Genomic DNA, 105,012 nt, shown 5'->3' with positions numbered 1-105,012 from the left:
GCACGGTCACGATGGAAGGCGACGCCAAGCAGATGCTCGACGATCCGAAGGTGCGGGCTGCGTATCTGGGTGAGTAAATGAGCGGGCCCGGCGCGGCGGCGGATGCCGGCGTGCCGCGCAAGGGCTTTCGAAAGGCTGTCACGGGATACCGTGACAGCCTTTTTTTCGTGCGGCGCGCCCGGCGGCGAACTGCGCACGCGGATGCGACTCCATGCATTCGACCGTGACGCCGACCATGCGGTGCGGGACACGGTAGCACGAACGCCGTCCGCTACCTGCCGTCCACCAACCGTCACGCAGGCTGCGTAGCATGGTCGGTTCATCGGGACACGGAGAGCACCCATGAGTCTGGATTACGGTTTCGTGAAGGCGAAGGTGACGTCGGTGGCGCAGCTGAAAGGCTCGCCACACGGCAGCGAGATCCAGTATCACATCCACCTGACGCTCGCATTGCCGTCCGGCGACTGGGACGTCGCGATCAACGTCGGCACCAACGACGCGGACGACCTGCTGAACTACAAGCTCGTCTACGATTTCCATCATCCGGTCACGGCGACGCTCGCGGCCGCGGCCGAAGGCTATACCGATCTCACCGGGCAAACCGCGCTGCCGGCGCTCGACTATCTGCGCAGCGACATCCTGAACGAGACGGGCGCATGGCGTGCCAGCGCGGTGATGGACGGCACCGAGAACGCGGAGCCGATCCCGTCGCTGCTGCGACTCGTCAATGCCGCGCAGTCGCAGGGGCTCGACGTCGTCGTGTTCGGCCGCACGTATAGGGAGGGCAACGGCATCCACGACACGCACATGAACCAGGGTTCGACAGGCGCGAACTACCTGCATCGCGCGGGCAACGACCACAACGATCACAACGACGTTTGGCAGGACGGCGCGTTGATCGTGCGCGTGAGCGAGTCGCAGTGGGCCGCGTATTTCGCGGCGTTCGAGCAGCAGGCCGTGCCGACCGACGCGCTCGGCAATCCGCTGCCGGACGCGGGGCCGATCACGCGCTGAACGCGGCGGCTGCCGGCGGCGTCACGCGGCCGGCAGCGTCTTGCCGAACGAGATGCGTTCCTCGACGCGATAGCCGAGCGCCGCATAGAAGCGGCATGCATCGTCGTTGCCGGGCAGCACCTGCAGGTTGATCTTCAGGCAGCCGCGCGCGGCGAGCGCGCGTTCCGCATGCGCGATCAGCGCGCGGCCGATGCCGAGCCGCCGCGCGTCGTTCGACACGCCGAACGAGTAGAGCCAGCCGCGATGTCCGTCGAAACCCGCCATCAGCGTGCCGACGACCCGCGCGCCGCACGTCGCGACGAAGAACAGCTCCGGCTGCGTCGCGAGCTTCAGCTCGATCGAGCGCAGCGGATCGCGGTGCGGCGGCGCGCCGGCTTCGTCGTACTGCGGGAACGCATCGCGCCACACGGCCAGCACGGCATCGGTGTCGGTGCGTTCGAACGGGCGGATCGCGACAGCATCGGCGGCGGCATCCATCGCGGTGGTTTCCTTAGAGCGTGTCGAGGATCGACCGCAGCATCGCCATCATCTGGTCGATTTCCTCGGTCGTGACGTTCAGCGCGGGCATGAAGCGCAGCAGGTTCGGGCGCGCAGCGTTCAGCAGCAGGCCGTCGGGCTGCATGTCGCGGGCCTTCTCGACGATCTGCGGGCCGATGTCCTTGCCGAGCAGCAGCGCGCGCAGCAGGCCTTCGCCGCGTTCGCCCTCGAAGCCGCGTTCCTCCGACAGTTCGAGCAGCCTGCGCTTCAGGTATTCGGCGCGCTCGCGCACGCCTTCGAGGAAGCCGGGCGCGACGAGCTGCGAGATCACCGAATAGCCGACGGCCGTCATCAGCGGGTTGCCGTTGTACGTGCCGCCCTGGTCGCCGGCCTCGAACACCGCGACGTCGGCCTTCGACAGCAGCGCGCCGAGCGGTGCACCGCCGCCGATGCCCTTCGCGAGCGTCATGATGTCCGGCTCGATACCGGACAGCTCGTACGCGAACAGCGTGCCCGCGCGGCCGCACCCGCTTTGCACTTCGTCGACGATCAGCAGCAGGTCGTGCTGCTTCGTCAGCGCGCGCAGCGCCTGCATGAATTCGCGCGTCGCCGGGATCACGCCGCCTTCGCCCTGGATCGGCTCGAGCATCACCGCGACGGTCTTGTCGGTGATCAGCTTCTCGACGGAGTTGATGTCGTTCAGCTCGGCCTTCGGGAAGCCCGGCACCTGCGGTGCGTAGATCGTGTCCCAGCCCGGCTTGCCGCTGGCCGACATCGTCGCGAGCGTGCGGCCGTGGAAGCTGTGGTCGAACGTGATGATCTCGTACGCGCCGTTCTTGAACTTGCGGCCCCACTTGCGCGCGAGCTTGATCGCGCCTTCGTTCGCTTCCGCGCCGCTGTTCGTGAAGAACACCTTGTCGAATACGCTGTGCTGCGTGAGCAGGCCGGCGAGCTTCGCCATCGGTTCGTTGTAGAACGCGGGCGACGGGTTCAGCAGCTTCTCCGCCTGCGTCTTCAGCGCTTCGACGATGCCGTCGTTGCAGTGGCCGAGGCTGTTGACGGCCCAGCCCTGAATGAAGTCCAGATAGCGCTTGCCCGTGTGATCGTAGAGCCACGAACCCTTGCCGTGCGTAAACACGATGTCGGGGCGGTTCGTGATGTACATCAGCGAGTCGATCGGGTAATCGTTCAGGGGCATGGCAGCAGACTCCAGCGGACGTTGAAAGGTAAGCGGGCAATAAAAAAGCCACGGAAGGCCGTGGCTGGTGGGTCGAACAGCTTGTGCGTAACCGGTGAAGCGGAGGAGTAGGTTACGCGCGAGTCCGTGACGAGCCGGCGGCATCCGGGCGGAGCGGCGAGCGGCGACGTCGAAGTGCGGACAGGAAGCGGTTCATGTGCGCAAGCATAAGGCATCCCGCGCCCCACTGTAAACCGCCGCGATGCCACGGATGTGACACGGCGGCGCGCAGCGGGGCGCGCGGGCGCGCCCGGGGCTCAGACCGGATGCGCGAGATCGGCGGCGCTCGTGAACGAGTCCGCGTAGAACTCGTCGGCCGGCAGCGCGTGGTGCTGCGTGAAGTCGCGCTGTGCGGATTCGACCATCACCGGCGCGCCGCATGCGTACACCTGGTGGCCCGACAGATCGGGCAGGTCCTCGATCACCGCGCGATGGACGAAGCCGGTGCGGCCGGTCCACTGGTCGGCGTCGTCCGGCTCGGACAGCACCGGCACGTACTTGAAGTTCGGGATCTCGCGCGCCCATTGCTCGGCGAGCTCGCCGAGGTAGATGTCCTTCTTGCGGCGTGCGCCCCAGTAGAGCGTCATCGGACGCGTGATGCCCCGGTGCTTCACGTGCTCGACGATCGCCTTGATCGGCGCGAAGCCGGTGCCCGATGCGAGCAGCACGATCGGCTTGTCGGAGTCCTCGCGCAGGAAGAACGTGCCGAGCGGGCCTTCGAAGCGCAGGATGTCGCGTTCCTTCATCGCGCCGAACACGTGGTCGGTGAACTTGCCGCCCGGCATGTGGCGGATGTGCAGCTCGATCGGGCCTTCCTCGTGCGGCGCGTTCGCCATCGAGTAGCTGCGGCGCGAGCCGTCCTTCAGGATGAACTCGACGTACTGGCCCGCGAGGTATTGCAGGCGCTCGTTGGCCGGCAGCTGCAGCTTCACGACCATCACGTCGTCGGCGCGGCGCTCGAGCGCGGCGATCCGGCACGGCAGCTTCTTCACCTGCACGCCGTCGACACCGGCGATTTCACGCACGTCGATCTCGAGGTCGCATTGCGCCTTCGAGCAGCACAGCAGCGCGAGGCCGCGCGTGCGCTCGTCGTTGGACAGTGCCGACGCGGCGTGCGGGCCCTGTTCGATCTGGCCCGACACGATCTGGCCCTTGCAGGAGCCGCACGCGCCGTTCTTGCACCCGTACGGCAGATGGACGTTCTGGCGCAGCGCCGCCGCCAGCACGGTTTCGTCCGACTCGACCTGGAACTGCCGGCCGCTTTGCTTGAGAGTAACGTTGAATGCCATAGAACCAAATAGAACAAAATGTGGGGACCGTGCATATCGCGCACGGCAGCTACAATGCAAACCCGTTGCGCGCCGCGCAACGGTGGCTACTGATTTCGCAACCAACATGATCGCGACTCGAATCCTGCGCCGGCCGCGCGTCCTGATCGTCGGCTGCGGCGACGTCGGCCTGCGCTGCGTCGCGCAATGGCGCGATGCGCGCCGCAACCTGCGCATCGTCGCGCTGACGAGCCATCCGGGCCGCCGCGACGAACTGCGCGCGGCAGGCGCGACGCCGCTCGTCGGCGACCTCGATCGCCGGGCGACGCTCGGACGTATCGCGGGCCTCGCCCGCACGATCCTGCATCTCGCGCCGCCGCAATCCGACGGCCGCGACGATCGCCGCACCCGTGCGCTGATCGCCGCATTGTCCGTGCCTGCGCGGCGGCCGTCCGCACCGGCGGTGTCGTCGGTCGGCCGGCTCCGCACGCTGCGCGCCGCGACCCGACAGGCCGGCGTGCCGGTGCGGGAAGCGCGTATTGTACCCGACGCCCTTCGCGCGCCGACGCTCGTCTACGCCAGCACGACGGGCGTCTACGGCGACTGCGGCGGCGCGCGAATCGACGAAACGCAGCCGCTGCGCCCCGCGAATCCGCGCGCGTTCCGGCGCGTCTCGGCCGAGCGTCAGCTGCGGGCGGCGACGGTGCGCGGCGTGCTGTCCGCGCGCATCGTGCGCATTCCCGGCATCTACGCGGCGAACCGGCTGCCGCTCGCGCGGCTCGAGCGCGGCACGCCGGCACTCGACGCGGCCGACGACGTCTACACGAACCACATCCACGCCGACGATCTCGCGGCGATCCTGCGTCGTGCGGCCGTGCGGGGCAAGCCGGCGCGCGCCGTGCACGCGTCGGACGACAGCGAACTGCGGATGGGAGAGTATTTCGACCGGGTCGCGCAGGTGTTCGGCCTGCCGCCGCCGCCGCGGATCAGCCGCGCGGACGCCGAGCAGCAACTCGAGCCGGCGCTCCTGTCGTTCATGCGCGAGTCGCGGCGCCTGTCCAATGCGCGGCTCAAGGCCGAATTGTGCGTGACGTTGCGCTATCCGACCGTAGACGAATTCCTTCAAACGCTCGCGCCGCGCGGCGCGTCAGGTCAGCGCCGGTAACGCCTCGATCAGCAGGAAGCACAACAGCGCGCCGATCAGCGCGCCGATCAGGTTCGGATGGTATTTGTGCTTCATGTGCATCGCGGCCAGCAGCGCGCCGATCACGATGGCGCCCACGACCGCGAACGCGATCGTCACGTACGACAGTTCGAAAGAATGGTTGAAGTTCATGATGTCTCCCCTGCATTGCTGCTCGTACAGCTTGTGATTTCAGTATAGCGGGGGATCGGGCGGCCGCGACGCGGCCCGACATCGAACGATCGTGCGGATTTTCCCTTACAGGGTTTTGACGGGATTGCGCAGGGCTGAAAGGTCGTCTTCCCCGAGCCAGCGCCACGCGCCCGGCGCCAGGTCGTCCGGCAGCGTGAACCCGCCGATGCTTTCGCGGTGCAGCGCCTCGACGCGATTGCTCGCGGCCGCGACCATGCGTTTCACCTGATGATATTTGCCTTCGAGGACGGTCAGCGCGAGCGCGTGCGTGTCGCGCGCGTCGGCGGCGACCGCCGCGATCGGCTTCGGCTCGCCGTGGAGCTGCACGCCGGCGCGCAGCGCGTCCAGCTGCGTGTCGTCGAGCGGGTGGCGCACGGTGGCGACGTAGGTTTTCGGCACCTTGCGCTTCGGCGACGTGTACGCGTGCACGAACTGACCGTCGTCGGACAGCAGCAGCAGGCCCGTCGTGTCCTGGTCGAGGCGGCCGACGCATTGCACGCCGCGTGCGACGAGCGGCGCGGGCAGCAGGCTGAACACGCTCGCGTGGTGTTGCGGCTCGCGCGAACACTCGTAGCCGGCCGGCTTGTTGAGCGCGAGATACGCGCGGGCGTGGAACGGCCACGCGGTGTCGTCGACCGTGAACACGAGGCCGTCGGTGTCGAACGACGCGTCGGGGTCGGTCGCGCTCGCGCCCGCGACGGTGACGCGGCCCGTTTCGATCAGGCCGCGGCACTGGCGGCGCGAGCCGAAGCCCTGCGTGTAGAGAATGCTTTCGAGATCCATAGCGCGCGCATTCTATCAAGCCACGCGCCGGCACCGGCACGAACCCGCCCGCGCTGGTAAGCTGCCGGAGCGCCGCGCCGCACGTTTGTTCTTCACGGAAAGTGGACGTCGCATGCAAGGGGCGTACGGCTTCAGCGTGAAGTCGCGCCACGACGGCGGCACGCCCGTACCCGGGCTATCGCCGTCTCCATCCGACACGGAGTTCGCCGCATGAATCCGACGACGCTCGATGCACTCGCCGATTTCCCCCGTCAGCTCGAAGCCCATTTCGCCGCCGTGCCGGACGGCTACGCGCGCTGGACCCCCGACGACTGGAGCGGGATCCCGAGCGAGCATTTCTCGCCGCTCGGGCAGCTCTGCCACGTGCGCGACATCGAAATCGACGGCTACCACGTGCGGCTGCGGCGGATGCTCGACGAAGATCACCCGCTGCTCGTGTCGGTCGACGGCGATGCGCTCGCGCTCGAGCGCCGCTACGACGCCGCGTACGCGTCCGACGTGCTCGCGGCGATTCGCGACGCGCGGCGCGAGACGCTCGACCTCGTGTCGCGCCTCACGCCCGGGCAGTTTGCGCGCACCGGCGAGTTCGAAGGCTACGGCGCGCTGACCGTGCGCGGTCTCGTCCATTACCTGTGCAGCCACGACCAGCAGCATCTGGCCGGCATGCAGTGGCTGCTTGGCAAGATCGACGCGGCGCTGTACGCGCGCTGAACCGTACGGCCCGGCGGCCGTGCATCGTGTCGCGTCGAGCGGATTTCGTCGCGTTCGTCGGTGGGGCAGCCCACCGTTCCGGATGCCTGATTGGATCGTTTTTCTGGATAATTCATCCAGCCGTGCCCGGCTGACCGGCACGTCGCGCGTGCCTACACTCCTAGCTTCATTCAACGCAAACAGGAGTCAACCGTGGCTACTCATACGCTCGCAGACAAGGTCGTCCTGATCGCAGGCGGCGCCAAGAATCTCGGCGGGCTGATCGCCCGGGACCTGGCCGGCCACGGCGCGAAGGCGGTGGCGATTCACTACAACAGCGCGGCATCGCAGGCGCAGGCCGAAGAGACGGCCGCTGCCGTGCGCGCGGCCGGCGCGGAAGCCGCGACGTTCCAGGCCGACCTGACGACGGCCGCCGCGGTCGAGAAGCTGTTCGGCGATGCGAAGCAGCGCTTCGGCAAGATCGACATCGCGATCAATACCGTCGGCAAGGTGCTGAAGAAGCCGTTCACCGAAATCACCGAGGCCGAGTACGACGAGATGTTCGCGGTGAACAGCAAGTCGGCGTTCTTCTTCATCAAGGAAGCGGGGCGGCACCTCGAGGATCACGGCAAGCTCGTCACGCTCGTGACGTCGCTGCTCGGCGCGTTCACGCCGTTCTATGCAGCCTACGAAGGATCGAAGGCGCCGGTCGAGCACTTCACGCGCGCGGCGTCGAAGGAGTACGGCGCGCGCGGCATCTCGGTGACGGCGGTCGGGCCCGGCCCGATGGATACGCCGTTCTTCTACCCGGCCGAAGGTGCCGACGCGGTCGCGTATCACAAGACGGCCGCCGCGCTGTCGCCGTTCAGCAAGACGGGCCTCACCGACATCGAGGACGTCGTGCCGTTCATCCGTCATCTCGTGACCGACGGCTGGTGGATCACCGGGCAGACGATTCTGATCAACGGCGGCTATACGACCAAGTAACCGACGCGGTAACGGGCCGTGCCGGCGGTCGTCGTGTGCGCGGCGACCCGCAATGGACCGTTTGCATGGACAATGGACGGGCGCGCGGACACAACGCCGCGCGCCCGTTTCATCTGTGCCGCCGGAATCGGCCGCGACGCGCGGCGCCTGCCGGCCGCGGTCGTCCGAACCCACGTTCTCTGCCTGCCGATGGACAAGCTGGATCAGGTCAGAATCTTCCTTCAGGTTGCCGAGATGGGCAGCTTCATCAAGGCCGCCCACGCGCTCGACGTGCCGCGCGCGACCGTGTCGGCCGCCGTCCAGCAGCTCGAGACCGCGCTCGGCACGCGCCTGTTGCACCGTACGACGCGGCAGGTCCAGCTGACTGCCGACGGCGCGCTGCTGCTGGAGCGTGGCCGGCGCCTGCTCGCGGAAGCCGACGAGCTCGACCGGCTGTTCCGGCGTCGCGATCGCGACGTGATCGGGCGGCTGAACGTCGATGCGCCGAGCCGGATCGCGCGCCGCGTGATCGCCCCCGCGCTGCCGTCGCTGTTTCGCCGCTACCCGAAGCTGCAACTGTCGCTCGGCTCGACCGACCGCTCGATCGATCTCGTGCAGGAGGGTGTCGACTGCGCGATCCGGGTCGGGCGGCTCGCGGACAGCAGCCTCGTCGTGCGGCCGCTCGGGCAGTTCGCGCTGATCAACTGCGCGAGCCCCGACTACCTGCGCGAATGCGGCGTGCCCGAGCATCCCGATGCGCTTGCGCACGGGCACTGGGCGATCGGCTATGCGTCGCCGACGACCGGCCGCGAGCTCGGCTGGGAATACTGCGCGGACGGCGGGCGGCATACGCTGACGCTGCCGAGCCGCGTGATCGTCAACAACGCTGAAACCTATATCGCGAGCTGCATCGCAGGCATGGGGCTGATCCAGATTCCGCGCTTCGACGTCGTGCATCTGCTCGACAGCGGAGCGCTGGTCGAGGTGATGCCCGGCCATCGGGCCGCGCCGATGGACGTGTCGGCCGTATATCCGCATCGGCGGCACCGGTCGAGACGGCTCAACGCGTTCATCGAATGGTTCGGGGAGTTGATGGCGGATGCATTGAACGACACGGGCGCGGCCGGCAGCGGCGACTGAAAGCGGCGTCGTGGCCGCAACTGCGGGCCGCCCGCCATTCGCCGGCCGGTGACGCCGATCGATCGGCGTCGGTGCGACGCGGCATGCGCGGTACGTCCGGCACGTGCGGCCATCGCGTCGCGCACTCAGGCGGCGAACTGCCGCGTGCGCCCGGTCGCCCGCACCGCGTCGATCAGCGCGGCGCAGGCGCCGTCGGGCTTCGACGCGAACGCGTAAAAGCACGCGGCCGGCAACGCCGGCAGGCCGTCATTCGCCCCACATGCGCGCAGGCCGTCGCGCAGCTGGCTGCGCGCGAGCGCCGTGACCGCGAAGCCGGCCAGCGCGGCCGATATGCAGCCGGCCATGCTGGCGCTTTCGAACAGCACGCGAAACGGCCGCAGCGCGGCGGCGAGCGAGGACACCGCGGCTTCCCGGTACACGCACGGCTCCGGGAACAGCGCGAGCGGCACATCGCCTTCGGTGTCGATTGCCATATCCGACGCGAACGCCCATACCAGTGGTTCTTCCCACAGCAGTTCGCCCGGCGCGTCGACCTGCCTGCATTGCTTGCCGAACACGACGTCGAGCCGGCCCAGCGTCTGCTCGCGCAGCAGCGCCGCGGTGATCCCGACCTTCAGTTCGATCGATGTGCGCGGATGACTGTCGCGAAACGTGCGCAGCACCTGCGGCAACCATGCGCCCGCGAAATCCTCCGACGCGCCGACCCGCAGCCGGCCATGCGCCGGCGCGCCGCGCAGCCTCGCGCGCACTTCGCGCTCCATGTCGACGATGTTGCGCGCGTACGCGTACAGCGTGTCGCCGGCCGGCGTGAGCGCGATGCGGCGCGTCGTGCGCGCGAGCAGCACCGTGCCGGCCGCCTGCTCGAGCCGCTTGATGTGGCCGCTGACCGCGGACGGCGTCAGCGCGAGGCGCTCCGCGGCCGGCGCGAAGCCGCGGCTGTCGACGACTTCGAGGAAGGTACGCAACAGCGCGATGTCGAGCGCGGTCGACGCGGGATCGGTCAGCGGTTCCATCGGTTGATTCACCACGATACTTGAAGAATGAGTCATGATACGCCGCGAATCGTGATGAGAGACGGGCCTACCATCGGGCATTCAGGCTGACCAACCGGAGTGCACATGACCGCTTACCGCTATGCGACAACCGCGTCGCTCGAACTCGCCTATCTCGAATGGAACCCGCGCGGCGAACGCGTGGCCGTGCTGCTGCACGGCTGGCCGGACAGCCCGGTCGGCTGGGAGGCCGTGGCTCGAACGCTGGCCGCACGCGGCTACCGCGTGCTCGCGCCCGCGCTGCGCGGTTTCGCGCCGACCCGCTTTCGCGATCCCGCGACGCCGCGCAGCGGCCGGCTCGCAGCGCTTGGCCGCGACTTGCTCGAATTCATCGACGCGCTCGGCATCGAGCGGCCCGTGCTGGTCGGGCACGACTGGGGTGCGCGCGCGGTTGCGAACGCGTGCGGGTTGCGCGACGGCGCGGCCTCGCATCTGGTGATGCTGTCGGTGGGATACGGCACGAACGACCCGGCCCAGCCGTTGTCGCTGCCGCAGGCGCGCAACTACTGGTACCACTGGTTCCTGGCGACGCCGCGCGGCGAGCAGGCGCTGCGCGACGATCGCCGGGCGTTCGCGCGCCTGATGTGGGATACGTGGTCGCCGGCCGGTTGGTACGACGAACGCGACTTCGACGCGGCCGCGACTGCCTTCGACGGCCCGGACTGGATCGACGTGGTGCTGCACTCGTACCGTTATCGCTGGGGATTCGTCGACGGCGGGGCCGCATACGCGGAAGACGACGCGCAACTGATACCCGCACCGGTGCTGTCGGTGCCGACGCTCGTGCTGCACGGCGGCGCGGACGCCTGCACTGCACCGGAGACCTCTGCAGGGCGCGAGCGGTTCTTCACCGGCCGCTACGAGCGCGTCGTGCTGGACGGCGTCGGGCATTTTCCGCAGCGCGAGGCGCCGGCGGTCGTTGCCGACGCGATTCTGCGGTTCTGCGAGCGCGGTTGACGGGCCGGCCGGCGCGGCGCGCAAACGGCGCTCAACCGCCGACCCGGGGCGCGAGCAGATCGGCGAGCCCGATATTCCTGAACATTTCGCGGCGGATTCGATCGCCGATGCGGAACACTTCCTCCGCGCCGTCCTGCGACGGATCGACGAATACGCGGTAGGGGCGCTTGCCGGGCTGCGCCGCGACGAGCTCGACAATCGCCGTCGCGACGGCGCCGGCGTCGGCGTCCGCCGGTTCAAGCGCGGCGAGGCCGCTCAACGCCTGATCGGCGACGCCCGCGTACGGCCCGCTGTCGTAGGCAGCCTGCACGGCGGTATCGGCCGGCTTGCCCGCATGGAGGAAGTGATTCGTGCCGCGGGTGAACGCGCCCGGCACGACGATCGATGTTTCGATACCCCAGCGGGCGAGTTCGGCGGCGTAGGACACCGCGAGCGAGTCCATCGCGGCTTTCGCGGCGAAGTAAGGGGCAAGGAACGGCGGGGTGCCGCCGCGCGCCGACGACGACGAAACCCACACGAGCAGACCGCGGCCCTGACGGCGCAGGTGCGGCAGCGCCGCGCGGTTGACGCGCTGGGTCGACACGACGTTGACGTCGTAGAGCTGCGTGAGCTGCTCGGGCGTGAATGCTTCGGCCGGCCCGAACGCCATGTGGCCGGCGTTGTGAATGACGACGTCCAGACGATCGTTGTCGGCGATCACGCGGTCGATTGCTGCGCCGACCGATGCGTCGTCGCCGACGTCGAGTTCGAGGCTGCGCAGGTCGACGCCGTGTTCCTGCGCATAGGCAGCGATGGCGGCGACGCGCGGCGCATTGCGCCCGGCGCTCTCGCGCATCGATGCATAGACCGTGTGACCGGCGCGGGCGAGCGCCTGGGCCGTCAGCAAGCCGAAGCCGCTGGACGCGCCGGTGACGAGGACAACTTGCTTCATGAGCGATCTCCTGGAGGAAAGCGAGGCGGCTGCGAGCGGTCCGTCAGCACATCCCGCCGTTGGCGCGGAGGATCTGGCCGTTGATCCACGCGCCGTCCGGGCTGGCGAGGAAGGCGACGACGCGCGCGATGTCGTCGGGCTGGCCCAGCCGCTCGAGCGGGTTCAGCTTCGCGAGCCGATCGACCAGCTCGGGGCTCTTGCCCTGCAGGAACAGTTCGGTGGCGACCGGCCCCGGCGCGACGGCGTTCACGCGGACACCGCGCCCGCGCATTTCCTGCGCGAGTACCTGCGTGAGGCTTTCGACCGCCGCCTTGCTTGCCACGTACACGCCGTAAGTCGGCATGCGCATGCCGATCACGCTGGTCGACAGGTTGATGATGCGTCCGCCGTCGCGCACGCGCCTTGCCGCTTCGCGGCATACGTTGAACGCGCCTTTCACGTTGATGGCGATTGTTTCGTCGAAGAGCGCATCGTCGCAGTCGGCGATCGCCGCCAGCTTCATCACGCCCGCGGAATTGACCACCACATCCAGGCCGCCGAATGCCTCGTGGGCGGCGTCGAACAGCGCGGCCACGGCCGCCGGGTCGGCGACGTTCGCCTGCACGGCGACGGCATGGCCGCCGTCGGCGAGGATCGCATCGACGACTTCGCGGGCCGGCCCGGCGCCGCCGGCATAGTTGACGACGACCCGGAAGCCGTCCCGGGCGAGCTGGCGGGCGATTTCCGCACCGATGCCGCGCGACGAACCTGTGACGAGGGCGACCTGTTCCGATGTGCTCATTTCCTGCTCCTGATGAGGGTTGAATGCCGTTCCATCCGGCGACAGGACTAATGTAGGCTTCTTCGATCAATAAAAATAATGAATAATGGTCAGTCAATGAATGACTGGAAGTATGTCTTATGGGGTTCGACAGCAGGCTGCTCAGCGGTATCGGCGTGCTCTCCGCGGTGATCGAGGCCGGCACCTTCGCGCGGGCAGGCGAGGCGATGGGACTGACCCAACCGGCAGTGAGCCGCGCCGTCGCCCGACTGGAACAACGCGTCGGCATCCGCATCTTCAACCGGACGGCGCGTGCGATCACGTTGACCGACGAAGGGCGACGCTTTTACGAGGCGGTCGCGCCGCTGCTGGCCGGCATCGAGGAGGCGGCGCTCGACGCCGGCCAGTCGAAGGCGCGCGTGAGGGGGCGGCTGCGCGTGAACGTGGACGGCACGTTCGGCCACTACGTGCTCGCGCCGCGGATGGCGGAATTCCTCGACCGCTTTCCCGACCTGTCGGTCGAGATCAGCGCGCGGGATCGGATGGGCGACCTCGTCGCCGACGGATTCGATGTGGCAGTGCGCTTCGGCATCCCGGAGCCGTCGTCATATCGTGCGCGACTGCTGCTCGAGACGCGCGTGCTGACCTGCGCGTCGGCCGCGTACGTCGCGCGTCATGGCGAACCGCGACACCCGCGGGATCTCGCGGCCGGTCACCGGTGCGTGCTGATTCGCGATCCGGTGACGGGGCGACCGTACGAATGGGAATTTCATCGCGGCAAGGAAGTCGTGCCGGTCGACGTCGCCGGCAGACTGATGGTGAATGACACCGGCGGGTTGCTCGGCGCGTGCGTTGGCGGCGTCGGCATTGCGCAACTGCTGGAACTCTATGCCCGCGACGTCGTGGCCGAAGGGCGGTTGGTCCAGCTGCTGCCGGAATGGGCGGACGAGACGTTCCCGCTTTATGCGTATCACCATGCGTCGAACCTCGTTGCCGCGAAAGTGCGGGTGTTTCTGGAGTTCGTCCGCGAGTTGATGGCCTGAGTGCGTCGGGCGGCGGGGCGCCATCGGTTCACTCGGTGCGGTGCGGGATGCTGTCCGGGAACGGGTAGGGCGCGTGCGGCCCTGGCCAGTCGGGCACGGGCGGCTCGCGCAGCAGGTCGCATCCGCCCAGCATGATCGACAACAGCGCGGCAAGCACGCAGCGGCGGATCGGGCTCGAAAAGAAGACGCGCGTGGACATGAGCGGCCTCCGTGCTTGCGTGTCCTGATGCTTGGACCGCCGGGCAAGGGCGTGCGTTGCGGCGTGCGTGGCGCGCGCAACAAACAAAAAACCCGCGAAGCGGCGAGCTTGCGCGGGTTTCGACAGTGCAGCGCATTGACGCTGCGAAAGACTGGTGCCCAGGGCCGGAATCGAACCGGCACGCCTTGCGGCGGGGGATTTTGAGTCCCCTGCGTCTACCAATTTCACCACCTGGGCTTTGATCCTGGCCGCGCGTGCGATTCGTACGGATTGTGCGCGGCGAAACGCGAATTATGGCGGAAAACGGGGCACCGGGCAAGCTGTCCGGCGACCGCCCGTGCGTTACTGGCTCAGATAGACGAATCGGCCCTGCTTCACGATCCCCATCACGCTCGCGCGCTGATCGAGCCCCACGTGATCCTTGTCGCTGGTGTTGACGACGCCGTTCGGCACGACGAGTTCGTGCGCGCGTTCGAGTTCGCGCCGCAGCGCCGCGCGGAAGCCCGGCGTGCCGGGCTGCGCGGCCTTGAGCGCGCGGCCGACCGCGTCGGCGAGGCGCGGGTACACGCCCGCCGCGTCGCCCGCGAACTGGGTGACCGTGCCGGCGCCGTATTTCGCTTCATACGCATCGACGAACGCGAGCGCGGCCTTGCGTGCCGGATGGTCGGCAGGCAGCGTGCGCGCGACGACCACCGGCTGGGTCGGGAACAGCGTCCCGTCGACGTCCTTGCCGCCGAGCTTGATGAATTCCGGCGTGGCGATCCCGTGCGTCTGGTAGATCGCGCCCTTGTAGCCGCGCTCGATCAGCGTGCGTTGCGGCAGCACGGCCGGCGTGCCCGAGCCGGCGATCAGGATCGCGTCGGGCTTCGCGGCGATCAGCTTCAGTGCCTGGCCGGTGACGCTCGCGTCGGTGCGGTTGAAGCGTTCCGTCGCGATCACGCGGATCTTGCGGACTTCCGCGAAGCGCGTGAATTCGTTCAGCCAGCTGTCGCCATAGCTGTCCGCGAAGCCGATGAAGCCGACCGTCTTCACACCGTGGTTGGCCATGTAGCGCGTCATCACGTCGGCCATCGCGCTGTCGCTCTGCGCCATCTTGAATGCCCAGGTCCGCGCGCCTTCCTGCGGCTCGACGATCGCGCCGGAGCCGACCAGCGTGATCATCGGCGTCTGGGCGGCGGCTACCGCGTCGAGCGCCGCGAGCGCGGCCGGCGTGATGTTCGGCCCGACCACGACGTCGACGCGATCCTCGTCGACCAGCTTGCGGATGTTGCGCACGGCCGCGCCCGGGTCGGACGCGTCGTCGAGCACCGTCACCTGCACCGGCTGCCCGGCGATCGTCTTCGGCCACATCAGGATTGCGTTCTTGCTGGTGATGCCGATCGCGGCGGCCGGGCCGGTCGACGACAGGTCGACGCCGACCTTCAGGTCGGCATGCGCGGCCGCGCAGGCGAGCATGAGGGCGGCGCCGGCGGCGCGGCGCAACAGGGCGGGAAGCGTCATGCGGAAATCTCCGTCGGGCAATAAAAAGGGGCGCGATTTGCGCCCCTGTCGTTATACCTGTCTGTCAAAGCTCGTACGATTCGGATTCGCCCTTGAGCGCCTGCTCGATCAGCTTGCGGTTCAGCGTCGGCGACAGCAGCTCGACGAGCGTATACACATAGCTGCGCAAATAGGCGCCCTGCTTGAGCGCGACACGCGTCACGTTGCTGCCGAACAGGTGGCCGACCGGAATCAGCCGCAGGTTGCGGTCGCGCTCCGGGTTGAATGCGATGTCGGCCATGATCCCGACGCCCAGGCCGAGTTCGACGTAGGTCTTGATCACGTCGGCGTCGATCGCCTCCAGCACGATGTCCGGCGACAGCCCGCGCAGCGCGAACGCATGATTGATCTTCTTGCGGCCGGCGAACGCGTCGTCGTACGTGATCAGCGGGTACTGCGCGAGATCGTCCAGCGTGACCGGCTTGCGTTCGAGTAGCGGATGGTCGGCCGGCACCACGGCCGCGTGATGCCACTGGAAGCAGGGCAGCGACACGAGTTCCTTGTAGTCGGCGATCGCCTCGGTCGCGATCGCGAGATCGGCCTGGTCGTGGATCACCATCTCGGCGACCTGCGTCGGGCTGCCCTGCAGGATCGACAGGTGCACCTTCGGGAAGCGCTTCTTGAACTCGGCGATCGCGGCCGGCAGCGAGTAGCGGGCCTGCGTGTGGGTGGCGGCGATCGTCAGGTTGCCCTGATCCTGCGCCGCGTAATCTTTTCCGACCCTTTTAAGGCTTTCAACTTCCTGCAGGATCCGCTCGACCGATGCGAGGATGATCCTGCCCGGCTCGGTGAGCGAGCGCACGCGCTTGCCGTGCCGCGTGAAGATCTCCACGCCGAGCTCGTCCTCGAGCTCGATGATCGCCTTCGACACCCCCGGTTGCGACGTGTAGAGCGCCTTGGCGGCCTCGGTGAGGTTGAAATTCTGCCGGACGGCCTCGCGCACGAAGCGAAATTGGTGCAGGTTCATTTATAACCCTTCCGCATATCAACAGAATTTTTTAGTCGTTTGAAATATAAGGCGAGTTTATTACGATTCACCGGAGTTTTTCAAATATGGATATCTGTTTTCGTCATTAGCAATCCAGCCGGGCCGCGCAAGGCCGGCGATGGCGGCGGAACGGAGATTCGGGCGCGACGTGGCTAGGACGTCGCGCGGTCACCACGAAAACCCCTGGGGTCCCCGAATGTATCAGTACGACCAATACGACCAGACGATCGTCGACGAGCGTGTCGCGCAGTACCGCGATCAGGTGCGCCGCCGGCTGTCGGGCGAGTTGAGCGAAGAAGAATTCCGTCCGCTGCGCCTGCAGAACGGCCTGTACATGCAGCGCCACGCATACATGCACCGCATCGCGATTCCGTACGGCAACCTGCGCAGCGACCAACTGCGGATGCTGGCGCGCATCGCCCGCGAACACGACCGCGGCTACGGCCACTTCTCGACCCGCTCGAACATCCAGTTCAACTGGATCCAGCTCGAGGAAACGCCGGAGATCCTCGCGAAGCTCGCGTCGGTGCAGATGCACGGCATCCAGACCTCGGGCAACTGCATCCGCAACATCACGGCGGACCAGTTCGCGGGCGTCGCCCAGGACGAGGAAATCGATCCGCGTCCGTGGTCGGAAATCCTGCGCCAGTGGTCGACGTTCCATCCCGAATTCGCGTGGCTGCCGCGCAAGTTCAAGATCGCGGTGTCGGGCTCGACGCACGACCGCGCGGCCGTGCAGATCCACGATCTCGGCGTGTACCTGAAGAAGAACGCGCAGGGCGAGGTGGTCGCGAGCATCCTCGCGGGCGGCGGCCTCGGCCGTACGCCGATCATCGGCGCGGTGATCAAGGAAGACCTGCCGTGGCAGCACCTGCTCACCTATTGCGAAGCCGTGCTGCGCGTATACAACCGCTACGGCCGCCGCGACAACCTGTACAAGGCGCGTATCAAGATCCTCGTGAAGGCGCTGTCGCCCGCGAAGTTCGCGCAGCAGGTCGAGGAAGAGTGGCAGCACCTGAAGGACGGCCCGTCGACGCTCACGCAGGCGGAAGTCGACCGCGTGTCGCAGTACTTCCAGCCGCCCGTCTACGAGAAGCTGGCCGACACCGACGCGTCGTTCGAACAGCACCTGCTCGAGAACAAGGCGTTCGCGCGCTGGGTCGAGCGCAACGTCGCGCCGCACAAGGTGCCGGGCTATGCCGCGGTCACGCTGTCGCTGAAGGACCACCGCGTCGCCCCGGGCGACGCGACCGACGCGCAGATGGACCTGGTGGCCGACTGGGCAGACGCGTACTCGCTTGGCGAACTGCGCGTGTCGCACGAGCAGAACCTGATCCTCGCGAACGTGAAGAAGCGCGACCTGTTCACGGTGTGGGAAAAGGCGAAGGCGGCCAGCTTCGCGACGCCGAACGTCGGCCTGCTGACCGACATCATCGCGTGCCCGGGCGGCGATTTCTGCTCGCTCGCGAACGCGAAGTCGATCCCGATCGCGCTGGCGATCCAGCAGCGTTTCGAAGATCTGGACTACGTGTACGATCTCGGCGACCTGTCGCTGAACATTTCCGGTTGCATGAACTCGTGCGGTCATCATCACGTGGGCAACATCGGCATCCTCGGCGTCGACAAGGACGGTGCCGAGTGGTACCAGGTGTCGCTCGGCGGCGAGCAGGGCACGGGCCGCAACGGCGCGCGCCTCGGCCGCGTGATCGGGCCGTCGTTCTCCGCGGAGGAAGTGCCGGGCGTGATCGCGAAGCTGATCGACACGTTCGTCGAGGCACGCATCGACGGCGAGCGCTTCATCGACACGTACGACCGCATCGGCATCGCTCCGTTCAAGGAGCGCGTGTATGCGGCGCGCCAGGCAGTCAACGCGTAACCAACCGGGTAGAAGGAATTTGCAGATGGCTTCGATTATCAAGAACCGCGCAGTGATCGACGACGCATGGCAGGTCGTGCGCGCGGCGGAAGACGGTGCGCTGCCCGCGGTCGACGCATTGCCGGCCGGCAAGGTGCTGGTGCCGTTCACCCTGTGGCAGGCCGAGCGCGCGGCGCTCGTCGCCGCGAAGACGAAGGACGAACTCGGCGTGTGGCTCGCGCCGGACAGCGAGCCGGCCGATCTCGTGGCCGACTTCGGTGCGATCTCGCTGATCGCCGTCGATTTCCCGCGCTTCGCGGATGGCCGCGGCTACAGCATCGCGCGCCTGCTGCGCGAGCGCCACGGCTGGACCGGCGAGCTGCGCGCGATCGGCGACGTGCTGCGCGACCAGCTGCTGTACATGTCGCGTTGCGGCTTCGACGCGTTCGCGGTGCGTGCCGACAAGGACATCCACGATGCGCTGAACGCGTTCGGCGAATTCACGCAGCGTTACCAGGGCGCATTCGACGAGCCGGCGCCGCTGTTCCGCCGCCGCGCGGCCGCGGCCGACGCGAAGGTGAGCGCATGAGCGCCGCGACCGCACTGACGCCCGAACTGGCCGCGAAGGTCGAGCGCCTCGACGCGCTGCTCGCGCAGATCGGCGCGCGCCACGAGAAGGTGAAGTTCGCGAGCAGCCTCGCCGCGGAAGACATGCTGCTCACGCACGCGATCCTGTCGAAGGGCGTGTCGATCGGCATCTTCTCGCTGAACACCGGCCGCCTGCATGCGGAAACGCTGGGCATGATCGACCGCGTGCGCGAGCGCTACGGCTACGAGATCGAGCAGTTTCATCCGCAGCAGGACGCGGTCGACCAGTACGTCGCCGAGCACGGCCTGAACGCGTTCTACGAAAGCGTCGAGCTGCGCAAGTCGTGCTGCCACATCCGCAAGGTCGAGCCGCTGAACCGCGCGCTGGCCGACGTCGGCGCGTGGGTCACGGGCCAGCGTCGCGAGCAGTCGGTCACGCGTGCGGAGCTGCACGAGGAAGAACAGGACGAAGCGCGCGGGATCGCGAAGTACAACCCGCTCGCAGACTGGACGGAAGCCGACGTGTGGGCGTACCTGAAGGCGTTCGACGTGCCGGTCAACCCGCTGCACGCGCGCGGCTATCCGAGCATCGGCTGCGAGCCGTGTACGCGCGCGATCCGCCCGGGCGAGGACAGCCGGGCGGGCCGCTGGTGGTGGGAGTCGCGCGACACGAAGGAATGCGGGCTGCACATCACGATCACGCCGATTCCCGCGAACGCCGAAGCCGGCGCCGCGCACTGAAAGCCGACAAGAAACCGAATATTGCGCCGCCCGCGACAGCGGGCGGCACGAACCCAGAAGAGAAGGACTGAAATCATGAGCACGACGCTCGAGCAATCCGCCTTTGCCCCGCCCACCGGTGCCGACGACCGCATGGGCCACCTCGACTGGCTCGAAGCCGAGTCGATCCACATCCTGCGCGAACTCGTTGCCGAATGCAGCAAGCCGGCGCTGTTGTTCTCGGGCGGCAAGGACTCGGTCGTCGTGCTGCACCTTGCGCTGAAGGCGTTCGGCCTCGGCGCGAACCGCAAGACGACGCTGCCGTTCCCGCTCGTGCACATCGACACGGGCCACAACTACGAGGAAGTGATCGACTTCCGCGACCGCCGCGCGCAGGAGCTCGGCGCCGAGCTGGTGGTCGGCCACGTCGAGGATTCGATCAAGCGCGGCACCGTCGTGCTGCGCCGCGAAACCGATTCGCGCAACGCCGCACAGGCCGTCACGCTGCTCGAGACGATCGAACAGCACGGCTACACGGCGCTGATCGGCGGCGCGCGCCGCGACGAAGAGAAGGCGCGCGCGAAGGAGCGGATCTTCTCGTTCCGCGACGAATTCGGCCAGTGGGATCCGAAGGCGCAGCGCCCGGAACTGTGGAGCCTGTACAACGCGCGCCTGCACAACGGCGAGCACCTGCGCGTGTTCCCGATCTCGAACTGGACGGAACTCGACGTGTGGCAGTACATCGCGCGCGAAAACCTCGAACTGCCGTCGATCTACTACGCGCACCAGCGCGAGATCGTGCGTCGCAACGGGCTGCTCGTGCCGGTCACGCCGCTCACGCCGATGCGTGACGGCGAGACGAGCGAACTCGCGCAGGTGCGCTTCCGCACGGTCGGCGACATCAGCTGCACGTGCCCGGTCGAGAGCGACGCGGACGACGTCGAGAAGATCATCGCCGAGACGGCGGTGACCGAGATCACCGAACGCGGCGCGACCCGGATGGACGACCAGGCATCCGAAGCCGCGATGGAACAGCGCAAGAAGCAAGGTTATTTCTGAAGCACACGAGGACATTCACATCATGAGCATCATCGAGAACACCGAAGACCTCGGCGTGTTGCGTTTCATCACGGCGGGCAGCGTCGACGACGGCAAGAGCACGCTGATCGGCCGCCTGCTGTACGACAGCAAGGCCGTGTTGTCGGACCAGCTGTCCGCGCTGTCGCGCGCGAAGAACAAGCGCACGGTCGGCGACGAGATCGACCTCGCGCTGCTGACGGACGGGCTCGAAGCCGAGCGCGAGCAGGGCATCACGATCGACGTCGCCTACCGCTATTTCGCGACCGCGAAGCGCAAGTTCATCATCGCCGACACGCCGGGCCACGAGCAGTACACGCGCAACATGGTGACGGGCGCATCGACCGCGCATGCGGCGATCATCCTGGTCGACGCGACGCGCGTGACGATCGAGAACGGCGTGGCGGAACTGCTGCCGCAAACGAAGCGTCACAGCGCGATCGTGAAGCTGCTCGCGCTGCAGCACGTGATCGTCGCGATCAACAAGATGGACCTGATCGACTACAGCGAAGCACGCTTCAACGAGATCCGCGACGCGTACGTCGCGCTCGCGAAGCAGCTCGGCCTGAAGGACGTGCGTTTCGTGCCGGTGTCGGCGCTGAAGGGCGACAACATCGTCGGCGCGAGCGAGCGCATGCCGTGGTACGCGGGCGAGCCGCTGCTCGACGTGCTCGAATCGCTGCCGGTCGAGACGCAGGCGCATGACGCGCTGCGCTTCCCGGTGCAGTGGGTCGCACGCCAGGACGGCAGCTCGGCCGACGATTTCCGCGGCTACATGGGCCGGATCGAATCGGGCGAGGTGAAGGTCGGTGACGAAATCGTCGTGCTGCCGTCGAACCGCACTGCGACGGTCGCCGAGATCATCGCGCCGGTGCCGGGCGGCACGGCGGCGGTCGCGCACGCGTTCGCGGGCCAGACGGTGACGATTCGCCTCGAACAGGACGTCGACGTGTCGCGCGGCGACATGTTCGTCACGACCGCCGAGACGGTCGCGCCGGCGAAGAAGCTCGAGGCGGACCTGTGCTGGTTCGACGAGACGCCGCTGTCGCCGCAGCGCAAGTACCTGCTGAAGCAGACCACGAGCACGGTGTTCGCGAAGATCGGCGCGGTCAAGGAAGTGCTCGACGTGCATACGCTGTCGCACGCGACCGACCGCCAGGAACTGAAGATGAACGACATCGGCCGCGTCGCGCTGACGCTGCAGAAGCCGATCGTCTGCGACACCTACGATGCGCACCCGGGCACGGGCGCGTTCGTGCTGATCGACGAGGCGACGCACCACACGGTCGCCGCCGGCATGATTCGGGCGTTCTCGGCGTAACGGGCTTAACCGGCGGTCAGCGCCGCCCTCGCGGCGGCGCGGGCCGGCCGCCGTCCGCACGAGCAGGACCCCAAGCGAAGCGACAAACATGGGCAAGGTATATCTGATCGGAGCAGGGCCGGGCGCCGCGGACCTCATCACGGTGCGCGGCATGCGGCTGCTCGAACAAGCCGACGTCGTGCTGCACGACGCGCTCGTCGAGCCGGCGATGCTCGACTACGCACCGAACGCGCGCAAGATCGCGGTCGGCAAGCGTTGCGGGCAGCGTTCGACCGCGCAGCATTTCATCAACAAGCAGATCGTCGACGCGGCGCGCGAGCACGCGTGCGTGGTGCGCCTGAAGGGCGGCGACCCGATGCTGTTCGGTCGCGCCGAAGAGGAAATGCGCGCGCTCGAAGCGGCGGGCATCGACTACGAGGTCGTGCCGGGCATCACCGCGGCGCTGGCCGGCGCGGCGACGCTGAAGCGCTCGCTGACGTTGCGCGGCGTGTCGCGCAGCGTCGCGTTCGCGACGCACAGCCGCGCACCGGGCAGCGACGAGATTCGCGAGGCCGCGCGCGCCGATTCGATCGTCTACTACATGGGCCGCGACAGTGCGCCGGGCATCGCGCAGGAACTGATCGACGCGGGCCGTGCGAGCGCGACGCCGGTGGCGATCGTCGAGGCTTGCAGCACCGCGCGCGAGCGCACGCTGACGCTGACGCTCGGGCAGATGGCGGCGGGCGGCGCGCAGGCGTGGCTCGACCCGGCGGAACCGAGCCTGCTGATGATCGGCGATGCGTTCGCCGAACGCGTGCGGCACGTGAAAGAGGGCGGTGCGTTGCAGGATGCGGCCTGAGTCAAACGTGCGATCCGCAGGCAAAAAAAGCGCCGGCTTCCGAAGCCGGCGCTTTTTCGTTTGGGCTCGCCGCTTCGGCCAGCGATGCGCTTACGCGTCGCGGCCGACCTGGTCGATGCAGTAGCGCGCGATCGCATCGAGCACGCCGTCGTCTTCCCCGACAGCCGTCGCGCAACGGATCTCGACGCCCGGATGCGTGGCGCGGCACGCGTCGACGAGCTGCGGCAGGTCGCGGCGGACGTGCCCGCCCTGACCGAAGAACACGGGCACCACGGTGATGCGCGTGCAGCCGGCCGCGACTTGCGCGGCGACGGCCGTATCGAGCGACGGCGTCATCAGTTCGAGAAACGCGAGCGACACGTGCGGAGCAGGGGAGCCGGCCCCGCGCAGCCGCGCGGCGAGCCGCTCGAACGGCTCGGCCCAGCGCGGATCGCGTGCGCCGTGGCCGAACAGGACGATGCCGTGCGAACTCATGTCGAAGCCTCCGTCGTGACCGCGCTCAGTGCCGGTCGACCCACTTGAGCGCGAACAGGCCGAGCGCGAGATAGATGAGGCCCGGCGTCGCCGCGGTCAGCGGCGCGGGCCACGTGTTCAGCGTGCCGATGTGCGAGAACAGCGTGTTGAGCAGCTGGAAGCTCATGCCGAGCATGATGCCGCCGAACACCTTCACGCCGACCACGCCGGCACGCGTGTGCAGGTACGCGAACGGCAGCGACAGCACGAGCATCACGAACACCGCGAACGGGTAGAGCAGCTTGCGCCACAGCGCGATGTCGTAGCGCTGCGTGTCCTGCTGGTTTTCGCGCAAGTGCTGGATGTAGCGGAACAGGTTGATGAGCGACATCCGTTCCGGCGACACGAGCAGCACCGACAGGATCTGCGGCGTCAGGTCCGAGCGCAGCCGGTATTCGGGCAGCGTCACCTGCTGCGACCGGTACACGGGGTTCAGCGCGTCGGCCGGTTCGCCGCCGATCGGCTTGATCGGCGTCAGTTCGGTTTCCGTGACGCCCTTGAGCAACCAGTGGCCGGGCGGCTCGTAGCGGCCCGTCTGCGCGATCCGCACGTTCTGCAGCTGGAATTTCGAGTCGAACTCGTAGATGCGCACGTTGCTGATCGTCGAGTCGGGCGACAGGCTGCCGACGTTCACGAAGCGCGTGACCTGCTCGCCGTTCTCGCGGGCCGCGAGCGTGTCCTTCACCCACACGCCCGACTGGAAGTTCGACGACACCGACGCGCCGAGCGCCTGCAGCCGCACGCGTTCGGACAGCTGGTCGGCGTACGGGCCGACGAACTCGCCGATCAGGTAGGTGATGATCACGAGCGGGACGCCGATCTTCAGCAGCGAGCGCAGCGCCTGGTTGGTCGCGAGGCCCGACACGCGGAAGATCGTGAATTCCGAGTTCGCGGCCATCTGCGCGAACACGTAGATCGCGCTGATCAGCGCGGCGACCGGGATGATCTCGTAGAAGCGCGACGGGGTTTGCAGCGCGACGCGCAGCACCGCGTAGCCGAATTTGTAGTTGCCGTGCCCGACCGAGTTCAGTTCGCTGATCAGGTCGAAGAAGAAGAACAGGCCCGAGAACGCGAACAGGATGAAGATGAACGTGACGTAGATCTGCCGCGCGAAGTATTTTTCATAGAGCCGCATCGATCATGCTCCCGAGCGGCCGAACAGCGCGCGTGTAAACAGCGGACGATTGCGCACGCGCAACCAGAAGATGAACGCGACGATCGCCGCGACGACCAGGTGCAGGCCGACGAGGCCGACGCCGAACGACATCTTGCCCTGCTCGATCTGTGCCTGCACGACGTTCAGCAGGTTCGAGTACGTCAGGTAGATCAGCACGGCCATCACGAGGTTGATCGTGCGGCTGCGGCGTGGGTTCTGGTACGACAGCGGAATGCCGAGCACCATCAGGTTGATCGCGATCAGCGGCAGCCCCGCGCGCCACGCGAATTCCGCGAGGTTGTCGCGCGTCGGGTTGCGCAGCAGGTCCGGTGTCGGCGTGCTGTTGGTGGTCGGCACGTTGGTGACCGGGGTGCTCGTGATCTTCACGCCGTAGCGCTGGAACTCCATGATCTTGAAGTTCGGCTGGCCGGGCGTGCCGTCGTAGCGGCGGCCGTCTTCCAGTACGACGAAGCGATCGCCGTCCTTCGTTTCGGTATGGCCGGTGTGCGACACGACGACGTTGACCTTGCCGTTCTCGGTCGACGTGACGAACACGTTCTGCACCTTGCTCTGGTCCGGCGACATCTTCTCGATGAAGAACACGCGATGGTTCGAGGCCGATTCGCGGAACTGGCCCGGCGCGAGCAGCGAGATCTCGTCGCGCTGCTGGAAGCGCGCCTTGATCATCTTGCTCTGCTGGTTCGACCACGGCCAGCCGACGAACGCGAAGAACGCGATCAGCAGGACGATCGGCGTGGCGAACACGCCGATCGGCTTGATCAGGCGCGTGAGGCTCACGCCGGATGCAAGCCAGACCACCATTTCGGAGTCCCGGTACCACCGGGTCAGCACGAACAGGATCGACACGAACAGCGTGACGACGAGCATCACGGCGAGGTAGCCGATCACGGTCAGGCCGATCAGCACGAGCACGTCGCGCGGATCGATTTCGCCGGACGCGGCATAGCCGACGATGCGGATCATCATCGTCGTGAGCATGATCGTGAGCAGCACCATGAACACGGCGCCAGCCGTATACGCAAGCTCGCGCTGGAGGGAGCGTTCGAAGATCATTCTTGATGAGAAGAGGGCGGGAGGCTGCGCACGCGTGGTGGAGCGCTCGCGCCGCCACGGGAAAAATAGCGGATAATTGCGGCTTTCATCCTTAGCCCAGATTTTATCCGAGGACAAGCGCGATGGACTTTAGCATAAAAGGCTGTGATTGGAGCAAAGGCGAGGCCAAGGGGTTCCTGACCGGGAAGTCCGACTGCATCGTGCTCGGCATCTTCGAGGCGCAGACTCTCTCGGGCGCGGCGCTCGACATCGACACGGCCACCAAGGGGCTGATCTCGCGCGTGGTGAAGGCCGGCGACATGGACGGCAAGCGCGGCAAGACGCTGTTCCTGCACGAAGTGTCGGGCATCGGCGCATCGCGCGTGCTGCTCGTCGGCCTCGGCAAGCAGGATGCTTTCAATCAGAAAGCCTACAACGACGCAGTGACGGCCGCATGGCGCGCGCTGCTCGCGACCAAGGTCGGCCAGGTCACGTTCTCGCTCGCGCAACTGCCGGTCGACGAGCGCGGCTCCGACTGGGGTGTGCGGGCGGCGATTCTCGCGCTGCGCAACGAGACCTACCGCTTCACGCAGATGAAGAGCAAGCCGGAACCGGCGTCGCACACGCTCAAGCGCGTCGTGTTCAGCGTCGATCCGGCCGATGAGAAGGCCGCCAAGCTGGCGGTCAAGCAGGCCGTCGCGCTGGCGAACGGGATGGATCTCACGCGCGACCTCGGCAACCTGCCGGGCAACGTGTGCACGCCGACCTATCTCGGCAACACCGCGAAGAAGATCGCGAAGGATTGGGGTCTGAAGGTCGAGGTGCTCGGCCTGAAGCAGATCCAGGCGCTCAAGATGGGCTCGTTCCTGTCGGTCGCGCGCGCGTCGGTCGAGCCGCCGCAGTTCATCGTGCTGCACTACCAGGGCGCCGCCGCGAAGGCCGCGCCGGTCGTGCTGGTCGGCAAGGGCATCACGTTCGACACGGGCGGCATCTCGCTGAAGCCGGGCGAGGGCATGGACGAGATGAAGTACGACATGTGCGGCGCGGGTTCGGTGCTCGGCACGATGCGTGCGGTCGCCGAAATGGGCCTGAAGATCAACGTCGTCGCGATCGTGCCGACCTGCGAGAACATGCCGGGCGGCAACGCGACCAAGCCGGGCGACATCGTCACCAGCATGAAGGGGCTGACGATCGAGGTGCTCAACACCGACGCCGAGGGCCGCCTGATCCTGTGCGACGCGCTCACTTATGCGGAGCGCTTCAAGCCAGCCGCGGTGATCGACGTGGCGACGCTCACGGGCGCCTGCGTGATCGCGCTCGGCGCCCACAACAGCGGCCTGTTCTCGAAGGACGACGCACTCGCTGGCGAACTGCTCGACGCATCGCGCGAAGCGAACGATCCGGCATGGCGCATGCCGCTCGACGATGAGTACCAGGATCAGCTGAAGTCGAATTTCGCGGACATCGCGAACATCGGCGGGCGTCCGGCCGGTGCCGTGACGGCGGCGTGCTTCCTGTCGCGCTTCACCGACAGCTATCCGTGGGCGCACCTGGACATCGCCGGCACCGCATGGAAGGGTGGCGCGGCGAAGGGCGCGACCGGCCGTCCGGTGCCGCTGCTCGCGCAGTTCCTGATCGACCGCGCCGGCCAGTGATGGCAGGTCTCACGACGATGCGGGTACGCGGGCAATGACGCGAATCGATTTCCATTCGAACGTCGGCGATTCGCTCGCATACGCATGCCGGCTGCTGCGCAAGGCCTACCAGGCCGGGCAGCCGGTCGTCGTGCTCGCGGAGCCCGCGCGCCTGCGTGCGCTCGACGAGCGGCTCTGGACGTTCTCGCCGCTCGATTTCATTCCGCACTGCGGCGTCGACAGCGCGCACGCGGCCGGCACGCCGATCGTGCTGGCCGCCGATCTCGACCAGGCGCCGCATCATCATGTGCTGCTGAACCTCGGCGCGGCCGTACCCGCGCAGTTCGCCCGCTTCGAGCGCCTGCTCGAAGTGGTCGGCAATGCGCCGGACGAGCTGGCCGCGGGCCGCGACCGCTACCGCTTCTATCGCGATCGCGGCTACGCGCTGAACAACTACAAGCAGGGCAGTTAGCCGAAACCGTCGACGGAGCGTTCCCGTGACACAAGCCGAATCCTCTTCGATCCCGACGCTGACCGACGTGCTGGTGCCGGGCAAGCCGGTGCCGGCGCGTTCGTCCGCGGCCGACGCGCCGCCGCACGACGTTGCCGCGGTGCCGGTGCTGACCGACGTGCTGGTATCAGGCCATCCGGCTCGGGCGTCCGCCGCGCCGGAGCAGCCGGGCACCGACCCCGAGTTCGTGGTGGTCGAGCCGGTGCCGACGCCGGACATCCCGACCGTCGAATTGCCGGGCGACAGCGATGCGCCGGCGCAACCCGGTGCCGCCGGGCACGTCGTCGCCGAGGAGTCGGCCGCGGCGCAGGCGCCGCTGCGCTCCGCGCTGGCCGCCGACGACGCGCAGCAGGCCGGCGTTGCCGCGATGCCGCGCGATGCTGGCGAAGCGATGCTGTCCCACGTGATTGCACCGGCTGCCGGCGGGCTGGCTACCGCTCAACTCACCGGCGCGTCGCATCCGGACGCGCATGTAGCCGCCGCGCTGACGGTGGAGGACACGCAGCATATCGCCGAGCGTCTGCGCAATCGGCTGACGAATTATCTGACCGGCGAAGGGCGCGAGGCCATCGAGGCCCGCTGTCGCGACGCGTTGCACGACCATACGGCCTGGCTCGTCGGCCAGATCACGCGCGAAGTGGCGCTGGCGCTCGAAACCGAAGTGATGGAGTGGGTTCGCGACGCGGTCGATGCGGAGATCGCCCGCCGCCGGACCGGTCATTCAGGCTGAGCCCGCCGCACGTTTCGTGCGCAGGGGCCGCGGGCGCGGCTCCAGTCATCGTCGCTGACGATTGCCGGCCGGTTGCAACGACAAGCGCGGAACGCTGCCGGGCGCAAGGCGCGGTGTACGCATCCGGTCATCCGGTTCAGCGCAGCGACAGCACCCATTGCGAGAGCGTGTGCGCTTCTGCGCTCGTCAACTGCGTATTGGCGGGCATCGGCACGCCACCCCACACCCCGACGCTGCCTTTCACGATCGATTGCGCGAGGTAATCGACGGCGTCGGTGCGCGCCACGTACTTGCCGGCGATGTCGTGGAACGACGGGCCCATCAGCGGCTTGCCGACCGCATGGCAGGCCATGCAGTTCTTGCGCTGCGCGAGCGCGAACCCGTCGCCGGCCGAGTCGGCGTGTGCCGCCGCCGCGCTGCCGGTCAGCAGCGCCACGAGCAGCGCGCGCAATATCGTCTGTTTCATGCGGTTCTCCGCCGGCGGAGACGGCCGGCTTCACGGTCCGCGCATTATAAAAGCAAAGGGAAAGCGCGTTTTGCGCGTTTCCCCGGCGGCCGTTCGCAATGGGGTCGCATGCCCCGCGCGCCGCATCAGCCGGTGACGGCGCCCTGGTTCGCCGGACGCGCGAGCGCCGCGAACTTGGCGAGCACGCCGCGCGTGTAGCGCGGCGCCGGCTGCTTCCACGCGGCGCGCCGGCGCGCGAGTTCCGCATCGTCGACGTTCAGCTGCAGCACCAGCCGGTGCGCGTCGATCGTGATCGAGTCGCCTTCCTGCACGAGCGCGATCGTGCCGCCGACGAACGCTTCGGGCGCGACGTGCCCGACCACCATCCCCCAGGTGCCGCCCGAGAAGCGGCCGTCGGTGATGAAGCCGACCGATTCGCCGAGCCCCTTGCCGATGATTGCCGACGTCGGCGCGAGCATTTCCGGCATGCCGGGGCCGCCTTGTGGGCCGAGATAGCGCAGCACCAGCACGTCGCCCGCGCGGATCCGGTCGCCGAGGATCGCGTCCATCGCGCTTTGCTCGTCGTCGAACACGCGCGCCGGGCCCGTGATCACCGGGTTCTTCAGACCGGTGATCTTCGCCACCGCGCCGTCTTCCGCGAGATTGCCCTTCAGGATCGCGAGATGGCCTTCCCTGTACAGCGCGCGATCGATCGGGAAGATCACTTTCTGGTCCGCGCGCGGCACGCCCGGCACGTCCTTCAGCTCCTCGGCGATCGTGCGGCCGGTGATCGTCATGCAGTCGCCGTGCAGCAGCCCCGCATCGAGCAGGATCCGCAGCACCTGCGGGATGCCGCCGGCCTGGTGCAGGTCGGTCGCGACGTACTGGCCCGACGGTTTCAGGTCGCAGATCACCGGCACGCGCTTGCGGATGCGCTCGAAGTCGTCGATCGTCCAGTCGACCTCGGCCGCGTGCGCGATCGCGAGATAGTGCAGCACCGCATTGGTCGAGCCGCCGGTCGCCATGATCAGCGATACCGCGTTCTCGATCGACGCCTTGGTGATGATGTCGCGCGGCTTCAGGTCGCGCTTCACGGCCTCGACCAGCACGCGTGCCGATTCGGCGGCCGAATCGACCTTCTCCTGATCGGGGTTCGCCATCGTCGACGAGTACATCAGCGACATGCCGAGCGCCTCGAACGACGAGCTCATCGTGTTCGCGGTGTACATCCCGCCGCACGAGCCCGACGTCGGGCACGCGTTCTTCTCGACCCCTTCGAAGTCTTCCTGCGACATCCGGCCCGCGGTGAACTCGCCGACCGCCTCGAACGACGACACGATCGTCAGGTCGCGGCCCTTCCAGTGGCCGGGGCGGATCGTGCCGCCGTACACGTAGATGCCCGGCACGTTCAGGCGCGCGAGCGCGATCATCCCGCCCGGCATGTTCTTGTCGCAGCCGCCGACCACCACCACGCCGTCCATCCACTGGCCCTGTACGCAGGTCTCGATGCAGTCGGCGATCACCTCGCGCGACACCAGCGAGTACTTCATCCCCTCGGTGCCCATCGACATGCCGTCCGAGATCGTCGGCGTGCCGAAGATCTGCGGGTTGGCATCGGCCGCCTTCACCGCCGCGACGGCGGCATCGGACAGCCGCTGCAGGCCCGAGTTGCACGGCGTGATCGTCGAGTGGCCGTTCGCGATGCCGATCATCGGCTTGTCGAAATCGTCCTTCTGGTAGCCGAGGGCGTAATACATCGAGCGGTTCGGCGAACGGGCCACGCCTTGCGTGATGTGCTTCGAGCGACGGTTGTACGGCATGGGGGACTCCATCGTTGTATTGGCGACGCCCGCGATCGGCGCACCGGTTCGGATCAGTCAAGCATGGAGTTTCCGGTTTGGGATGTCCAATATATTATTTGTCGCTTATTAAGTCGTTTTACGAATGAGTGAGAGATGGCCGAACCGACGCCGGACCTGCGCCAGTGGCGCTATTTCGTGACCGTGGCCGACGAGCGCCATTTCGGCCGCGCGGCCGAGCGCCTGTCGATGACGCAGCCGCCGCTGTCGCAGGCGATCCGGGCACTGGAGGACACGCTCGGCGTCGCGCTGTTCGCGCGCACCAAGCGCTCGGTCGCGCTGACGGCGGTCGGTGCGGCGCTGTTGCCCGACGTGCGCCGGCTGCTCGCGTCGGCCGACGCGCTGCCGCCGCTCGCACGGCGCCTCGCGCGCGGCGAAGCCGGTTCGCTGTCGCTCGCGTTCGTGTCGACCGCCGATTACGGGCTGCTGCCGTCGCTGCTGCGCGCGTTCGGCGCGCGTTATCCGCAAGTGCGGCTGCAGCTCGCGGAGGCGACGAGCGACGTGCAGATCGACGAACTCGTCGCGGGCCGCATCGACGCGGGGCTCGTGATTCCGCCGGTGCCGCCGCGCCACGCGGCTGGGCTGTCGTACCTGCCGGTCGTGCGCGAGCCGCTGGTGGTCGCGATGCCGGCGGCCGCGGCGCACGGCGTGTCCGAAGACGAACCCGTGCATCTGGCCGACCTGGCCGCGCTGCCGCTCGTGATCTTCCCGCGTCGTTTGGCGCCCGGCTTTTATGACATCATTACGGGCTGCTACGGCGCGGCGGGGGAAACCCCGCGCATCGGCCAGGAGGCGATCCAGATGCAGACGATCGTCAGCCTCGTGTCGGCCGGCATGGGTGTCGCACTGGTGCCGCAGTCGCTGCGTAACCTGCGGCGCACCGGCGTGGTCTACCGGCCGCTCGCCGGCGACGCGCCGGTCGTCGAAACCGGCCTCGTGTGGCGCACGGGCGACGTCAGCCCCGTGCTCGCCGGCTTCATCGACGTCGTGCGCGCGCAGGGGCTGGCCACGTGACGCGAACGATGGCGCGCCGGCGCCGTCCAATGCGCGGTGCGGCGCCGGTGCGAGCGCCGTACCGCATTCGAAAACTTCATCGCTAACCCATGATCATTCACCCGAATTTCGACCCCGTAGCGATCCACCTCGGGCCGCTGGCCGTGCGCTGGTACGGCCTCATGTATCTCGTCGGCTTCATCGCGGCGATCGTCGTCGGCCGGATCCGCCTGAAGCTGCCGCACGTCGCGGCGCAGGGCTGGACCGCGAAGGACATCGACGACATGATGTTCTACGGCGTGCTCGGCACCGTGCTCGGCGGCCGGCTCGGCTACGTGCTGTTCTACAAGGCCGACTTCTACTTCTCGCATCCGCTCGACGTGTTCAAGGTGTGGGAAGGCGGGATGTCGTTCCACGGCGGCTTCCTCGGCGTGACGCTCGCGATGGCGCTGTTCGCATGGCAGCGCAAGCGCCACTGGCTGCAGGTCACCGACTTCGTCGCGCCGATGGTGCCGACCGGGCTCGCGGCCGGGCGGCTCGGCAACTTCATCAACGGCGAGCTGTGGGGCCGCGTGACCGATCCGAACGCGCCGTGGGCGATGCTGTTCCCGGGCGCGATGCGCGATGACGCGGCATGGCTGCCGAAGCATCCGGCGCTCGTCGAGAAGTGGCATCTGGCCGACGTGTTCATGCAGTACCAGATGCTGCCGCGCCATCCTTCGCAGCTCTACGAAATCGCGCTCGAAGGCATTGCGCTGTTCTTCGTGCTGTTCTTCTTCTCGCGCAAGCCGCGGCCGATGGGTGCGATCTCCGCGCTGTTCCTGATCGGCTACGGGCTCGCGCGTTTCACGGTCGAATTCGCGCGCGAACCGGACGACTTCCTCGGCCTGCTCGCGCTCGGCCTGTCGATGGGGCAGTGGCTGTCGTTGCCGATGATCCTCGCGGGCGTCGCGTTGCTGGTGTGGGCGTATCGCCGTCGCGCGGCGAATGCGGTCGCGTGATGTCGCGGCGTGATGCGGTTGCGTCACGTGCGAGTCGTGTGATGCATGGCACGTGATGCGTGATGCCTGATGCGATGCGGACGCGCACGATCGGCGTGCGCGTCGATCGCAGGATCGCAAACGAAAAACGCCGGCCCGAGGGCCGGCGTTTTCACATCTGCCGCGTGTTGCGCAATGCGCGTTACTTCATCTGCACCGAGCCGTTGACCGTGACCGACACGGTCGCCTTGCCGCCTTCGACCGAAATCGGCGCGCTCATCTTCGCGCTGTCCATCGGTGCGGCGGCCATCGCCATCATGCGCGGGTACGGCTGCACGTTGCGGCTGCCGCCGACGTTCACGTCGCGAATCGAGTAGCTGTTGTAGCCGAACGCCTTCGCGGCTTCGTCCGCGCGTGCGCGGAACGACTTGATCGCTTCGGTCGTGAGCTTCTGCTCGGCCGCGCGCTGCGCTTCGGGTGACAACGAGAACTCGACGTTCGCGATCTGCATCTGGTTCGACAACTGGCCCGCGAGCTTCGACGCCGCCGCGAAATCGCGCGATTCGAGCACGACTTCGGTACGACCGCGCCATGCGGAGATCTTCCCGTCGCGATCGGTGCTCGGATAGACGGAGAACGCGCCGGTGTGCGCGGTGACGCCCGACACGCCCTTCGCCTGCGCGAGCGCGGCGTCGGCGCGCTGGTTCAGCGCCGACGTCAGGCTGCCCGGGTCTTTCGCCTGCTGTTCGTAGAACAGCGTGATGTGGATGATGTCCTGCGGCACGTCGGCGCTGGCCTGCGACGACAGCGACAGCACGCCCGCCGGCTCCGGGAAGTGCGGGTTCGCGGTCTGCGCATGCGCGGCGGGCGACGCGAGCGTCAGCGCGACGGGCACGGCGGCGGCGAGGGCGAGCGACAGCGCGAGTGCGGATTTCTTGGTCATTGTTGGACTCCTTGTGCGAGGGCGCGCACGCGGATCACGCGTGCGCGACGCGGGCGTACCGCGCGACGAAAAACGGCCGCCGCCCGATCGCGGCGACAGCGGTTGCTTAGGCTGCGCGAACGCGCCGCGAGTTCCGTGGCGGTGGCGCGTGTTGACCGGATTTGACCTTTGGCGTGTGCTTGCTGCGTACGCCTACTTCATCAGCTTTTCGGTGATGAAGCGCCACTCGGCACGCGTGACGGGCGTGATCGACAGCCGGTTGCCGCGTGCGAGCACGCGCATGTCGGCGAGTTCGTCGTGTTCGCGCAGCGCGGCGAGCGGCACGAGCGGCGACTTCTTCACGAAGCGCACGTCGACGAGCAGCCAGCGCGGTGCCTCCTGCGTCGACTTCGGATCGTAATACGGGCTTGCCGGATCGAACTGGGTGGGGTCGGGGTAGGGCGTCGACGAGACTTCGGCGAGGCCCGCGATGCCCGGTTCCGGGCAGCTCGAATGATAGAAGAGCACGCCGTCGCCGATCTTCATCGTGTCGCGCATGAAATTGCGCGCCTGATAGTTGCGCACGCCGGTCCACGGCAGCGAGTGCTGCGGCGCGTGCGCGAGATCGTCGATGCTTGCTTCGTCCGGTTCGGACTTCATCAGCCAGTATTGCATGGATCGTGATCGACGCAGAAAGGGCTGCTGCAAAAGGAAACGGCATCGGGACTTCCCGATGCCGTTGAATAGGCCCCCGCCTTGGCCGCTAGGCCGGCATCCTGAACCTGGGGTTCAGAATTGGTCGCAGTTAGCAGCACTTCGGGTACATCAGACAGAGTGACGCGCGCGCCCGTGCTACAAATTTCCGCAACCGTGCACATGGCATTGGTTCAAGGAATATATGACCTTGGCGAACCAGGCAGGGAAGCTGACTGAACTGTGTTTCGTTGCGCCAATTTGACCACCGTTGATCGCCGAGATCAAGGGGAATCGACGCATCGATCAAACGTTACTGCGTCTCGTGCTGTGCGAGCACCGCGCCGAGTTGTTCGTTCATCTGGTGCATTGTACGACGGATTTCTTCCGCCGGAAATGCTTCACCGTGACGCACGCTCGTTTGCAGCCGCAGCAATTCGGACGCGAGCGACAGCGCGGCCATGACCGCGATGCGGTCGGTGCCGCGCACCGAGCTGTTCGCGCGGATCTTCGACATTTCTGCGTCGACGCGTGCGACGGCCTCGAGCAGCGCCGCTTCGGTCTCGGCCGAACAGGCGAGCCGATAGGGCTGACCGAGAATCGAGACTTCGATCTGCTTGGTGCTCATGCATGTTCTCCGTGGCTGGCCGCGTCGTCGCTGTCCGTGCGCGCCTGCGCATCCAGCAGGTCGAGCTGGTTGTCGGCTTGCTCCGCGCTCTTCGTGCGCGGCAGCTTTTCGAGAATCGCATTCAGTTTGACCTGGGCGTCGTCGATCTTTGCCGACAGCGTGTCGCGCTCGGCCGCGAGCGCATTGCGTTCGTCGCGCAGTTGCGCGAGTTCCGCGCGGACCGTGTCCGCTTCCGCGCGCAATTGCGCGACCTGCTCCTCGAGCGCGAGCCGTTCCGAGTGATAGCGCTTGTTCAGCGAGATCAGACGGCCAATATTTTGAGATAAAGTTTCGAGTTCGTTGAGCATTTGCTGCGTCCTCTAAAGACCCAGCATTTTAGCGCGGAATAACGCGCATTCCGACATCTGTAACGTTTCCAGTCGTAACACCCCCGCTTCTTGCCGCGAATACACGGGTCCGGCACGTGTTCCGCATGCGTCCGGACGCTTCCTTGACGCTCGCGCGGCCCGCTCCTAAACTGGCGCCGCCTCGGTGCTCGCGCGTGCGTCGCGCGGTTAAACGGGAAGCAGGGCGCGTGCTCCGCCCGGAGTTCGCCAACCTGCGCTGCCCCCGCAACGGTAAGCGGCCGCGTCGCATGACGCAGGCCGGCTCGGGTGCGTTTCGCGTGCAGGTCGCACGCTGGCGCGGGCCACTGCGCGTGATACGCGCGGGAAGGCGAGCCGGTACGCCGCCAGCCCGGATACCGGCCGAGGCGAGGAGCCTGCACGGCTTCATGACGCACGGCCCGCGGGGAAGCGGGGCGCGCAGTGCTTCACGGGACTTGTCTTCGATGCTGACCCCAATCGTTCGCACGGCGTGCGGCGCACGCTGCGCAATGTCGCCTGCCGCCATCGCGCGGAGCGCAGCGCACGCCGATTCGTCCGGATCGGCGACGACGCCGGTCGTCGCGGCACCGCGCCCGGTCGCGTGGCGCGACGCTGTCCCCTTGCTGCCGGCCGCCGTGGTTGCCGCACCGAGCGTGCCTGACGGTGACGCAAGCGCGATGCCGATCGACCCGCTGCGGCGGCTTCCACTATATTGCGCAGAACGTGGGCCGTGCGAGGATGCGGCGCGACGGATCGCGCGCGTGTCACGTCGGTGCGACCGGCACGCGGCCGGCCGCCGCATCGCGGGTCCCGGGCGACGAAATGCGGAATCCGGGTGCCGATCGTCGCGCGCGGTATGGGGCGTCGCCGGCCGTGAATCATGCGTCATGCCGCGCATGGCATCCTGACCGTGCGTGCGATGACATCACCGGGCACGGTTCGTCCGTGCACGCATCAACAACCTGTTCGACGAGGATGACGAGCTTGCGTATGCCTACGACACGCCGGAGCGCGACGCCGGTGCCGCGCCCGGCCGGCCATGACGGTCAGCGAAAGCGTCACGCGTCATGCGCGATGCCGTGCGGCGCATGAGCGCCGCACGTGCCGCCGCGATCTGGGTCGCGCTCGCGGCCGTGGTCGCGTTGCTGTTCGTCGCGTCGCTGTCGATCGGCAGCGTGCCGATGTCGCCGTGGCAGGCGCTCGCGTCGCTCGTGCCGCACGGCGGCGACGCACTGCTCGCCGACATCGTGCGCACGTTGCGGCTGCCGCGTGCGCTCGCGGGCTTCGCGTGCGGCGCGCTGCTCGCGCTGGCCGGTGCGCTGCTGCAGGTGCTGTTGCGCAATCCGCTCGCGGAACCGTACGTGCTCGGCGTGTCGGGCGGCGCGGCCGGCTTCGCGCTCGTCGCGATGATCGCGGGCGCCGCGTGGTGGCTCGTCGATGCGGCCGCGTTCGCCGGCGCGCTCGTGTCGGTCGCGCTCGTGCTCGGGCTTGCGCGCCGCGAACTGTGGCGCGGCGATGCGCGCGACGCGTCGCCGCGGCTGCTGCTCACGGGGGTCGTGATCGCGGCCGGGTGGGGCGCGCTCGTCACGCTGCTGCTGTCGCTCGCGCCCGACGCGCGGCTGCGCGGCATCATCTTCTGGCTGACGGGCGATCTGAACGGCGTGACGGCGCCCTGGTTCGCATGGGGCGCGCTGCTGCTGGCCGCCTGCGTCGCGCTGCCGGCCGCGCCGCAGCTCAACGTGCTGCTGCGTGGCGACGCGACCGCGCTCGCGCTCGGCGTGCCGGTCGCGCGGCTGCGCATGCGGATCTACCTCGTCGCGTCGCTGGCCGCCGCGGCCGCGGTGACGACGGCCGGCACGATCGGTTTTGTCGGCCTCGTCGTGCCGCACGCGCTGCGGCTCGCATTCGGCAACGACCAGCGCATGCTGCTGCCCGCCGCGATGCTCGCGGGCGGCGGCGGCGTGATGGCGGCCGACCTGCTCGCGCGCACCGCCATCGCGCCCGCGCAATTGCCGGTCGGCGTGATGACCGCGTTGATCGGTGTGCCGGTGTTCCTGTGGATGTTGCTGAGGAGACCGATGCGATGACGCATGTCTCGCCGCACACCGCCGGCGACATGACCTATGCGGCGCTCGACCTCACGCTGAGGGCCGGCGCACGGACCCTGCTCGACGGCTTCACGCAGGTGTTCCGGCCCGGCGAGATCTGGTGTGTCGCGGGGCCGAACGGCGCCGGCAAGACGACGCTGCTCGCGACGCTGGCGGGCCTGCAGCGGCCCGCCGGCGGGCAGGTCGAGATCGACGGCCGGCCGCTCGCCGCCTGGCCGCCCGAACAGCTCGCCCGGCGCCGCGCGCTGATGCCGCAGCAACTGCACGACGCTTTTAGCGCGACGGTATTCGACACGGTGCTGCTCAACCGCTTTCCGTATCTCGGCGGCTGGGGCTGGGAGCGCGAGGCAGACCGCGCGGCAGCGCGCGACGCGCTCGCGACGTTCGGGCTGAGCGCGCTCGCGTCGCGCGACGTGCTGTCGCTGTCGGGCGGCGAGCGGCAGCGTGTCGCGCTGGCCGCGACGCTGTGCCAGGACGCGCCGCTGATGCTGCTCGACGAGCCGCTCGCGCATCTCGACCTGCATCACCAGATCGACGGCCTGACCGCGTTGGCCGCGTGGCTCGACGCGGGCCCGCGCACGGTGCTGTTCTCGTGTCACGACCTGAATCTCGCGCGGCGTTTCGCGACGCACGCGCTGTTGCTCGACGGCCGCGGCCATGCGTGGGCGGGCCCCGTGCTCGACGTGCTGACGCCGGCGCGCGCGAGCGACGCGTTCGGCTATCCGCTCGTGCTGATCCGCGAGAACGGTCGCGATGCGCTGCTGCCCGCGTGGCCCGAGCGACGATGAACTTCCTTCTTTCGATGCGCGGCAGCGGCCGCACCAACGAGGCAACCTTCCGATGACGAACCCGACCGACTTCCCGCCCGCGATCGCGCCGCTCGACGACACGCTGCGCAAGCGTCTGCAGCATGTGATCGATCACAAGACCAAGCCGCCCGGCAGCCTCGGCCAGCTCGAGGCGCTCGCGCTGCAGATCGGCCTGATCCAGCGCACCGAGCGGCCGCACGTGCAGCGTCCCGTGACGATCGTGTTCGCCGGCGACCACGGGATCGCGGCCGAGGGCGTGAGCCCGTATCCGCAGTCGGTCACCGCGCAGATGGTCGCGAACTTCCTGGCCGGCGGCGCGGCGATCAATGCGTTCTCGGGCGTCGCGCAGAGCGTGCTCGAGATCGTCGATGCGGGCGTCGCGTCGCCGCTGCCGGTGTCCGACCGGCTTGTGTCGCTGCCGGTCGCGCGCGGCACGCGCAATTTCGCGGTCGAACCCGCGATGACGCACGACGAGGCGAAAACGGCGCTCGCCGCGGGTGCCGCGCGCGTGCGCGTGCACGCGTCGCTCGGCACGAATGTGATCGGCTTCGGCGAAATGGGGATCGCGAACACGTCGTCGGCCGCGTGCCTGATGAGCCGTCTGCTCGACGTGCCGATCGACGCGTGCGTCGGGCGCGGCACGGGTCTCGACGACCAGGGGCTCGCGCACAAGCGCGCGGTGCTCGGCCGCGCGCTCGTCCGGCATTCGCATGCGATCGCGCCGCTCGACGTGCTCGCGACGTTCGGCGGCTTCGAGATCGCGATGATGACGGGCGCGTATCTCGCGGCTGCGAGCGAGCGGATGACGATCCTAGTCGACGGCTTCATCGCGACGGCCGCGTTGCTCGTCGCCGAGCGCATCGCGCCCGGCGTGCGCGACTACTGCGTGTTCTCGCATGCGTCGCACGAGGCCGGGCACCGGCGCATGCTCGAGCATTTCGGCGCGAAGCCGCTGCTCGCGCTCGACCTGCGGCTCGGCGAGGGCACGGGCGCCGCGCTCGCGCTGCCGCTGGTGCGCGCGGCGGCTGCGTTCCTCACCGAGATGGCGAGCTTCGAATCCGCGGGCGTCGACAATCGTGACGCCTGAACGCGCGCAGGGCGTACGCGCCGAACTGCGCTACTTCTTCGTCGCGCTCGGCTATTTCACGCGCGTGCCGGTGCCGCGCGCGATCGGCTACGCGGCCGGCGATCTCGATCAGGCCGCACGCTACTTCCCGCTGGTCGGTGCGTGCGTCGGCGCATGGGGCGCGCTCGTCTATCTCGCGGCGCTGCGCGTGCTGCCGGCGTCGATCGCGGTCGGGCTGTCGATGGCCGCGACGCTGCTCGCGACCGGCGCATTCCACGAGGATGGCCTGGCCGACAGCTGCGATGCGTTCGGCGGTGGCTACGCGCGCGACGACGTGCTGCGGATCATGCACGATTCGCGCATCGGCACGTTCGGCGCGGCCGCGCTCGTGATCGCGCTCGGCCTGAAATGGCAGGCGCTCGCGGCCATGCCGCCGCTGCGCGCCGCGTGGACGATGATCGCCGCGCATGCGGCGAGCCGCGCGGCGGCCGTGAGCCTGCTGATGTCGCTCGACTACGTCCGGCCGGAAGGCAAGGCAAAACCGGTTGCACAGCGCATGGGCGCGCGCGCGGCCTGCGTCGTGGCCGCATTCGGGTTGCCGTGGCTGTTCTGGCCGGACTGGCGCGCGGGCGTCGCGGCCGTCGTCGCGCTCGTGCTCGTGCGCGCATGGGCGGCCCGCTATTTCGTGAAGCGGATCGGCGGTTATACGGGCGACTGCCTCGGCTTCGCGCAGCAGTTGAGCGAGCTGGCGATCTATCTCGTGGTGCTCGGATGGATCTCGTCCTGATTCGCCATCCGGCCGTCGCTGTCGAGCAGGGCGTGTGCTACGGACGCAGCGACGTGCCGCTCGCCGCACCGGCCGAGGCGGGGGCGCGGACCATGCGCGAGCGTCTGGCGGCGCTCGGGGCGCCGTTGCCCGCGCAGGTCTGGACGAGTCCGCTCACGCGTTGCGCGTCGGTCGCCGAGCGGCTTGCGCACGCGTTCGACGTGCCGCTGCGGCGCGACGCGGGCTGGCAGGAAATGGACTTCGGCGCGTGGGAACTGCAGCGCTGGGACGACATCGACCGCGCCGCGCTCGATGCGTGGGCGGCCGACCTGATGCATGCGTGCGCGCATGGCGGCGAAAGCGTCGCGCGGTTCGTCGAGCGCGTGGCGCGCGTGGCCGGCGAGGTCGCACAGGCCGACGCGCCGCAATGGGCGATCACGCACGCGGGCGTTATTCGCGCCTTCGCATCGCATGCGCTGCGCGTGCCGCTCGATACGCTGCTGTCACGACCGGTGCCGACGGGCGGCGTCGTCTGGTTGCGCATGGAGGATGCCGCCCGCACGTGGGAAGTCGTCCACTGGGACGCGTAGGCAGTCGCGTGCTCGTCTGACGCGGGCGAGCGCATCAAGGCCCGAAATCAGCGCGCCGGCCGCCGCGTCCGCGCCGCGTCGAGATCCTCGCACAGCGCGGCCGCGCCTTGCGCGATCCGCGGCGACGGCCGCGTCAGCAGATCGCCGTCGATCGCGAACAGGTTGTTGCGCGCCACGGCCGTCAGCGCGGGCCATGCACGCCAGCGCGCGAGGCTCGGCAGCGGCGCGTCCGAGCGTGTCGCGCCGGCGCTCGTCGTCACGATCGCTTCCGGATTCGCCGCAAGCACGGCCTCGTCGGTGACGGTCGGCGCGAGCGGCTTCAGCGCCGCGAACACGTTACGGCCGCCGCACAGCGTGACGACGTCGTTGAACAGATGCGCGCCGTTGAGCGTCGTCAGCGGCCGGTCCCATACCTGGAAGAACATCGTGACGGGCGGGCGCGCCGCGTAACGCGCGCGCAGCGCCGCGATGTTGCGCGAAAACGATGCCGCGGCCGCGTCGGCGACCGGTTCCGTGCCGAGCAGCGTGCCGAGACGGCGCAGCGACGTCGCGACGTCGTCGAGATGCTTCGGTTCGCTGAAGAACAGCGGAATGTGCAGCGCACGCAGCGCATCGGTCTGCCGCTCGGCATTGCCGTGCCGCCAGACGACGATCAGGTCGGGCTTCAGTGCGGCGATCCGCTCGAGGTCGAGCGCCTTGTTGTCGCCGACGCGCGGCACGGCCTGCGCGGCGGGCGGGTAGTCGCTGTACGTGACCGTGCCGACCAGCTTCGTGCCGCCGCCGGCCGCATAGACCAGTTCGGTCGCATGCGGCGCGAGGCTGATCACGCGTTGCGCCGGTGCGGGCAGCGTGACGGCATTGCCTGCATCGTCGCGGGTCGTGATGTCGGCGTGAGCGAAGGGCGCGAGCGCGACCAGCATCGCGAGCGCCGGCAACCGGCGCAACGGGCGGGCGTTCATGCGGATGCCCGTTGCAGCGTCGGCACGCACTGCGCGAGCGCGTCGGCGACGCGCAGCCATTCGGCTTCGTTGCCCGGCAGGCCGACGCGCACGCTCGACGGTTGCGCGAAGTGCCGCGTCCAGATTCCGTGCGTGGCGAGTGCCGTATGCAGCGCGGCGGCGCGCGGGTCGTCTGTCCAGCTGAACAGCGGCGTCGCGTGCACCGCGAAGCCGTGTGTGCGCAGCAGCGCGGCGAGGCGTGCGCCGTCGGCCGCGAGCCGCTCGCGCGCGGCGGCCTGCCATGCGCGGTCGGCGAACGCGGCGGCGACCGCGTGACGCGCGGGGCCGCTGACGGTCCACGCGCCGAGCATGTCGCGCAGCGCGGCGATCAGCTCGGGACGCGCGAGCACGAAGCCCGCGCGAATGCCGGCGAGCCCGAAGAACTTGCCGACCGAGCGCAGCACGACGAGGCCCGGACGATCGGCGTACTGCGCGAGCGATGGCGTGGCGCCCGTATCCGCGAAGGCCTCGTCGACGATCAGCGTGCCGCCGCGTGCCGACAGTTGCGCATGCCAGCCGAGCAGCCGTTCGGTCGGAACGAACTCGGCAGTCGGATTGTTCGGATTCCCGACGATGACGTGACGCAGCGTCGCAGGCAACGCGTCCGAGGCGATGTCGAGCGGGACGACACGATGGCCGTGGCGCGCGAAGGCAGGCGCGTATTCGCCGTACGCGAGCGGCGCGACGCCGGCGTCGCCGGCCGGCAGCAGCGCGGGCAACGCGCGGATCGCGGCCTGGCTGCCGGCGACCGGCAGCACGTGCGCGGCATCGGGTGCGCCGTAGTAGCGGGCCGCGCATGCGGCGAGCGTGTCGCCGTCGTCGGGCAGCCGGCGCCATGCGTCGGCCGGGACCGGCGGCACCGGATAGCCGACCGGATTGATGCCGGTCGACAGGTCGAGCCAGGCGTCATACGGAATGCCGTGGCGGCGCGCGGCTTCGTGCAGGTTGCCGCCGTGCGGGATGCGTGCGTCAGACATGATGGGTTGCGAGGATGAGTGCGCCGCTCGCGACGAGCAGTGCGAGCCACAGCGCGAGCGTGCGCGTGACGAGCGACAGCGCGGCGACGACGTGCGCGGCCGTCGCCGGTGCGCCGGTGCCGAGCGCGGGACGGTCTTCGATTTCGCCGTGATAGACGGCCGGGCCGCCGAGCTGCACGTTCAGGCTGCCGGCGCCCGCGGCCATCACGGGGCCCGCGTTCGGGCTGTCCCAGTGGCGCGCCTGCGTGCGCCAGCAGCGCCACGCGGCGGCCGTGTCGCCGAGCAGCGCGTAGCTCGCGGCGGTGACGCGTGCGGGAATCCAGTTGAGCGCGTCGTCGAGTCGCGCGGCGGCCCAGCCGAAGGTCAGGAAGCGCGGCGTGCGATAGCCCCACATCGCGTCGAGCGTGTTCGCGAGCCGGAACAGCAGCGCGCCGGGGCCGCCGGCGACGACGAACCAGAAGAGCGCGCCGAAGATCGCGTCGTTGCCGTTCTCGAGGGCCGATTCGACGGCCGCGCGCGACAGCGCGCCTTCGTCGGCTGCGCTCGTGTCGCGCGACACGATCCGTGCGGTCAGCGCGCGTGCGGCATCGAGATCGTGCCGCAGCAGCGCGGCGGCGATCGGCGCGACGTGGTCGGCGAGGCTCTTCGCGCCGAGCGCGAACCACAGCAGCGCGACGTGCAGCGCGGCCGCGAGCGGCCAGGGCAGCACGGCCGCGAGCCACGCGGCGACGGCCACCGGCGGCACCACGGCCGCGACCCATGCGGCGACGCCGACCACGCGGCCGCGCCGGCCCGTGTTCAGCGCGCCTTCGATGCGCGCGGCAAGCCGGCCGAACGCGACGAGCGGATGCCAGCCGGCCGGTTCGCCGATCACACGATCGACGATCGCGGCCGCGACCGCGAGCATCGCGACGAGCGGCAGCGACAGCATCAGCATGACGGCGCTCCGGCCTTGAGTTCGAGCGGCAGCCCGGCGACCAGCAGCGTCACGCGCGTCGCGAGCGCGGCGACGCGCTGGTTCAGGCGCCCGAGTTCGTCGACGTAGCGGCGCGTGACCGACCCGAGCGGCACGACGCCGAGCCCGATTTCGTTGCTGACGACGATCACCTTCGCACGCGCGCCGCGCAATGCGTGCTCGAGCCGCCCGACCTGCGCCGCGTACTGCGCATCGTCGAGCGGTTCGCCGTCGAGCGGGCACAGCAGGTTCGTGAGCCACAGCGTCAGGCAGTCGACGAGCAGGCACGCGTGCGGATCGTCGAGCCGCGCGAGCGTGCCGGCGAGGTCGACGGGCGCGTCGGCGAAACCCCAGTCGGCCGGCCGGCGCGCGCGGTGATGCGCGATGCGCCGTTCGAATTCGGCGTCGGCGGCCGTCGCGGCCGCGGTCGCGATGTAGGTGACGGGGCGGCCGCTGTCGGCGGCGAGCCGCTCGGCGTGCGCGCTCTTGCCCGAGCGCGCGCCGCCGAGGACGAAGGTGAGGTCGTGCGGAATCATCGCGTGATTGTAACGGCGCGGGCGGCCGCACGCGGGCGATAATGCGCGTTTGCTTCGCCACGACTTTGCACACGATGAACGCACCCGAACCGCAGCCGCACGGCACGTTGATGATCCAGGGCACGACGTCCGACGCGGGCAAGAGCACGCTCGTCGCGGGCCTGTGCCGCCTCGCGCGCCGTGCGGGCGCGCGGGTCGCGCCGTTCAAGCCGCAGAACATGGCACTGAACAGCGCGGTGACGGCCGACGGCGGCGAGATCGGCCGCGCGCAGGCGCTGCAGGCGCTGGCCGCCGGCGTCGCGCCGCATACGGATTTCAATCCGGTGCTGCTGAAGCCGACCAGCGACCGCGGCGCGCAGGTGATCATTCACGGCAAGGCGCGCATGAACCTCGACGCGCGTGCTTACCACGACTACAAGCCGGTCGCGTTCGACGCGGTGCTCGAGTCCTACGCGCGGCTGCGCGCCGGCTACGACACGGTGCTCGTCGAAGGCGCGGGCAGCCCGGCCGAAATCAACCTGCGCGAAGGCGACATCGCGAACATGGGCTTCGCCGAGCGCGTCGACTGCCCGGTCGTGCTGGTGGCCGACATCGACCGCGGCGGCGTGTTCGCGCACCTGGTCGGCACGCTCGCGTGCCTGTCGGACAGCGAGCGCGCGCGCGTGCGCGGCTTCGTCATCAACCGCTTTCGCGGCGACATCAGGCTGCTCGAACCGGGCCTCGACTGGCTGCGCGCGCAGACGGGCAAGCCGGTATTCGGCGTGCTGCCGTACCTGCACGGGCTGATGCTCGATGCCGAGGACATGCTGCCGTCGCAGGCGCGCAGCGCCGCCGCGCGCGGCGATGCCGGCGTGCTGCGCGTGGTGGTGCCCGCCTTGCCGCGGATCAGCAACCATACCGATTTCGACCCGCTGCGTGCGCATCCGCAGGTCGAGTTCACGTACTGGAAGAGCGGCCCGGTGCCGGACGCCGACCTGCTGATCCTGCCCGGCTCGAAGAGCGTGCAGCGCGATCTCGCGTGGCTGCGCGACGCGGGCTGGGACGCGGTGATCCGCCGGCACCTGCGCTATGGCGGCAAGGTGATCGGCATCTGCGGCGGGATGCAGATGCTCGGCCGCACGCTGGACGATCCGCTCGGCCTCGAAGGGGCGCCCGGCAGCGTGGCGGGGCTCGGGTTGCTCGATTTCGACACGACGCTGCAGCCGGACAAGACGCTGAAGAACGTGACCGGGCAGCTCGCGCTGCCGGGCGCGGCCGCGGTGCACGGCTACGAAATCCACATGGGCGACACGCGCGGGCCCGCGCTCGCGGCGCCCGCGCTGGAACTGGCGACGGGCGACGCACCGGGCGGCGTGCGCCCGGACGGCGCACGGTCGGCCGACGGGCAGATCCTCGCGACCTACGTGCACGGGCTGTTCGACGCGCCCGACGCGTGCGCGGCACTGCTCGCATGGGCGGGGCTCGACGGCGCGGAACGCATCGACTATCCGGCGCTGCGCGAGGCGTCGCTGGAGCGGCTGGCCGATTCGTTCGCCGAGCATCTCGACCTGCGCGCGCTGTACGCCGAGTTCCGCTGACGCATGGCGTGCCGGCCTGGCATTTTGCGGCGGATCGCGTACAACTCAGATGGGCGGAGGTCCGCCCGAAGGAGCGCGACGATGAAGGGTCGATGGTGGTTGAGTGTGCTGCTCGCGGTGCTGCTGGGCGCGTCGGCGTTTGCGCACGCGTGTGATTCGTATGCACCGGGCGGCGGGCCGGCCGGCTCGGGCGACGCCGCCCAGGGCAAGAGCGGCGGCTGAGGTTCGCAGGGGTGCAGGCATCGGGGCATGATCGGTCATGCCCTTTTTCATGATCCGATTCGTTCCATTCGGGAATCAGTTAAAGCCGAAATGCATATTTATTGGTCGAATCGATTCGAATAGAGTGCGATCCATTCCCATCCACTCACGAAGGAATTCGCCATGAACCCCAATCGCCTGAACGATCTCGGCGCGACGCTGCTGCGTGTCGCACTCGGCGTGCTGTACCTCGCGCACGTCGCGCAGAAGGTGTTCGTCTTCACGCTGCCCGGCACCGCGCAGTTTTTCGCGTCGATCGGCCTGCCGGGCTGGCTCGCGTATGTCACCACCGTCGTCGAACTGGCGGGCGGCCTCGCGCTGCTCGCGGGCTTCCGCGTGCGGATCGCCGCACTCGTGCTGCTGCCGTTCATGCTCGGCGCGGTGTCCGCGCATCTGCCGAACGGCTGGAGCTTCGCGTCGCCGAACGGCGGCTGGGAATACCCGGCGTTCTGGGCCGTCACGCTGGCCGTGCAGGCGCTGCTGGGCGGCGGTGCGTTCGCGCTCGGCGCACCGCGCGCCGCGACGCGGACCGCATAAACGGGGGGGCTTCGGCGCAACCCGTTCCGGTGACACCCCGTTTGCCGATATCATCGCTCCCTGTATCCGCAATCGAGCGGCGCCTGCCAGGGCGGCAGGCGCCGCACGGCTTTTTCGGGGGAATTCATGACGGTCATCGTGGTGGCGAATCCGAAGGGCGGCGTGGGGAAGAGCACGCTGTCCACCAATCTTGCCGGCTATTTCGCGGCGCAGGGCGCATGGGTCGCGCTCGCCGATCTGGACCGGCAGCAGTCCGCGCATGCGTGGCTCGACCTGCGGCCGGCCGGCCTGCCGCCGATCGAGGCGTGGGAGCTCGACCCGGATGCGCCGTCGAAGCCGCCGCGCGGCCTCGAATATGCGGTGATCGACACGCCGGCCGGGCTGCACGGCAACCGGCTCAACGTCGCGCTGCAGCTCGCCGACAAGGTGATCGTGCCGCTGCAGCCGTCGATGTTCGATATTCTCGCGACCCAGCAGTTTCTGGAGCGCCTCGCCGGCGAGAAGGCCGTGCGCAAGGGCAGCGTCGAGGTCGGGATCGTCGGGATGCGGGTCGACGCGCGCACGCGCTCGTCCGACCAGCTGCACCGTTTCGTCGAAGGGCTCGGGCTGCCGGTGCTCGGCTACGTGCGCGACACGCAGAACTACGTGCAGATTGCCGCGCACGGCCTGACGCTGTGGGACGTCGCGAAGAGCCGCGTCGAGAAGGATCTCGAGCAGTGGCGGCCGATCGTCGAATGGGCCGAGCGCCGTGCACCGAAAGCGGAGAAGGTCGCGAAGGCGTCCTGAGCGCGCGAGGCGAACCCGCGCGGCGCAGCCGGTCGAATTCGGTCGGTTCCCGCTCCAATGAAGAAGGGCCTGATTCGGCAGCGTGCCGGATCAGGCCCTTCGTACGTATGCGGCTGCGCGGCTTCGGCCGCCCCGGCGCGCGGGGCGCCGCGGCAGCGATCCGGCGCGCCGCGATACGCCGGCCGCCGCGTGAATCAGGTCCAGTTCTGCGTCGGCACGTGGTCGCGGTGGCCCTTGATCTTGTTGCCTTCGTCGATGAACACGAGCTTCGGCTTCCAGCCGGCCTGCAGCTCGGCTTCGTCGACCATCGCGAACGCAGCGATGATCACGAGGTCGCCGAGTTGCGCGCGGCGCGCGGCCGAGCCGTTCAGCGAGATCATCCCGCTGCCGCGCTCGCCCTTGATCGCGTAGGTCGAGAAGCGCTCGCCGTTGTTGATGTTCCAGATGTCGATCCGTTCGTTTTCGATCAGGCCCGCCGCTTCGAGCAGGTCTTCGTCGATCGCGCACGAGCCTTCGTAATGCAGCTCGCAGTGCGTGACGGCCGCGCGGTGGATCTTCGATTTGAGCATGTGGCGCTGCATGGTATCTCCGTGATGCGTGTGAGGCGAGGGCGGGCGGCCCGTCAGATTTCCAGGTTGTCGATCAGGCGCGTCGCGCCGAGCTTCGCGGCCGCGAGCACGACGAGCGGCTCGCCGGCTTCGAGCTCGGCGGCGCTCGGCGCGATCAGGTTCGCGCGGCGGCGGATCGCGATGTAGTCGGGCGCCCAGCCGCGCTCGGCCAGATGCGTGCGCGCGTGCTGCTCGAGCGTGCCGAGGTCGCGCTCGCCGCCGAGCACGCTCTCGCGCACGCGTTGCAGCGTCTTCGCGAGCTCGGGCGCTTCCTTGCGCTCGTCGGTCGTCAGGTAGCGGTTGCGCGACGACAGCGCAAGGCCGTCCTCGTCACGCACGGTCTCGGCCGCGATGATCTCGACCGGCAGCGCGAGCTGCTGGCACATGCGGCGCACGATCATCAGCTGCTGGTAATCCTTCTTGCCGAACACGGCGACGCGCGGCTGCACGCAGGACATCAGCTTGGTGACGACCGTGCACACGCCGGCGAAGAAGCCGGGGCGGAACTCGCCCTCGAGAATCCCGCCGAGGTCGTCGGGCGGCAGCACGCGGTACTCCTGCGGCTCCGGATACATGTCGCGCTCGGTCGGCGCGAACAGCACGTAGACGTTTTCCTTCTGCAGCTTCTCGATATCGTCCTGCAGCGTGCGCGGATATTTGTCGAAATCCTCGTTCGGGCCGAACTGCAGCCGGTTGACGAAGATGCTCGCCACGACCGGGTCGCCGTGCTGGCGCGCGAGGCGCATCAGCGACAGGTGACCTTCGTGCAGGTTGCCCATCGTCGGCACGAACGCCGTGCGGTTCTGTCCGCGCAACTGGTCGCGCAGTTCCTGGATCGAGCTGATGACTTTCATGATCGGGTAGCGGGTTCCTCGCGCAGGCGCGCGTTGGCGCCGCAACAGCGGCGTCGGGGTCGAAGCGGAGAACGCCGGCGCGCGGGCGGCGCATCGGGCGTCGGCGGATTGTAGAGGATTTGGCCGCCGGACGCATCGAAAAAAGTACGATCGTTCACTTTTTACGCGGGCGCGCCGCAGGCAGTCCGCGCGGGCGGGCCCGGCGGCGGGATGCGGCGTGTTTCGGTGTGCGGGGTGAGGCGGGGGCGGCGGGCGCCTTACGCGGGCAGGTACGCGAGGCGCACGTAGATCGGCGCGAACGGTTCGGGCTGCGTGATCTCGACGAGCGATTCGCGCGCGAGTTCGAGCATCGCGATGAAGTTCACGACCACGACCGGCACGCCGCGCGACGTGTCGAACAGGTCGGCGAACTCCATGAAGCGTGCGTTCTGCAGCTTGCGCAGGATCAGGCTCATGTGTTCGCGCACCGACAGCTCCTCGCGGGAGATCTTGTGGTGCTGGACGAGCTTCGCGCGCTTGAGCACGTCGGCCCACGCGGCGCGCAGGTCGTCCGAGTTCACGTCGGGAAAGCGCGGCGTGATGCTCTGCTCGATGTAGACCTCGGCGCGCAGGAAGTCGCGGCCGAGCTGCGGCAACTGGTCGAGACGTTGCGCGGCGAGCTTCATCTGCTCGTATTCGAGCAGGCGGCGCACGAGTTCCGCGCGCGGATCCTCGGCTTCCTCGCCCGTGTCGGCCTTCTTGACCGGCAACAGCATCCGCGACTTGATCTCGATCAGCATCGCGGCCATCAGCAGGTATTCGGCGGCCAGCTCGAGGTTCGACGTGCGGATCTGGTCGACGTAACCCAGATATTGCGCGGTGACCTGCGCCATCGGGATGTCGAGCACGTTGAAGTTCTGCTTGCGGATCAGGTACAGCAGCAGGTCGAGCGGGCCTTCGAACGTCTCGAGGAACACCTCGAGCGCATCGGGCGGGATGTAGAGGTCCTGCGGCAGCTTGAAGAGCGGCTCGCCGTACAGGCGTGCGAACGCCGCGACACCGTCGACCGTGTCGGGCGTCGAATCGGCGCCCGCGGGCGCGGCGATCGCGTCGTCCTGCCGGGCGGCGCTGGCCTCGTCGGCGGCGCTCACGTCGTCAGAAGTTCTGGTAGTAGACGTAGGACGTTTGCTTCACGCGCGATTCCTGCTGCTCGGCACGCTCGTCGAGGTCGATCGGCTGCTTGTCCCACAGCAGGGAGCGGCCCTTGCGCTGCTCTTCTTCGAGCGTCGGCTTCTGTTGCTTGAGCTGGTTCAGGAATTGCGTGACGTCGGACTGGTACGGCATGGCTTGGCTTTCCGTTTCGGGCGGCGCACGATGCGCCGGATTCGCGATGGCGGGATTTTACCGCATCGCGGGGAACAGCCGGCGGCAATCGCGCGTCGAATCCGCTGGCCGGTGCCCGCGGCGCGGCCGGCCGCGCCCGTGCGCGCGTCGTTGCGCGCAAGCGTCAAAGCGGGGCCCGCGCGGGCAGGGCCGCCGCCTTGTGGTCAAATACAGGGTTTTCCACGGAATCACGACAACCGAGGGTGAGGTCATATTTGGCGGGTCACGCGAACCAGCAAGCACACACGACGCATGAGACGAGCCCGCGCGCGGCCCGACACCCCGGTCGTCGCGCACGGCGCGGCGCCGGTGCGGCGGCCCGGGCAGCCCTCGTCGGCTGTCTCGCCGCGTTCGTCGTGCTGCCGGCCTACGCGAAGTACGACGTCGACATCGACGCGCCGCGCTCGATCCGCAAGCTCCTCAAGGCCCATCTCGACATCGCGCGCTTCGCGAAGCGCGACGACATCAGCGACGACCAGTTCGACTTCCTCGTGACCGCGACACCGCAGCAGGTGCGCGACCTGACCGCGACGGCCGGCTATTTTTCGCCGGTCGTGCGCACCGACGTGCGCACGCGCGACGGCAAGCGGGACGTGCGCGTCGCCGTCGATCCGGGGCCGCAGACCGTCGTGTCGACGGTCGACCTGACGTTCAAGGGCCCGGTCGGCACCGAGGATCCGAAGCAGGAGGCCGCGACCCGCTTCGCGTTTTCGCTGAAGCCGGGCGACCCGTTCACGCAATCGGACTGGGACGTCGCGAAGGGCGCGGCGCTCAGGCAATTGCAGGCGCGCCGCTACCTGGGCGCGAAGATCGCGTCGTCGGAGGCGCGCATCGACCCGCGCACGCAGCGCGCGACGCTGGCCGTCACGTTCGACAGCGGCCCGACATTCACGATCGGCAAGGTCGATGTCGATGGCGTGCGCCGCTACCCGGAGAAGATCGTCACGAACGTCAATCCGCTGTCGGAAGGCGAGATCTACGACGTGCAGCGGATCACCGAGCTGCAGCGGCAACTGCAGAACACGCCGTACTACGCGAGCGTCGCGATCGACGTCGGCGACGATACGTCGAAGCCCGAGCGTACGCCCGTGCACGTGAAGGTCAGCGAGTTCCCGTACAACAACATTCGCGGCGGCGTCGGCTACGCGACCGATACGGGCCCGCACGTGCAGGGCTCCTACACGTATCTCGACACGTTCGGCGCCGCGTGGCCGTTCACCGTGTCGGGCCGGCTCGACCAGATCCAGCAGTACGGCCAGGTCCAGCTGTCGATGCCGCCCGGCGCGAAAGGGTGGACCAACAGCGTGCTCGCGTCGTACACGAACACCAACGTGTCGGACACGCGCATCTACAGCGCGCGGGTCGGCGTGCAGCGCACGCGCACCGGCCAGTTCATCGACTACGCGTACTCGCTGATGTTCTACCAGGACCGGCTCGACCAGAACGGCGCCGGCCCGACCACGAGCCGCGCGCTGGTGCCGCAGTGGGCATGGACGCGCCGCAACGTCGACGATCCGCTGTTCCCGCGCTCGGGCAACCTGATCCACGCGGAGGCCGGCTTCGCGATCAAGGGCGTGTTGACCGACCAGACCTTCATCCGCGGTTACGCGCGCGGCCAGCAGTACGTGCCGATCGGCAAGCGCGACCTGTTCGTGTTCCGCGCGGAGCTCGGCGGCGTGTTCACGAGCGGCAGCTCGACCGGCGTGCCGGCATCGCTGCTGTTCCGCGCGGGCGGCTCGAACTCGGTGCGCGGCTACGGTTACCAGAGCATCGGCAACAGCGTCGCCGGCTCCGTGCTGCCGACCAAGTACCTGATGACGGGCACCGCCGAATACCAGCACTGGTTCAACCGCGACTGGGGCGCCGCGACCTTCTTCGACATCGGCACCGCGACCGATGCGTGGGGCGAGCGCGTGTTCTACCCGGGCGTCGGCATCGGCGCGCGCTGGCGCAGCCCCGTCGGCCCGATCAACGTCGACGTCGCGTACGGACTGCGCAACCACAGCGTGCGCCCGTACCTGACGCTCGGCATCGCCTTCTGACCTTGTTGCACGAGCCACGACGAACCGCATGACGAAGGACCCGAACGACACGCCGCCGCCGAACGATCCGGACTCGCCCGAGCGCGCGCCCGGTGCGCCGCCGCGCGGGCCGCGGCGCGGGCGTGCGGGCCGGATCGTCGCGTGGACGCTCGTGACGGCCGTGCTGCTCGTCGTGCTGGCGGCCGGGCTCGTGCTGGCCGCGGCGACGACCGAGCGCGGCACGCGGCTCGCGTGGCAGACGGCCGTGCGCGTACTCGGCGGCCGGCTGGCGGGCACGCTGGACGGCGGCGCGCTCGCGACCGGCGTGCGGCTGCGCGGCTTCGCATGGACGAGCCCCGGCGGCACGAGCACCGAAGTGCGGATCGACCGGCTCGAGGGCCGCTGGGTGCTGACCCGCGCGCCGTGGCGGCTGTCGGTCGCTTACCTGCGCGCGGGCACGGTCGACGTGCGGATCGTGCCGGGGCCGTCGAAGCCGGCCGCGACGCCGCAGGACCTGAGCCTGCCGCTGCAGTTGCGGATCGACGACCTGCGTGTCGACCACCTGGCGATCCACGAAGGCGGCTCGACGACGCAGCTCGACCATCTCGCGCTGAACGGCCGCAGCGACGGCCGTCACCATGAACTCGCGCTCGATGGCGTCGACACGCCGTACGGCGCGCTGACCGCGCGCGCGAAGCTCGACGGCGCGAAGCCGTTCGCGCTGACGGGCAACGCGACCTACGTGGGCAAGCTGGCCAACGAAGCGGTCAACGCGAGCGCGAACGTATCGGGTTCGCTCGAAGCGCTCGTCGCCGACGTGACCGCGAGCGGGATGAAACTGAACGGCCGCGCGCACGTCGAGGCCGCGCCGTTCGGCACGGTGCCGCTCACGCGCGCGTCGCTCGCGTTCGATCACGTGAACCCGCAGGCGATCGCGCCGGGCGCGCCGGCCGCCGATCTCGCGGTGCGCGCGGAGCTGGCGCCCGTGACCGCGCCGGCCGGCACTGCCCCGGCGAAGGGGTTCGCGGTGACCGGCCCCGTGTCGATCGTCAACGCGAAGCCCGGCACGTTCGGCGAGCACCTGCTGCCGGTCGTCGACGCGCATGCGACCGTCCATCTCGACGCGCACGCGCAGCGAATCGACGGCCTCGCGCTGAAACTGATCCGCGACGGCAGCGTGACCGGCAACGGCACGCTGACGGGCGGCAAGGGCCGCTTCGACCTGAAGGTCGCGAATCTCGACCTGAACGCCTTCATTGCCGAGTTGCGGCCGATGCGCCTGGGCGGGCCGCTCGGCGTGACGCTCGCCGGCGACGTGACGACCGTCGATTTCGACCTGAACGATCCGAAGCTCGCGCTCGGCGCGCGTGCGAAGGTCGCGCTGACGCCGCAGCAGACGGTGCTGACCGATGCACGCGTGACGGCGGGCAAGGGCCGTATCGACCTGACCGGCGTGTTCCGTCACGATGCGCATTCGAGCTACGACGCGAAGGCGACGCTGACCGCGTTCGATCCGCTGCTGCTCGCGGCGATGGGCGCGCCGAAGGCCGGTAGCGGCAAGCCGGCGGCAAAAGTGGCCAAAACAGCGACCAAAACAGCGACCAAAACCGCCGCCGCGGCCAAGGCGCCGGCCAGGCGCGGCGAGACGCGCGTATCGGGCACGCTGACGGCATCCGGCGCGTTCGCGCCGCAGGTGTCGACGAAGGCGACCTTCAAGCTCGGCGACAGCCTGTACGACGGCGTGCCGCTGACCGGCGCGGGCGTCGTGCAGTTCGCCGGCTCGCGGATCCTGCCGAGCAATGCGACGCTGTCGATCGCGGGCAACCACGTCGATCTGCGCGGCAGTTTCGGCGCGCCGGGCGACCGGCTGCGCTTCGTCGTCGACGCACCGGAGCTCGACCGGCTCGGCTTCGGCGTGCAGGGGCTCGTGCAGGCGCAGGGCGAGCTGACCGGCAGCTTCGCGCATCCGAACGTGACGGCCACCTACAAGGCCCAGCACGTCGTGGTCGGCTCGAACCGGATCGGTGCCGCGCAGGGGCGCGCCGACATCCGCGACGGCGCGCACGGCGCGCTCGTATTCACGGCCGACGCGACCGACATCGCACTCGGCTCGCTGCAACTGAAATCGCTGCGCGCGAACCTCGACGGCACGCGCGCGAAGCACACGCTCGACGCGTCGGCGATGGGGACGGCCGGCGGCCGCGTGATCGACCTGACGCTCGCGGCGAACGGCGGCGTGGTCGAGAGCCGCGACGGAACGCGCTGGGACGGCACCGTCACGCGCCTCGCGAACCGCGGCACGCCGGCGGTGGCGCTGCAGGCGCCGCTTGCGGTGTCGGCCGGCGCCGGCCGCGTGACGCTCGGCGCGACGCGGCTCACGCTCGAAGGCGCGGCGATCGACCTGAAGTCGTTCGTGTTCGACCACGGCCAGATGCGCTCGGCAGGTGCCGTGCGCGATGCATCGGTCGCCCGTTTCCTCGAGATCCGCCAGGAACTGACGGGCCAGCGGCCGCCGGTGCGCACCGACGTCGTGCTCGATGCCGACTGGGATTTCTCGCTCGGCGCGAACGCGACGGGCTACGTGCAGGTGAAGCGGCGCGGCGGCGACGTGACGATCGAGACCGGGCGCGGTATTGCGTCGCTCGGGCTGACCGACCTGTCCGCGCGCGCGAGCTTTGCACCCGGCAACCGGCTCAACGTGGTGGCGCTCGCGAAGGCGAACCGGGTCGGCACGCTCGACGCGAACGTCACCGTGCCGTTCGCGCTGCGCGACGGCGTGTTCGGCGTCGTCGACGACGGCCCGCTGTCGGGCCGCATCGACGCCGACATTCCGTCGCTGAAGGCGACCGGCAACCTGTTCGGGCCGAGCTACCTGCTCGGCGGGCGCGCGGCGTTGAAGCTGACGGTCGCGGGCACGCCGGTGAAGCCGAACGTGTCGGGGATGCTGACCGGCGACGACCTGTCCGCGACGCTCGTCGATCAGGGCGTGCAGCTGAAGGACGGCATCGTGCGCGTGAAGCTCGCGGAGAACCTCGTCGAATTCCAGCAGGTCGAGTTCCACGGCGGCGACGGAACGCTGCGCGCGATCGGCCGCGTGCGTCTCGACGGCGAGGCGCCCGACCTGACCGCGAGCATCGTCGCGGACAAGCTCGAGCTGTTCGCGGCGCCGGATCGCAAGCTGTCGCTGTCGGGCAAGGCGACCGTCGCGAACGACGGGCCGCGCGGCGCACTGTCGATCGACGGCAAGTTCGTCGTCGACCGCGCGCTGTTCGACCTGCCGGAGGAGTCGGCGCCGCACCTGTCCGACGACGTCGTGATCGTGCGCCCGGACGGCACGGTGCGCGGCGACGTGCAGACCGGTACGGCGGTCGCGAAGCCGCAGAAGGTCGAGGACAAGCCGGCGCCGTCGCTCGCGCCGCGCGCGAACATCGACATCGGGCTCGGCAACAACTTCCGCTTCAAGGGGCACGGCGCGGATCTCGGCCTGCGCGGCACGATCACCGTGATGAGTGCGCCGGGCGTGCCGCTGCGCGCGGTCGGCAACGTGCGCGTGACGGAAGGCTCGACGTATACGTCGTTCGGCCGCAAGCTCGCGGTCGAGAACGGCTTCTTCACGTTCAACGGCCCGGTGTCGAATCCGGGCGTGAACATCCTCGCGATGCGGCGCAACCAGGAGGTCGAGGCTGGCGTGCAGGTCACCGGCACGATCCAGTCGCCGACGGTCAAGCTCGTGTCCGAGCCGAACGTCACCGACAACGAAAAGCTGTCGTGGCTGCTGTTCGGGCACGGCACCGACCAGGGCAACAACGTCGGTCAGCAGAACGCGATGACCGCCGCGCTCGGGCTGCTCGGCAGCGCGACCGGCAAGCGCGTCGCGCAGAGCATCGGTCTCGACGAATTCTCGATCGGCCGCAGCGACGTCGGCCTGACCGATGCGCAGGTCGTGCAGATCTCGAAGGCAATCAACGAGCGCTTCGTGCTCGGTTACGAGCAAGGGCTGCAATCGGCGAGCAACGCGTTCAAGGCGACGATCAACCTGACGCGCTTCTGGTCGGTGTCCGCGTACGGCGGCACGTTCCAGGGCGTCGACCTGAACTACACGCGGCGTTTCGATCGCTGGTTCGGCCAGCGGTGACGAAGCGGGCGCCTGGCCGGTCGGCCACGCGCGCCGGCGCTCCGGTTCGCGCGTGCGCACGCGCCGAAGCCTGCCCGCGTAGCGGCGAGCGTCACGCCGACCTGCAACCACCGGCCGCGGCGCCGCTCGCGGCCGCCCATGAAAAAGCCCCGCACGTGGTGCGGGGCTTCTTGTGCAAGCAGCGGCGCGTGCGGCTTACTTAACGCGCATGCCGGGCTTCGCGCCGCTGTGCGGCTCGAGGATGTAGAGGCCCGGCTCGGCCTTCTCGTCGGCCGCCGACGCGGCGAGCACCATCCCTTCGGACAGCCCGAACTTCATCTTGCGCGGCGCGAGGTTCGCAACCATCACCGTCAGCTTGCCGACGAGCTGCTCGGGCTGGTACGCGGACTTGATGCCCGAGAACACGTTGCGGGTCTTTTCCTCGCCGACGTCGAGCGTGAGCTGCAGCAGCTTGTCGGAGCCCTCGACGGCCTGGCACGCGACGATCTTCGCGATGCGCAGGTCGATCTTCGCGAAATCGTCGATCGAGATCGGACCGTCGTCGGCGCCGTTCGCCGCAGCCACCTTCGCGTTCGCCTTGGCGTTTTTCGCGTCCTTCGCGGCGTTGGCGGCGGTTGCTCCCGCGGCAGCGGCGCCGGCGGCCTCGGCCTGCAGCGAATCGCGGTTCGCGGCGAGCAGCGCGTCGATCTGCTTCGGATCGACCCGCGTCATCAGGTGCTGGTACGCCTTGATCGGCTGCGCGGACGACAGCGGCTTCGCGGCGTCGGCCCACGTGAGCGGCGCGATCCCGAAGAAGGCCTCGACGGCTTCGGCCACGCGCGGCATCACCGGCTTCAGCGCGAGCGACAGCAGGCGGAACGCCTCGAGGCTCACGCTGCAGGTTTCGTGCAGCGCGACCGCGTTGGCCGGATCCTTCGCGAGTTCCCACGGCTTCGCGCCGTCGACGTACGCGTTCACTTCGTCCGCGAGCTCCATCGTCTGGCGCAGCGCGCGGCTGTATTCGCGCGCTTCGTAGTGCGCGGCGATCGCCGGAATCGCGTCGCGCAGCGTCGCGACGAGCGGATGGTTCATCGCGCTGTCCTGCACGCGGCCGTCGAAACGCTTGAGCAGGAAGCCGGCCGCGCGGCTCGCGATGTTCACGTACTTGCCGACGAGGTCGCTGTTCACGCGCGCCTGGAAATCGTCGAGGTTCAGGTCGATGTCTTCCATCGTCGCGTTCAGCTTCGCGGCGAAGTAGTAGCGCAGCCATTCCGGGTTCAGGCCCGTGTCGATGTAGCTCTGCGCGGTGATGAACGTGCCGCGCGACTTCGACATCTTCGCGCCGTCGACCGTCAGGAAGCCGTGCGCGAACACGTTGGTCGGCGTGCGATGGCCCGAGAACTCGAGCATCGCCGGCCAGAACAGCGTGTGGAAATACAGGATGTCCTTGCCGATGAAGTGGTACTGCTCGGCCTTCGTGCCCGGGCGGATCCACGCATCGAAGTCGATGCCGTTGCGGTCGCACAGGTTCTTGAAGCTCGCGTAGTAGCCGACCGGCGCGTCGAGCCACACGTAGAAGTACTTGCCGGGCGCGCCCGGGATCTCGAAGCCGAAGTACGGCGCGTCACGCGAGATGTCCCAGTCGGCGAGCCTGGCCTCGCCGGCGTCGCCGAGCCATTCACGCATCTTGTTGGTCGCTTCGGGCTGTGCGAGTCCGCTGACCCATTCGCGCAGGAACGACTCGCAGCGCGGATCGGACAGGCGGAAGAAGTAGTGCGTCGAGGTCTTGCGCACCGGCGTCGCACCGGACACGACCGAGTACGGGTTCAGCAGTTCGGTCGGCAGGTAGGTCGAACCGCACACTTCGCAGTTGTCGCCGTACTGGTCCTTCGCGTGGCACTTCGGGCATTCGCCCTTGATGAAGCGGTCCGGCAGGAACATTTCCTTGACCGGGTCGTACGCCTGTTCGATCTCGCGCTCGGCGATCAGGTCGTTTTCCTTCAGCGCGAGGTAGATCTTCTCGCTCAGCACGCGGTTCTCGTCCGAGTCGGTCGAGTAGAAGTTGTCGAACGACACGCCGAAGCTGTCGAAGTCGCGCTTGTGCTCGGTCCACACGCGCTCGATCAGCTGCTTCGGCGTCAGGCCTTCCTTCTCCGCGCGCAGCATGACCGGCGTGCCGTGCGTGTCGTCGGCGCCGATGTAGTAGACCTCGTGACCGTGCATTCGCAGCGTCCGCACCCAGATGTCGGTCTGGATGTACTCGACCAGGTGGCCGATGTGGATCTGGCCGTTGGCATAGGGCAGTGCGGACGTAACGAGGATCTGGCGGCTGCCTTGCGGCGCCGCAGCCTGCACGGAAGTGAGGTCGGATGCGGACATAGGGTCTGTAGAAGAACGGCGGAAACGACGGAAACTGCGATTCTAGCAGGGGCGCGCGCAGGTCAGCCGGCGTGGGCGCCGTGGATCGGGCGCCGGAAGGGGCGGGGCCGCGGCGGCGGCGTGCCCGGCGGTGCGATGCTGCGATGCAGCAGGCGAATTCCGGGCAAAAAAAACCGGGGCGAATTCGGCCCCGGAGCAACAACGACAAGAGGAGAATGGTGACGCGCCGGCAGCGCCAGCCGCGTACCGTAAAGACAGACCGCGGGTCGCGACAGAAGTTCGAAATTTTTTTCGATTTGTTACGGAGCCCGCTGAAAGCCTTGTGCGGCGGGGGCGCGCGCCCGGCGCGCGACCCCGTTTCCTCTCGCGACGATGCTTACTGCTGGGCCGCGCGCAGGTAGATCTCGACGCGGCGGTTTTGTGCGCGGCCGGCTTCGGTCGCGTTGTCCGCGATCGGGTTCGACGGGCCCATGCCCTGTGCCGCCAGGCGGCCGCCGGCGACGCCACGCTGCACCAGCGCGTTGACGACGCTCTGCGCACGGTTCTGCGACAGCGTCTGGTTCAGCTGCTGCGAACCCGTGCTGTCCGTGTAGCCGACGACCGACGCCGTCACTTGCGGGTTCTGGTTCAGCGTCGTCGCCAGGTCGTTCAGCAGCGGCGTGAAGGCCGGCGTGATCGCGTACTGGTTGGTCGCGAACGTCACCGAGCTCGGCACGTTCAGCTTCAGCGAGCCGTCCGGCTGCTCGGTCACCTGCGTGCCCGTCTTGGCTGCCGACGGCGCGAGCTTGTTCTTGATCGCCTGCCAGTTGTAACCCGTCACGCCGCCGACCAGTGCGCCGACGCCCGCGCCGATCGCCGCGCCCTTGCCGCCGCCGGCCAGCGCGCCGATGCCTGCGCCGAGCGCTGCGCCCGTGCCGGTCCCGACGGCCGTGTTGTTGCCTTGCTGCGTGGCGCAGCCTGCCAGCAGTGCGCCGGCCAAGGCGAAGACGGACAGGCGAGTCGCGATTTTCATGTTCATCTTGAATTCCTCTCTTGGTTGAACGAGTCGACAACGACGACAAACAACAGTTACGGCTCCCGGCACGGACGCCCGAAAAAGGTGGGCAGGCCCGTGCCCGCGGCAGCCGCCGAGGCGGCTGCATGCCCTGTTCGCCAGCGTGGCTGTTCCGGACAGGGTGATGCGTCAGCCTCTACAATATAGGCGGTTCGTGGCCGATTTGGCCCCATAGCATGCCGCACGCGAAGATTGCTCCGCCGCGCGCGTTCGCGCAATGGCGTGCAACAGATTCTTTCACTTTTCCCGATTTTCGCAGCGTTATTTGATATTTCTTGACGTTTGCGCGAGAGAAAAACGTTTTCACGGAGTTTCGATGAGCATTGACCGGGCACAAGTCGACGCCGCATTGGCGGCTGTCGTCGACCCCAATACGGGCCGTCCTTACGCGGCGAACAAGGGCGTGCGCAACGTCGCGATCGACGGCGACGCCGTGGCGGTCGACGTGGTGCTCGGCTATCCCGCGCGCAGCCAGCACGACGACGTGCGCGCGCGCATCGCCGCTGCGCTGAAGGCCGTGCCGGGCGTGCGTGACGCACGCGTCGCCGTGTCGCAGGAGATCGTCGCGCACACGGTGCAGCGCGGCGTGAAGCTGCTGCCGAACGTGAAGAACGTCGTCGCGGTCGCGTCGGGCAAGGGCGGCGTCGGCAAGAGCACGACGGCCGTCAACCTCGCGCTCGCGCTCGCCGCGGAAGGCGCGTCGGTCGGCATTCTCGACGCCGACATCTACGGTCCGTCGCTGCCGACCATGCTCGGCATTCACGGCCAGCGGCCCGAGTCGCCCGACAACCAGTCGATGAACCCGCTGGTCGGCCACGGGCTGCAGGCGAACTCGATCGGCTTCCTGATCGAGGAAGACAACCCGATGGTGTGGCGCGGCCCGATGGCGACGTCGGCGCTCGAGCAGCTGCTGCGACAGACCAACTGGCGCGAGCTCGACTACCTGATCGTCGACATGCCGCCGGGCACGGGCGACATCCAGCTCACGCTCGCGCAGCGCGTGCCGGTGACCGGCGCCGTGATCGTCACGACCCCGCAGGACATCGCGCTGCTCGACGCGAAGAAGGGCCTGAAGATGTTCGAGAAGGTCGGGATTCCGATCCTCGGTATCGTCGAGAACATGAGCATCCACGTGTGCTCGAACTGCGGCCACGAAGAGCACATCTTCGGCGCGGGCGGTGCCGAGCGGATGGCGCAGGACTACGGCGTGACCGTGCTCGGCAGCCTGCCGCTCGACATCGCGATCCGCGAGCGCGCCGACAGCGGCACGCCGACGGTCGCGGCCGAACCGGACGGCGCGCTGGCGCGGCGCTATCGCGACATCGCGCGCGGGGTCGCGCTGGCGATCGCCGAGCGCGCACGCGACATGACGTCGAAGTTCCCGTCGATCGTTGTTCAAAATACGTAAAACCCTTGCGGGGCGGGGCCTCACGCTGTTTACGGCGCCGCGAGGCGCGGTATCATGGCGACTTTTCCCGGGTCCCTTTACCCGCCCGGCATGGCCGCCGTGTCAAATGGCCGCCAGCCGGCATGAGGATCGAATGAACCAACGACATCACGGCGTGCGCGCCGGCCGCGCGCGGCGCGCGCTGCTGGCCGCCGCCGCGCTGGGCCTGCTGGCCGGCTGTACCTCTTTTTCCTCGTCGCACGAAAAGCGTGCCGACGCGCAGTTGCAGCCGACCGTCGGCTCGCAGGCGCGCGGCGCGGTGACGTTCGTCGAACGCCCGGATGGCGTCCAGGTCACGTACAACCTGGCCGGCCTGCCGCCGAACAGCGATCACGCGCTGCAGGTGCACGAGCGCGGCGACTGCAACGCGGGCGACGGCTCGAGCGCCGGCCAGGTGTTCGCGCCGGCCGCCGACCGGCTGCGCGCGGGCGCGCGGGTCGCCGGCGATCTCGGCAACATCCATGCGGATGCGAACGGCGTCGCGGCCGGTTTCATCGTCGCGCCCGATCTGGCCCTCGACGGCGTGCGCTCCGCGCTGAACCGCGCGGCGCTGGTCCACCGCGACCCGAGCGATCCGGCGTTTCCGCAGCATGGCGCGGGACCCGCGCTCGCCTGTGGCGTGATCCGTTGACGGCCGCCGCGTACGCGAGCCGATGATCGCGTAAAATGTGCGCCTTTCCGGGTCGCCGCGTCGCGAGCGACCCTCCCTGACTGTCACGCAGCGTTTCCTGGCGCCCCGATATGAAACGACCCCAACGCTCACTTCGTCCGCTGTCCCCCGCGGGGACGGCCAGCCTTCTTGGGACGGCCCGGCGGAGGCTGGCATGAGCATCAAGTCCGACAAGTGGATTCGGCGCATGGCCGAAGAACACAAGATGATCGAGCCGTTCGTGCCCGATCAGGTCCGCGCGTCCGAGGACGGTCGCCGGATCGTCAGCTACGGCACGTCGAGCTACGGCTACGACATCCGCTGCGCGGACGAATTCAAGATCTTCACGAACATCAACTCGACGATCGTCGATCCGAAGAACTTCGACGAGGGTTCGTTTGTCGATTTCAAGGGCGACGTGTGCATCATCCCGCCGAACTCGTTCGCGCTGGCTCGCACCGTCGAATATTTCCGCATCCCGCGCACCGTGCTCACCGTCTGCCTCGGCAAGTCGACCTACGCGCGCTGCGGGATCATCGTCAACGTGACGCCGTTCGAACCCGAGTGGGAAGGCTACGTCACGCTGGAATTCTCGAATACCACGCCGCTGCCCGCGAAGATCTACGCGAACGAAGGTGTCGCGCAGGTGCTGTTCTTCGAAAGCGACGAAGTGTGCGACGTGTCGTACGCCGATCGCGGCGGCAAGTATCAGGGTCAGCGCGGTGTCACGCTGCCGAAAACCTGATCTGGTTGCATAACGTCTCACCAGTTTCCGGGTGACCGCTGCGCGTGACGCGCCGCGGTCGTTCTTTTTGGAGAATCGCCCATGAAGTTTCGTTTCCCCGTCGTCATCATCGACGAAGATTTCCGCTCCGAGAACATCTCGGGCTCCGGCATCCGGGCGTTGGCCGAAGCGATCGAGAAGGAGGGCGTCGAAGTCCTCGGCCTCACGAGCTACGGCGATCTGACGTCGTTCGCGCAGCAATCGAGCCGCGCGTCGTGCTTCATCCTGTCGATCGACGACGACGAACTCATGCTCGGCGAAACGGGCCCGGACGGCGAACTGCCCGAGCTCGCGACCGCGATCATCGAGCTGCGCGCGTTCGTCACCGAAGTGCGCCGCCGCAACGCGGACATCCCGATCTTCCTGTACGGCGAGACGCGCACGTCGCGGCATCTGCCGAACGACATCCTGCGCGAACTGCATGGCTTCATCCACATGTTCGAGGACACGCCGGAGTTCGTCGCGCGCCACATCATCCGCGAGGCGAAGGTCTATCTCGACTCGCTCGCGCCGCCGTTCTTCAAGGAACTGGTGAAGTACGCGGACGAAGGCTCGTACTCGTGGCACTGCCCGGGCCACTCGGGCGGCGTCGCGTTCCTGAAGAACCCGCTCGGCCAGATGTTCCACCAGTTCTTCGGCGAGAACATGCTGCGCGCCGACGTCTGCAACGCGGTCGACGAACTCGGCCAGCTGCTCGATCACACGGGCCCGGTCGCGGCGTCCGAGCGCAATGCGGCGCGCATCTTCAGCGCGGACCACCTGTTCTTCGTGACCAACGGCACGTCGACGTCGAACAAGATCGTCTGGCACGCGACGGTCGCTCCCGGCGACATCGTGCTGGTCGACCGCAACTGCCACAAGTCGATCCTGCACGCGATCACGATGACGGGCGCGATTCCCGTGTTCCTCACGCCGACGCGCAACCACTTCGGCATCATCGGGCCGATCCCGCGCGACGAATTCAAGCCGGAGAACATCCGCCGGAAGATCGAGGCGAACCCGTTCGCGCGCGAGGCGATGCGCCAGAACCCGGACATGAAGCCGCGCATCCTGACGATCACGCAGAGCACGTACGACGGCGTCGTCTACAACGTCGAGATGATCAAGGACCTGCTCGGCGACCTGCTCGACACGCTGCACTTCGACGAAGCGTGGCTGCCGCACGCGACGTTCCACGACTTCTACCGCGACATGCACGCGATCGGCGACGGCCGCCCGCGCACGGGCGCGCTCGTGTTCGCGACGCACTCGACGCACAAGCTGCTCGCCGGCATCTCGCAGGCGTCGCAGATCGTCGTGCAGGATTCGGAGAACCGCACGTTCGACAAGCATCGCTTCAACGAGGCGTACCTGATGCACACGTCGACGAGCCCGCAGTACGCGATCATCGCGTCGTGCGACGTCGCGGCCGCGATGATGGAGCCGCCGGGCGGCACCGCGCTCGTCGAGGAATCGATCGCCGAGGCGATCGACTTCCGCCGCGCGATGCGCAAGGTCGACGCCGAGTACGGCGACGACTGGTTCTTCAGCGTGTGGGGTCCGGACGACCTGTCGGAAGAAGGCATCGGCTCGCGCGACGACTGGATGCTGAAGCCGAACGACCACTGGCACGGCTTCGGCCCGCTGGCGGAAGGCTTCAACATGCTCGACCCGATCAAGGCGACGATCATCACGCCGGGGCTCGACGTCGACGGCGAGTTCGGCGAGACGGGCATTCCGGCCGCGATCGTCACGAAGTACCTGGCCGAGCACGGCATCATCGTCGAGAAGACCGGCCTGTACTCGTTCTTCATCATGTTCACGATCGGCATCACGAAGGGCCGCTGGAACTCGATGGTGACCGAGCTGCAGCAGTTCAAGGACGACTACGACAACAACCAGCCGCTGTGGCGCGTGCTGCCGGAATTCGTCGCGCAGCATCCGCGTTACGAGCGCGTCGGCCTGCGCGACCTGTGCACGCAGATCCACGACGTGTACCGCGCGAACGACATCGCACGCCTGACGACGGAGATGTACCTGTCGGACATGGAGCCGGCGATGAAGCCGTCGGACGCGTTCGCGAAGCTCGCGCACCGCAAGATCGACCGCGTGCCGCTCGACGAGCTCGAAGGCCGCGTGACGAGCATTCTGCTCACGCCGTACCCGCCAGGCATTCCGCTGCTGATCCCGGGCGAGCGCTTCAACAAGACGATCGTGAACTACCTGCGGTTCGCGCGCGACTTCAACGAACGCTTCCCGGGCTTCCACACCGATATCCACGGCCTCGTCGCGGAAGAGGTGAACGGGCGCGTCGAGTACTTCGTCGACTGCGTGCGCGACTGATGGCGACGCAGGGACGAATCCGGACGATACGCGCGGCGCTGGCCGCGCTCGTCGCCTGGGCGAGCTGGTCGGCAGGGCCGGCGGGGCTGAGCGTCGCGCATGCGGAAGTGGCGGCGGCCGACCCGATCGACGTCGCGATGCGGCAGTGTCTCGCGCGGCGCGACCGGTCGTCGACGGCCGGCCAGATCCAGTGCATGGGCGAAGCGCAGCAGCAGTGGCAGGCGGTGATGGACGGCGCGTACCAGCGCCTGTCGAACGACGCGCCGGCCGACGCGAAGCGCGGCTGGCAGGACAGCCAGCGCCGCTGGGTCACGTGGCGCAAGGATGAAATTCATCTGCTGAAGGCCGTGTACGACACGACGCGCGGCACGTCGTACGCGATGTCGAGCGCCGACATGCAGCTGCAGCCGGTGCGCGATCGCGCGTTGGCGCTGCGCGCGGCGGCCGACCGTTATGCACCGCCGCCTGCCGCCGTGCCGGTGGCGGCCACGAGCGGTGCGCAGGGCGGTACCCGTGGCGCGGCGGTCGCGGCGCCAAGCGCCGCCGCGGCAGCCGGCGGCAAGCCGGCGAACGCGCCGCGCGATCCGGCGGTCCGCCGCGTGCGGCCGTGCGTGCAGGATGCCGCATGCGAGCACGCGCTGTTCGACTTGAACCGCTATTACCAGAAGCTGCGTCGCAAGATGCCTGCGCATTCGGCCGCGACGCTCGTGCGCGCGCAACGCGCGTGGGAGGCGTTCCGCGATTCGACTGCGCCGCTCGTCGGCGAGGACGGCCGCGTCGACCTGATCGGCGCGCGCATCGCGACGATGAAGCGGCTGTCGGAGACGGCCGGCAACGACTGAGGATCGCCGCGATGCCGGTCATCCGGCGCGGCAACGCAAAACGGGCACCCGCGGGTGCCCGTTTGCATGTGGCGCGCCGCGTGGCGCTTACGCGGGCTGCTGCGTGTCCAGCCGGCCGAACCACGACGGCACGAGCGCGACCGCATCGTCGAGCGACGCGAGCACGTGCAGGCTCAGCGCGATGATCTCGGGCGTCGGCGCCTTCAGGTCGGGCACGGTGACGACCGATGCGCCGGCGCCGGCGGCCGATTGCGCGCCGAAATCGCTGTCCTCGAACGCGACGCACGCGTGTGCCGGCACGCCGAGGCGTTCGGCCGCGAGCCGGTACACGGCCGGGTCGGGCTTGCCGCGCGCGACTTCGTCGCCGCCCGCGATCGCGCGGAAGAACGGCAGTACGCCGACCGCGTCGAGCCGCGCACGGATCACGTCGCGCGCTGACGACGACGCGACCGCGCACGGAATGCCGGCCTGCGCGAGCGTCTCGAGCAACGCCAGCGCGCCGGACTTCAGCGGAAACTTCGGATGGGGTTCGGGCGCGGCGAGTTGCTCGCGCACGCGGATGCGCACGGCGTCGAACGTGTCGGGATGGCCGATCAGCCGCGCGAGAATCACCTGGCCTTCGGCGAACGAGCGGCCGACGATCTGCAGGTAGTCGATCTCGGTCAGCACGACGCCGTGCGCGTTCGACACGTCGATCCACGTGTTCATGATGGTCCGCTCGGAATCGACGAGCAGGCCGTCCATGTCGAAGAGCGCGGCGGAGAAGGTCATCGGCGGTGTCCGGAAACGGGAAAACGGAACAGCGGGGAAGGCGTCGGGCGGCGCGACGGCCGCCCGAATGAAGAACGGACGCCGAAGGCGTCCGCTCGTGACAGCGTGCTTACTTGCCGAGCGCGGCGCGCGCGGCCTTGACCGCCGCACGCACCTGATCGGGGGCCGTGCCGCCCGGGTGGTTGCGGCTCGCGACCGACCCTTCGAGCGTCAGGTAGCCGAACACGTCGTCGCCGATCAGGTGCGCGACGTTCGGCAGCTCCTGCTTCATTTCGTCGAGCGTCAGGTCGGCGAGATCGATCCCGCGGTCGTCGCAGATCTTCACCGCGTGCGCGACGGCTTCGTGCGCGTCGCGGAACGGCAGGCCGCGCTTCACCAGGTAGTCGGCGAGGTCGGTGGCGGTGGAGAAGCCCTGCAGCGCGGCCGCGCGCATCGCGTCCGGCTTCACGGTGATGCCCGCGACCATCTCGGCGAAGATCCGCAGCGTGTCGGCGACGGTGTCGACCGTGTCGAACAGCGGTTCCTTGTCTTCCTGGTTGTCCTTGTTGTACGCGAGCGGCTGGCCCTTCATCAGCGTGAGGAGCGCCATCAGGTGGCCGTTCACGCGGCCCGTCTTGCCGCGCGCGAGCTCGGGCACGTCCGGGTTCTTCTTCTGCGGCATGATCGAGCTGCCGGTGCAGAAGCGGTCGGCGATGTCGATGAAGCCGACGCGCGGGCTCATCCACAGCACGAGTTCCTCGGAGAAGCGCGACACGTGCGTCATCACGAGCGCGGATGCCGCCGTGAATTCGATCGCGAAGTCGCGATCCGACACCGCGTCGAGCGAGTTCGCGCAGATGCCGTCGAAGCCGAGCGTCTTCGCGACCGCGTGGCGGTCGATCGGATAGCTGGTGCCGGCGAGCGCGGCCGCGCCGAGCGGCAGGCGGTTCACGCGGGTGCGGCAGTCGCGCATGCGCTCGGCGTCGCGCGTGAACATCTCGACGTACGCGAGCAGGTGGTGGCCGAACGTGACCGGTTGCGCGACCTGCAGGTGCGTGAAGCCCGGCATGATCGTGTCCGCGTTCTGCTCCGCGAGGTCGATCAGCGCGCCGCGCAGGTCGTTCAGGAGGCCGCCGATGCGGTCGATCTCGCCACGCAGCCACAGACGGATGTCGGTCGCGACCTGGTCGTTGCGCGAGCGGCCCGTGTGCAGGCGCTTGCCGGCGTCGCCGATCAGCGCGGTGAGGCGCGCCTCGATGTTCAGGTGGACGTCCTCGAGATCCAGCTGCCATTCGAATTCGCCGCGCTCGATCTCGCCCTTGATCTGCGTCATCCCGCGTTCGATCGCGGCGAGGTCGTCGGCGCTGATGATCTTCTGCGCCGCGAGCATGCTCGCGTGCGCGAGCGAGCCGGCGATGTCGACGAGCGCGAGGCGCTTGTCGAAAAACACCGACGACGTGTAGCGCTTGACCAGCTCCGACATCGGTTCCGAGAAGCGGGCCGACCAGGCCTCGCCCTTTTTGTGCAGTTGGGACGTCATGGCGATTCTTCGAAGGGGAGTTGGGCGGCGTGCGCCGCCGAGGGAATCCCGCAATTCTAGCATTCGTGGGGCGGGCGGCCGACGCGTGCGCCGGCCGCGAACGGGCGCGGCTCACGGGGGGCTGCACGTCAGCGGTCCGATCCGCGGCAGCGTGCCGTCGTCCGGGCGCCGATACGCGAATGCGACGGCGCAGCCGCGGCCGTCGCCGGAGATTTCGAGGTGATTGTTCGCGACGAGGCCGTCGACGAAGGTCAGGCCGTCATAGCCGACGATCGTGCGCTGGCCGCTTTCGACGTGGCGAACCTCGAGCCCGGGCGGCAGCGGCGTGCCGTCCGGCGCGCGCAGCGCGATCGACGCGGCGCTGTAGCGGGTCACCGCGAAGTGCGCGAGCACGCCGGAGCGCGCCTGCGGCACGACGTCGAGCGTCGTGTCGGCGATCCGTGCGTCGGCGGGCAGCGCGGTGCCGTCGATCGCGACGCGATTGCTCTGATAGGCATTCAGGTCGGGCACGAGCAGGTAGCCGGCCCGGTCCGTCTCGCCGATCAGCCGGTTCTGGTGCAGCACGGGGACGCGCCCGGTGTCGGTCGAGACGAGCGCGAAACCGTCGTCGACGCGGCGCGCCGTCATCAGCCGGCCGTCCATCAGCACGAGCGCGCCCGTGACGTCGACCGACGCGTTGCCGCGCCCGTCGAACGATTGCGCGAGCAGCGCGACCTGGCCGGCGCGGCCGAGATACTGCAGTTGCCCCTGCGCGTAGCGGACGCCCGCGTTGGCGCCCGCCTGCACGTTCCAGCCGCCGCCGCCGCCGTAGTCGGGCGGCCGTGTCGCGTTCAGCGTGTAAGTCGAATCGCCGTTCTGCCGTCCGGCGTTCGTCGAGACCGACGTGTTGCCGTCGAGCCCGACGCTCAGGCTCACGAAGAAGCCGCGTGCGTCGTGCTGCCGGAAGTCCTGGAAGCCGCTGAACGTGATCGATGTCAGCCCGCCGAGATTGACCAGGTACGCGATCGAGCCGATGCGCGACGCGGCGACGCCGGGATACTTGAGGGCGAGATAGCTGAACGACAGGGTCTGCGCGCGCAGGAACGGGAACGAGATCGTGACGCGGTCGGTGGCGCGCGAGACCGGCACGCCTTCGCGGCTGCCGAGGTCGCTGTAGTCGCCGAAGGCGCGCAGCGTCTGCGCATCGATCGAGAAGCGCGGCGTCACGTACTGGTAGCCGACGCCGGCCTGCACGCCCGCGCGGCCCGGGGCGCTGACCGCGAGCGACGCATTCGCCACGCCGCGTTCGCCGAGGCGCGCGAGCGCGCCGGCACCTGCGTTGTAGACGCCGGCCGTCGCTTCCGCATGCGCCTCGACGGTCAGCCGCTCGCTGATGCCGTAGCGCAGCGAGCCGCTCGCCGCCGGTGTGCGCGCATAGTCGAACGAATCGTCGCCATAAGCGCGGCGCAGGAACCCGGCTTCCGCCGAATAGCTGGCGAGGCCCGGCGCGAGCAGGCGCGTATCGACGTACAGCGGAATGGACGTCGCGATCGAGCGGCCGAGCGCGTCGCGCGTGACGACCGTCGCGTTGCCGGCGCCGGTGATCCCGGGCACGCTGTTGATCACGAACGGCCCGCTCGGCACGTCGCCGCTGAACTGGCGCACGTTGTTCACGTACAGGTCGACCGAGGTCGGCACGACCGCGCTGCCGGACAGCGCAGGTACCGGAAACGTGACGAGGTCGGGGCGCAGGCCGAAGTTGCTGCGCCACTGCACGCCGCCGAGGCGCAGCGAGCGCGTCCATGCCAACGACGACGAAATCGTGTCGCCGATCTGGGTCGTCGTGAGCGTGCCGGGGTTCGAGTGGCTCCACGACGTGTCGTAGCGCACGTAGCGCCGGCGGTCGTCGTACAGGTACGCGATGCCGGTGCTGCTGAACACGCCGGCCGGATCGAAATAGCGCGCCTCGCTCCAGACCGCGAGCGGCGCATGGGCGACGGTCTGCGCGTAGGCGTCGTAGTTCAGCACGAAGCCGCGGCCGGAGGTGGCGGGCGGCGCGGCCGCGAGCGCGCGCGTATCGAACGTGTGCGGGATGCGCAGCGCGTCGGGCACCCGCAGGTCGAGCGTCTGCCGGCCCGCGTCGTAGTCGTAGCGCAGCCCCGCGAGCGTGTCGAGCGCGACGGGCGTGTTCGACGGCGCGGTCGCCCGGTCGCCGGTCGCGATGCCCAGGTCGTTCAGGTCGGCGGACGCCGCGTACAGCCGGCCGTCGATTTGCTGGAAGCGTGCGATCCGGTGCGTCGGTTCACCGTTGAGCGACACGTCGAGAAACAGGGTGTCCTGAGCAGGCGCGGGGGCGGCTGCCGGTGCCGCCTGCGGCGCCGTCTGTGCGCATCCGGCACCTGCGTGCACGGCCAGCGTGAGTGCAAGTGAAAACGCCAGCGAAAGCGCAGCAGCGGCGGGCCGGGCATGTCGCGCGGGGCAGGCAGCCCGGAGGGCCGTGCTCGTCGTCGGAACGGGCAACGTCGTGCGATCCTCCGGCGTGGATCAGGGCGATGTCAGCCGGGCCTCGACCGGCTGCGCGTTGACGGTCGCCTGGATCCTGACGAATCCCGCCGCGCCCGCATCCAGCTTGAGCGGCCAGCGTCGCGTGCTGCCCGCGAGCGCGTAGCCGAGCAGGCCGCGCGTGACGTCGTGCACGGTGCCGCGCGCGTCGACGAGCCGAACCGCGGCAATCTGCGCACGGCGTTCGCCGCGGTTGGCGACCGCGAGCCGCGTGCCGGACCCGTCGCGCTCGACGCGCCAGTCGAGGCGCGGCGCTGCCCGGGTGCCTTCGGGCTCGACGAATACGGGCACCGAATAGCGCAGCCGGATCGTGATGCCGTTCTCGACCGGCGTACCGGGCGACGGCAGTTCGTCGATCAATACGCGATAGCTTTCCTCGGCGGCCGGCGCGCCGCGCCCCGTGCGTACGAGCCGGATCAACTGCTCGGCGTTCGCGCCGATTTGCAACAGCGGCGGCGAGGCGGCGAGCGCATCGGTCGGCGTCATCACGTCGTCGCCGTTTTCCTGCGTCCAGCGATAGGCGCGGACCTGGCCGTAGATCGGCTGTCCGCCCGGATTGCTGAGCGTCATGCTCGCGGCGGCGGCCGACGGCGGCAGCTCGATCGTCACGGGCATGATCTGCAGCGTGGCGCCGCAGGCGGCCGCGGACGCCGACGCCACGCACAGCGCGGCCAAGGCGCGCGAGAACGGTGCCACGGCGCGTCAGAAATACACGGTGGCCGTGACGGTGGCCTGGTAGGTGTCGGGCTTCGGCGTCGCTTGCGTCGGCACCTGTCCATACACGCTCAGTATCTGCGCGGAACCGTTGCCGGTGCCGCCGACCGTGTCGGTGCCTTGCGTGTTGCCCCAGATCGTCGTGTGGCTCGAGTCCTGGTAGAGCTGGTAGCCGACCGTCGTGCCGGTATTGCCGCTCGTCGTCCCGCCCATCAGCCGGCTGGCGACCGTCGAGCCGCTGACCGAGCCGGCGTCGAGTCCGATGTTGTATGGCGTCGAGTTCGAGCAGGTGACGGAGACCGTGGTCTGCTGGTTGAGTGCCGACGTGAGCACGCCGGACGTGCCGAATGCAAGCGGGTTCGCGGCGATTGCGCAGTTGGCCTGGATCGTGAGCGTGACGTTGAACTGGGCGGTGGCGGTGCCGTTCGAATAGACTGCGGCAACGGTGACGGGCTGCAGCGCGGGCGCGAATGCGAAGGTGGCCGCGAGCATGGCTGAAAGAACACGACGTCGGGAATCGTTCATTATGATTGTCTCCTGCCGTTTAATGGGGTCGCCCGGCCGCGGAGTGCCTGCCGCGTGGTCTGTCGCCGGTCGCCGTTACCGCTCTGTCGTTGGTGCAAGACTACTCCACGGACTCGGTCGCGCGCATTGGAGAAAACGCCGATCCGGAGCGCATTGTCCGCGGTTCCTCGCGGAATGCCATCGGCGCTTTTGACATGGATCAAGCAACAATGCGAATGATCGCTGCGCGGACGGATACCATGGGGGCGCTGCCCGGGCTGGAAGCCGGATCGAACGGGCGGGCAATTTCGGGGGAATGCATGGCGGATCAAGGAGTCGACACGGCGCGCCGCTGGATGCGCGCGCTATCGTGCCTGTTGCTGGCCGCGCTGCTCGGCATGCCGTGGCTGCCGGCTCGCGCGGACACGTGTTCGGTGACGCCGCCGGTGCCGAGCTTCGGCTCGGTCAGCCCGATTACGCAACAGGCCTATACGACCAACAGCACGATGACCGTGAGTTGCACGTGGGACGTGCTGAGCCTGAACACCGGCGTGCTCGTATGCGTGAATCTCGGCGGCACGAGCCCGCGCTACCTGAGCAACGGGGCGAACCAGATGCAGTACGACCTGTATCAGGACGCGGGCTATTCGCAGCCCTGGGGCGCCGTCAGCACCGGCACGACGCCGATATCCGTCTCGTTGACGAAGCCGCTGCTCGGCACGTCCGCCAGTACGAACGTGACCATCTATGGCCGCATTGCGTCGAACCAGCCCACCGTGCCGACCGTGAACAATGCCAGCACGGTCTATTCGCAGAGTTTCAGCGGCAACCAGGCCGCCTACAGCTACAGTTTTTCGCTGCTCGGCGTGCTGCCGACGCCGTGCGCGTCGCAGTCGACGGCCGGCACGATGACCGTTACGGCCACGGCCACCGTCATCAACAACTGCATCATCAGCGCGACCGGCGTTGCGTTTCCGGCGTCGGGCGTGCTGGCGTCGGCGCTGACCGCGAGCGGCTCGATCAGTGCGCGGTGCACGAACGGCGATGCATTCCAGATCGCGTTGAACGGCGGCGCCAGCGGCAGTGTCACCGCTCGGACGATGCAGCGCACGGGCGGCGGCTCGGTCGCCTATCAGCTCTATCAGGACAGCGGCCACACGCAGCCGTGGGGCGACGGCACCGGCGGCACGACGATGGCGACCGGAACCGGCAGCGGATTCGAGCAGGCGATCGCGATATACGGCCGCGTACCTGCACAGGCGACACCGGCACCCGGCAACTACAGCGACACCATCACCGCGACGATCAGCTTCTGAGCCGCGTCAATCGCGCACGAGCACGACCAGCTTCAGGTCCTCGCGGTGCGCGGGTTTCAGCGTGATCTGCTGGTACACGAGGCGGCCGTCGGCCGGATGGTCGAATTCGCGCAGGCCGCCTTCGCGCTCGAACACGTCCTGCGACGCCCAGTACTGCGCGAAGGCATCGCTGCCGGCCATCAGCGCGTCGATCAGCGCGCGGGTCGGCGCATCGGCGAGGTGGCGGATCGAGTCGGCGCGGAATTCGGCCGCGAGCCGGCGCGCGCGGGTTTCCCAGTCGACGATCAGCGTGCGCGCGGCCGGCGCCATGAACGTGAAGCGCAGCAGGTTGCGGTCGTGCTCGTCGTCGAGCCAGCCCGTGAATAGCGCGGCGGCCGGCGCGTTCCATGCGAGCGCGTTCCATTGCCGGTCGAGCACGTACGCCGGCGTGGCGATCGCGGCGACGGTGGCGGCGAGCGTCGGCGGCAAGTCGCCGGCCGCGACGTCGGGCTCGGCCGGATCGCGCTGTGCGGCCAGTTCGAACAGGTACGCGCGTTCGGCTTTCGACAACTGCAGTGCGACGGCGATCCGCGCGAGCGCGTCGGCCGACGCCGACACCGGGCGGCCCTGCTCGATCCACGTGTACCAGGTCGGGCTGACGCCGCACAGCTGCGCGACTTCCTCGCGCCGCAGCCCCGGCGTGCGGCGGCGCGGGCCGGGCGGCAGGCCGACGGCCTGCGGCGACAGCCGCTCGCGGTGTGCGCGGATGAATTCGCCGAGCGCGCGGGCGGGCGTCGCATCGAGGGGCGGGGTGGGGGCGGACGACGGCTGGTTCATGCGGAAACGGCTGAAAAGGGGCGCTGAGTGCGCGGCAAGGATCAGGCAGGTGTAACAAATACCAGAATAACTGCTTAACTTGTACTGGTACAAGCGCGGCCCTATTGTAGCGATTCGCGCGCTGACAGGCAGCGAGCACCCCACCCAAGGAAGGAGCGAACGATGAAACACCACGACCAGGTCGCCGACGCATTCGGCACGACGGCCGCCGCCTACCTGACGAGCACGGTCCACGCGACGGGTGCCGATCTGCAGGCGCTGGCCGACGCCGTGCGCGCGACGCCCGAAGCCGCGGTGCTCGATCTCGGCTGCGGCGCCGGCCACGCGAGCTTCGCGGTTGCTCCGCACGTGCGCGACGTGGTCGCGTACGATCTCGCCGCGCCGATGCTCGCGACCGTCGATGCCGCCGCGCGCGCGCGCGGGCTCGCGAACATCCGTACGCAGCAGGGCCCGGCCGAGCAACTGCCGTTCGACGGGGGCACCTTCGACTGGGTGGTCAGCCGGATGAGCGCGCACCACTGGCACGACGTGCGCGCGGCGCTTGCCGAGGTGCGCCGCGTGCTGAAGCCCGGCGGCCGCGTGCTGATGATCGACATCGCGGGCAACGACCATCCGCTGCTCGACACGTATCTGCAGGCCGCGGAAGTACTGCGCGATGCGTCGCACGTGCGCGACTACCGTGCCGACGAATGGCTCGCGATGTTCCGCGGCGCCGGGTTCGACGCGCACGTGCAGAGCCGCTGGCGCCTGCCGATCGAATTCGCTACGTGGGTCGAGCGGATCCGCACGCCGGCCGACAGCGTCGCGGGCATTCGTGCGCTGTGGGCGCATGCGCCCGACGAGGTGCACGGCTACTACGCGGTGCAGCCTGACGGCTCGTTCGAGCACGACGCGTTGCTGATCGACGCGCAATGAGCGCGAGGGACGGCACGGCGGCCGGTGCCGTCGCGCCGTTCGATGAAAAAAGCCGCGATACGCGTGGTCGCGTATCGCGGCTTTCGTTTTGCGGCTTTCGTTTCGCGATGACGGCGCGGCGCGGGGCAGGCCCGCACCGCGCTCGGATCAGCCCGTGTTGCGCAGGCCGGCCGCGATCCCGTTGATGGTCAGGTGAATCCCGCGGCGCAGCCGCGCGTTCGAGTCGCCCGCGCGGTGACGCTTGATCAGCTCGACCTGCAGGTGGTTCAGCGGATCGAGATACGGGAAGCGGTTCTTGATCGAGCGCGCGAGCAGCGGGTTGGTCGCGAGGCGGCCTTCGTGCCCGGTGATTTCCGCGAGCGCCTGCGACGTGCGCTCCCATTCCGCGACGATCCGCTCGAACACGTGCTTGCGCAGCTTGCGGTCGGCGACCAGCTGCGCGTAGCGCGACGCGACCGCGAGATCGGTCTTCGCGAGCACCATGTCCATGTTCGACAGCAGGTTCGCGAAGAACGGCCAGGTCTTGTTCATCTTCCTGAGCAGCGCGACGCGCTTCGCGCGCTCGGCCGCGTCCTGCGCGCCGTCGAGATACGCGCTCACCGCGCTGCCGAAGCCGTACCAGCCCGTCAGCAGCAGCCGGCACTGGCCCCACGAGAAGCCCCACGGGATCGCGCGGAGATCCTCGATCCTGCGGTTCTTCGGATCCTGCAGCTTGCGCGAGGCCGGGCGGCTGCCGATGTTCAGCTCGGCGATCTCGGTGATCGGCGTCGACGAGAAGAAGTAGTCGGTGAAGCCGGGCGTTTCATAGACGAGCGCGCGATACGACGCCATCGCGGCGTCGGACAGCGTCTGCATCGCGGCTTCGAACGCGGGCAGTTGCGCGGGCGCGTTCGATTGCGGCAGCAGCGACGCCTCGAGCGTCGCGGCGACCACCGTCTCGAGGTTGCGCCGGCCAATCTCGGGGTTCGCGAACTTGCTCGCGATCACCTCGCCCTGTTCGGTCAGGCGGATCTGGCCGTTCACGGTGCCCGGCGGCTGCGACAGGATCGCCTGGTAGGTCGGGCCGCCCCCGCGGCCGACCGTGCCGCCGCGGCCGTGGAACAGGCGCAGCGTGATCTTGCGTTCGCGGAACAGGTCGACGAGCGCGAGTTCCGCGCGATACAGCTCCCAGTTCGACGTGAGGAAGCCGCCGTCCTTGTTGCTGTCCGAGTAGCCGAGCATCACTTCCTGTTCGGCACCCTGGTGCGCGATCAGCGCGTCGATGCCCGGCAGTGCGAAGTATTCGCGCATGATGCGCGCGGCGTCGCGCAGGTCGGGAATCGTCTCGAACAGCGGAATCACCATCAGGCCGTTCTTCGCATGGTGGCCGAGCGTGCCTTCGAGCAGGCCCGTTTCCTTCTGCAGCAGCAGCACCTCGACGAGGTCGCTGACGGTTTCCGTGTGCGAGATGATGTAGTTGCGCACCGCACGCGCGCCGAATTGCGCGCGTACCTCGCGGGCTTTCTCGAACACGCCGAGCTCGCTCTGCGCGAGCGCCGAGTATTCGAGGTACTGCGAGCGCAGCGGGCGGGGATCGGCAAGCGCGGCCAGCAGCACGCGCAGCTTGTCTTCCTCGGCGAGCGCCGCGTAGTCGGCTTCGACGCCGGCGCGCGCGAACAGCTCGGCGACCACGGCTTCGTGGATGTCGGAGCTCTGGCGCAGGTCGATGCTCGCGAGATGGAAGCCGAACACTTCGGCCGCGCGCACGAGCGGCGCAAGGCGCGGTGCGGCGAGCGACGCGCCGTGATGTTCGTCGAGCGAGGCGGTCAGCACCTTCAGGTCGGCGACGAAGGCCTCGGAGTCGGCGTACGGCACCGCGCGCACCGGCGGCGCGCCGCGGCCGGCGCTGCGTACCGGCACCGTGCCTTCGCCGAGCCGCACGCGCGCGCTTGCGGCGAGCCGCGTGTAGATGCCGATCAGCGCACGGCGATACGGTTCGTCGACGCGATGCGGCGACTGGTCGGGCGACGCGGCCGCGAGCGCCTTCACCGCGTCGTTCGCGCCGACCAGCAGGTTCGATACCGACAGCTCGGCGCCGAGCTTGTGCACCTGTTCCAGATAGTGTTCGAGGATCACCGCGGATTGGCGGTTGATCGCTTCTTCGAGGGTCGGGGCGGTCACGTTCGGGTTGCCGTCGCGATCGCCGCCGATCCAGCTGCCCATCTGGAAGAACGCCGGTACACGCGCGGACAGGCCGTGCTCGGCGAGCGCGGCCTCGATGTCGCCGTACAGCGCGGGCAATTCGTCGAGGAACGTCGCGCGGTAGTACGACAGCGCGTTCTCGATCTCGTCGCCGACCGTCAGGCGCGCGTCGCGCAGCATGCGGGTCTGCCACAGCGCGGTCACGCGCGCGCGCAGCATCGATTCGTTGTACTGGCGCTCGCGCGCGGTCAGCTCCTGGTCGCGCTCGGCGAGCAGGCGCGCGATGTCGTGCTGCGCGTCGAGGATGCTCTTGCGCTGCACTTCGGTCGGGTGCGCGGTCAGCACCGGCACGATCAGCGCATCGTCGAAGAAGCGCTGCAGCAGGCGCTTCGACGCGTTGCCGGTCGTCTTCAGCTGCTCGAGCGCGTATGCGACGGTGCCGGGCTGCGGCGCGGAGCCGGCCAGCGCGTGGATGCGGCGGCGGCGGTTGTGGTGGCGGTCTTCCGCGATGTTCGCGAGGTGCGAGAAATAGCTGAACGCGCGCACGACGCTCACCGTCTGCTCAGGCGTCAGCTTGCGCAGCTTCTTCTCCAGCGTTTGCGCGGCCTCGCTGTCGTCCTCGCGGCGAAACTTCACCGCCGTCTGGCGAATGGTCTCGACGACGTCGAACACGGTGTCGCCTTCCTGTTCACGCACCACGTCGCCGAGCAGGCGGCCGAGGTAGCGGATGTCCTCGAACAGCGGACCGTCCTTGTCCTCGCGCGTGCGGGCGCCGGGCTTCGCCGCGCCGGCCTTGCGGGCGGCCGGGGCGGCGGATTTGATCGCGCGTTTTGTCTGACGTATCGGGTCTTTCGGTTTCGTTGCCGTTTTCGCACGGCCGTTCGCGGCGGTGGCGATGGTGCCCGTCGGGGCATCGGAGGAGGGCAGGGCAGCATTGCGGCGCGCCGTACGCGCCGATCCGGAAGACTTCACGATGGGTTTCCTTGGGAAAGCTCGAGTCAAAAGGGACTGCGGGGACTGCGGAAACTACGGGAACTGCGGTCAAGCAACCAGCTACGTGCGGCACATCCGCGCATCGGTGTCGCCGCCTGCGCCGAAGCGCGGCGGGCGCAGGCTCCGGGCCCGGGCGGGCCGGGGCGTGCGTGCTACCATTGTTCGATCTTCAATCCCGTCCTTCGATGTTCCAGCAATGAATTCCGAGACTCTTGCGGCACAAGCTCCCGCGACGCTGACGATCGCTTCGCGCGAGAGCCGCCTGGCGATGTGGCAAGCCGAACATGTGCGTGATGCGCTGCGCAAATTATATCCAGCTTGTGACGTGAAAATCCTCGGGATGACGACCCGTGGCGATCAGATTCTCGATCGCACGCTGTCGAAGGTCGGCGGCAAGGGCCTGTTCGTGAAGGAGCTGGAGAATGCGCTCGCCGACGGCCGTGCCGACCTCGCCGTGCATTCGCTGAAGGACGTGCCGATGGCGCTGCCCGACGGTTTCGCGCTGACCGCGATCATGGAGCGCGAGGATCCGCGCGACGCGTTCGTGTCGAACGACTACGCGTCGCTCGACGCGCTGCCGGCCGGCGCCGTCGTCGGCACGTCGAGCCTGCGCCGCGAGGCGATGCTGCGCGCGCGCTATCCGCACCTCGACGTGCTACCGCTGCGCGGCAACCTCGACACGCGCCTGTCGAAGCTCGATCGCGGCGATTACGCGGCGATCATCCTCGCGGCCGCGGGCCTGAAGCGTCTCGGCCTCGAAGCGCGGATCCGCGCGCTGATCGACGTCGAGGACAGCCCGCCGGCCGCCGGCCAGGGCGCGCTCGGCATTGAAATCGCCGCGCACCGCACGGACGTCGCCGGATGGCTCGCGCCGCTGCACGACCCGCAGACCGCGCTCGCGGTCGAGGCCGAGCGGATGGTGTCGCGCGCGCTCGGCGGCAGCTGCGAGGTGCCGCTTGCCGCGCACGCGGTGTGGCGCGCGGGCGAGCTGTACCTGACGGGCCGCGTGTCGACGACCGACGGCCGGCGCGTGCTGACCGCCGAGGAGTGCGGCGCAGTGATGACCGTCGCCGATGCGCTCGCGCTCGGCCGCGCGGTGTCCGACGAGCTCGAGGCGCAGGGTGCGCTCGACATCGTCAACGCACTGCTCGCCGGCTCGCAGGCCGGCAAGGGCGACGCCTGATGGCAGGCGGCGCGCGTGCGTTCACCGCCGTCCTGACGCGCCCCGACGGCCAGTCGGCCGCGCTGGTGGCCCAACTGGCCGAGGCCGGCTGCGACGTGCTCGAATTCCCGCTGATCGACATCGCGCCGGTCGACGATCCGGCGCCGCTCGATGCCGCGTTCGCGGCGCTCGCGGACTACGCGCTCGTGATCTTCGTATCGCCGAACGCGATCGACCGCGCACTCGCGCAGTACGGCGCGATCTGGCCGAATGCACTGCCGGTCGGCGTCGTCGGGCCCGGCAGCGTCGCGGCGCTCGAGCGCCACGGCATCGCGGCGCCCGCGCATCGCGTGATCGCGCCGCAGGCGCCCGCCGACGGCGGCGTCCCGCATTACGATTCGGAAAACCTGTTCGCGAGCATCGAGGCCGCGTTCGGCGGCGCGCAGGCGCTGGCGGGCAAGCGCGTGCTGATCGTGCGCGGCGACGGCGGGCGCGAATGGCTCGCCGAGCGGCTGCGCGAAGCCGGCGCGGACGTCACGCTGGTGGCCGCGTACCGGCGCGTCGTGCCCGAGCCGCGCGTCGGCGCGTGGGAGCGCGTGCATGCGCTGCTCGCCGGCGCGCCGCACGCGTGGCTCGTCACGAGCTCGGAGGGCGTGCGCAACCTGCACGAACTCGCGCGCACGCACCTGAACGACGCCGAGATCGAGGCGCTGAAGCACGCGCCGCTCGTGACGCCGCACCCGCGCATCGAGCAGACCGCGCGCGCACTGGGTTTTGATAGGATTACGCTGACCGGCGCGGGCGATGAGCGCATCGTCCGCGCGTTTCGAACGATGGCCGACGAGGCCGTCCAACCGGCGACAGCCGCACCGGTGACTAAACGCATGACAGATACCAACGATTCCAAAAGCGTCGCTTCCCAGCCGGCCGCTGCTTCCGCACCGCCGTCCCGTCCCGCCTATATGGCGTCCGAACCGCCTGCGCGCCGCGGCGGCAGCGCGGTGCTGTGGTTCGTCGTCGTCGTGCTCGGCTGCGCGGCGGGCGCCGGCGGCTATGCGCTGAACCGCAAGGTCGACCGGCTCGACGATTCGTTCGTCGCACGCCAGAAGGCGCTCGATGCGCAGACGGCCGAGATCCGCATGAAGACCGAGCAGGCGCTCGCGGGCACGCACCAGGTCGACACGCAGCTCGCGCAGCTCGACGGCAAGCTCGCCGACGCGCAGAGCGCGCAGCAGGCGCTGCAGCAGCAATACCAGGACCTGTCGCGCAACCGCGACGCGTGGATGCTCGAGGAAGTCGATCAGATGCTGTCGAGCGCGAGCCAGCAACTGCAGCTCACCGGCAACACGCAGCTCGCGCTGATCGCGCTGCAGAATGCCGACGCGCGACTCGCGACGTCGCAGAGCGCGCAGGCCGTCACGGTGCGCAAGGCGCTCGCGCAGGACATCGAGAAGCTGAAGGCCGCGCCGTCGGCCGACCTAACGGGCCTCGCGATCAAGCTCGACGACGCGATCGCGAAGATCGACGCGCTGCCGCTGTCGGGCGAGGCGACGGTTCCGCACGCGTCGCCGAAGGCCGCTCCGGCCGAGGCCGCGTCGCCGGTGGCAGCCGACACGCCGCGCTGGAAGGTGTGGTGGCATGACTTCTCGGCCGGCCTCGGCGAGCAGCTGAAGGGCCTCGTGCAGGTGCGCCGGATCGACAATGCCGACGCGATGCTCGCGTCGCCCGACCAGGGCTACTTCGTGCGCGAGAACGTGAAGCTGCGCCTGCTCACGGCGCGGCTGTCGCTGCTCGCGCGCAACGACGGCGCGATGAAGGCCGACCTGCACGCCGCGCAGGCGTCGCTCGGCAAGTATTTCGACCAGGCATCGAAGGACACGCAGACCGTCGAGGATCTGCTCAAGCAGGTCGACGGTGCATCGCTGACGGTTGCGGTGCCGAACCTGAACACGAGCCTGAACGCCGTTCAGCAGTTCAAGAGCCGGGGGTAACGATGACGCTTCGAGGAATCGTCTGGCTCGCGATCCTGTTCGCGATCGCCGCGGCACTCGCCACCGTCGGCCATTTCGACGCGGGGCAGGTGCTGCTCGTCTATCCGCCGTACCGGGTCGACGTGTCGCTGAACCTGTTCGTGATCTCCATCGTCGTGCTGTTCATCGTCGTGTACGCGCTGCTGCGCATCGTGCGCAACATCTGGCGCATGCCGCAGCGGGTCGCCGCGTATCGTGCGCGTTCGCGCAACGAGAAGGCGCAGGCGTCGCTGCGCGACGCGATCGCGAACCTGTACGCGGGCCGCTTCTCGCGCGCCGAGAAGGCTGCGCGCGACGCGCTCGCGGTCGATGCGAACCAGGGCGCCGCGAGTCTCGTCGGGGCCACCGCCGCGCACCGGATGCACGAGTACACGCGCCGCGACGACTGGCTGTCGAAGGTCGACGCGCCGGAATGGCAGGACGCACGGCTGCTCGCCGCGGCCGACATGCGCGCGGATGCGCGCGATGCCGACGGCGCGCTCGCCGCGCTGGCCGACCTGCAGGCGGGCGGCAAGCGCATCCATGCGCAGCAGGTCGCGCTGCGCGCGCAGCAGCAGTTGAAGAACTGGGCCGAGGTGCTGAAGCTCGCAAAGGCGCTCGAGAAACGCGAGGCGCTGCATCCGGCCGCGGCCGTGCGGCTGCGCCAGCAGGCGGCGGAGAACCTGCTGCGCGAACGCCGGCACGACCCGGACGCACTGCTCGAGGTGTGGCAGTCGCTGTCGCCGCTCGAGCGCCAGTCGCCACGCCTGGCCGATCTCGCGGCCGAGCTGCTGGTGACGCTCGAGCGCCGCACCGAAGCGCGCCGCATCGTCGAGGACGCGCTCGCGCACAACTGGGATGCGCGCCTGCTGCGCCGCTATCCGGACACGGCCGGCGGCGATGCGCTGCCGCTGATCCAGAAGGCCGAAGGCTGGAGGAAGGATCACCCGGACGATGCCGACCTGCTGTTCGCGCTCGGCCGTCTCTGCCAGCAGCAGCAGCTCTGGGGCAAGGCGCAGTCGTTCCTCGAAGCCGCGCTGAAGCAGGCCGACAACGAGGCGCTGAAGGTGCGTGCGCACCGTGCGCTCGCACGCCTGTTCGAGCACCTCGGCGAAACCGACAAGGCGGCGAAGCACTACCGCGAAAGCGCGCTCGCGATCACCGTGGTCTGACGCGGCGGCGCTCGCCCGCCGCGCGTAAAAAAGCCCCGAACGCCGGATGGCCTTCGGGGCTTCTCTTATGCGCTCTCGCCTCGCCGGACTGGACGCTACGCGCGGAGCCGGCGCGGCAAGTCGTTTTCGCCCGCGACGAACGGCATCGCGGCGCGCCGCGTCACGTCACTTGTCGACGAGCCGCTTCGGCACCGACAGCGCGAGCAGCCCGCCAAGCACGAGGAACCCGGCGAGCATGTACATGCCCGCGTCGTTGGCGCCCGTCGCCTGCTTGAGCCAGCCCATCATGTACGGGCTCAGGAAGCCCGCGAGGTTGCCGATCGAGTTGATCATCGCGATGCCCGCCGCGGCCGCCGCGCCGCCGAGGAACGCGGTCGGCAGGCTCCAGAACAGCGGCAGCGTCGTCAGGATGCCCATCGTCGCGAGCGTGAGGCCGAGCATCGCGAGCGCCGTCTGGTGCGCCCAGATCACCGACAGCACGAGCCCGAGCGCGCCGAACGCGGCCGGAATCGCCAGGTGCCAGCGTCGTTCGCGGCGCTTGTCCGCGCTGCGCGCGATCAGGATCATCGCGACCACCGCCGCCGCATACGGAACCGCCGACAGCAGCCCGATCATGAACGTGTCGGTCACGCCGGTCGCCTTGATGATCGTCGGCAGCCAGAAGCCGACGCCGTACAGCCCCATCACGAACGAGAAGTAGATGAGCGCCATCAGCCACACGCGCGGGCTCGCCATCACCGCGCCGAGCGGCAGGTCTTCCTTGGTCGCTTCCTCCGCGTCGACGTTGCGCGCGAGCAGCGCCTTTTCGTCGTCGGTGAGCCATTTGGCCTTCGCGATCCGGTCGTCGAGCGCGAAGAACACCAGCACGCCGGCCAGCACCGACGGGATCCCTTCGAGCAGGAACAGCCATTGCCAGCCGTGCCAGCCGCTCACGCCGTTGAACGCCTTCAGGATGAAGCCGGAGATCGGCCCGCCGATCACCCCGGACAAGGCGACTGCCGTCATGAAGAACGTCGTCATCCGGCCGCGCCGGTGCGCGGGATACCAGTAGGTGAGGTACAGGATCACGCCGGGGAAGAAGCCGGCCTCGGCGACGCCGAGCAGGAAGCGCATCACGTAGAACATCGCGGGCGTCGTGACGAACATCGTCAGGATCGAGATCACGCCCCACGTCGCCATGATGCGCGCGATCCAGACGCGCGCGCCGACCTTGTGCAGGATGATGTTGCTCGGCACTTCGAACAGGAAGTAGCCGAAGAAGAAGATCCCGGCGCCGAGCCCGTAGACGGTATCGCTGAGATTCAGGTCGCTCGCCATCTGCAGCTTCGCGAAGCCGACGTTCACGCGGTCGAGATACGCGACCACGTAGCACAGCAGCAGGAGCGGCGTGAGCCGCCAGGACACCTTGCGGTAGGTTGCTTCCTCGAATGCGCCGGACGAGCCCGGCAGCGACTGCGTCGATGTTGCCATGTTGTCTCCTGTCCTTTCTTGTGGTGGCCGGAGCCGGCGCGGCGGCGCCCGATCCGGTGTCGTGCGAAGCAATGACGATGCGTGGATGCGGCGCCGGCCGGCGCTGCCGGCGCGGCGCCATCACGGCCGTGCGGCTAGATGCAGCGCCCGCCGTCGACTTCGAGACAGACGCCGGTGATGAACTCGGCTTCGTCGGATGCGAGGTACAGGGCCGCGTTCGCGATGTCCTGCGGCGTCGAGAAGCGGCCGAGCGGAATCGTCGCGAGGAACCGGCGGCGATTCTCCGGCGTGTCCTCGCAGCCCATGAACTCGGTCATCAGGCCCGTCTCGCCGAGCACCGGGTTGATGCAGTTCACGCGAATCCGGTCGGCGCCGAGCTCGGCCGCGAGCGACTTGCTCGCGGTGATCATCGCGCCCTTCGTGCTGTTGTACCAGACGAGGCCCGGGCGCGGCCGCACGCCGGCCGTCGACGCGACGTTCACGAACACGCCGCCGCCCTGCGTGCGGAAATACGGAACGAAGGTCTGCACGCTCCAGAACAGGCTCTTCATGTTGACGGCGTACACGCGGTCGAACTCGGCTTCCGTCACGTCGAGCACCGGCTTGTTGCGATGGGTGGTGCCGGCGTTGTTCACGACGATCTGCACCGAATGGAAATCGTCGAGCGCGGCCTGCAGCAGCGCGCGCCAGTCGGCGTCCTTCGACACGTCGCCCGCGACCGCGATCGCCTTGCCGCCCGCCAGCGCGATCTCGCTCGCGACGCGCTCGGCCGCCGCACCGTTCAGGTCGTTGACGACGACGTTCGCGCCTTCGCGCGCATAGGTCTTCGCGATGCCTTCGCCGAAGCCCGAACCGCCGCCCGTGACGAGGGCCGTCTTGCCGCTCAACCGCATGGTGTGTCTCCTGTGCTGGATGCGTGCAGGGTGCTGCGGGACACGGCCGGTCCGTTGCCGGCCGCGTTCGTCTGGTTCAGCCGTGCCGGATCGCGATCGTCTTCAGCGTCGTGAAACCGTACAGCGCCTCGAAGCCTTTCTCGCGGCCATGGCCCGAGTGGCCGACGCCGCCGAACGGCAACTCGACGCCGCCGCCCGCGCCGTAGTTGTTGATGAACACCTGGCCGGCGCGCAGGCGGCGCGCGAGACGCAGCTGGCGTGCACCGTCGCGGGTCCAGATGCCCGCGACGAGGCCGTACGGCGTGCCGTTCGCGAGTGCGACCGCTTCGTCTTCGTCGACGAAGCGCATCGCGGCGAGCACCGGGCCGAACACTTCCTCCTGCGCGAGCCGGTGCGACGCCGGCACGTCGCGCAGCAGCGCGGGCGCCTGGTAGAAGCCGCTTTCGGGCGCGTCGGCGACGACCTGGCCGTGCCCGGCCATCGGAATGCCGTCGTGCTGCGCGTCGGACAGGAAATCCCACACGCGCTGCTGCTGCTTCGCGTTGATCAGCGGGCCACAGTCGAGATCGGCGCGGCTCGGGCCGACCCGCAGCCCGTTGAACGCGGTGGCGAGCCGTTCGACGAGCGGCTCGTAGACCGCGCGCTCGATCAGCACGCGGCTGCCGGCCGAGCAGGTCTGCCCGCCGTTCTGCACGATCGCCGACACGAGCACGGGCAGCGCCGCGTCGAGATCGGCGTCGGCGAACACGATCTGCGGCGACTTGCCGCCGAGTTCGAGCGTGACGGGCACGTGGTTCTCGGCGGCCATCTGCGTGACCAGCTTGCCGGTCGCGGGCGAGCCGGTGAACGAGATGTGGTCGATGCCGGGATGGCGCGCGAGTGCCGCGCCCGCTTCATGGCCGTAGCCGGTGACGATGTTCAGCGCACCGGCCGGCAGCCCGGCTTCGGCGGCGAGTTCGGCCACGCGCAGCACCGACAGGCACGCATCCTCGGCCGGTTTCACGACGCATGCGTTGCCGGCCGCGAGCGCCGCGCCGACGCTGCGCCCGAAGATTTGCATCGGGTAGTTCCACGGCACGATGTGGCCGGTGACGCCGTGCGGCTCGCGCACCGTCAGTACCGTGTAGCCGGCCTGATAGGGGAGGGTTTCGCCGTGCAGCTTGTCGGCGGCGCCCGCGTAGAACTCGAAGTAGCGGGCGAGCGCGGCGGCGTCGGCACGCGCCTGCTTCAGCGGCTTGCCGGTGTCGCGTGCCTCGATCGCGGCCAGTTCCTCGAGATGGTCGGCGACGCGCGCGGACAGCCGCATCAGCACGCGGCCGCGCTCGGCGGCGCTGGCCGCGCCCCACGGGCCCGCGAACGCGTCGCGGGCGGCGGCGACCGCGCGTTCGATGTCGGGCGCGGTGCCGCGCGCGATCGTCGCGAACGGCTGGCCGTCGGACGGGTCGACGACCGGAATCGTCTCCAGTTGCGCGGGCAACGTCCATTCGCCTGCGATGAAGTGCTTCGCTTCTTCCATGCGTGCTCCTGTCGACCCGAGTTGGCGCTTTAGCGCCTACTCGGGTCCCATGCTTCGCGGTCGACCCGGCTTGGCGTTTCAGCCCGTGCTCGGCTTCCATGCAACATCACCCGGGGTTCGATGGCCGGACATCCGGAACGATTATCGCGCCGATCGTCATCCGGACGCCACCGGTCGATTGGCTATAATGGCGCATTCCCTGCGGGGACGCCCGCGGCGGTGCAACGGCCGCGGCGCCCCTGTCCCGAATTCCATCGACCAACAGAGAGCGCTATGAGCTTCAATCATGTTCCGGCCGGCAAGGACCTGCCGCACGATTTCAACGTGATCATCGAGATCCCCGCGCAAAGCGATCCGGTGAAGTACGAGGCGGACAAGGAGCTGGGTCTCCTCGTCGTCGACCGCTTCATCGGTACCGGCATGCGCTATCCGGTGAACTACGGCTACATCCCGCAGACGCTGTCGGGCGACGGCGATCCGGTCGACGTGCTGGTGATCACGCCGTTCCCGCTGCTGGCCGGCTCGATCGTGCGTTCGCGCGTGCTCGGCATGCTGCAGATGACCGACGAGTCGGGCGTCGACGCGAAGCTGGTTGCGGTGCCGCACGACAAGGTCTGCCCGATGACGGCGAACCTGAAGTCGATCGACGACGTGCCCGAGTACCTGAAGGACCAGATCAAGCACTTCTTCGAGCAATACAAGGCGCTCGAGAAGGGCAAGTGGGTGAAGGTCGAAGGCTGGGCCGGCATCGACGCCGCGCACAAGGAAATCGCCGACGGCGCCGCGAACTACAAGAAGTAAGCCGGCTGGCCGGCCTCGCGGCCGGTTCGTTCGGAACGCAAACCGCGCGTGTCTCCTCAGGAGGCCGCGCGGTTTTGTTTTGTGCGCGGTTTGGCGCCGGTGGTGGTGCTCTTTCGCGTGCGGGCGGGCGCGGGCTGGGAGCCGGCGTTCGGCGAGGTTTTCGTACGCTTCGCTCGCGTTGAGTCGGTTGAGCGAATTGCGCCCGTTGCGCCGCGCTCGGTGGTGGCCGGAGCAGCGGCTTCGACGGCTTCGGTTCTGGCCTTTCCGGCCGCCGACGTACCGCGGCGCCCCGGCGATGTCGAAGCGCTGCCGGCGCGTGCCTTCGCGACGGACTTGCCGCCGGCGGCCGGCGCTTTCCGTTTCGGCGTCGAGTTGACGGCAGGCTCGTCCTGCTTTGCCGCCGTGCTGCGCGACGAGGCCTTTTTTGCTTCGGCGGCGTCGCCGTTCGTCGCGCGCTTGCTGGCTGGAGCTGCTTTCGTCTTCGCACGAGCCTGCGCGCTTTGCCCGGACTTCGAGGTCTTGCCGGACCGCGATGCTTTCCCGTCACTACCGGCCTTCGCGGCTTTCTTCACGGGTTGTTCCGTTTCGGCCGCCTGCATCGTGATTTCGGCGGGCTGCGGCGCCTTCTTCACTTTCTTCCGCCGCCGCGTGCCGGCCTTCAAACCGTCCGCATCGACTTCCCCGTCGATCGTCACCACAGCCGGCAGCACCGATTCCAGCGTCCGCAATCCTGCCGCCAGTTCGCGCTTCTGCGCGGCGGTCAGCCGCTTCACCCAGTACTCGGCGCGCGACGCGATCGAGCGGTCGGGCAGCGGGAACGACGCGAGCACCGCGCGCGGCTTGCGCGAGCGCGTATAGCGCGCGCCCTTGCCGGATGCGTGCTCGTCGAAGCGCGCAGCGACGTCGGTCGTGATGCCGGTGTAGACGCTGTCGTCGGCACACTCGATCAGATACAGAAACCAGGACATGGGCAGGCGGCGGGATGCGAAGCCGTCAGTGTCTCAGAATTGGCGCGTGCCGCCGCAAGCGACATGATTCGCGCCCGCCGTCACGGCCCTCGCCGGAACGGATCGTGCTCGCGCAGCTCGTCGACGTACGCGTGGATATGCTCGGTCTCGCGTTCGAGAAAGCGCGCGACCGCATCGGAGAACGCCGGGTGCGCGAGCCAGTGCGCGGAATGCGTGACGGTCGGCAGGAAGCCGCGCGCGAGCTTGTGCTCGCCCTGCGCGCCGCCCTCGAACGTGTCGAGCCCGGCCTCGATGCAGAATTCGAGCAACTGGTAGTAGGCCGTTTCGAAATGCAGGCAGGGCACGTGTTCGAGCGCGCCCCAGTAGCGGCCGTACAGCGTGCCGCCGCGGCCGTGCGCGCCGCGCCGGTAGACGGCGAGCGAGCTCGCGATCGGTTTGCCGTCGGCTTCGGCGATCACGAGCAGCAGGTTCTCCGGCATCGTCGCGCCGATCGCGCGGAAGAAGTCGAGATTCAGGTAGGGGCTCGAATAGTGCTCGCGATAGGTCTGCCGGTAGCAGCGCGAGAAGAAGCGCCAGTCGGCGTCGGTGATCTGCTCGCCGGCGAGCCGTCGGAACGTGACGCCGGCATCGCGCACCTTGCGACGTTCCGCGCGGATGTTCTTGCGCTTCTTCTGCTCGAGCGTGCCGAGGAAGTCGTCGAAGTCGCGGTAGCCGTCGTTGAGCCAGTGGAACTGCACGCCTTCGCGCAGCATCATCCCCATCGACTCGAGCAGCCGCGCCTCGTCGCCGGTCGGGAACAGCACGTGCAGCGACGACACGTCGCTTTGCTCGGCGAACGCGAGCAGTGTGGCCGCGAGCCGGCGGCGCGCGTCGTCGTCGGCCGCGAGCAGGCGCGTGCCCTGCACGGGCGTGAACGGCACCGCGCACAGCAGCTTCGGGTAGTAGGACAGCCCGTTGCGCTGGTACGCGTCGGCCCACGCCCAGTCGAACACGTATTCGCCGTACGAATGCTGTTTCGCATAGACGGGCGCGGCCGCCGCGAGCCGGCCGGTGCGCGCGTCGGTCAGCGTGACGAAGTGCGGCGACCAGCCGGTGTCGTCGACCGCGCAGCGCGCGACGTGCAGCGCGTCGAGGAATTCGTGGCGCAGGAACGGCGTCGGCTGCGCGTCGCGCTCGAGCAGCGCGTTCCATTCGTCGGCCGGCACCTCCGCGGGGGACGACAGGATGCCCGTGCGATAATCGATGCGTTCGTGTTTCAAGCGTGAATCCGTACAGTTGGATGCCGCCGGATGCGTGCCGCCGTGGCCCGCTTCCGAGGCGTTTTCGTCAGCCGTTCAGGGCGCGCCGCCGGGCTGCGCCGATCCCGTCATGAAGACCCGACTCGCTCTCGCCCAGATCAACGTCACCGTCGGCGATTTCGCCGGCAACGTCGCACGGATCGTCGCGGCCGCCCGCGCCGCGCACAACGATGGTGCGCGCCTGATGATCGCGCCCGAACTCGCGCTGTCCGGCTATCCGCCGGAAGACCTGCTGCTGCGGCCCGCGTTCTACACGGCGGCGGCGGCCGCGCTCGACGCGCTCGCCGATGCGCTGCGTGCGTTCGACGGGCTCGCGGTGCTGGTCGGCCATCCGTTGCGGAGCGCGGGCGGCGGTCCGTCGGGCGGCGCTCCGCACGCGCCAGCCGTCGATGGTAATGCAAACCGCCCGATCGAGCGCGGCGTGCCGCCGGCCGACACCTACAACGCGGTGTCGCTGATCGTCGGCGGCGAGATCGTCGGCACCTACCGCAAGCAGGATCTGCCGAACGCCGACGTGTTCGACGAGAAGCGCTACTTCGCGACCGACACCGAGCCGCTCGTGTTCGAGCTCGACGGCGTCAGATACGGCGTGATCATCTGCGAGGACGCATGGCATGCGTCGGCCGCGCAGATCGCGAAGGCCGCCGGCGCGCAGGTGCTGCTGATCCCGAACGGTTCGCCGTACCACATGAACAAGGAAGCGCTGCGCATCGACATCCTGCGCGCGCGGATCCGCGAAACCGGGCTGCCGATGGTGTACGTGAACCTCGTCGGCGGCCAGGACGAGCTCGTGTTCGACGGCGGCTCGTTCGTGCTCGACGGCGAGGGCGCGCTCGTCGCGAAGATGCCGCAGTTCGACGAAGGGCACGCGATCGTCGAGTTCGACGGCGCGCGCCCGCTGCCGGGTGCGATCGCGCCCGAGCTGCCGGTCGACGCGCAGGTCTATCGCGCGCTCGTGACCGGCGTGCGCGACTACATCGGCAAGAACGGTTTCCCCGGCGTGCTGATCGGGCTGTCGGGCGGCGTCGATTCGGCGCTGGTGCTCGCGGTCGCCTGCGACGCGCTCGGGCCCGAGCGCGTGCGCGCGGTGATGATGCCGTCGCGCTACACGGCCGACATCTCGACCACCGACGCGGCGGAGATGGCGCGGCGCGTCGGCGTGCGCTATGACGAGATCGCGATCGCGCCGATGTTCGACGCGTTCCGCGCGGCGCTCGCGGGCGAATTCGCGGGCCGCGCGGAGGACGCGACGGAAGAGAACATCCAGGCGCGCATCCGCGGCACGCTGCTGATGGCGCTGTCGAACAAGTTCGGCTCGATCGTGCTGACGACCGGCAACAAGAGCGAGATGGCGGTCGGCTACTGCACGCTGTACGGCGACATGGCCGGCGGCTTCGCGGTGATCAAGGACATCGCGAAGACGCTGGTCTACCGGCTGTGCCGCTATCGCAACGCCACTGCGGACTACGGGCTGCGCGACGTGATCCCCGAGCGGATCCTGACGCGCGCGCCGTCGGCCGAGTTGCGCGAGAACCAGACGGACCAGGACAGCCTGCCGCCGTATGACGTGCTCGACGCGATCATGCGGATGTACATGGAGGAGGACCGGCCGCTCGCGGAGATCGTCGCGGCCGGCTATGCGGAGGCCGACGTCGCGCGCGTGACGCGGCTCATCAAGATCAACGAATACAAGCGCCGCCAGGCGCCGATCGGCATTCGCGTCACGCATCGCGCGTTCGGACGCGACTGGCGCTATCCGATCACGTCACGCTTTACCGAACGTCTCGACTGAGCCGCGCCGCGCTGTGCGCGGCCGGCCGGCTTACGGCTTACACTTACGGCTTAAAATCGGGATTGCGATTTTTCATCCAAACGAGCATTAAGGGACAACCATCATGAAACGCATCACCGCCATCATCAAGCCGTTCAAGCTGGACGAAGTCCGCGAAGCGCTCGCCGAAGTGGGCCTCACCGGCCTGACCGTGACGGAAGTGAAGGGCTTCGGCCGCCAGAAGGGGCACACCGAGCTGTATCGCGGCGCCGAATACGTGGTCGACTTCCTGCCGAAGATGAAGATCGAGGTGGTCGTCGCGGAAGCGCAGGTCGACCAGGTGATCGACGCGGTGATCGGCGCGGCGCGCACGGGCAAGATCGGCGACGGCAAGATCTTCGTGTCGGACGTCGAGCGCGTGATCCGCATCCGCACCGGCGAAGAGAACGAAGCGGCGGTCTGAGCGCCGCATCCGGCCCGTTCGGCAGGGCAGATCGGGCCGCGGATCGCACGATCCCGGACCGCCAATAAAAAACGGTGCGGATACCCGGGAGGGTACCGCACCGATACGCGCCTCTCGCAGCAGCGTGGAAAGTGTTGTCGAATCGTTCTCTGGACGGCGCCTGATCAGAACAGGTGCTGGATGCCGGCGTAGACGCCGGTCTGGCTGCCGCCCGGATGCGGGTTGCCCGTCGACACGGCGGTGCCTGCACCGTTCGCGTTCAGGCCGAAGTTGGCCGTCGAGCTGTTGCGCACCGTCGCGACCTGCACGTCGAACAGCGTGCGCTTCGAGATGTTGTACGAACCGCCGACCGTGTAGATGTTCGCGTTGCCGCCGCCGTGGTTGGCGTTCACGTGGTACACGGCCGCGATCAGCGCTGCCGCCGGCGTGGCCTGCCACGTCACGCCGCCCCAGACCTGCTGGGTGCCGGTGATGCCGTTGTTGACGGCCGGGCCGCCGCTGCCGTCAGCATGCGACGACTGGTAAGCCGCCTGCAGCTTGAACTGGCCGAGGAACACGTTCAGGCCCGCGAAGTATTCACGCGAGTAGTTGAACACGTCCGAGAAGCGGCCGTTGCTGTCGCGCGTTTCGTCGTAGATGCCGCGCAACTGGAACAGCGAGTTCGTGTACGTGACCTGTGCGCCGGCTGCACGACCAGGCTGGCCGGCCGTCGTGTTGCCGTTGAAGCTGGTCGAGTTCGAGAACGCGAACTGGCCGTAGAAGTCGAGGCCGTAGAACTGCGGCGACTGGTACGACACGTTGTTGCTGGTCTTGTTCCAGTTGCGGCCGCGCACGAGCGATGCCGACGACCAGCTCGACTGGCCCAGCGGATCGAAGTCCCACACGCCGTTCGCGATCGCGAGTTCGCGACCCAGCAGCAGCGTACCGTAGCGGTCGTTGGAGATGCCGACGGTCGCGAAACGATCCCAGATCGAGCCGCTGAAGCCGCCCGTCATCGTGTTGAACGCGCCTTCGAGGTGGAACAGGACCTTGTTGCCGCCGCCGATGTCCTCGCTGCCCTTCAAGCCCCACAGGCTCGTGCCCCAGTCGCCACTTTCCGCGCGCACTTGGTGGCCGTTCTGCAGGCCGTTCAGGTACTCGAGGCCGGCATCCAGGCGACCATACAGCGTGACGCTGCTCTGCGCGTGCGCCGTAACCACCCCAGCAGCCATCAGCGCGGCCGCGACCAAAGCTTTCTTCATCATCTCCTCCATACCCTGTCAAAAAGTCAACCCAGACTGCACGAGATGCCCGGAGCAGCGAGCGCCGGGCAAAAGCGAAAAGCGGGATAACCAGGGAGACCTCGTGCAGGGCCGGTAAGCGCGGCACGCGGGCAAGCGGACGGAAAACCGTTGAGCGGTCCCGCGCGGCCGGGTCGGCTTGCGGGGTCTCCTTGTTGTGTCGTGAAGCTAAACTACATTTCACGAACTTCGTTTTGCTACTTTGGTTACTAATTTAGCAAAAATACAATTTTGTGGCGATGGAAATCGTTGTTTGACTAACACGTGTCGCCAATTTGCCATGCAACACAGTGCGCAGCGGGTGCCCAAGGGGCCGTCGATTCCCGGAAAACCCTTGTGAGACAAGGGAGACACGGATTCGGCGCCGGTGGGTCAAGGATTGTCACTATTGACGTTGCCGGGGCGCGAGCGTAAGCGCCGGACGCGCGGAATTGGTAAGTATTTCGTAATGAGTTGGCGGTGGTCCGCCGCCGCCCGGGCGCCGGAAACGCTGGTGCGGCGGGCGCCCCGCGCGCCGCACCGGAGCGTCGAACTCAACCGCCCGTCGGCCGGACGTCGAGCAGCTGCGCGCGCAGCCACCGGTGCGCGTCGGTGCGCGCATGCTTCGCGTGCGAGTAGACCTTCACCGTGTAGCGCGGGATCTCGAACGGCGCGGGGAAGATGCGGATCGGCGCCGCGTGGCGCAGCGCCTGCGCGGCACGGTTCGGCACCGTCATCAGCAGTGCCGATTCCGAGATCACGAACGGTGCGGCCAGCACGCTCGGCAACTGCACGGCGACCTGCCGCGTGAGGCCGAGCCGGTCGAGCACGTAGTCGACGACGCCGCGCGACTCGTTCCACGGCGTGACGACGACGTGGCGTGCCGCGAGGTACTGGTCGAGCGTCAGCCGGCGGCGGATGTCCGGATGCGTGGCGCTCGCGATCACCACGTAGTCGTCCGAAAACCAGTCGAAATCCTCGATGCCCGGTGCGTCGGCGGCCGACTCCTCGTGATAGCCGAGCGCGAAGTCGATGCGGCCGGCCGCGAGTTCGTCGATCGAGATCTTCCGGTCGGAGTGGACGACGCGGATCCGCAGCCGCGGCGCGACCTGCTCGATACGCGCGAGCAACGCCGGCAGCACGGCGAACGCCGTGTAGTCGCTCGCGGCGAACACGAACGTGCGGTCGCTTTGCGCGGGATCGAAGCGGCGTGCGCGGGCGAGCCCCTTCGACATCGTGTCGAGCGCATCACCGGCCCAGGTGGCGATGTCGTCGGCGCGCACGGTCGGCTGCATCTCGTTGCCGAGGCGCACGAACAACGCATCGCCGATCGCTTCGCGCAATCGGGCGAGCGCGTGACTGAGCGCGGACGGGCTCATCGCCAGCTCGTGCGCGGCCGCGGCGACCGAGCGGTGGCGGTACAGCGCGTCGAACGCGAGCAGCAGGTTCAGGTCGAGACGGCGCAGCTCTGGATGCATCATGTTCATGTCAGGATGAAGAAACTGCACTTCCTGCAGTTGTTTCGTGAACGTAGCATGTCGATCCGGGCGGCGTCACGCGCGATTGCGCGAGCGAGCGCCGCCGCATCTCGTTTTCAGTCCGGGCCGAAGGAGGGCTCCCCACCGTGCAAATCGACATCCGTTCGGCCACCGTCGCCGACGTGCCGCAGATCCTGCGTTTCATCACCGAGCTCGCCATCTACGAGAAGGCGGAGCATGAAGTGGTCGCGACGCCTGCATCGCTCGAGCGCAGCCTGTTCGGCGAAGGTTCGCCCGCGCGTGCGCTGATCTGCGAGGTCGACGGCGAGCCGGCCGGCTTCGCCGTGTATTTCTTCTCGTATTCGACGTGGCTCGGCCGCCAGGGCCTGTATCTCGAGGATCTGTACGTGTCGCCGCGCTTTCGCGGCGCGGGCGCCGGGCTGCGGCTGCTGAAGGCGCTCGCGCGCGTCGCGGTGGATACCGGCTGCGGGCGTTTCGAATGGAGCGTCCTCGACTGGAACGAGCCGGCGATCCGCTTTTACGAAAGCGTCGGCGCCGCGCCGCAGAGCGAATGGGTGCGCTACCGACTCGCGGGCGACGCGTTGCGTGCATTCGCCGACGGCGCGCCGGTGGACGTCGCGTAAACGCAAGACGGGCGCCGCATGGCGCCCGTTCGTGCAGTGCGACGCGGAGGAGCGCGCGTTACTTGAGGCTGCCCGACAGGAACCCGCGCAGGCGTTCGCTCTTCGGGTTCGCGAACACCTCGGACGGCACGCCTTCTTCCTCGACGCGCCCCTGGTGCAGGAACATCACGTGGTTCGACACGTTGCGCGCGAAGCCCATCTCGTGCGTGACGACGATCATCGTGCGGCCTTCCTCGGCCAGCTTCTGCATCACCTTCAGCACTTCGCCGACCAGTTCCGGGTCGAGCGCCGACGTCGGCTCGTCGAACAGCATCACGTCCGGATGCATCGCCAGCGCCCGCGCGATCGCGACACGTTGCTGCTGGCCGCCCGACAGGTGCGACGGATACTGCTTCTCGACGCGCGGCGCGAGACCGACCTTCTCGAGATACTCGCGCGCGCGGTCTTCAGCTTCCCTCTTCGGGATGCCGAGCACGTTGACGGGCGCTTCCATCACGTTCTCGATCACGTTCATGTGCGACCAGAGATTGAAGTGCTGGAACACCATCGACAGCTTGGTGCGCACGCGCTGCAGCTGCTTCGAATCCGCGGCGCGCAGCGCGCCCGTCTTGTCGAGCGCGGTGCGCACTTCCTCGCCGTCGACGAAGATGCGGCCGGAGTTGGGCTGTTCGAGGAAGTTGATGCAGCGGAGCATCGTGCTCTTGCCGGAACCGGACGAGCCGATCACGCTGATCACGTCGCCCGAGTTCGCCTTCAGCGATACGCCCTTGAGCACCTCGTTGTCGCCGTACCGCTTGTGCAGATCGTCGACGAAAAGCTTCTGAGTCTGGGAATTCATGAATAGTCCTGCGGAAACTTACTTGCCTTGCGGGCGCAGATACGCGAGCCAGCGACGCTCGGCCTGGCGGAACAGCCACACGAGCGCGAACGAGATCACGAGATAGAGCAGGGCGGCGATGCCGAACGCGTGGAACGACATGTAGGTCGCCGAGTTCACGTCGCGCGCGATCTTCAGGATGTCCGGCACGGTCGCGGTGAACGCGACGGTGGTCGCGTGCAGCATCAGGATCACTTCGTTGCTGTAGAGCGGCAGCGCGCGGCGCAGCGCGGACGGCAGGATCACGCGGCGATACATCGTGAAGGTGGACATCCCGTACGCGCGCGCGGCCTCGATCTCGCCGTACGACGTCGCCTTGATCGCGCCCGCGAAGATCTCGGTGGTGTACGCGCAGGTGTTCAGCGTGAACGCGAGCAGCGTGCAGTGCATGCCGTCGCGGAAGAACGCGTCGAGCAGCGGCGTGCCGCGCACGACCTGCAGGCTGTAGAGGCCGGTGTAGCAGAGCAGCAGCTGCACGTAGAGCGGCGTGCCGCGGAACACGTACGTATAGAGCCACACGGCGCTCGACAGCCACTTCCTCTTCGACACGCGGGCCACCGCGAGCGGCACCGACAGGCAGAAGCCGAGGCCGATCGACACGACCAGCAGCCACAGCGTGATCGCGACGCCGGTGATCCGGAAGCCGTCGGTGTAGAGGTAGTTGCGCCAGTATTCTTGGATGAGTTCGATCATAGGTCAGCCTTGCGGACACCGGTCGAGTAGCGCTTTTCGAGCCACATCAGCACGAAGTTCGAGATCGTCGTGATGGCGAGGTAGACCGCACCGGCGATCAGCGTGAAGAAGAAGAACCGCAGCGTGCCCTTGCCGGCGTCCTGCGACGCCTTCACGACGTCCGCGAGGCCGATGATCGACACCAGCGCGGTCGACTTCACGAGCACCTGCCAGTTGTTGCCGATGCCGGGCAGCGCGAAGCGCATCATCTGCGGGAACATGATCCGCGTGAACACCTGCCAGTTGGTCATCCCGTACGCGCTGCCGGCCTCGAGCTGGCCGCGCGGCACCGACAGGAACGCGCCGCGGAACGTCTCGGTGAAGTACGCGCCGTAGATGAAGCCGAGCACGAGCACGCCGGCGAGGAACGGGTCGATGTCGATCTGGTCCCAGCCGAGCGCGTCGGTCGCCATGTTCAGCCAGATCTGCAGGCTGTAGAACAGCAGCAGCATCAGCACGAGGTCGGGCACGCCGCGGATCAGCGTCGTGTAGACGGTGCCGGCGCCGTTCGTGAAGCGGTTGCGCGACAGCTTCGCGCCCGCGCCGAGCAGGCCCAGCAGGAACGACAGCGCGAGCGAAAGCACCGCCAGCTTGACGGTTTGCCAGGTGCCGGCGAGGATCAGCGGGCCGTAGCCTTGTAGAAACATATGTGGTCCCTGGTGTGGTCCCGGACGGCGCACGCGGTGCGCCGCGAAAGACGCGCCCGCCAAGCTGCGCGGAACGCCCCGTACGTATCATGACCGTCCGCCCCGGCAACGGTGCCGGACCAGCCCGTCGCGCGAGCGGCGGGCGAGGGGGCGGGCGGCGCGTGGTTGACTGCCTGTCGTGCCGGACGCGGGGCCGCCCCCGCATCCGCTTCCCGGTATTGTCGGCGCTCAGCGCGCCGAGTAGACGCTGAACGAGAAATACTTGTGCGACAGCCGGTCGTACGTGCCGTCCTTGTGCATGTCGGCCAGCGCCTTGTTGATCTTGAGCTTCAGGTCCGTGTCGTCCTTGCGCAGGCCGATCGCGGTGCCGTCGCCGATCGTCTTCGGATCCTTCACCTCCGGGCCGGCGAACGCGAAGCCCTTGCCGCGCGGCGTGCGCAGGAAGCCGTAGTCGGCCTGCAGTTCATCCTGCAGCGTCGCGTCGAGGCGGCCCGAGCCGAGATCGGCATAGACCTGGTCCTGGTTCTGGTAAGGAACGATCGTCACGCCCTGCGGTTCCCAGTACGCCTTCGCGTAGGATTCCTGCGTCGAGCCCTGCTCGACGCCGACGTGCTTGCCCTTGAGCGATGCGACCGTCGGCAGCAGCGGCGAGCCGGCCTTCGCGATCATCCGCGCGGGCGCGTCGTACACCTTGTCGGAGAAGTCGATCTGCTCGCGACGCTTGTCCGTGACGGTCAGCGACGACACGATGACGTCGTACTTCTTCGCCTTCAGTGCGGGAATGATTCCGTCGAGATCCTGCGCGACCCACACGCATTTCACGTTGATCCGCTTGCAGATTTCCTTGGTGAGATCGACGTCGAAACCGACGATCTCGCCGCTCGGCGCGGTCGACTCGAACGGCGGGTAGCTGGCATCGACACCGATCCGCACGGTCTTCCACTCTTTCGCGAAGGCGCTGCCCGCCACGAGGGCGAGGGCGGCGCACAGGGCGGCCTTCTTCATTTCCATCCTTTTGTCGCTCACTTCCGGGGAGGCGCTCGCGGCCGGTCGGGCCGGGCGCCGCGGCGTATTCTAGACGGCCAAAATTCGTGTTTCGGCGCGCAGGCAACGGCGCTCGCCGGACGGGCGAACGCCAAAAGGGCGGTATTTTACCCGAACGCGATACCCGGAAAACGGCAATCCGGCGCGACCGATCGATTCTTCGATTCGGGCGTTGCGGCAATCGCGGTATTCGCAACGAGCATTACACCGATTGGGTTCGTGGGTGCAACGATGCGGTGCGCGGGCGGCGGATTGTGGCGCGCCCGGCACGCCCCTACAGTGCAGGTAAACCCGAAGAAAGAATATCTGCCTGCCGGAGTGCCCGCCCCATGTTCCAGATCCGCCGCGCCGCCGACCGCTGCCACACGCGCCAAGGCTGGCTCGAATCGAGCCACAGCTTTGCGCTTGCCGGCGCCGCCGGGGCCGCGCATCCGCCGTTCGGCGCGCTGCGCGCGCTGAGCGAGGACCGGATTGCGCCGACGCGCGGCTTCGGGATGCAGCCGCGCCGCGACCTCGAAATCGTCACCTGCGTGCTCGACGGCGCGCTCGCGCATCGCGACAGCCTCGGCAACGGCGCCATCGTGCGGGCCGGCGGCGTCCAGCGGATGAGCGCCGGCACGGGGCTGATGCACAGCGAAACCAATGCGTCGCGCGACCGGGTGCTGCATCTGCTGCAGATCTGGCTGCAGCCGGCGGAGCGGGGCGGACGGCCCGGCTACGCGGAGCGGCATTTCGCCGACGACGAGAAGCGCGGCCGCCTGCGGCTCGTCGCGTCGCCGGACGGCGACGACGGTGCGCTGTCGATCCGTGCGGATGCGCGGATCTTCGCGGGGCTGATCGATGGCGACGAGGCGGCGGCATTGGCCGTGCCGGCCGGGCGCAGCACCTATGTGCACGTGGTGCGCGGCGACGTGGAGGTCAACGGCCACGCGCTGGCCGCGGGCGACGGCGCGCGGATCGCCGGGGTAGAAGCGGTCGCGTTCGCACGCGGCCGGGCGGCCGAGGTGCTGCTGTTCGACGTCGCCTGAAATGAAACGGGGGACGCGGGCCGGGTGCCCGCGTCCCCCGCGATGCCGCCCGGGGAGGCGGCCCGCCGGCTTACTGCGCCGGTGCCGACGCGCCCTTGGCCGCGCGGTGCTGCTCCCAGCGTTCCTTCATCTTCTCGTGACGCTGCTCCATCCGCGCGAACTGCTGCTTCAGCGCGGTGCTGACCGTCGTCTTCTGCTGGTCGTTCAGCCCGTTGTAGAACGCGAGCCACGCGGCCGAGCTCTGCTCGCGCAGCTGCGCGTTCTGCTGCTCGGCCTGCTGACGGGCGGCGTGCATCGCGTTCAGGTCGAGGATCGGCTGGTTCTGCTGCGCCTTGAACTGCTCGCGCATCTGCTCGTGGCTCTTGCGCATCGCTTCATGGTTCTGCTTCATCGTGTTGACGGCCGTCTGCCACTGCTGTTCCTGCGACGCGTTGAGCTTGAGCTGGTCGTGCAGCTTCATGATCACGCCGAACGGGCCGCCGTCATGGCCGCCGTGCATCTGGTGCATGCCGGGGCCGCCCGGCGGCGGCATGTCGTTGGGCTGCGCGGCATGCGCGGTGCCGAATGCGAGAGCGAGCACGGTGGCGGCCGCAATGGCCACGCGGGAAGTGTTCTTATACATTTCAGAAACTCCTTGTATCCAAAGGGTCCGGCGATGCGGCGCGCGGAGTGACCCGGGTGCCGCATCCGGTAAGACGCAGGTTAGCGGCGCGTGCTCGGGCCGGTGTTACGCGGGATGGCTGCCGGGTTACGGCGCATTACAGTTCCCTTGCGTCGTAACCCGCAGTAACCCTTTCGCCCCTTTGTTTCGTTCTTCGACTCCGCGCTCGCGCGCTAAACTTCGAGCCATGACTACCCAGATCCTCATCGTCGACGACGACCAAGAACTCCGAGACCTGCTGCGCGACTATCTCGTGCGCCAGGGGATGGAAGTGTCCGTGCTGCACGACGCGGCGACGCTCGAGAAGCGCCTCGAGCGCGAGCGGCCCGACCTGATCGTGCTGGACCTGATGATGCCGGGCGTGGACGGCCTGACCGCGCTGCGCCAGCTGCGCGCGGCCGGCGACGACATCCCCGTGATCATGCTGACCGCGCGCGCGGACGACGTCGATCGCATCGTCGGGCTCGAGCTCGGCGCGGACGACTACCTCGGCAAGCCGTTCAACCCGCGCGAGCTGCTCGCGCGCGTGCAGGCCGTGCTGCGCCGCCGCCGCGCGACGCCGTCGGCGGCGGCGCCGGAGCAGCGCGAGCCGTTCGCGTTCGGCCGTTTCGTGCTCGACTTCCAGGCGCGCACGCTGTCGGTCGACGGCAAGCCGGCGACGCTGTCGAGCAGCGAATTCGCGCTGCTGAAGATCTTCGTGAATCACGCGCTGCGCACACTCACGCGCGAACGGCTGCTCGAGCTGCTGCACGGGCCCGAGTACGACGGCACCGACCGCGGCATCGACGTCCAGGTATGGCGCCTGCGCCGCATCCTGGAAACGGATCCGTCGACGCCGCGCTTCATCCAGACGGTCCGCGGGCGCGGCTACGTGTTCGTGCCCGACGGCGAGGCCCATGCGCAAGCCCATTGATTCGCTGTTCGGGCGGCTGGCGCTGCTGGTCGTCGGCGTGTTGCTCCTGTCGCACTTCGCGTGGTTCTTCGCGATGCGCCTCGAGCGCAACCAGATGCAGACGCGTTATGCCGTCGAGGAGGCCGCGTTCCTCGTCGACGCCGTGCGCCAGCACGTCGAGCGCACGCCCGACCAGCCGCTGCCGTCGCGGGTGCGGCTGGTGTCGCCGGACAGTCCCGATGTGCCGAAAGACGCCGATTCGAACCTGGCGGCGCCGCTCAAGCGTTTCCGCGACGACGTGAGCGAGCGGATGCCGCCCGGCACGCTGGTCGAGATCGGCGCGCCGGGCCATCCGCCGGTGCTGTGGGTCAAGGAGCCGAGCGACCGCAACTGGATCGTGGTGCCGGTGCAGCCGCTGCGCCCGCCGCGCTCGCTCGACCGGATGCTGCTGTGGCTCGGCACGATTTTCTCGGCCGGCGTGATCGCCGCGCTGTTCGCGGCCTGGCAGCTGCAGCAGCCGCTGCGCTCGCTGGCGCGCGCGGTCGCGCGCTTCGGCCGCGGCCAGCCGGTGCCGCCGTTGCGCGAGCGCGGCCCGCGCGAGCTGCGCCAGCTCACGCACGGCTTCAACCAGATGGTGGAACAGGTGTCGCAGGCCGAGAGCGACCGCGCGGTGATGCTGGCCGGCGTCGCGCACGACCTGCGCACGCCGCTCGCCAGGATGCGCCTGCGCGCGGAAATGATGGACGACGCGCGGCTGCGCGACGGCGTGGTGCGCGATGTCGACTCGATGTCGCACATCGTCGACCAGTTCCTCGTGTTCGCGCACGGCGGGGCGGACCGCAGCGAGCCCGTGCCGGTCGACCAGGCCTGCGAGCGGATCGCCCGCAGCTATCGCGCGGTCGCACCGAACGCACCGGCTGTCCAGACGCATCTGGCCGCCGACGAAGGCTTCCGCCTGCCGACCGCGACGCTCGACCGGATCCTGTCGAACCTGCTGGACAATGCGCATGCGTACGGCGCGCCGCCCGTGCTCATCGAGACGGCGCGTACGCCGGCGGGTTACGTGCTGTCGGTCAGCGACAGCGGCGGCGGGATTGCGCCGCGCGATCTGGCGGCCGCGACACGGCCGTTCGTGCGGCTCGACCCCGCGCGCGGCGGGAACGGCCACAGCGGGCTCGGGCTGGCGATCGTCGAGCGGCTGGTGCTGCGGCTGGGCGGGGCGTGCGAGATCGGCAATCGTCCCGAGGGCGGCCTGCGCGTGGCGATGACGTTCCCGTTCGACGTGGTGCCGAAGGACGAACTTCACGCCCAGGCCGCGTAAGCGGCGCATGCGGCGCCTGCCGGGCAGGCGCCGCGCGGCATCATTCGCCGAACAGCGTGCCGAGCGTCTCGGCGGCGTTGCTGTCGATGGTGTTGTAGGTCACGCTCGTGGCCTCGAAGATATAGACGGTCGTATAGCGGCCGAGGCGCTCCAGGATCTCCTCCTGCAGCGATTCCGGCACGACGTTCATGTTCAGGTACCACGCCGTCGACGACAGCCGGGTCTGGAACGACCCGTACTCCTGCATCAGCTCGTAGAACGCATCGGCGTCCTGATCGCGGCAGACGATCACCAAGTTTCCTGCCATTCGCTTCCTCCCGCTGGTCGGTCGATCCCTGGCGGCTATGGGGCTAGCGACGCCAGGGGCTAGCCCCGATCATACCTGCTTCGCCGCAATCGTCCGCTGACGTCCTGCATGGTTTGTGTCCGTGTGCGGCGGGCGGGTTCCCGGCCGGCCCGGATCACGGCATAATTCGGGGCCTGCATGCCGGCCGCACGACCGCGGCCGGGCTGCTCCGCACCGCACGCCTGCCGTTCGCCCGCGTGCCGGGCACGATCCGTGCGCCGCCCGCGCGCCGCGCCGAGCCGAGCCGGCCCCGGACGGTTGAACCTGAAATACAGGTTGGTGTAGTGTCGTGCCGTCGCGGCCCGACTCGCCGCGCCCGGAGGGCGCAGCTTGCACGCACGGCGCCTCGCGCCGGCGTGAAATCGTGAATCAATCGAATTACCGCGTCGAATTACCGCGCCCGTGCGCTTTGCCATGAATCAACATCGTCTGCCGGCTTCGTTCGGCCTTACCGGGGAGGGCGCCTGATGGACGTCGGATTCTTCAATCCGAACCGGACTGCCAACGCGTCCGCGTGGCGCGTCCTGCCGAACCGGTGGGACTTCATCGCGTTTCCGCTGATCATCTGCCTGATCGCGATGGCGGTCGTCGGCTTTCATGAAACGATGGCGCCGATCGGGACCCTTCAGACCCAGAAGATCTCGCTCGACCCGTCGAACCTGCCCGAATACGCGTTGCGCACCACGCTGCGGATGCTCGCCGCGATGGTCGCGTCGCTCGCGTTCACGCTGGTGTACGGCACGCTCGCCGCGAAAAGCCGCCGCGCCGGCATGGTGCTGATCCCGATCCTCGACATCCTGCAGTCGGTGCCGGTGCTCGGCTTCATCTCGTTTACGGTCACGTTCTTCCTCGCGCTGTTCCCGAGCCGCGTGCTCGGCGCCGAGCTCGCGGCGATCTTCGCGATCTTCACGAGCCAGGCGTGGAACATGACGTTCAGCTTCTACCAGTCGCTGCGCACGGTGCCGCGCGACCTGGACGAAGTGTCGCGCGGCTTCCACCTGACGTCGTGGCAGCGCTTCTGGAAGCTCGAGGTGCCGTTCTCGATGCCGGGGCTGATCTGGAACATGATGATGTCGATGTCGGGCGGCTGGTTCTTCGTCGTCGCGTCGGAGGCGATCACCGTCGGCAACCAGACGATCACGCTGCCGGGCATCGGCGCGTATCTTGCGCAGGCGATCTCGGACAAGAACCTCGGTGCGATCGGCTGGGTGATCCTGACGATGACGGTCGTGATCCTGGCCTACGACCAATTCCTGTTCCGCCCGCTGATCGCATGGGCCGACAAGTTCCGGATGGAGAACACCGCATCGGGCGATGCGCCGCAATCCTGGCTGCTCGACCTCGTGCGTCGCACGCGCCTGATTCACCAGCTGCTCGTGCCGGCCGGCTGGTTCTTCGCGAAGGCGGCGCGGATTCCGCTGCGCCTGCCGCTGTCGGGCGCGATGCGCTTCTCGCTGCCGAAGGTCGAGAAGAAGGCATCGCGCACGGTCGACATCGCATGGGCGGCGCTCTTGCTGCTCGGCACGGCCTATATCGTGTGGCGCGTCGTCAGCTTCGTGTCGACCGGCGTGACGATGGGCGAAGTCGGGCACGTCGTCGCGCTCGGGCTCATCACGCTGCTGCGCGTGGTCGTGCTGATCTCGATCGCGTCGGTGATCTGGGTGCCGATCGGCGTGTGGGTCGGGCTGCGCCCGAAGCTGGCCGAGAAGCTGCAGCCGCTCGCGCAGTTCCTTGCCGCGTTCCCGGCGAACCTGCTGTTCCCGGTGTTCGTGATCGTGATCGCGCGCTTCCACCTGAACCCCGACATCTGGCTGTCGCCGCTGATCGTGCTCGGCACGCAGTGGTATATCCTGTTCAACGTGATCGCCGGCGCCACGTCCTATCCGAACGACTATCGCGAAGCCGCGACGAACTTCCGGATCCGCGGCTGGCAGTGGTGGCGCCAGGCGATCCTGCCCGGCATCTTCCCGTACTACGTGACCGGCGCGATCACCGCCTCGGGCGGAGCATGGAACGCGAGCATCGTGTCGGAAGCGGTGCAGTGGGGCTCGACCAAGATCGAGGCGCACGGCCTTGGCGCGTATATCGCGCAGACCACCGCCGCCGGCGACTTTCCGAAGATCATCCTGGGCATCGCCGTGATGTCCCTGTTCGTCACCCTGTTCAACCGCCTGCTGTGGCGCCCGCTGTATGCCTTCGCCGAAGCGAAGCTGCGGCTCGACTGAGACCGATTGAGAGCGAAACGCGATGCACAATCCGAATGCTGTAAACGCCCCCGTCCAGACGTCCCAGCCGCCGCGCCTCGGTGAGGAAATCCTGCGCGTCGATCACGTCTGCCGCGGCTTCAACAAGACGCAGGGCGAGTTGCTCGTGCTCGACGACGCGAACCTGTCGCTGCGCGAGGGCGAGATCGTCGGGCTGCTCGGCCGTTCGGGCTCGGGCAAGTCGACGCTGCTGCGGATCATCGCCGGGCTGATCGAGCCGACCGGCGGTGACGTGACCTATCTCGGAAAGCCGCTGCGCGGCCCGGCCGAAGGCGTCGCGATGGTGTTCCAGACCTTCGCGCTGTTTCCGTGGCTGACCGTGCT

General features: G+C 68.6%; 98 protein-coding genes, 1 tRNA gene, 1 other RNA gene, 1 pseudogene and 1 riboswitch. Of the genes and pseudogenes, 49 read left to right on the top strand and 52 right to left on the bottom strand.

Features of this window, described 5'->3' with window-relative positions; genetic code table 11:
* Nucleotides 1-77 (top strand): annotated as a pseudogene (locus tag DIE17_RS28275) (ABC transporter ATP-binding protein); the annotation flags it as partial.
* Between the two features lie 265 nt (nt 78-342).
* Complete coding sequence (locus DIE17_RS28270; RefSeq protein ID WP_124521516.1) at nt 343-1,014, top strand: DUF2278 family protein; 672 nt, start codon at nt 343-345, stop codon at nt 1,012-1,014.
* 21 nt (nt 1,015-1,035) lie between these two features.
* Here the strand turns inward: DIE17_RS28270 and DIE17_RS28265 are convergent, their stop codons facing one another.
* The 3 genes from DIE17_RS28265 to DIE17_RS28255 form a co-directional block, all read right to left on the bottom strand.
* Nucleotides 1,036-1,491 (bottom strand): GNAT family acetyltransferase, encoded by a 456-nt coding sequence (locus DIE17_RS28265; protein WP_124521518.1) that lies wholly within the window; start codon nt 1,489-1,491, stop codon nt 1,036-1,038.
* 13 nt (nt 1,492-1,504) lie between these two features.
* Nucleotides 1,505-2,689, bottom strand: a complete 1,185-nt coding sequence (locus DIE17_RS28260) for an acetylornithine transaminase (protein ID WP_044845607.1) — start codon at nt 2,687-2,689, stop codon at nt 1,505-1,507.
* Nucleotides 2,690-2,985: 296 nt separating this feature from the next.
* Entirely contained in the window at nt 2,986-4,017 is a 1,032-nt protein-coding gene (locus DIE17_RS28255; RefSeq protein WP_044845608.1) for a CDP-6-deoxy-delta-3,4-glucoseen reductase, read from the bottom strand.
* A gap of 106 nt (nt 4,018-4,123) precedes the next feature.
* Here DIE17_RS28255 and DIE17_RS28250 point away from each other — a divergent pair, with 106 nt between their 5' ends.
* Nucleotides 4,124-5,161 (top strand): NAD-dependent epimerase/dehydratase family protein, encoded by a 1,038-nt coding sequence (locus DIE17_RS28250; RefSeq protein WP_124521609.1) that lies wholly within the window; start codon nt 4,124-4,126, stop codon nt 5,159-5,161.
* Here DIE17_RS28250 and DIE17_RS28245 read toward each other — a convergent pair.
* Entirely contained in the window at nt 5,144-5,332 is a 189-nt protein-coding gene (locus DIE17_RS28245; RefSeq protein WP_124521520.1) for a hypothetical protein, read from the bottom strand. The genes DIE17_RS28250 and DIE17_RS28245 overlap by 18 nt on opposite strands.
* A 105-nt stretch (nt 5,333-5,437) precedes the next feature.
* Nucleotides 5,438-6,154 (bottom strand): pseudouridine synthase, encoded by a 717-nt coding sequence (locus tag DIE17_RS28240; RefSeq protein WP_124521522.1) that lies wholly within the window; start codon nt 6,152-6,154, stop codon nt 5,438-5,440.
* A gap of 210 nt (nt 6,155-6,364) precedes the next feature.
* On the opposite strand from DIE17_RS28240, the gene DIE17_RS28235 reads away from it, so the two are divergent.
* From DIE17_RS28235 to DIE17_RS28225, 3 genes are all read left to right on the top strand, one after another.
* Entirely contained in the window at nt 6,365-6,865 is a 501-nt protein-coding gene (locus DIE17_RS28235) for a DinB family protein (RefSeq protein ID WP_044845612.1), read from the top strand.
* A 192-nt stretch (nt 6,866-7,057) separates the two neighbouring features.
* Complete coding sequence (locus DIE17_RS28230) at nt 7,058-7,831, top strand: SDR family oxidoreductase (RefSeq protein ID WP_044845613.1); 774 nt, start codon at nt 7,058-7,060, stop codon at nt 7,829-7,831.
* A 189-nt stretch (nt 7,832-8,020) separates the two neighbouring features.
* Nucleotides 8,021-8,950, top strand: a complete 930-nt coding sequence (locus tag DIE17_RS28225; protein WP_124521524.1) for a LysR family transcriptional regulator — start codon at nt 8,021-8,023, stop codon at nt 8,948-8,950.
* Nucleotides 8,951-9,075: 125 nt separating this feature from the next.
* Here DIE17_RS28225 and DIE17_RS28220 read toward each other — a convergent pair whose 3' ends face one another.
* Complete coding sequence (locus DIE17_RS28220; protein WP_124521526.1) at nt 9,076-9,963, bottom strand: LysR family transcriptional regulator; 888 nt, start codon at nt 9,961-9,963, stop codon at nt 9,076-9,078.
* Nucleotides 9,964-10,068: 105 nt separating this feature from the next.
* Here DIE17_RS28220 and DIE17_RS28215 point away from each other — a divergent pair, with 105 nt between their 5' ends.
* A complete protein-coding gene (locus tag DIE17_RS28215; RefSeq protein ID WP_124521528.1) occupies nt 10,069-10,959 on the top strand; it encodes an alpha/beta fold hydrolase in 891 nt (296 codons plus the stop codon).
* A gap of 31 nt (nt 10,960-10,990) precedes the next feature.
* Here the strand turns inward: DIE17_RS28215 and DIE17_RS28210 are convergent, their stop codons facing one another.
* Both DIE17_RS28210 and DIE17_RS28205 read right to left on the bottom strand, forming a co-directional pair.
* A complete protein-coding gene (locus DIE17_RS28210) occupies nt 10,991-11,890 on the bottom strand; it encodes an SDR family oxidoreductase (RefSeq protein WP_124488480.1) in 900 nt (299 codons plus the stop codon).
* A 43-nt stretch (nt 11,891-11,933) separates the two neighbouring features.
* Nucleotides 11,934-12,671 carry an SDR family oxidoreductase gene (locus tag DIE17_RS28205; protein WP_124488479.1) on the bottom strand — a complete coding sequence of 246 codons (738 nt, stop codon included), beginning with the start codon at nt 12,669-12,671 and terminating at the stop codon, nt 11,934-11,936.
* 119 nt (nt 12,672-12,790) lie between these two features.
* On the opposite strand from DIE17_RS28205, the gene DIE17_RS28200 reads away from it, so the two are divergent.
* Nucleotides 12,791-13,693, top strand: coding sequence for a LysR family transcriptional regulator (locus DIE17_RS28200; RefSeq protein ID WP_124488478.1), 903 nt, complete (start codon nt 12,791-12,793; stop codon nt 13,691-13,693).
* A gap of 28 nt (nt 13,694-13,721) precedes the next feature.
* Here DIE17_RS28200 and DIE17_RS37570 read toward each other — a convergent pair whose 3' ends face one another.
* The 4 genes from DIE17_RS37570 to DIE17_RS28185 form a co-directional block, all read right to left on the bottom strand.
* Complete coding sequence (locus tag DIE17_RS37570) at nt 13,722-13,892, bottom strand: hypothetical protein (RefSeq protein ID WP_185500424.1); 171 nt, start codon at nt 13,890-13,892, stop codon at nt 13,722-13,724.
* Between the two features lie 152 nt (nt 13,893-14,044).
* A tRNA-Leu gene (locus DIE17_RS28195) sits at nt 14,045-14,129 on the bottom strand.
* 105 nt (nt 14,130-14,234) lie between these two features.
* Entirely contained in the window at nt 14,235-15,392 is a 1,158-nt protein-coding gene (locus DIE17_RS28190) for an ABC transporter substrate-binding protein (RefSeq protein WP_124521530.1), read from the bottom strand.
* A gap of 64 nt (nt 15,393-15,456) precedes the next feature.
* Nucleotides 15,457-16,398, bottom strand: a complete 942-nt coding sequence (locus DIE17_RS28185; protein WP_009689198.1) for a CysB family HTH-type transcriptional regulator — start codon at nt 16,396-16,398, stop codon at nt 15,457-15,459.
* A gap of 217 nt (nt 16,399-16,615) precedes the next feature.
* On the opposite strand from DIE17_RS28185, the gene DIE17_RS28180 reads away from it, so the two are divergent.
* The 6 genes from DIE17_RS28180 (at nt 16,616) to cobA (ending at nt 22,818) form a co-directional block, all read left to right on the top strand.
* Complete coding sequence (locus DIE17_RS28180; protein WP_044845617.1) at nt 16,616-18,295, top strand: nitrite/sulfite reductase; 1,680 nt, start codon at nt 16,616-16,618, stop codon at nt 18,293-18,295.
* Between the two features lie 25 nt (nt 18,296-18,320).
* Nucleotides 18,321-18,863 (top strand): DUF934 domain-containing protein, encoded by a 543-nt coding sequence (locus DIE17_RS28175; RefSeq protein ID WP_044845618.1) that lies wholly within the window; start codon nt 18,321-18,323, stop codon nt 18,861-18,863.
* On the top strand, nt 18,860-19,603 hold the full coding sequence (locus DIE17_RS28170) for a phosphoadenylyl-sulfate reductase (RefSeq protein WP_044845619.1): 744 nt from the start codon (nt 18,860-18,862) through the stop codon (nt 19,601-19,603). The genes DIE17_RS28175 and DIE17_RS28170 overlap by 4 nt, the downstream gene beginning before the upstream one ends.
* A gap of 75 nt (nt 19,604-19,678) precedes the next feature.
* On the top strand, nt 19,679-20,641 hold the full coding sequence (cysD, locus tag DIE17_RS28165) for a sulfate adenylyltransferase subunit CysD (RefSeq protein ID WP_044845620.1): 963 nt from the start codon (nt 19,679-19,681) through the stop codon (nt 20,639-20,641).
* A gap of 22 nt (nt 20,642-20,663) precedes the next feature.
* On the top strand, nt 20,664-21,980 hold the full coding sequence (locus tag DIE17_RS28160) for a sulfate adenylyltransferase subunit 1 (protein WP_124488475.1): 1,317 nt from the start codon (nt 20,664-20,666) through the stop codon (nt 21,978-21,980).
* Nucleotides 21,981-22,068: 88 nt separating this feature from the next.
* A complete protein-coding gene (gene cobA, locus DIE17_RS28155; protein WP_124521532.1) occupies nt 22,069-22,818 on the top strand; it encodes a uroporphyrinogen-III C-methyltransferase in 750 nt (249 codons plus the stop codon).
* Between the two features lie 90 nt (nt 22,819-22,908).
* Here cobA and DIE17_RS28150 read toward each other — a convergent pair whose 3' ends face one another.
* The 3 genes from DIE17_RS28150 to lptF are packed head-to-tail and all read right to left on the bottom strand — an operon-like array spanning nt 22,909 to nt 25,561.
* A complete protein-coding gene (locus DIE17_RS28150; RefSeq protein WP_124488473.1) occupies nt 22,909-23,292 on the bottom strand; it encodes a sirohydrochlorin chelatase in 384 nt (127 codons plus the stop codon).
* Between the two features lie 25 nt (nt 23,293-23,317).
* The gene (gene lptG, locus DIE17_RS28145; protein ID WP_124488472.1) at nt 23,318-24,466 is read right to left on the bottom strand and encodes an LPS export ABC transporter permease LptG; all 1,149 of its coding nucleotides are present in this window, start codon (nt 24,464-24,466) and stop codon (nt 23,318-23,320) included.
* A 3-nt stretch (nt 24,467-24,469) separates the two neighbouring features.
* A complete protein-coding gene (gene lptF, locus DIE17_RS28140) occupies nt 24,470-25,561 on the bottom strand; it encodes an LPS export ABC transporter permease LptF (protein ID WP_044845625.1) in 1,092 nt (363 codons plus the stop codon).
* 122 nt (nt 25,562-25,683) lie between these two features.
* Between lptF and DIE17_RS28135 the strand changes: the two genes are divergently transcribed.
* From DIE17_RS28135 to DIE17_RS28125, 3 genes are read left to right on the top strand one after another with little or no spacing between them, the layout of a single operon-like run.
* Nucleotides 25,684-27,195: a leucyl aminopeptidase gene (locus DIE17_RS28135; RefSeq protein ID WP_124521534.1), complete on the top strand. Its 1,512-nt coding sequence runs from the start codon at nt 25,684-25,686 to the stop codon at nt 27,193-27,195.
* A gap of 34 nt (nt 27,196-27,229) precedes the next feature.
* Complete coding sequence (locus DIE17_RS28130; RefSeq protein ID WP_006757287.1) at nt 27,230-27,646, top strand: DNA polymerase III subunit chi; 417 nt, start codon at nt 27,230-27,232, stop codon at nt 27,644-27,646.
* Nucleotides 27,647-27,671: 25 nt separating this feature from the next.
* On the top strand, nt 27,672-28,415 hold the full coding sequence (locus DIE17_RS28125; protein WP_124521536.1) for a DUF2486 family protein: 744 nt from the start codon (nt 27,672-27,674) through the stop codon (nt 28,413-28,415).
* A 136-nt stretch (nt 28,416-28,551) separates the two neighbouring features.
* Here the strand turns inward: DIE17_RS28125 and DIE17_RS28120 are convergent, their stop codons facing one another.
* Both DIE17_RS28120 and ilvD read right to left on the bottom strand, forming a co-directional pair.
* Nucleotides 28,552-28,881, bottom strand: coding sequence for a c-type cytochrome (locus DIE17_RS28120; protein WP_124488469.1), 330 nt, complete (start codon nt 28,879-28,881; stop codon nt 28,552-28,554).
* 125 nt (nt 28,882-29,006) lie between these two features.
* Nucleotides 29,007-30,680, bottom strand: a complete 1,674-nt coding sequence (ilvD, locus tag DIE17_RS28115; protein WP_124488468.1) for a dihydroxy-acid dehydratase — start codon at nt 30,678-30,680, stop codon at nt 29,007-29,009.
* A gap of 135 nt (nt 30,681-30,815) precedes the next feature.
* Here ilvD and DIE17_RS28110 point away from each other — a divergent pair, with 135 nt between their 5' ends.
* Nucleotides 30,816-31,733, top strand: coding sequence for a LysR substrate-binding domain-containing protein (locus tag DIE17_RS28110; RefSeq protein WP_044845631.1), 918 nt, complete (start codon nt 30,816-30,818; stop codon nt 31,731-31,733).
* 89 nt (nt 31,734-31,822) lie between these two features.
* The gene (gene lgt, locus DIE17_RS28105; RefSeq protein ID WP_044845632.1) at nt 31,823-32,713 is read left to right on the top strand and encodes a prolipoprotein diacylglyceryl transferase; all 891 of its coding nucleotides are present in this window, start codon (nt 31,823-31,825) and stop codon (nt 32,711-32,713) included.
* 181 nt (nt 32,714-32,894) lie between these two features.
* Here lgt and DIE17_RS28100 read toward each other — a convergent pair whose 3' ends face one another.
* From DIE17_RS28100 to DIE17_RS28080, 5 genes are all read right to left on the bottom strand, one after another.
* Nucleotides 32,895-33,635, bottom strand: coding sequence for an SIMPL domain-containing protein (locus DIE17_RS28100; RefSeq protein WP_044845633.1), 741 nt, complete (start codon nt 33,633-33,635; stop codon nt 32,895-32,897).
* Between the two features lie 192 nt (nt 33,636-33,827).
* A complete protein-coding gene (locus tag DIE17_RS28095; protein WP_044845634.1) occupies nt 33,828-34,289 on the bottom strand; it encodes an EVE domain-containing protein in 462 nt (153 codons plus the stop codon).
* Nucleotides 34,290-34,358: 69 nt separating this feature from the next.
* Nucleotides 34,359-34,540, bottom strand: a non-coding RNA gene (gene ssrS / locus DIE17_RS28090) — 6S RNA.
* A gap of 80 nt (nt 34,541-34,620) precedes the next feature.
* On the bottom strand, nt 34,621-34,935 hold the full coding sequence (locus tag DIE17_RS28085; protein ID WP_011885730.1) for a cell division protein ZapA: 315 nt from the start codon (nt 34,933-34,935) through the stop codon (nt 34,621-34,623).
* The gene (locus DIE17_RS28080) at nt 34,932-35,282 is read right to left on the bottom strand and encodes an ATPase (protein ID WP_044845635.1); all 351 of its coding nucleotides are present in this window, start codon (nt 35,280-35,282) and stop codon (nt 34,932-34,934) included. Before DIE17_RS28080 ends, DIE17_RS28085 begins: the two co-directional genes overlap by 4 nt.
* A gap of 165 nt (nt 35,283-35,447) precedes the next feature.
* Nucleotides 35,448-35,701, top strand: a riboswitch (cobalamin riboswitch).
* 687 nt (nt 35,702-36,388) lie between these two features.
* Between DIE17_RS28080 and DIE17_RS28075 the strand changes: the two genes are divergently transcribed.
* Genes DIE17_RS28075 through cobC form a run of 5 tightly spaced genes read left to right on the top strand, consistent with a single transcriptional unit; the run spans nt 36,389 to nt 40,639 of the window.
* A complete protein-coding gene (locus DIE17_RS28075; protein ID WP_124488465.1) occupies nt 36,389-37,387 on the top strand; it encodes an iron ABC transporter permease in 999 nt (332 codons plus the stop codon).
* Nucleotides 37,384-38,196, top strand: a complete 813-nt coding sequence (locus tag DIE17_RS28070) for an ABC transporter ATP-binding protein (protein WP_124521539.1) — start codon at nt 37,384-37,386, stop codon at nt 38,194-38,196. The genes DIE17_RS28075 and DIE17_RS28070 overlap by 4 nt, the downstream gene beginning before the upstream one ends.
* 52 nt (nt 38,197-38,248) lie before the next feature.
* Nucleotides 38,249-39,304, top strand: a complete 1,056-nt coding sequence (gene cobT / locus DIE17_RS28065; protein ID WP_124488463.1) for a nicotinate-nucleotide--dimethylbenzimidazole phosphoribosyltransferase — start codon at nt 38,249-38,251, stop codon at nt 39,302-39,304.
* Entirely contained in the window at nt 39,294-40,070 is a 777-nt protein-coding gene (locus DIE17_RS28060) for an adenosylcobinamide-GDP ribazoletransferase (protein ID WP_124521541.1), read from the top strand. The genes cobT and DIE17_RS28060 overlap by 11 nt, the downstream gene beginning before the upstream one ends.
* Nucleotides 40,055-40,639 carry an alpha-ribazole phosphatase gene (gene cobC, locus DIE17_RS28055; protein WP_124521543.1) on the top strand — a complete coding sequence of 195 codons (585 nt, stop codon included), beginning with the start codon at nt 40,055-40,057 and terminating at the stop codon, nt 40,637-40,639. The genes DIE17_RS28060 and cobC overlap by 16 nt, the downstream gene beginning before the upstream one ends.
* Before the next feature lie 47 nt (nt 40,640-40,686).
* Here the strand turns inward: cobC and DIE17_RS28050 are convergent, their stop codons facing one another.
* From DIE17_RS28050 to cobU, 4 genes are read right to left on the bottom strand one after another with little or no spacing between them, the layout of a single operon-like run.
* A complete protein-coding gene (locus tag DIE17_RS28050; protein WP_124521545.1) occupies nt 40,687-41,598 on the bottom strand; it encodes a cobalamin-binding protein in 912 nt (303 codons plus the stop codon).
* Nucleotides 41,595-42,614, bottom strand: a complete 1,020-nt coding sequence (gene cobD / locus DIE17_RS28045; RefSeq protein ID WP_124488459.1) for a threonine-phosphate decarboxylase CobD — start codon at nt 42,612-42,614, stop codon at nt 41,595-41,597. Before cobD ends, DIE17_RS28050 begins: the two co-directional genes overlap by 4 nt.
* On the bottom strand, nt 42,607-43,551 hold the full coding sequence (cbiB, locus tag DIE17_RS28040) for an adenosylcobinamide-phosphate synthase CbiB (RefSeq protein WP_124521547.1): 945 nt from the start codon (nt 43,549-43,551) through the stop codon (nt 42,607-42,609). The genes cobD and cbiB overlap by 8 nt, the downstream gene beginning before the upstream one ends.
* Nucleotides 43,545-44,105: a bifunctional adenosylcobinamide kinase/adenosylcobinamide-phosphate guanylyltransferase gene (gene cobU, locus DIE17_RS28035; RefSeq protein ID WP_124488457.1), complete on the bottom strand. Its 561-nt coding sequence runs from the start codon at nt 44,103-44,105 to the stop codon at nt 43,545-43,547. The genes cbiB and cobU overlap by 7 nt, the downstream gene beginning before the upstream one ends.
* 74 nt (nt 44,106-44,179) lie before the next feature.
* On the opposite strand from cobU, the gene DIE17_RS28030 reads away from it, so the two are divergent.
* The 4 genes from DIE17_RS28030 (at nt 44,180) to DIE17_RS28020 (ending at nt 47,266) form a co-directional block, all read left to right on the top strand.
* Entirely contained in the window at nt 44,180-45,682 is a 1,503-nt protein-coding gene (locus tag DIE17_RS28030; protein ID WP_124488456.1) for a cobyric acid synthase, read from the top strand.
* 81 nt (nt 45,683-45,763) lie between these two features.
* Nucleotides 45,764-45,904, top strand: coding sequence for a hypothetical protein (locus DIE17_RS37565; protein ID WP_185500425.1), 141 nt, complete (start codon nt 45,764-45,766; stop codon nt 45,902-45,904).
* A gap of 162 nt (nt 45,905-46,066) precedes the next feature.
* Entirely contained in the window at nt 46,067-46,480 is a 414-nt protein-coding gene (locus tag DIE17_RS28025) for a DoxX family protein (protein WP_044849223.1), read from the top strand.
* A 126-nt stretch (nt 46,481-46,606) separates the two neighbouring features.
* Nucleotides 46,607-47,266, top strand: a complete 660-nt coding sequence (locus DIE17_RS28020) for a ParA family protein (protein WP_044849222.1) — start codon at nt 46,607-46,609, stop codon at nt 47,264-47,266.
* Nucleotides 47,267-47,460: 194 nt separating this feature from the next.
* Here the strand turns inward: DIE17_RS28020 and panD are convergent, their stop codons facing one another.
* The 4 genes from panD to DIE17_RS28000 form a co-directional block, all read right to left on the bottom strand.
* On the bottom strand, nt 47,461-47,847 hold the full coding sequence (gene panD / locus DIE17_RS28015; protein ID WP_006484038.1) for an aspartate 1-decarboxylase: 387 nt from the start codon (nt 47,845-47,847) through the stop codon (nt 47,461-47,463).
* A 41-nt stretch (nt 47,848-47,888) separates the two neighbouring features.
* On the bottom strand, nt 47,889-48,728 hold the full coding sequence (panC, locus tag DIE17_RS28010; protein WP_124521549.1) for a pantoate--beta-alanine ligase: 840 nt from the start codon (nt 48,726-48,728) through the stop codon (nt 47,889-47,891).
* 257 nt (nt 48,729-48,985) lie between these two features.
* Nucleotides 48,986-49,858: a segregation and condensation protein A gene (locus DIE17_RS28005; protein ID WP_044849220.1), complete on the bottom strand. Its 873-nt coding sequence runs from the start codon at nt 49,856-49,858 to the stop codon at nt 48,986-48,988.
* A gap of 4 nt (nt 49,859-49,862) precedes the next feature.
* Entirely contained in the window at nt 49,863-50,051 is a 189-nt protein-coding gene (locus DIE17_RS28000) for a DUF3460 family protein (RefSeq protein ID WP_044849219.1), read from the bottom strand.
* A 254-nt stretch (nt 50,052-50,305) separates the two neighbouring features.
* Between DIE17_RS28000 and DIE17_RS27995 the strand changes: the two genes are divergently transcribed.
* Nucleotides 50,306-52,132, top strand: coding sequence for an autotransporter assembly complex family protein (locus DIE17_RS27995; protein WP_124521611.1), 1,827 nt, complete (start codon nt 50,306-50,308; stop codon nt 52,130-52,132).
* 28 nt (nt 52,133-52,160) lie between these two features.
* Nucleotides 52,161-56,246 (top strand): translocation/assembly module TamB domain-containing protein, encoded by a 4,086-nt coding sequence (locus DIE17_RS27990; RefSeq protein ID WP_124521551.1) that lies wholly within the window; start codon nt 52,161-52,163, stop codon nt 56,244-56,246.
* Between the two features lie 195 nt (nt 56,247-56,441).
* Here the strand turns inward: DIE17_RS27990 and metG are convergent, their stop codons facing one another.
* Nucleotides 56,442-58,604, bottom strand: coding sequence for a methionine--tRNA ligase (gene metG / locus DIE17_RS27985; RefSeq protein ID WP_044847721.1), 2,163 nt, complete (start codon nt 58,602-58,604; stop codon nt 56,442-56,444).
* 376 nt (nt 58,605-58,980) lie between these two features.
* A complete protein-coding gene (locus tag DIE17_RS27975; RefSeq protein WP_044847722.1) occupies nt 58,981-59,622 on the bottom strand; it encodes an OmpA family protein in 642 nt (213 codons plus the stop codon).
* A gap of 352 nt (nt 59,623-59,974) precedes the next feature.
* Here DIE17_RS27975 and apbC point away from each other — a divergent pair, with 352 nt between their 5' ends.
* The 5 genes from apbC (at nt 59,975) to DIE17_RS27950 (ending at nt 65,702) form a co-directional block, all read left to right on the top strand.
* The gene (gene apbC, locus DIE17_RS27970) at nt 59,975-61,066 is read left to right on the top strand and encodes an iron-sulfur cluster carrier protein ApbC (RefSeq protein WP_124521553.1); all 1,092 of its coding nucleotides are present in this window, start codon (nt 59,975-59,977) and stop codon (nt 61,064-61,066) included.
* 133 nt (nt 61,067-61,199) lie between these two features.
* Entirely contained in the window at nt 61,200-61,736 is a 537-nt protein-coding gene (gene sodC, locus DIE17_RS27965; RefSeq protein WP_044847724.1) for a superoxide dismutase [Cu-Zn], read from the top strand.
* Between the two features lie 193 nt (nt 61,737-61,929).
* On the top strand, nt 61,930-62,499 hold the full coding sequence (gene dcd / locus DIE17_RS27960; RefSeq protein ID WP_006398615.1) for a dCTP deaminase: 570 nt from the start codon (nt 61,930-61,932) through the stop codon (nt 62,497-62,499).
* Nucleotides 62,500-62,580: 81 nt separating this feature from the next.
* Entirely contained in the window at nt 62,581-64,860 is a 2,280-nt protein-coding gene (locus tag DIE17_RS27955) for an arginine/lysine/ornithine decarboxylase (RefSeq protein ID WP_044847725.1), read from the top strand.
* On the top strand, nt 64,860-65,702 hold the full coding sequence (locus tag DIE17_RS27950; protein WP_124521555.1) for a lysozyme inhibitor LprI family protein: 843 nt from the start codon (nt 64,860-64,862) through the stop codon (nt 65,700-65,702). The genes DIE17_RS27955 and DIE17_RS27950 overlap by 1 nt, the downstream gene beginning before the upstream one ends.
* Nucleotides 65,703-65,789: 87 nt before the next feature.
* Here the strand turns inward: DIE17_RS27950 and DIE17_RS27945 are convergent, their stop codons facing one another.
* The 5 genes from DIE17_RS27945 to DIE17_RS27925 form a co-directional block, all read right to left on the bottom strand.
* Nucleotides 65,790-66,473: an HAD family hydrolase gene (locus tag DIE17_RS27945; RefSeq protein ID WP_124521557.1), complete on the bottom strand. Its 684-nt coding sequence runs from the start codon at nt 66,471-66,473 to the stop codon at nt 65,790-65,792.
* 109 nt (nt 66,474-66,582) lie between these two features.
* Entirely contained in the window at nt 66,583-67,992 is a 1,410-nt protein-coding gene (argH, locus tag DIE17_RS27940; RefSeq protein ID WP_044847728.1) for an argininosuccinate lyase, read from the bottom strand.
* Between the two features lie 111 nt (nt 67,993-68,103).
* A complete protein-coding gene (locus DIE17_RS27935; RefSeq protein ID WP_124521559.1) occupies nt 68,104-70,491 on the bottom strand; it encodes a fimbria/pilus outer membrane usher protein in 2,388 nt (795 codons plus the stop codon).
* Between the two features lie 24 nt (nt 70,492-70,515).
* The gene (locus DIE17_RS27930; protein WP_124521561.1) at nt 70,516-71,229 is read right to left on the bottom strand and encodes a molecular chaperone; all 714 of its coding nucleotides are present in this window, start codon (nt 71,227-71,229) and stop codon (nt 70,516-70,518) included.
* Between the two features lie 6 nt (nt 71,230-71,235).
* A complete protein-coding gene (locus DIE17_RS27925) occupies nt 71,236-71,772 on the bottom strand; it encodes a spore coat U domain-containing protein (protein WP_124521563.1) in 537 nt (178 codons plus the stop codon).
* A gap of 299 nt (nt 71,773-72,071) precedes the next feature.
* Between DIE17_RS27925 and DIE17_RS27920 the strand changes: the two genes are divergently transcribed.
* A complete protein-coding gene (locus DIE17_RS27920; RefSeq protein WP_124521564.1) occupies nt 72,072-73,067 on the top strand; it encodes a spore coat protein U domain-containing protein in 996 nt (331 codons plus the stop codon).
* Nucleotides 73,068-73,073: 6 nt separating this feature from the next.
* Here the strand turns inward: DIE17_RS27920 and DIE17_RS27915 are convergent, their stop codons facing one another.
* On the bottom strand, nt 73,074-73,883 hold the full coding sequence (locus DIE17_RS27915) for a helix-turn-helix transcriptional regulator (protein ID WP_044847729.1): 810 nt from the start codon (nt 73,881-73,883) through the stop codon (nt 73,074-73,076).
* A gap of 162 nt (nt 73,884-74,045) precedes the next feature.
* On the opposite strand from DIE17_RS27915, the gene DIE17_RS27910 reads away from it, so the two are divergent.
* Complete coding sequence (locus tag DIE17_RS27910; protein WP_124521565.1) at nt 74,046-74,798, top strand: class I SAM-dependent methyltransferase; 753 nt, start codon at nt 74,046-74,048, stop codon at nt 74,796-74,798.
* 147 nt (nt 74,799-74,945) lie between these two features.
* Here DIE17_RS27910 and ppc read toward each other — a convergent pair whose 3' ends face one another.
* The gene (gene ppc / locus DIE17_RS27905; RefSeq protein WP_124521566.1) at nt 74,946-77,951 is read right to left on the bottom strand and encodes a phosphoenolpyruvate carboxylase; all 3,006 of its coding nucleotides are present in this window, start codon (nt 77,949-77,951) and stop codon (nt 74,946-74,948) included.
* Nucleotides 77,952-78,168: 217 nt separating this feature from the next.
* Between ppc and hemC the strand changes: the two genes are divergently transcribed.
* The 3 genes from hemC to DIE17_RS27890 are packed head-to-tail and all read left to right on the top strand — an operon-like array spanning nt 78,169 to nt 82,315.
* A complete protein-coding gene (gene hemC / locus DIE17_RS27900; RefSeq protein ID WP_044847732.1) occupies nt 78,169-79,155 on the top strand; it encodes a hydroxymethylbilane synthase in 987 nt (328 codons plus the stop codon).
* On the top strand, nt 79,155-81,125 hold the full coding sequence (gene hemDX, locus DIE17_RS27895; RefSeq protein ID WP_124521567.1) for a fused uroporphyrinogen-III synthase HemD/membrane protein HemX: 1,971 nt from the start codon (nt 79,155-79,157) through the stop codon (nt 81,123-81,125). The genes hemC and hemDX overlap by 1 nt, the downstream gene beginning before the upstream one ends.
* A 2-nt stretch (nt 81,126-81,127) precedes the next feature.
* Nucleotides 81,128-82,315 (top strand): heme biosynthesis protein HemY, encoded by a 1,188-nt coding sequence (locus DIE17_RS27890; protein WP_124488443.1) that lies wholly within the window; start codon nt 81,128-81,130, stop codon nt 82,313-82,315.
* A gap of 165 nt (nt 82,316-82,480) precedes the next feature.
* On the opposite strand, the gene DIE17_RS27885 is transcribed toward DIE17_RS27890, so the two are convergent.
* From DIE17_RS27885 to DIE17_RS27875, 3 genes are all read right to left on the bottom strand, one after another.
* Nucleotides 82,481-83,785 (bottom strand): MFS transporter, encoded by a 1,305-nt coding sequence (locus DIE17_RS27885; protein WP_124521568.1) that lies wholly within the window; start codon nt 83,783-83,785, stop codon nt 82,481-82,483.
* A 134-nt stretch (nt 83,786-83,919) separates the two neighbouring features.
* A complete protein-coding gene (locus DIE17_RS27880) occupies nt 83,920-84,678 on the bottom strand; it encodes an SDR family oxidoreductase (RefSeq protein ID WP_044847736.1) in 759 nt (252 codons plus the stop codon).
* A gap of 76 nt (nt 84,679-84,754) precedes the next feature.
* Nucleotides 84,755-86,194: an aldehyde dehydrogenase family protein gene (locus DIE17_RS27875; protein ID WP_124488441.1), complete on the bottom strand. Its 1,440-nt coding sequence runs from the start codon at nt 86,192-86,194 to the stop codon at nt 84,755-84,757.
* A gap of 273 nt (nt 86,195-86,467) precedes the next feature.
* Here DIE17_RS27875 and ppa point away from each other — a divergent pair, with 273 nt between their 5' ends.
* Entirely contained in the window at nt 86,468-86,995 is a 528-nt protein-coding gene (ppa, locus tag DIE17_RS27870) for an inorganic diphosphatase (RefSeq protein ID WP_011885693.1), read from the top strand.
* 56 nt (nt 86,996-87,051) lie between these two features.
* Here the strand turns inward: ppa and DIE17_RS27865 are convergent, their stop codons facing one another.
* A complete protein-coding gene (locus DIE17_RS27865) occupies nt 87,052-87,963 on the bottom strand; it encodes a GIY-YIG nuclease family protein (RefSeq protein WP_124521570.1) in 912 nt (303 codons plus the stop codon).
* An 80-nt stretch (nt 87,964-88,043) separates the two neighbouring features.
* Nucleotides 88,044-89,222 (bottom strand): GNAT family N-acetyltransferase, encoded by a 1,179-nt coding sequence (locus tag DIE17_RS27860; RefSeq protein WP_124521571.1) that lies wholly within the window; start codon nt 89,220-89,222, stop codon nt 88,044-88,046.
* 109 nt (nt 89,223-89,331) lie between these two features.
* On the opposite strand from DIE17_RS27860, the gene DIE17_RS27855 reads away from it, so the two are divergent.
* Both DIE17_RS27855 and DIE17_RS27850 read left to right on the top strand, forming a co-directional pair.
* The gene (locus tag DIE17_RS27855) at nt 89,332-91,053 is read left to right on the top strand and encodes an NAD+ synthase (RefSeq protein WP_124488438.1); all 1,722 of its coding nucleotides are present in this window, start codon (nt 89,332-89,334) and stop codon (nt 91,051-91,053) included.
* Nucleotides 91,054-91,156: 103 nt separating this feature from the next.
* Nucleotides 91,157-91,495: a P-II family nitrogen regulator gene (locus tag DIE17_RS27850; RefSeq protein ID WP_006398637.1), complete on the top strand. Its 339-nt coding sequence runs from the start codon at nt 91,157-91,159 to the stop codon at nt 91,493-91,495.
* 164 nt (nt 91,496-91,659) lie between these two features.
* Here the strand turns inward: DIE17_RS27850 and DIE17_RS27845 are convergent, their stop codons facing one another.
* On the bottom strand, nt 91,660-92,739 hold the full coding sequence (locus DIE17_RS27845) for a porin (protein ID WP_044847749.1): 1,080 nt from the start codon (nt 92,737-92,739) through the stop codon (nt 91,660-91,662).
* 569 nt (nt 92,740-93,308) lie between these two features.
* Entirely contained in the window at nt 93,309-94,235 is a 927-nt protein-coding gene (locus tag DIE17_RS27840; RefSeq protein WP_124521573.1) for a LysR family transcriptional regulator, read from the bottom strand.
* 143 nt (nt 94,236-94,378) lie between these two features.
* Between DIE17_RS27840 and DIE17_RS27835 the strand changes: the two genes are divergently transcribed.
* The gene (locus tag DIE17_RS27835; protein WP_124488436.1) at nt 94,379-94,876 is read left to right on the top strand and encodes a GNAT family N-acetyltransferase; all 498 of its coding nucleotides are present in this window, start codon (nt 94,379-94,381) and stop codon (nt 94,874-94,876) included.
* A 58-nt stretch (nt 94,877-94,934) separates the two neighbouring features.
* On the opposite strand, the gene DIE17_RS27830 is transcribed toward DIE17_RS27835, so the two are convergent.
* From DIE17_RS27830 to DIE17_RS27815, 4 genes are all read right to left on the bottom strand, one after another.
* The gene (locus tag DIE17_RS27830; RefSeq protein WP_124521574.1) at nt 94,935-95,714 is read right to left on the bottom strand and encodes an ABC transporter ATP-binding protein; all 780 of its coding nucleotides are present in this window, start codon (nt 95,712-95,714) and stop codon (nt 94,935-94,937) included.
* Between the two features lie 18 nt (nt 95,715-95,732).
* Nucleotides 95,733-96,446 (bottom strand): ABC transporter permease, encoded by a 714-nt coding sequence (locus DIE17_RS27825; RefSeq protein WP_044847742.1) that lies wholly within the window; start codon nt 96,444-96,446, stop codon nt 95,733-95,735.
* On the bottom strand, nt 96,443-97,132 hold the full coding sequence (locus tag DIE17_RS27820) for an ABC transporter permease (protein WP_044847743.1): 690 nt from the start codon (nt 97,130-97,132) through the stop codon (nt 96,443-96,445). Before DIE17_RS27820 ends, DIE17_RS27825 begins: the two co-directional genes overlap by 4 nt.
* A gap of 228 nt (nt 97,133-97,360) precedes the next feature.
* Entirely contained in the window at nt 97,361-98,137 is a 777-nt protein-coding gene (locus DIE17_RS27815; protein WP_044847744.1) for an ABC transporter substrate-binding protein, read from the bottom strand.
* A 368-nt stretch (nt 98,138-98,505) separates the two neighbouring features.
* On the opposite strand from DIE17_RS27815, the gene DIE17_RS27810 reads away from it, so the two are divergent.
* On the top strand, nt 98,506-99,204 hold the full coding sequence (locus tag DIE17_RS27810) for a pirin family protein (RefSeq protein WP_124521612.1): 699 nt from the start codon (nt 98,506-98,508) through the stop codon (nt 99,202-99,204).
* Between the two features lie 70 nt (nt 99,205-99,274).
* Here DIE17_RS27810 and DIE17_RS27805 read toward each other — a convergent pair whose 3' ends face one another.
* Complete coding sequence (locus DIE17_RS27805) at nt 99,275-99,826, bottom strand: Spy/CpxP family protein refolding chaperone (RefSeq protein ID WP_044847746.1); 552 nt, start codon at nt 99,824-99,826, stop codon at nt 99,275-99,277.
* Between the two features lie 226 nt (nt 99,827-100,052).
* Between DIE17_RS27805 and DIE17_RS27800 the strand changes: the two genes are divergently transcribed.
* Nucleotides 100,053-100,778, top strand: coding sequence for a response regulator (locus DIE17_RS27800; protein WP_006755678.1), 726 nt, complete (start codon nt 100,053-100,055; stop codon nt 100,776-100,778).
* Nucleotides 100,762-102,078 (top strand): ATP-binding protein, encoded by a 1,317-nt coding sequence (locus tag DIE17_RS27795; protein WP_124521576.1) that lies wholly within the window; start codon nt 100,762-100,764, stop codon nt 102,076-102,078. The genes DIE17_RS27800 and DIE17_RS27795 overlap by 17 nt, the downstream gene beginning before the upstream one ends.
* Nucleotides 102,079-102,118: 40 nt before the next feature.
* Here DIE17_RS27795 and DIE17_RS27790 read toward each other — a convergent pair whose 3' ends face one another.
* A complete protein-coding gene (locus DIE17_RS27790) occupies nt 102,119-102,385 on the bottom strand; it encodes a hypothetical protein (protein WP_027786765.1) in 267 nt (88 codons plus the stop codon).
* A 506-nt stretch (nt 102,386-102,891) separates the two neighbouring features.
* On the opposite strand from DIE17_RS27790, the gene DIE17_RS27785 reads away from it, so the two are divergent.
* The gene (locus tag DIE17_RS27785; protein ID WP_124488434.1) at nt 102,892-104,649 is read left to right on the top strand and encodes an ABC transporter permease subunit; all 1,758 of its coding nucleotides are present in this window, start codon (nt 102,892-102,894) and stop codon (nt 104,647-104,649) included.
* Nucleotides 104,650-104,671: 22 nt separating this feature from the next.
* A partial coding sequence (locus tag DIE17_RS27780) for an ATP-binding cassette domain-containing protein (protein WP_124921408.1) occupies nt 104,672-105,012 on the top strand: 341 nt, incomplete at its 3' end.

The organism is Burkholderia sp. Bp9099 (genome assembly GCF_003857805.1).
GTDB lineage: Bacteria > Pseudomonadota > Gammaproteobacteria > Burkholderiales > Burkholderiaceae > Burkholderia.
This window is presented reverse-complemented; position numbering and strand designations above follow the sequence as displayed.

Bases quoted from the DNA above. Each gene is read 5' to 3' on its own strand.
- DIE17_RS28270 (WP_124521516.1), top strand. From the start codon at position 343: ATGAGTCTGGATTACGGTTTCGTGAAGGCGAAGGTGACGTCGGTGGCG.
- DIE17_RS28265 (WP_124521518.1), bottom strand. From the start codon at position 1,491: ATGGATGCCGCCGCCGATGCTGTCGCGATCCGCCCGTTCGAACGCACC.
- DIE17_RS28260 (WP_044845607.1), bottom strand. From the start codon at position 2,689: ATGCCCCTGAACGATTACCCGATCGACTCGCTGATGTACATCACGAAC.
- DIE17_RS28255 (WP_044845608.1), bottom strand. From the start codon at position 4,017: ATGGCATTCAACGTTACTCTCAAGCAAAGCGGCCGGCAGTTCCAGGTC.
- DIE17_RS28250 (WP_124521609.1), top strand. From the start codon at position 4,124: ATGATCGCGACTCGAATCCTGCGCCGGCCGCGCGTCCTGATCGTCGGC.
- DIE17_RS28245 (WP_124521520.1), bottom strand. From the start codon at position 5,332: ATGAACTTCAACCATTCTTTCGAACTGTCGTACGTGACGATCGCGTTC.
- DIE17_RS28240 (WP_124521522.1), bottom strand. From the start codon at position 6,154: ATGGATCTCGAAAGCATTCTCTACACGCAGGGCTTCGGCTCGCGCCGC.
- DIE17_RS28235 (WP_044845612.1), top strand. From the start codon at position 6,365: ATGAATCCGACGACGCTCGATGCACTCGCCGATTTCCCCCGTCAGCTC.
- DIE17_RS28225 (WP_124521524.1), top strand. From the start codon at position 8,021: ATGGACAAGCTGGATCAGGTCAGAATCTTCCTTCAGGTTGCCGAGATG.
- DIE17_RS28220 (WP_124521526.1), bottom strand. From the start codon at position 9,963: ATGGAACCGCTGACCGATCCCGCGTCGACCGCGCTCGACATCGCGCTG.
- DIE17_RS28215 (WP_124521528.1), top strand. From the start codon at position 10,069: ATGACCGCTTACCGCTATGCGACAACCGCGTCGCTCGAACTCGCCTAT.
- DIE17_RS28210 (WP_124488480.1), bottom strand. From the start codon at position 11,890: ATGAAGCAAGTTGTCCTCGTCACCGGCGCGTCCAGCGGCTTCGGCTTG.
- DIE17_RS28205 (WP_124488479.1), bottom strand. From the start codon at position 12,671: ATGAGCACATCGGAACAGGTCGCCCTCGTCACAGGTTCGTCGCGCGGC.
- DIE17_RS28200 (WP_124488478.1), top strand. From the start codon at position 12,791: ATGGGGTTCGACAGCAGGCTGCTCAGCGGTATCGGCGTGCTCTCCGCG.
- DIE17_RS37570 (WP_185500424.1), bottom strand. From the start codon at position 13,892: ATGTCCACGCGCGTCTTCTTTTCGAGCCCGATCCGCCGCTGCGTGCTT.
- DIE17_RS28190 (WP_124521530.1), bottom strand. From the start codon at position 15,392: ATGACGCTTCCCGCCCTGTTGCGCCGCGCCGCCGGCGCCGCCCTCATG.
- DIE17_RS28185 (WP_009689198.1), bottom strand. From the start codon at position 16,398: ATGAACCTGCACCAATTTCGCTTCGTGCGCGAGGCCGTCCGGCAGAAT.
- DIE17_RS28180 (WP_044845617.1), top strand. From the start codon at position 16,616: ATGTATCAGTACGACCAATACGACCAGACGATCGTCGACGAGCGTGTC.
- DIE17_RS28175 (WP_044845618.1), top strand. From the start codon at position 18,321: ATGGCTTCGATTATCAAGAACCGCGCAGTGATCGACGACGCATGGCAG.
- DIE17_RS28170 (WP_044845619.1), top strand. From the start codon at position 18,860: ATGAGCGCCGCGACCGCACTGACGCCCGAACTGGCCGCGAAGGTCGAG.
- cysD (WP_044845620.1), top strand. From the start codon at position 19,679: ATGAGCACGACGCTCGAGCAATCCGCCTTTGCCCCGCCCACCGGTGCC.
- DIE17_RS28160 (WP_124488475.1), top strand. From the start codon at position 20,664: ATGAGCATCATCGAGAACACCGAAGACCTCGGCGTGTTGCGTTTCATC.
- cobA (WP_124521532.1), top strand. From the start codon at position 22,069: ATGGGCAAGGTATATCTGATCGGAGCAGGGCCGGGCGCCGCGGACCTC.
- DIE17_RS28150 (WP_124488473.1), bottom strand. From the start codon at position 23,292: ATGAGTTCGCACGGCATCGTCCTGTTCGGCCACGGCGCACGCGATCCG.
- lptG (WP_124488472.1), bottom strand. From the start codon at position 24,466: ATGCGGCTCTATGAAAAATACTTCGCGCGGCAGATCTACGTCACGTTC.
- lptF (WP_044845625.1), bottom strand. From the start codon at position 25,561: ATGATCTTCGAACGCTCCCTCCAGCGCGAGCTTGCGTATACGGCTGGC.
- DIE17_RS28135 (WP_124521534.1), top strand. From the start codon at position 25,684: ATGGACTTTAGCATAAAAGGCTGTGATTGGAGCAAAGGCGAGGCCAAG.
- DIE17_RS28130 (WP_006757287.1), top strand. From the start codon at position 27,230: ATGACGCGAATCGATTTCCATTCGAACGTCGGCGATTCGCTCGCATAC.
- DIE17_RS28120 (WP_124488469.1), bottom strand. From the start codon at position 28,881: ATGAAACAGACGATATTGCGCGCGCTGCTCGTGGCGCTGCTGACCGGC.
- ilvD (WP_124488468.1), bottom strand. From the start codon at position 30,680: ATGCCGTACAACCGTCGCTCGAAGCACATCACGCAAGGCGTGGCCCGT.
- DIE17_RS28110 (WP_044845631.1), top strand. From the start codon at position 30,816: ATGGCCGAACCGACGCCGGACCTGCGCCAGTGGCGCTATTTCGTGACC.
- lgt (WP_044845632.1), top strand. From the start codon at position 31,823: ATGATCATTCACCCGAATTTCGACCCCGTAGCGATCCACCTCGGGCCG.
- DIE17_RS28100 (WP_044845633.1), bottom strand. From the start codon at position 33,635: ATGACCAAGAAATCCGCACTCGCGCTGTCGCTCGCCCTCGCCGCCGCC.
- DIE17_RS28095 (WP_044845634.1), bottom strand. From the start codon at position 34,289: ATGCAATACTGGCTGATGAAGTCCGAACCGGACGAAGCAAGCATCGAC.
- DIE17_RS28085 (WP_011885730.1), bottom strand. From the start codon at position 34,935: ATGAGCACCAAGCAGATCGAAGTCTCGATTCTCGGTCAGCCCTATCGG.
- DIE17_RS28080 (WP_044845635.1), bottom strand. From the start codon at position 35,282: ATGCTCAACGAACTCGAAACTTTATCTCAAAATATTGGCCGTCTGATC.
- DIE17_RS28075 (WP_124488465.1), top strand. From the start codon at position 36,389: ATGAGCGCCGCACGTGCCGCCGCGATCTGGGTCGCGCTCGCGGCCGTG.
- DIE17_RS28070 (WP_124521539.1), top strand. From the start codon at position 37,384: ATGACGCATGTCTCGCCGCACACCGCCGGCGACATGACCTATGCGGCG.
- cobT (WP_124488463.1), top strand. From the start codon at position 38,249: ATGACGAACCCGACCGACTTCCCGCCCGCGATCGCGCCGCTCGACGAC.
- cobC (WP_124521543.1), top strand. From the start codon at position 40,055: ATGGATCTCGTCCTGATTCGCCATCCGGCCGTCGCTGTCGAGCAGGGC.
- DIE17_RS28050 (WP_124521545.1), bottom strand. From the start codon at position 41,598: ATGAACGCCCGCCCGTTGCGCCGGTTGCCGGCGCTCGCGATGCTGGTC.
- cobD (WP_124488459.1), bottom strand. From the start codon at position 42,614: ATGTCTGACGCACGCATCCCGCACGGCGGCAACCTGCACGAAGCCGCG.
- cbiB (WP_124521547.1), bottom strand. From the start codon at position 43,551: ATGCTGATGCTGTCGCTGCCGCTCGTCGCGATGCTCGCGGTCGCGGCC.
- cobU (WP_124488457.1), bottom strand. From the start codon at position 44,105: ATGATTCCGCACGACCTCACCTTCGTCCTCGGCGGCGCGCGCTCGGGC.
- DIE17_RS28030 (WP_124488456.1), top strand. From the start codon at position 44,180: ATGAACGCACCCGAACCGCAGCCGCACGGCACGTTGATGATCCAGGGC.
- DIE17_RS37565 (WP_185500425.1), top strand. From the start codon at position 45,764: ATGAAGGGTCGATGGTGGTTGAGTGTGCTGCTCGCGGTGCTGCTGGGC.
- DIE17_RS28025 (WP_044849223.1), top strand. From the start codon at position 46,067: ATGAACCCCAATCGCCTGAACGATCTCGGCGCGACGCTGCTGCGTGTC.
- DIE17_RS28020 (WP_044849222.1), top strand. From the start codon at position 46,607: ATGACGGTCATCGTGGTGGCGAATCCGAAGGGCGGCGTGGGGAAGAGC.
- panD (WP_006484038.1), bottom strand. From the start codon at position 47,847: ATGCAGCGCCACATGCTCAAATCGAAGATCCACCGCGCGGCCGTCACG.
- panC (WP_124521549.1), bottom strand. From the start codon at position 48,728: ATGAAAGTCATCAGCTCGATCCAGGAACTGCGCGACCAGTTGCGCGGA.
- DIE17_RS28000 (WP_044849219.1), bottom strand. From the start codon at position 50,051: ATGCCGTACCAGTCCGACGTCACGCAATTCCTGAACCAGCTCAAGCAA.
- DIE17_RS27990 (WP_124521551.1), top strand. From the start codon at position 52,161: ATGACGAAGGACCCGAACGACACGCCGCCGCCGAACGATCCGGACTCG.
- metG (WP_044847721.1), bottom strand. From the start codon at position 58,604: ATGTCCGCATCCGACCTCACTTCCGTGCAGGCTGCGGCGCCGCAAGGC.
- DIE17_RS27975 (WP_044847722.1), bottom strand. From the start codon at position 59,622: ATGAACATGAAAATCGCGACTCGCCTGTCCGTCTTCGCCTTGGCCGGC.
- apbC (WP_124521553.1), top strand. From the start codon at position 59,975: ATGAGCATTGACCGGGCACAAGTCGACGCCGCATTGGCGGCTGTCGTC.
- sodC (WP_044847724.1), top strand. From the start codon at position 61,200: ATGAACCAACGACATCACGGCGTGCGCGCCGGCCGCGCGCGGCGCGCG.
- dcd (WP_006398615.1), top strand. From the start codon at position 61,930: ATGAGCATCAAGTCCGACAAGTGGATTCGGCGCATGGCCGAAGAACAC.
- DIE17_RS27955 (WP_044847725.1), top strand. From the start codon at position 62,581: ATGAAGTTTCGTTTCCCCGTCGTCATCATCGACGAAGATTTCCGCTCC.
- DIE17_RS27950 (WP_124521555.1), top strand. From the start codon at position 64,860: ATGGCGACGCAGGGACGAATCCGGACGATACGCGCGGCGCTGGCCGCG.
- DIE17_RS27945 (WP_124521557.1), bottom strand. From the start codon at position 66,473: ATGACCTTCTCCGCCGCGCTCTTCGACATGGACGGCCTGCTCGTCGAT.
- argH (WP_044847728.1), bottom strand. From the start codon at position 67,992: ATGACGTCCCAACTGCACAAAAAGGGCGAGGCCTGGTCGGCCCGCTTC.
- DIE17_RS27925 (WP_124521563.1), bottom strand. From the start codon at position 71,772: ATGAACGATTCCCGACGTCGTGTTCTTTCAGCCATGCTCGCGGCCACC.
- DIE17_RS27920 (WP_124521564.1), top strand. From the start codon at position 72,072: ATGGCGGATCAAGGAGTCGACACGGCGCGCCGCTGGATGCGCGCGCTA.
- DIE17_RS27915 (WP_044847729.1), bottom strand. From the start codon at position 73,883: ATGAACCAGCCGTCGTCCGCCCCCACCCCGCCCCTCGATGCGACGCCC.
- DIE17_RS27910 (WP_124521565.1), top strand. From the start codon at position 74,046: ATGAAACACCACGACCAGGTCGCCGACGCATTCGGCACGACGGCCGCC.
- hemC (WP_044847732.1), top strand. From the start codon at position 78,169: ATGAATTCCGAGACTCTTGCGGCACAAGCTCCCGCGACGCTGACGATC.
- hemDX (WP_124521567.1), top strand. From the start codon at position 79,155: ATGGCAGGCGGCGCGCGTGCGTTCACCGCCGTCCTGACGCGCCCCGAC.
- DIE17_RS27890 (WP_124488443.1), top strand. From the start codon at position 81,128: ATGACGCTTCGAGGAATCGTCTGGCTCGCGATCCTGTTCGCGATCGCC.
- DIE17_RS27885 (WP_124521568.1), bottom strand. From the start codon at position 83,785: ATGGCAACATCGACGCAGTCGCTGCCGGGCTCGTCCGGCGCATTCGAG.
- DIE17_RS27880 (WP_044847736.1), bottom strand. From the start codon at position 84,678: ATGCGGTTGAGCGGCAAGACGGCCCTCGTCACGGGCGGCGGTTCGGGC.
- DIE17_RS27875 (WP_124488441.1), bottom strand. From the start codon at position 86,194: ATGGAAGAAGCGAAGCACTTCATCGCAGGCGAATGGACGTTGCCCGCG.
- ppa (WP_011885693.1), top strand. From the start codon at position 86,468: ATGAGCTTCAATCATGTTCCGGCCGGCAAGGACCTGCCGCACGATTTC.
- DIE17_RS27865 (WP_124521570.1), bottom strand. From the start codon at position 87,963: ATGTCCTGGTTTCTGTATCTGATCGAGTGTGCCGACGACAGCGTCTAC.
- DIE17_RS27855 (WP_124488438.1), top strand. From the start codon at position 89,332: ATGAAGACCCGACTCGCTCTCGCCCAGATCAACGTCACCGTCGGCGAT.
- DIE17_RS27850 (WP_006398637.1), top strand. From the start codon at position 91,157: ATGAAACGCATCACCGCCATCATCAAGCCGTTCAAGCTGGACGAAGTC.
- DIE17_RS27845 (WP_044847749.1), bottom strand. From the start codon at position 92,739: ATGATGAAGAAAGCTTTGGTCGCGGCCGCGCTGATGGCTGCTGGGGTG.
- DIE17_RS27840 (WP_124521573.1), bottom strand. From the start codon at position 94,235: ATGATGCATCCAGAGCTGCGCCGTCTCGACCTGAACCTGCTGCTCGCG.
- DIE17_RS27830 (WP_124521574.1), bottom strand. From the start codon at position 95,714: ATGAATTCCCAGACTCAGAAGCTTTTCGTCGACGATCTGCACAAGCGG.
- DIE17_RS27825 (WP_044847742.1), bottom strand. From the start codon at position 96,446: ATGATCGAACTCATCCAAGAATACTGGCGCAACTACCTCTACACCGAC.
- DIE17_RS27820 (WP_044847743.1), bottom strand. From the start codon at position 97,132: ATGTTTCTACAAGGCTACGGCCCGCTGATCCTCGCCGGCACCTGGCAA.
- DIE17_RS27815 (WP_044847744.1), bottom strand. From the start codon at position 98,137: ATGAAGAAGGCCGCCCTGTGCGCCGCCCTCGCCCTCGTGGCGGGCAGC.
- DIE17_RS27810 (WP_124521612.1), top strand. From the start codon at position 98,506: ATGTTCCAGATCCGCCGCGCCGCCGACCGCTGCCACACGCGCCAAGGC.
- DIE17_RS27805 (WP_044847746.1), bottom strand. From the start codon at position 99,826: ATGTATAAGAACACTTCCCGCGTGGCCATTGCGGCCGCCACCGTGCTC.
- DIE17_RS27800 (WP_006755678.1), top strand. From the start codon at position 100,053: ATGACTACCCAGATCCTCATCGTCGACGACGACCAAGAACTCCGAGAC.
- DIE17_RS27795 (WP_124521576.1), top strand. From the start codon at position 100,762: ATGCGCAAGCCCATTGATTCGCTGTTCGGGCGGCTGGCGCTGCTGGTC.
- DIE17_RS27790 (WP_027786765.1), bottom strand. From the start codon at position 102,385: ATGGCAGGAAACTTGGTGATCGTCTGCCGCGATCAGGACGCCGATGCG.
- DIE17_RS27785 (WP_124488434.1), top strand. From the start codon at position 102,892: ATGGACGTCGGATTCTTCAATCCGAACCGGACTGCCAACGCGTCCGCG.